The following is a 109,296-nucleotide window of genomic DNA, read 5'->3' as shown; positions in this document are numbered from 1 at the left end:
AGGCGAGTCCCGAAGAACTGGCGTCGCGGCTCGACATCCCGCTCGATGAGGTACAGCGGCTTCTGGCAATGAGTATGCAGGCACTGGAGTGAGGCAATCGGTAATCCGGGAGGAAATTCAGAAATGGGCGTTAGAAGAATCTATGTAGAGAAGAAGAAAGCGTATGCCGTGCGCGCGGTAGAACTGTTTGAGAACATCAAAACCTATCTCGGCATTTCCGATATCGCGGGTGTGCGCGTGCTGGTTCGCTATGACATCGAAAATCTGGACGACAAGACCTTTTCGGAGGCGCGCGGCACCATCTTTTCCGAGCCGCCGCTCGATGAGCTCTACGAGGAAACATTTCCGAAGGAAGCGGGCGACACCGTCTTTTCCGCGGAGTATCTGCCGGGACAGTTTGACCAGCGCGCGGATTCCGCGGTGCAGTGCGTGCAGCTGATTGACAAGGATGCGGCGCCTGTCATCCGGACGGCGACAACCTATGTGCTTTCCGGAAAACTCAGCGCGCGGGAAATCGAAGCTGTCAAACATTTCTGCATTAATCCCGTCGACTCCAGAGAGTGCGCGGAGGAAAAGCCGGAGACGCTCACGCAGAACTATCCGGCGCCGGACGATGTGAAGACCGTCGAAGGCTTCACTGCGATGCCGGAGGATGATTTCCGGGCGCTCTACGCCTCCTTCGGTCTCGCGATGACGTATGAAGACTTCCTGGAGATTCGTCATTATTTCGAGAGTGAGAAGAGAAACCCGACTGTGACCGAGATTCGTGTCCTCGACACCTACTGGTCCGACCACTGCCGCCACACGACCTTCCAGACCGAGCTCACAAGGGTGAGTTTCCTCGACGGCGACTTCCGCGAGCGCCTCACGAAGACCTACGAGCGCTATCGCCGCGACCACGAGGATTTGCTCGGCGGCAGAAGCGATAAGTTCATCTGCCTCATGGATCTCGCGCTGATGGGCATGCGCCGCTTAAAGAAGGACGGCAAGCTCACCGACCAGGAGGAGACGGATGAAATCAATGCCTGCTCCGTTGTCGTGCCGATTACGGTCGACGGCAAGGAGGAGGAGTGGCTCGTCAACTTTAAGAACGAGACGCATAACCACCCGACGGAGATTGAGCCCTTCGGCGGCGCGGCGACCTGCCTCGGCGGCGCCATCCGCGACCCGTTGTCCGGCAGAACCTATGTCTACCAGGCCATGCGCATCACCGGCGCGGCGGATCCGACCCGTCCGCTCGGCGAGACGCTGCCGGGCAAACTCCCGCAGCGAAAGATTGTCAGAGAGGCAGCGCACGGCTATTCCTCCTACGGAAACCAGGTCGGTCTCGCGACCGGCTATGTGAAAGAAATTTATCACCCCGACTATGTCGCAAAGCGCATGGAGCTCGGCGCGGTTATGGCTGCTGCACCGAAGAAGAATGTGGTGCGCATGAGTTCCGACCCGGGCGATGTGATTGTGCTGCTCGGCGGCAGAACCGGCCGCGACGGCATCGGCGGCGCAACGGGTTCCTCTAAGATTCACACGACTGCTTCGATCGAGAGCTGCGGCGCCGAAGTCCAGAAGGGCAACGCGCCGACCGAGCGGAAGATTCAGCACATGTTCCGCCGCCCGGAGGTGAGCCTCTTAATCAAGAAGTGCAATGACTTCGGCGCGGGCGGCGTCGCGGTCGCGATCGGCGAGCTCGCACCGGGCCTCACCATGGACCTCGACAAGGTGCCGCTCAAGTACGCGGGGCTTGACGGCACGGAAATTGCGATTTCCGAGTCGCAGGAGCGCATGGCCTGCGTGCTCGACCCGAAGGATGTCGATGCCTTCCTGCGGTACGCGGAGGAAGAAAATCTCGAGGCGACGCCGGTCGCCGTGGTCACGGCGGAGCCGCGTCTCGTCCTGAACTGGAGAGGCAAGGCGATTGTCGATTTGTCCCGCATCTTCCTCGACACGAACGGCGCGCACCTGACCGCAGAGGTCGAGGTGGAGCTGCCGAAGCGAAGCGAGAATCCCTTCGGCTATGCAGCCGGTGAGTCGGTCAGAGACAAGTGGCTGAATGCGCTCGGCGATTTGAATGCCTGCTCGCAGAAGGGCCTGGTCGAGATGTTTGACGCCTCGATCGGCGCGGGCACCGTCACGATGCCCTACGGCGGCAAGTACCAGCTGACCGAGACCCAGAGTATGATTGCAAAGATTCCGCTCTTAAAGGGACACACCGATGCGGCGACTGTCATGAGCTACGGTTTTGACCCCTATCTCTCGAGCTGGAGCCCCTACCACGGCGCAGTCTACGCGGTCTGCGACTCGGTCGCGAAGGTCGCTGCGGTCGGCGGCGACATCGATAAGATTCATCTGACCTTCCAGGAATTTTTCCGCCGCATGGACGACAACAAGCCGGAGAGATGGTCGCAGCCGTTTGCGGCGCTGCTCGGTGCCTACGAGGCGCAGCTGGAGCTCGGCCTCGCTTCGATCGGCGGCAAGGACTCGATGTCCGGTACCTTTAACGAAATCGACGTGCCGCCGACGCTGGTGAGTTTCGCGGTCGATGTCGCCTCGGTGAAGGATATCATCACACCGGAACTGAAGGTTGCGGGCAACCGTCTCGTGCTCCTCACGGTAAAGCGCGACGGCGACCTCCTGCCGGACTATGCGGATTTGAAGGCACAGTACCGCGCGCTCACCGAAGACATCAAGGCAAAGCGCGTGCTGAGCGCCTATGTGTTGGAGCGCCACGGCGCAGCGGAGGCTGTCACGAAGATGGGGCTCGGCAACGGCCTCGGCGTGAAGCTCGCGGACAATGTGAGCGAGGAGACCTTGTTTGCGCCGGGCTGGTGCAACCTCCTGCTCGAAGTGCCGGCAGAGGCGCTCGGAAAGCTCTCCTGCCGCACGGAACTCTTCGGCGAAGTGACGGCAACGCCTGTACTTTCCTACCGCGGCACCGAAATTTCGCTCGCGGAGGCGGAAAAGGCCTGGACCGGAACCCTCGAGGAGGTGTTCCCGACCCGCGTCACCGAGGGCGGCGAGATTCTGGATCGCCCGCTCTACCATGCGGCGTCTGTCGCGGTCTGCGGTCACAAGATTGGCACGCCGCGCGTCTTCATCCCGGTCTTCCCGGGCACGAACTGCGAGTACGACTCGGCGCGTGCGTTTGAAGAGGTCGGCGCCGTTACGAGCGCGCCCATCTTCCGCAATCAGAACGCGGAGGACATCGCGGCTTCCGTGGAAGCATACCGGAACGAAATCCGGAACGCCCAGATTGTGATGTTCCCGGGCGGCTTCTCGGCGGGCGACGAGCCGGACGGCTCCGCAAAGTTCTTTGCACAGGTCTTCCGGAACGAGGTTGTGAAGGAGGAGCTCTTAAAGCTCTTAAACGAGCGCGACGGCCTGGTACTCGGCATCTGCAACGGCTTCCAGGCGCTGATTAAGCTCGGCCTCCTGCCGGATGCGAACATCAAGGAGCAGGCGCCGGATGCGCCGACGCTCGCGATGAACCGGATCGGCAGACACTTGAGCCGTGTCGTGAACCTGAAAGTGGTGTCGGACAAGTCCCCGTGGCTTCGGAAGGCGGAACTCAGCGGCGTGTATGCAAACGTGATTTCGCACGGCGAAGGACGTTTTGTCGCGCCGCAGGAGACCATTGAGGCGCTCTTCCGGGCAGGACAGGTCGCGACGCAGTACTGCGATCTGGAGGGCAGAGTCTCGACCGACGAGCTCTGGACGCCGAACGGCTCGTATGCGGCGATTGAGGGCATCACCAGTCAGGACGGGCGCATCTACGGTAAGATGGCGCATCCGGAGAGAATCGGAGAACACATTAACAAGAATATTCCGCTTCGCCAGGACCTCGGCATTTTCGCCGCGGGCGTAGCGTATTTTCGCGGGTGAGCTCTCCATCCCAAAAGAAACAGACAAGTAAGGAGAGTAGGAGTGCATGAAAAAGGTAGTAAAATTTGGCGGTAGTTCCCTCGCCAGTGCGGAGCAGTTCAAGAAGGTCGGTGAAATTATCCGAAGCGATGCGGCGCGGCGTTATGTCGTGCCGAGCGCACCGGGCAAGCGCCACAGCGGCGACACGAAGGTGACCGACCTCCTCTATCAGCTCTATGACAGCACGGAAGATGAGGCGCTCTTTCAGGAGACGCTTGAGGAAATCAAAGGGCGATATCAGGAGATTATTGACGGGCTCTCGCTGGATCTGGATCTCAGTGCGGAATTTGCCGAGCTCGAGAAAAACTTCCGCGCGCAGTGCGGACGGGAGTATGCGGCGAGCCGCGGCGAGTATCTGAACGGCCATGTGATGGCGGCGTATCTCGGCTTCCCCTTTGTGGATCCGGCGGATATGATTTTATTCCACAACGACGGAACGCTGAATGCGGAGGAGACCGAGAGCGCGGTCGCCGAGAGACTGAAGGACTATGACTGCGCTGTCGTCCCGGGCTTTTACGGGCGCAAGGAGGACGGCAGCATCGCGACCTTCAGCCGCGGCGGCTCGGATGTCACGGGTTCGGTCATTGCGGGCGCGATTCACGCCGACCTCTATGAGAACTGGACGGATGTGTCCGGCTTCCTCTGCGCAGATCCCCACATTGTCGAGGATCCCGCGGTCATTGAGACCATCACCTACCAGGAGCTCCGCGAACTCTCCTACATGGGCGCAGGGGTCATGCACGAGGACGCGATTTTCCCGGTGCGGAAAGAGGGCATTCCGATCAACATCCGGAACACGAACCGCCCGGAGGACAGCGGCACCATGATCGTGAGCTCGACCTGCAGAAAGCCGCGCTACACCATCACCGGCATTGCGGGCAAGAAGGGCTTCTGCTCGATTACGGTCGACAAGGACATGATGAACTCGGAGATCGGGTTCTGCCGGAAGGTTCTGCAGGTCTTTGAGGACAATGATATCAGCCTCGAGCACATGCCCTCCGGCATCGACTCGATGACCATTGTCGTGCACCAGTCGGAGTTCCTGGACCACGAGCAGAAGATTGTGACCGGCATTCACCGCGCAGTGCACCCGGACCAGATTATTCTGGAAGACGATCTCGCGCTGATTGCGGTGGTCGGCAGAGGCATGAAGGACCAGCGCGGCACGGCGGCGCGCGTCTTTGCGGCCCTCACGCATGAGCGCATCAATGTGAAGATGATTGACCAGGGGTCTTCGGAGTTCAATATCATCATCGGCGTCAAGGGGCGCGATTTCGAGAATGCGATTCGCGCAATTTACACGATTTTTGTGCTGACGCAGATTTGAGTGCATCCATGAGACAAATTATCGTAGTTGGCGGCGGCGCAGCGGGCATGATGGCCGCAGCGGCCGCCGGAGCTGCGGGCGCGCGCGTCACGCTGCTCGAAAAGAATGAAAAGTTAGGAAAAAAAATCTATATCACCGGCAAGGGACGCTGCAATCTGACGAATGCGGCGCCGATGCGGGAAGTGCAGGCGCAGGTTGTGAGCAACCCGCGCTTTCTCTACAGTGCGTTTCAGGCATTCACCAACGAGGACACGATGCGCTTCTTTGAGTCGGCGGGCTGCCCGCTCAAGGTGGAGCGCGGCGACCGGGTATTTCCGGTCAGCGACCACGCCTCGGATGTGATTCGCGCGCTCGAGCGGGAGATGCAGGCGGCGGGGGTGCGCGTGAGCCTGCATGCGGAAGTGCGCGAACTTCTCTTCGCGGGAGAGGGCGAGACGCGCGCGGTCACGGGCGTTGTGCTGACAAGCGGCGAAGAACTTTCGGCGGACGCCGTGATACTCGCGACCGGCGGTATTTCTTATCCGGCGACCGGTTCGACCGGCGACGGCTACCGCTTTGCGGAGGCCGCGGGCATGGCGGTCACGGAGCGCTACCCTTCTCTCGTGCCCTTAATTTTAAAAGAGCAGGAGAGCTGCGCTGCGATGCAGGGACTCTCGCTAAAGAATGTCACAATCACGCTGAAGGACGGAAAGAAGAAAGTCTACGAGGGCTTCGGCGAGGCGCTCTTTACCCACTTCGGGATGAGCGGGCCCCTGCTGCTCTCGGCGAGCGCGCTGGTCGGGCCTCTGCTCCGAACAAAAAAGGAGCTGGAACTTCGGATAGACCTAAAGCCGGCACTCACGGAAGAACAGCTCGAGCAGAGGCTGCTCCGCGAGTTCGACGCAAACAAAAATAAGGACCTCAAGAACATACTACCCTCGCTCTTTCCGCAGAGTCTCATTTCGGAAGTGCTTCGGCAGAGCGGCATTTCCGGCGAGAAGAAAGCGAGAGATATTACGAAGGCAGAGCGGGCCGCGCTTCGACAGGCGACCAAGAGCCTCCGCTTTACGGCTACCGGTCTCCGCGGGTATAACGAGGCGGTCGTGACGAAGGGCGGTGTCTCGGTGCGTTCCCTCTCCCCGGCAACACTGGAGAGTAAGACTGTGAAGGGACTGTATCTCGCGGGCGAGCTCCTGGACTTAGACGCGATGACCGGCGGCTTCAACCTGCAGATTGCCTGGTCGACCGGCATGCTCGCAGGAAAAAGCGCGGCAGAGCCGAAATGAGCGGGAGGAAAAGATGGATAAAATAAAAGCACTCGCAATCGACGGTCCGGCCGGCGCCGGCAAATCCACGATTGCGCGGGCGGTGAGTCATAAACTCGGTTGGATTTATGTGGACACCGGGGCGCTGTTCCGGGCGGCGGCACTCTCGCTGCTCGAACAGGGAATCTCCCCCGAGGACAGCGCAGCGATTTCGGCGGCGGCGCCGAAGCTAAGACTGGATCTCAGCATTGCGGACGGGGTGCAGCATGTCTTTGTCGACGGGCGCGATGTGAGCGGCGAAATACGCCGCGAGGAAATCGGCAAGGCGGCGAGCGCGTTTGCGCGCGAAGATGCCGTTCGGCAGCGGGTTCTTGTGATCGAGCGGGAGATTGCCGCGCGGGAACCGGTCGTCATGGACGGCCGGGACATCGGCACCGTGGTGCTGCCGAATGCGCTCGCAAAAGTCTTTCTGACCGCGAGTGTCGAAGTGCGCGCCAAGCGCCGCACGGCGGAGCTCCGGGAGAAGGGCACAGAGGCGGATTTCGAGGAAGTGAAGCGGGACATCGCGGCGCGGGATGAGCAGGATAAGAACCGGGCGGTTGCACCGCTTCGACAGGCGGAGGATGCCCTCCTTCTCGACAGCTCGGCGCTCACAATCGCGGAAGTCGAGCAGCGCATCCTCGCGCTGGTCAGAGAGAAGGAAGCAGAGTGACAGAGCGAAGAAAGAGAGAAGTGATACTCGCCGAGAGCGCGGGTTTTTGTTTCGGCGTCCAAAAGGCGGTCGAGACCGTGTACCGCGAGGCCGAGGAGAGCAAGGATACGGTATACAGCTACGGCGCTATCATCCACAACGAGGAAGTGGTGCGGGATCTGACCGAAAAGGGTGTGGTCGTCTTTGAGGACGAGGATGCCGCGGCGAAGGTGCGCGCGCTGCCGGAAGAAGCGGGGACGATTATTCTCCGCTCGCACGGCGTCGGACCGGAGGTCTACCGCCTCTGCGAGGAGAAGAAGCTCCGCATTGTCGACACGGCCTGTCCGTTCGTGAACAAAATCCACCGAATCGTGCAGACAGAGAACCGGAAAGGGCGCCGCGTCCTGATTGTCGGAGATCCGAAGCACCCGGAAGTGGAGGGAATCCGTGCGTGGGGCAGAGCGGATACGGCGGTAATCCGGGACGAGGAAGAGTTCCTCGCCCTGCAAATTCCGAAGGACGTGCCGCTCTCCGTGGTCGCGCAGACTACGTTCCGTTTGCCAAAGTTTAAAATGCTGGTTGATAAAATCAGAGAGTTAGGTTATGATATAGCTTGTTTTAATACGATTTGCAATGCGACGCAGGAAAGACAGGCGGAGGCGAAGAAAATTGCTTCCGAAGTCGATGCTATGATCGTGATCGGAGGGAAAAACAGTTCCAATACGAGAAAACTTGTGGAAATCTGTTCTGCAGTTTGTCCGCATACGTTTTACGTCCGGACCGCGAGCGAATTAGATCCTGAGCTTTTGGCGCCCTTTCAGCGAATTGGTATTACAGCGGGGGCATCCACCCCCAAACATATCATTGAGGAGGTTCAAGCCATTGTCAGAGCAGAGTTTTGAACAGATGTTGAATGAGTCTTTTAAGACGATTCACACGGGAGAAGTTGTATCGGGAACAGTACTGGATGTGAAGGAGGATCAGATCATCCTGAACATCGGCTATAAGTCAGACGGCGTCATCACCAGAAACGAGTACACGAACAACAACAGCCTCGACCTCCGGACTGTCGTGCATGTTGGTGACGAACTGGAAGCCAAAGTCATGAAGGTAAATGACGGCGACGGACAGGTTTCCCTCTCGTATCGCAGACTCGCGGCGGACAGAGGCAACAAGCGCCTGGAAGAGGCGTTCAACAACCACGAGGTTCTGAAGGCAAAGGTAGTCCAGGTACTGAACGGCGGACTGAGCGTGCTGGTCGACGAGGCGCGCGTGTTCATTCCGGCAAGTCTGGTATCGGATTCCTACGAGAGAGATTTAAATAAATATGCGGATCAGGAGATTGAGTTCGTGATTACCGAGTTCAATCCGCGCAGAAGAAGAATCATCGGCGACCGCAAGCAGCTCATGCAGGCTGCAAAGGCGGAGCTGCAGAAAGAGCTCTTTGCGCGCATCAAGGTCGGCGATGTGGTCGAGGGCACGGTCAAGAACGTGACGAACTTCGGTGCATTCGTGGATCTCGGCGGCGCAGACGGTCTCCTGCACATCTCCGAGATGAGCTGGGGCAGAATCGAGAACCCGAAGAAGGTTCTGAAGTCCGGCGATCGCGTCAGAGTCTTCATCAAGGAGATTTCCGGCACGAAGATTGCGCTGAGCTTAAAGTTCCCGGATCAGAATCCGTGGATCGATGCGGCTGAGAAGTACGCACAGGGCAAGATTGTCAGAGGCCGTGTGGCGCGCATGACCGATTTCGGCGCTTTCATCGAGCTCGAGCCGGGCGTGGACGCACTGCTTCATGTCTCCCAGATTGCAAGAAAGCACATCGACAAGCCGTCGGATGTCCTTGAGATCGGCGATGAGATCGAGGCAGAGATTGTCGAGTTCAATGCGGAGGACAGAAAAATCTCCCTCAGCATGAAGGCACTCGAGAACATGCAGGGCGATGAGGTTGTCTACGAGGATGCCGCACCGCAGGATGAGCAGTAAGACAGAGAATTGAGAGAGGCAGGGGGCTGTCCCCCTGCCTCTCTTGTTATATATAAATAAAAAAAGGATACAAAATGGAAGGCTTACAGAGAAAAAAGACAGGGGAATTTGCAAGCTTTTCGTACACGGAGCGGGGCAAAGAACTCGCGGCACGTGTTTCGGCGCTGCTCACGGAAGCCGGGTATCGCTATGTCGGAGCGGAGGTCGAGGAGGCGTTTCGTCGCTGCGATTTGCTGGTTTTTGTCGGCGCGAGCGGCATTGCGGTCCGAAAAATCGCCCCCTATGTGCGGGACAAGTTTCAAGATCCCGCGGTGCTCTGCCTCGATGAGTACGGCCGCTTTGTGATTCCGCTGCTCTCGGGCCATGTGGGCGGGGCCAATGCGTTTGCGCGCTTTTTGGGGCGGAAACTCGGCGCGGCGGTCGCTGTCAGCACGGCGACGGACCTGAATCGGCGCTTTGCGGTCGATGTTTTCGCCGTACAAAACGGACTTCGGATCGGAAGTCGCGAGAAAGCGAAGCGCGTGAGCGCGGCATTGCTCCGCGGAGAGGAGGTCGCCTTTTTGACCGACTTTCCGTTGCGTGACACGGAAAAACTGCCCGAAGGGCTGGTCGCGAAACCACCTGCCGAAGGACAGCTCTGCATACGAATCAGCGCGGCGCCGGATCCGGAGGCGGAAAACTGTCTCGTGCTGACGCCCCCGATTTATTGTCTCGGCGTGGGTTGCCGGAAGGGAACGCCGGTCGAAGCGTTTCGTAGCGCGGCAGAGCTGTTTCTAAAGAAACAAAACATTACAAAAGATGCGCTTTTTTCGATTGCGAGTATTGATTTAAAGCGGGAAGAGACAGCGGTCCTCGCGCTCGCCGAGGACTTTGCCGTGCCCGCTGTATTTTTTACGGCGGAAGAACTCCGCGCAGTCCCCGGAAACTTTGAGAGCTCGGCCTTTGTCGAAAAGACCACCGGTGTCGGCGCGGTTGCCGCGCGCGCGGCCGCAAGCTGTGCGCCGATTCGGGTTGCGGGGAAGACCGTGGTAGACGGTGCGACCTTTGCGCTCTACCGGCGCGACTTTACCCCTGTCTTTGCGGAAAGCGAAGATACGGCAGGATTTCTCTTTCTCGCCGGTGCGCGCTACCAGGGTAAGCGCGCCTTTGCCGTTTCGCTACAGCGGGAGGGGCGCATTTCGGCGTATCGCGAGGTCCCGAAGCAGTGGATTGACTGCCTCACGGCGGCGGCGCTCCGGGAGGACAACGCACTGTTTACGGCAGAACTTAAGCGCGCTGTGACAGCGCTCGCAGCGGAGGCGAGAAGTCGCCGGGAAGCACTGCTGCTCGACAGTATCGGTGGAGGCCTGGTGCCGATTGACCGCCGGGAGAGAGCCCTCCGCGACGCGGTCGGACGCCTCCAGTGTGCGCTCGCGGCAGCGGCGGACGAAGTCTATCTTCTCGAACTCGGCATTGCGAGACCGCTTAAGAAGTTCGGAGAAAGTGTAGAGAAATTGTAAGAAGTTTGCAAATCATTTGCAGAGCCTCTCCGCTATAATAGCAGGAGGCAAAGGAGGTAATACAGCAAGATGAGAAACGAACAGAAATGGACGCGGCGTCTCAAGGCGCTCGCGCTTACGCTCGGCTTCAGCGCACTCTTTGCGCTGCCGGCATTTGCGGAAACCGCAGAGATTCATGCGAATGCGACCAAGGATCAGGTGACTGTGAGCGGCACCGTGAGCGGAGACAGTACCTCCGAGGACGGAAAACTCTATTTTTTTGCGCTGGATCCCTATAACGACAGCATCAAGGAGGCAAAGCCCGTTGCGAGTGCGCCGTACGGCGCGAACTTCTCGTTCACCGCGCCGCTCCTTGACGGTACGCCGGACACCAGACTCTACGACCAGTTTGCGATTGCGGTCTGGAAGAACGGTCGCTATTACGACATCGGCCGCCGCGCCTATATCACGAACCCGGAGGTGGTCGCAAAGAGCGACAAGCCCTATGAGCAGCCGCTCACGAAGAAGGGGCTCCTGGTACAGCTCGACATGTTGAGCGATGCGTTCGAGCTCGGCGTGAAGCACGTGAACGTGAATTTTAATTTTGCGCAGATTACCGCGGGCACGGGCATTGACTACACCTATGAGGGCAAGACCTATCACTTTGACAAGAACCAGATTGCCGAGTACGACAAGAACATCAGCGCTTTTTCCGGCAAGAGCATGATGGTCACGGCGATTGTCTTAAACGGCTGGAACGACAAGATGCCGGAACTCATCTACCCCGGGGTCAAGAAGACGGACGGCGCCCTCTATTACGGCTTCAATGCGGCGACCAAGGAGGGCTATGAGACCACGCGCGCGCTGATGAGCTTCCTCGCACAGCGCTACAACGGCGAAAACCCGGCTTATGGCCGCGTCTCGAACTGGATCATCGGCAACGAGATTAATAACGGCAGAAACTGGAACTACATGGGCAAGATGGACATCGATAAGTATGTGACCGAGTATGTCCGCGCCTTCCGTGTCGCCTACACGGCCATCAAGGCACAGCAGGCCAGCGCCCATGTCTTCTTCTCGGTTGATATGAACTGGAACGACCCGAATGCGGATCAGAAGACACAGTACTCCGCGAAGCATATCATTGACAAGATCAATGCCGAGATTAACCGAAACGGCAACATCGACTGGCAGCTCGCTTACCATCCGTACCCGTATCCGCTGACAGAGCCGGAGTTCTGGGACGACCACACGACCGGTCTCATCGCACAGGATGAGAGCTCGAAGATTATCAACTTTGAGAACCTGCATGTCCTCACGGATTATCTGAAGGCGTCGAACTTTAGGAACCGCGCGGGCGAAGTGCGCCACATCATCCTCTCGGAGCAGGGCTTCAGCGCGAAGAGCCCCTCGCGCGGCGATGTCGAGACGCAGCAGGCGGCGGCCTTTGCATATGCTTACTACATTGCGGACTCCAATCCCTATGTGGACGCGCTGATTCTGAGCCGTCAGGTGGATGCGCCGGTTGAGGTGAGAAGCGGCGCGGCCTTCGGTCTCTGGGCTTGCCGCATGGATGCGGGCGATGCGATTATTGCGACCAGAAGAAGAAAGATTTGGGCGGTGTTCCGCGACATCGACAAGAAGGCAAAGACCCTGGAGGCTTCCGAGTTTGCGAAATCGGTGATCGGCATTCAGAAATGGTCGGATGTGGTTCCGGACTTCCGCTGGAGAAGCCTTGAGAAGTAAGGAAGAGAACTTGACTTTTTGCGGCCCTCAGCTTATGCTGGTTCGGAATTGAATCATCAAATGCAGTGAAGACGCACAGTAGCACCGGCAGAGCGCACAGAGAGCGGGAGAGAGCTGAGATTTCCGCCGTGACACCGGAGGGCGAACCTTCGCGTCGGAGCAGCGGAGCCGAACGGGCGTGCCCCAGTAGGTTTCGACGTCTTTCCGCGTCAAGGAAACAATGAGCGGTCCGCGGCACAAGCGGATAATGCGGGTGGTACCGCGGGTTAAATAACTCGTCCCGGATACAGAGAGCTTGCTCTCTGTATCCTTTTTTATTTTCCCGCGCAGTCAAAGAAAAGGAGAGAGGCATGGACAAGAAGCAATTTGAGGATTTAAAGCAGCGCTTCGCCGAGAGAGCCGAACAGATGCAGGAAAAGAATTCCGAGACCCTGTACGCGCTCCGGAAAGAATTTCTGGACCGGAAGGACGGCCTGGTCAGCGGACTCATGAAGCAGATGAAGAGCGTACCGTCGGCGGAAAAGGCGGATTTCGGCAAGGAAGTGAATGCGCTGAAGGACTGGGTGCTTGAAAAGCTGACCGCACTCGAAAAGCAGGCGAGAGAGGCAGAGTTAAATCACCGCTACGAGACAGAGAAGATTGATGTCACGCTGCCGGGCACGGAAATTCCGCGCGGCAATCTCCACCCGGACACGCTGGTCCGAAATCAGATGATTGAGGCGTTTGCGGGCATGGGCTTTGAGATTTACGAGGGCGCGGAGATCGAGACCGACTACTACAACTTCACCGCGCTCAACACACCTAAGGATCACCCGGCGCGCGACATGCAGGACACTTTTTATCTGAGCGATAAGTTCCTGCTCCGCACCCAGACCTCGGCGGGACAGATTCACGTGATGGAAAAGCAGAAGCCGCCGATTAAGATTCTCTCCCCGGGCAAGGTGTTCCGCTCGGACGACGACGCGACGCACTCCCCGATGTTTACCCAGATGGAGGGCCTCGTGGTAGATAAGGGCATCACGCTCTGCGACCTTCAGGGTATGCTCGACAAGTTTGTCGAAAAGTTCTTCGGCGCGGGTGTGAAGACCCGCCTCCGTCCCTCCTATTTCCCGTTCACGGAGCCCTCGGTCGAGGTCGATGTGAGCTGCTTCTCCTGCGGCGGCAAAGGCTGTCGACTCTGCAAGGGAACGGGCTGGATCGAGATTCTCGGCGCGGGCGTCGTGAACAAGAAGGTGCTCGAGAACTGCGGCATCGACTCGGATGTATACTCCGGTTTCGCCTTCGGAATCGGCATCGAGCGCGTCGCAATGCTGAAGTACGGCATCGGTAACATTAAGTATCTGTTCGAGTCGGATCTCCGCGTGCTCCGGCAGATCAATGCGTAAGGAGGCAGAGAGATGATAGCGCCGTTCAGTTGGCTTAGAGAATATGTAGATATCGATTGCACCCCGCAGGAACTCGAGGAGAAGCTCTTCTCCTGCGGTTTTGAAGTGGAGAACTTGGAGGAAGTCGGCGCGCGGATTTCGCGCGTTGTTGTGGGTCTTGTGACAAGCTGCGAGCCCATCGAGGGCACGCATTTGCATCTCTGCGAAGTAGACTGCGGCAGTGAGGGCAAGTTCCAAATCTGCTGCGGCGCGGACAATGTGGAGGCGGGCAAGAAGTTCCCGACTGCCCTGGTCGGCGCAACGGTCTGTGAGACCAACAAGGAGAGAACGGAGATTGTCGGCACCGCGACCATTCAGGCGGGCAAGCTCCGCGGTTACGACTCCTTCGGCATGCTCTGCTCCGGCATGGAGCTGGGTCTTAACGAGGACCTGTATCCGGGCGCGGGCTATAACGGCCTCCTCGTGTTGCCGGACGATGCGGCTCCGGGCGCGGATGTGAAGCCCATCGTGGGTCTCGACGACTGGCTCTTCGACATTGCGATTACGGCAAACCGCCCGGACTGCCAGGGGATCTACGGCATTGCGCGAGAAGTGGCGGCCGTCCTCGGCAAGGAGATGAAGCCCCTGCCGGTTTCCTACCGCGAGGAGAAGACCGAGCCGCACACGCTTCAGGTCGAGGTGGAAGCGCCGCAGTACTGCCCGCGCTATGAGGCGCATGCGGTGAAGGATGTGAAAATTGCGTCCTCGCCCGCGTGGCTTCGCCGTCGCCTGAGCCTGGTCGGCGTGAGCGCGATTTCCAACATGGTGGACATCACAAACTATGTGATGCTGGAGCTCGGTCAGCCGATGCACGCCTTTGACCGCCGCGACTTAGCGGGCGACCGCATTGTGGTGCGCACGGCGAAGGAAGGCGAGAAGCTCGTGACCCTCGATGAGCAGGAGCTGACGCTCACCGAGAGCAATCTTTTAATTTGCGACGGCGAGAAGCCGGTCGGCCTTGCAGGCATCATGGGCGGCCTCAATTCGGAGATTAAGGATACGACGACCGCGGTCGTCTTCGAGGCGGCAAAGTTTGCGCGCGACAACATCCGCCGCAGCGCCCGCGCGCTCGGAAAGCGCACCGATGCGAGCGCACACTTTGAGAAGGGCACGGACGAGTACACGGTGGAGCTCGCGATGAAGCGCGCCCTGCATCTGACCGAAGAGCTCGGCGCCGGCACCGTCACGGATGAGTGCGCAGGCAAGAATACGGGCAACAGCATTGAGAAGCGCCCGCTTACGGTGAGCCTGGCCCGCGTGAACGGTGTGCTCGGCATCGAGGTGCCGGGAGAGGCAGTGTGCCGCATCCTCGCAAACCTCGATATGGAGCCGGAACTCGAGGGCGATGCACTGCGCCTCAAGATTCCCGCTTATCGCGAGGACATGGAGAGCTATCAGGATGTCGCCGAAGAGGTGATTCGCTTCTACGGCTACGAGCACCTCGTGCCGAGCTTCTTAAAGAGCGCGGAGGTCACGAGCGGCGGTCTTAACGAGAGACAGCGCCGTGAGCTCAAGTTAAAGGAAACTCTCGCGGGCGGCGGCATGTACGAGGCAATTCACTATTCCTTCTTCTCCCCGGCGGATTTAAAGCTGTTCCGCTATCCCGAAGGGAGCGAGGCACTTCGCGCAATTCGCATTCTGAATCCGATCAGCGAGGAACTCTCGCTCATGCGCACGGTACTCTCGCCCTCCATGGCGAATGCCGTGATGCGGAACCAGAAGGCCGGAAATCTCTCCGGACGCCTCTTTGAGCTCGCGAAGGTCTTCATCCCGAAGTCTCTGCCGCTCACGGATTACCCGGAGGAGAGAGCGCACTTAGCATTTGCGTTCTTCGGCAAGGAGGAGAGCTTCTTTACGCTGAAGGGAGCCCTGGACCTCGCAGCCGAGAGTTTGCATGTCAAGTTCCGCTACGAGGCGTCGACCGAGCCGTTCACGCACCCCTATCAGACCGCAGCGGTCTATGTTGGCGAGGTGAAGGTGGGTTACCTCGGCAAGCTCGCTTACGATATTGCCGGGGAGCTGAATCTCCGCACGGATGCCTATCTCGCAGAGCTGGATCTCGACACCATCGAGAGCCTGCCGCACGAGCCGGTCTACTTTACGCCGCTTCCGAAGTTCCCGGAGGTGCAGCGTGACCTGGCACTCGTCATGGACAAGGCAATCAGCTGCGAGCAGGTCGTGAATCTGATTCAGGGCTGCAGCCCGCTGATTCGCGAGGTGAAGCTCTTCGATATCTACGAGGGTGCGCCGATACCGCCGACGAAGAAGAGCCTCGCGTTTACCCTGACCTTCCGCCCGGAGGAAAAGGCGTTTGCGCCGGAAGAACTCGACAAGCTGACGCAGGAGATTCTGGAGAAGTTAAAGACAAGCTGTGACATTGCGCTCCGCGTCTGAGGAAAGAGCGCTTAAAAAGAAGAACCGTCATCGCCCCATGCGGAACAATAAGAACCTGTCTTTCCGCGGGCGAAGCAAAAAGCTGCGTGCAGATGCACGCAGCTTTTTGCGTAAGTTTTCTTATTCTGCCCGTATGTCATACAAGGCCCGCTACAAGAAGGCCGGATGGCATGCTTTCTGACATTTTCCTTCAACCATACTGTTTCAAGGAAGCGGTAAGCAGGGAAAAGCCTTATACCGCAAGGGCTTGAATTACCGGCTCTTTTTGTCCGCTCGGCCGAAAAATCCGAGATGAGGTGAAACGGATACGCACCTCATCCAGGAGCAAGCGGAAATATCCAAAATCTGTCATATGAGGTGCATCATTTTATCCGAACGGGGATATAACAAAGCATTTTAGCTTAGATTACAAAAGTCAACTGAATTCGGATAAAGAGCTGCGTAACCATCCGCATCACAGGGGGCAGGACATGTGCCCGCACGGAGAGCGAAAATACACGAATGCTGCCACAGGAGGCGCATCATCCGGTCTGAAAGGCGACCGAGCGAAGCGTTTCGGTTCAGTCTTTTTTCTTCGGATTTTTCGGGAACCAGCCCTTTTTGACGCGCTCCTCTTGCTCAAAGAGTTCGAGGATACTCCAGAGGCAGCTCACGCCGAAGACGGCTGTGAGAGCGCTCGGAACCGTCCCGCGGAGAAATAGGGAGACTGCGAGTGCCGCGACGCCGAGCAGGGCAAAGAGCGGCCAGATTTGTTTGCCGATATAGTATTCGCTCTTTATGACGATGGGGTGAAAGGCGCCTATCATCAAAAAGGCACCGAAACCGATCAAGAGGCCGTTCAAATTCATGGGACATCCTTTCTCTTCACAGCAATACCACGAAAGGGAAGCAGTTTCATACTGCTAATCAAGATTGACAGGATGAGAATAGCAGAGCACGGTAAGAAAAAAAAGTGCCGTGGCAACAAAAAGAAAAATTATGATACGAAGAAAAAGAGAATCAAGAGACAAGGAAGTAAGAAGCGAGAGAAGTAAGAGGCAAGAGAAGTAAGAAGCGAGAGAAGTAAGAGGCAAGAGAAATAAGAGGCGAGAGAAACAAGAGGCAAGAAAATCAAGGGGCGAGAGAGAAGTACGAGGCGAGAGAAGTGAGAGGGAGAGAAGTAAGAGACAAGAGAAGTAAGAGGCGAGAGAAGTAAGGGGCAAGAGAATCAAGGGCGAGAGAAGCAAGAGGCAAGAGAATCAAGGGGCGAGAGAATCCAGGGGTGAGAGAAGTAAGTAGTGAGAGAATCAAGGGGAAAGAGAAGTAAGGGGCAAGAGAATCAAGGGATAAGAAATTCGAAAAAAGCAAAAAAACAAGAAGACAAAGGAACAAAAAAATCCCTGTCTCGCGCGGCCTGATGTATCGCGGGCGGAGCGAGACGGGGATTTCAATGAATTGCGTCAGACTCAGAGCATCAGCTCATAGTAGCGGAGCGAAGTGGTCTCCCGGAAGCCGTTTGCCGTATAGAGGCGGACTGCCGGCGTATTGGAAGCCGTGACCTGCATGGTCGCTTTTTTGTAGCCGAGCTTCTTTAAGAGCCCCAGGAACTGCGGGAAGAGCTCGCTGCCGACACCCTGTCCCACTAATTCCTTTCGCACCGAGACGCGGTGCAGGTAGGCGTTATGATCCTTCATCGGCGTCACAAAGCAGCGGAAAGCCGGGCGCTTCTCGTTCGGGCGGAAAATCTCATAGGCGCGGAAGCCTTCCGCCGAGGGCTTGGACTCGCGGAAACGGTAGCGCGGATCCGGGGTCTCCTTGTCCTCGAGGCTGCAGGCCATCTCGGTCTCCTCCTCGGCGAGGTGGGCACCGATCGAGAGCAGCACCGGCAGAGCATCCTTGCAGGCGCTGTCCACGGCAAAGCGGACAATCGGAGCGGAGCCCTTTAAGCTCTTGCCCGGGAATGTAATTTTTGCCTTTTCCCAGAGGCGGTGGAAATAGCCCTGTCTGCGGTGGTCCGGGTCCGTGAAGGCATAGACCTCAAAAATCTGGTCGCCGAGGCCGCAGAGTGCCATTGCGGCGCAGAGCTCCTTGGCGTCTTCGTCCGCATAGGCGAGAAGGTACTTGGTGCCGGGCTCGCGGAGCGGGAAAGACATCGAAAAGGCTTCCTTTTCATGGCAACGCTTCAGGAGAGCCAGGATTCGGTCCTGCTCCCCATGGTTGAATCGATCTTGTTCTGTTAATTTCATAGGGCTCCCATCTGCATCTTCTGCATTACATATCAGGTCGTAAATTTTTTCCATTATAGCATAGATTTGTGCCCTGTGCGACGCGGAGAAAAGCTGTAAGAAAACCGTAAAGAGGCATCCCGCATTGCACGGTGGGGCAAAAAAACATATAATGGGAAAAACATATTTGTTGCCGCCGACAGGAGGAAGCGATGATTACAACTTTACTGAATAAAATCAAAGAGACCAAGGCACCGGTCTGCGTGGGGCTGGATCCCATGCTGGCGTATATTCCGGACGAGGTAAAGAAAGCTGCGTTTGCCGAGAAGGGCGAAAATTTGGAGGGAGCGGCCGAGGCCTGCTGGCGCTTTAACGAGGCCATCATCAAGGCGACGGTGGATCTGATTCCGGCCGTGAAGCCGCAGATTGCGATGTACGAGCAGTTCGGAATTCCCGGCCTCATCGCCTATGAAAAGACCGTCCGCTTTGCGAAGGAGCTCGGGCTCATCGTGATTGCCGATGTGAAGCGCGGCGACATCGGTTCGACCTCGGCGGCGTATGCGGAGGGACACCTCGGCAGCATCACCATCGGCGAGAAGCAGTTCTTCCCCTTTGACGCGGATATGGCGACCGTGAACCCCTACCTCGGCAGCGACGGCGTGAAGCCCTTCCTCGAGGTCTGCGGACGCTGTGACAAGGGTATTTTTGTGCTCGTCAAGACCTCGAATCCCTCGAGCGGCGAGTTGCAGGACCAGCTGATTGACGGCGAGCCGCTCTATGCGCGGGTCGCGGATCTCACCTCCGCCTGGGGCGAGTCCCTCATGGAGGGCGCGTGGTCCAATGTCGGCGCAGTGGTCGGCGCGACTTACCCGAAGATGCTTGCGGAGCTCAGAGCGCGCATGCCGCACACATTCTTCCTGATTCCGGGCTACGGCGCCCAGGGCGGTAAGGCAGAGGATCTCGCGGTCGCATTTAACGCGCAGGGCGAGGGCGGCATTGTGAACTCTTCGCGCGGCATCATTGCGGCGTGGAAGCAGGAGAAATATCAGAACTTCGGCGCGGAAGCCTTCGCCGACGCAGCGCGTCAGGCGACGGTCGACATGATTCTGGATTTGCAGCGTTGCATCCGCTTCTGAGACAGAGAACGGGAGAAGCACAACATGACGAAAGTGAGAGAGCGCGCGTCCGTACTGGGACAGCGCGCGTTATGTCCGGGCGTCTATGATCTCCGGCTCCTGGCGCCGCAGATTGCGGCTGCGGCACGCCCGGGACAGTTTGTAAATGTATTTCTGAATAACGGCGCGCACATCCTGCCGCGCCCCATCAGTCTCTGCGGCATTGACAGCGAGAACGGTATCCTGCGCCTCGTGTACCGCGTGACGCGGGAGGGAAGCGGCACCGAAGAGCTCTCGCGCTATACGGCGGGCACCGAGCTTCTGCTCCTCGGCCCGCTCGGGAACGGGTTTCCGACGGCGCTCGACAATGCCGCAGTGGTCGGCGGCGGCATCGGCATTCCGCCGCTCCTTGAGCTCCTCTGGGCGCTCCCGGGGAAAAAGACCGCCCTTCTCGGCTATCGCAGCAAGTCCCAGCTCTTTTTGCTCGAGGATTTTGCGGTTGCGGCCGATGAGGTGAAGATTGCGACCGAGGACGGCAGTCTCGGCATCCGGGGCAACGTTGTGGATCTGCTCCGCGCGCTGCCGGAAAAGCCGAAGGCGATTTTAAGCTGCGGCCCGCTGCCCATGCTCCGCGCGCTGAAGGCCTATGCGGCGGAGGAAGGCATTCCGCTCTGGGTCTCTATGGAAGAGCGCATGGCCTGCGGCATCGGCGCCTGCCTCGGCTGTATTACGGAGAGCGCGGAGGTCGATGCGCACTCGAATGTCAAAAATAAGCGCGTCTGCGCCGACGGACCGGTGTTTCGCGCAGAGGAGGTGGTGCTTTGAACATCTCGACGGAAGTGAGCCTCGCCGGAATCACCTTAAAAAACCCCGTGATGACGGCGAGCGGTACCTTCGGGGCCGGCGAAGAGTACAGCGAATTTGTGGACTTAAATAAGCTCGGTGCGGTCGTGACCAAGGGCGTCGCGGCCGTGCCGTGGGCGGGCAACCCGACCCCTCGCCTTGCGGAGACGCCGGGCGGCATGCTGAATGCGATCGGCCTCCAGAATCCGGGCGTGGATGTTTTCCTCGAGCGGGATTTGCCCTTCTTAAAGCGGTTTGACACCCGCGTCGTGGTCAATGTCTGCGGCCACAGCGAAGAGGAGTATGTCGAGGTCGTGGAGCGGCTCCGCGAGGCGCCGGTTGATTTTCTCGAGCTCAACATCTCCTGCCCGAATGTCAAAGAGGGCGGCATTGCCTTCGGCACGCAGGCAAAGGCGGTCGAGCACATCACCCGCCGCGTGAAGGAGAGAGCGGCGCAGCCGTTAATTGTCAAGCTCTCGCCGAATGTCACGGATATCACCGAGACTGCGCGCGCGGCGGAGGCGGGCGGCGCGGATGTGCTCTCGCTCATCAACACCTTGACCGGCATGAAAATCGACATTATGCGGCGCAGCTTTGTGCTCGCAAATCGCACCGGCGGCCTCTCGGGGCCCGCGGTGCACCCGATTGCGGTGCGCATGGTCTATGACTGCGCACATGCGGTCAAGCTGCCGTTAATCGGCATGGGCGGCATTTCGACCGCAGCAGATGCCATCGAGATGATACTTGCCGGCGCGACGGCGGTTTCGGTCGGCACCGCAAACTTTTATAATCCTTGCGTTTCGGAGGAAGTCGCGGCGGGGATTGCCGCTTATCTTGAGCAGACAGGAACCGAGGATATCAGAGAACTCATCGGCGCAGTGCGCTGAACAAGGGGGAGACGATGGAACAGTACAAGCAGGAATTTATTGAGTTTATGATTTCGTGCGAAGTCTTAAAGTTCGGGGACTTCGTGACCAAAAGCGGCAGAAAGACGCCGTTCTTTGTGAACACCGGCTTTTACCGCACCGGAACGCAGTTAAAGCAGCTCGGCGCCTACTATGCGCGCGCCATCCACGCGGCATTCGGCGAGGAGGCGACCTTGCTCTTCGGACCGGCGTACAAGGGTATTCCGCTCTGCGTCGCGGCTTCGATCGGCATGAGCGAGCTCTATGAGCAGGAAGTGGGCTATGTCGCAAACCGGAAGGAAGTCAAGGACCACGGCGACAAGGGGATTCTCCTCGGTGCGCCGATCAAGGACAGCGATAAGATCGTGATTGTCGAGGATGTCACGACGGCCGGAACCTCGATTGAGGAGACCATGCCGATTATCAAGGCACAGGGCAACGCAGAGGTACTGGGCCTCGTGGTCAGCGTGGATCGCTGCGAGAGAGGCAAGGGTAAAAAGAGCGCGCTCTCCGAGATTTCGGAGCGTTACGGCATCAAGACGACAGCGATTGTCACGATGAAGGAGGTCATTGAACACCTCTACCGGCGTGAAGTGAACGGCAAGGTAATCATCGACGATGCGCTGATGGAGAGAATCGATGCCTACTACCGTGAATACGGTGCGGAGGAGGACTGAGCCTGTCCATGGATAAAATCCGATGGAAACATCGCCTGCTCGGAACCTTGCTTTTTGTCATTTATCTTGCGGGGCTCAGCTATTTTCTCTTCTTTGCCGAAGCACTCGGCAGGCAGGGGAGGAGCAGTGCGAATCTGCGCTACAACATTGTGCTGTTCCGGGAAATCTGGCGCTTCTGGCATTACCGCCACATACTCGGCTACCGCGCTTTTATCCTGAATACCTTCGGCAATGTCTTTGCCTTTGTGCCCTTCGGCTTTTTTTTGCCGATTGTGAGCGGAAAGCGCCACAGCTTTTTCCGCAGCCTGATTGCGGGGGTGTTGTTTTCGGGGCTCATTGAGACAGCGCAGCTTCTGACCCGGCTCGGCAGTTTTGATGTCGACGATATTTTTTTGAATACGATCGGCGTTGTCGCAGGCTATTTTATTTTCCGGCTGTTTCTTAGGAGGTTAAATCGTGCGTCTGCCTAATCCCTTTCGAAAAAAAGAATATAAATTTCTGACGCCGGTCGCAAAGAGCGACGACTCGATTCTGGAGCGCCCGGAATTTTTGCCGGAAGAAGAGCGGGTGCGCCGTAGCAAGCAGCGGCGCCCGAAAAAGAAAGGCAAACAGAATCAGCAGCTCTCTTCGCTGATCAGCTACCTGAAGAAGCCGCACTCCGAGACCGGGCTCACGGCACTTTGCGGCGGCGTTGTCGCTGTGCTCTTTACGGCACTCGCCTTTTTCAGCATGCTACAGGCAGCGGGGGAACCCTCGCTCACGGTTTCGGCGGCGGTCATGAGCGCCATGCTGGTTTCAATCTACGGCATCTACCTCGCGGTGACCGCGCTCCGCGAGAAGGAAAAAAATCAGCTTTACACCTGGATCGGGCTCTCGCTCTGCGGTCTGGTGATGGTGACTTGGTTAATTGCCCAGTTCCTCGGGCTCAGCAGCTGATGGAGCGGGAAATGCTGCTTACAGAGCGGCTTAGGCTTGCAAGGGAGCGACTCGCGGAGATACCGGCGGAGCGTTTTGCGACCGAGCGCTTTCAGGGGTTTTTCGGTCGTGAGGCGCGTGCTCTTGTGACAGCCACAGAGGCGAGTGGGGAAGCGAGGGACAGGGCACTCTGCCTTATGTTGCCCGGCAATACGGAGGAGGCACTGCTCGCAGTCCTGTCTTCCGTCTGCAGCCGCGCGTTTTCGCCGCAGTGTGACAAGGCGCTTGGCGTTCGCTGCCTCGAACTCTTTCTCCAGTGCTACGGGCTGTTTGCCCGGGACAGCGCACCCGGAGAGATAAGAGAAGCGATTTACTACGATTTATTCGATTACGCGGAAGAGGATGTGCGACAGCGCTTTTCGGCGCGGGCAGAGGGACCCTTCGGTCTGACGGTCATCTTACCCGGAGAGTTACCCTGGTATGCGGACCGGTATCCGGAGGTCGCCGCAGCGCACGCCGAAGATTTATCGCTTTTTCTCGACAAAGCGCTCCGGGACAGACTGCGCCCGCTCATCCGTGAAACGGCGGACAAAACGGTGCGTGAAAAATGCCTTGCGGCGATTTTGCGGTATCAGCGTGTGTGCGGAAAGGACACGCGATATTCCGTGCGACAACAGGGCTGGCTTCGCGAGCTCTATGCGCCGGAAAGCAAATAAAAATTGGGATTGAGCTCAAAGAAGAGCGCCGATATAATACAAGTGAAACGAATCAATAAGGAGGGTGCAATGGCAAAAGTCGGAATTGTGATGGGCAGTGATTCGGATATGCCCGTGATGGCACAGGCAGCGGCATTTTTGGAGAAAATGGGGATTGAATACGAGATGCGCATTATCTCGGCGCACCGCGAGCCGGATGTCTTTTTTGAGTGGGCAAACGGTGCCAGAGAGCGCGGTCTCTCGGTCATCATCGCGGGTGCGGGCAAGGCGGCGCATCTGCCGGGCATGTGCGCGGCGCTCTTTTCGCTGCCGGTCATCGGCATCCCGATGAAGACCTCGGATCTCGGCGGTGTGGATTCGCTCTACTCGATTGTGCAGATGCCGAGCGGCATTCCCTGCGCGACCGTTGCGATCAACGGCGGCAAGAACGCGGGCATTCTCGCGGCAAAGATTCTCGCGGTCGGCGACAAGGCGCTCGAGGAGAAGCTGCAGGCATTTCAGAAGGAAATGCGCGACGAGGTTGTCGGTAAGGATGAGAAGCTGCAGCGCGAGGGTTACCAGAGTTTTCTCAAGTGAGAGGAGCCGCAATGGATTACAGAAATTCCGGAGTTGACATTGAGGCGGGCTATGCGTCCGTAGAACTGATGAAACAGTATGTAAAGCGCACGCTGCGCCCCGAGGTGATGGGGGGCATCGGCGGCTTTTCGGGAGCCTTCTCCCTTGCGGGCATCAAGAACATGGAGGATCCGGTGCTTCTGTCCGGAACCGACGGCGTCGGCACCAAATTAAAAATTGCGTTTTTGCTGGATCGCCACGATACGATCGGCATTGACTGTGTCGCGATGTGCGTGAACGATGTCGCCTGCGCGGGCGGCGAGCCGCTCTTTTTCCTCGACTACATTGCCTGCGGCAAGAATGTCCCGGAGAAGATTGCGACGATTGTCTCCGGTGTCGCGGAGGGCTGCGTTCAGGCGGGCTGCGCACTGGTCGGCGGTGAGACCGCGGAGCACCCGGGACTTATGCCCGAGGACGAATATGACCTCGCGGGCTTCTCGGTCGGCGCCTGCGACAGAAAGGATCTGATTACGGGCGAAGAACTGAAGCCGGGCGATGTCCTGATTGGCATTGCGTCGAGCGGTGTTCACTCGAACGGCTTCTCCCTGGTCCGCAACATCTTTGAGATGAGCAGGGAGAATTTGACGCGCTTCTATCCGGAACTCGGCGCAACCCTCGGCGAGGTGCTGCTCGCACCGACCCGCATCTACGTGAAGGCTTTAAAGAGCGCGAAGGAGGCTGGCGTCCGCATTCACGCCTGCAGCCATATCACGGGCGGCGGTTTCTACGAGAATGTGCCGCGCATGCTGAAAGACGGTGTCCGCGCGGAAATCCGGAAGGACTCCTATGAGGTTCCGGCCATTTTCCGTCTTATGGCAGAGAAGGGCGAAGTCAGCGAACACGTCATGTACAACACCTTTAATATGGGTGTCGGCATGGTGGTCGCGGTCGATCCGGCCGATGTCGAGAAGACCATCGAGGCCTTCCGGGCAGCGGGCGAAAAGAGCTTTGTGATCGGCGAATGCAAGGCGGGCGAAAAGGGCGTTGACTTATGCTGAGAGTCGGCGTGCTGGTGAGCGGCGGCGGGACCAATCTGCAGGCAATCCTCGATGCCGAGAAAAGCGGTGTGATTCGCCATGCGAAGGTGGTCTATGTGCTCTCGAACAATGCCGCCGCGTACGCACTGCAGCGCGCGGCGGCGGCGGGGATTGCGAACGAGTGCATTTCCCCGGCGGATTTTCCGGACCGGGAGGCCTTTCACCGTGCGCTGCTCGAGGCGGTGGAGCGCGAAAAGCTGGATCTCATCGTGCTCGCGGGCTATCTCGTGAAGATTCCGGATGAGATGATACGCCGCTACCGCGGCAGGATTTTAAACATTCACCCCTCGCTGATTCCGAGTTTTTGCGGCAAGGGCGCCTACGGCTTAAAGGTGCATGAACAGGCGCTGCGGCGCGGTGTCAAGGTGACCGGCGCGACCGTGCATCTCGTGGACGAGGGACTCGACGAGGGGCCGATACTCCTCCAGAAAGCGGTCGAGGTGAAGCCGGGCGACACGCCGGAGACCTTGCAGCGGCGCGTCATGGAAGAAGCGGAGTGGATTTTATTGCCGCGTGCCATTGAAGAGATGGCGCGCGAGGCAAGTGAGAGAGGGGACGGGGCATGAGAGTACTGGTAGTCGGCGGCGGCGGCAGAGAACATGCGATTTGCCGGAAACTGCGGGAGAGCGGACGGTTCTCAAAACTCTACTGCGCGCCGGGCAATGCCGGTATCGCAGAAGTCGCGGAATTGGTGCCGATCGGCGCGATGGAATTCGAAAAAATCCGGGACTTTGCCCTGCGGGAGAAGATTGATCTTGTTGTGATCGGCATGGACGATCCGCTGATCGGCGGACTCGCAGACTTTCTGGAAGAAGCGGGACTCAAGGTCTTCGGGCCGAAGAAAAATGCGGCGATTCTTGAGGGCTCCAAGGCTTTCGCGAAGGAACTCATGAAAAAGTATGAGATTCCGACGGCAGCTTACGAGAGCTTTACGGACTACGAGGCGGCAAAGCGCTATCTCGAGACCTGCAAGATTCCGGTGGTGCTCAAGGCGGACGGTCCGGCGCTCGGGAAGGGCGTTCTGATCTGCGAGACCCGCGAGGCGGCCGAGGAAGGCCTGAAGGAAATGATGCTCGAGCGGAAGTTCGGCGCCTCCGGCGACAAGGTGGTCATTGAGGAGTTCATGACGGGTCGCGAGGTCTCCGTGCTCTCCTTTGTGGACGGCAAGACCATACGCATCATGGCGAGCGCGCAGGACCACAAGAGAGCCAAGGACGGCGATCAGGGTCTCAATACGGGCGGCATGGGAAATTACTCGCCGAGCCCCTACTACACGGATGAAATCGCGCGGTTTTGTGAGGAGAAGATTTATCAGCGCACGGTCGATGCGATGGCGGCGGAGGGGAGACCCTTCCAAGGTGTCATCTTCTTCGGACTCATGCTGACGCCGGACGGCCCCCGCGTGCTCGAGTACAATGTGCGCTTCGGCGACCCGGAGGCACAGGTCGTGCTCCCACGCATGGAGAATGACCTCCTCGAAGTGATGCTCGCCTGCGTCGAGGGGAAACTTGACGAGGTACAGCTCAAGTTCTGCGATAAGGCCTGCGTCACGGTCGTACTTGCGAGCGAGGGCTATCCCGTGAAGTACGAGAAGGGGCTGCCGATTTCGGGACTTGAGAGCCTGAAGAGCGAGCCGGATGTCTACTGCTATCACGCGGGCACGCGCTTTGACGACGAAGGGCGCGTCGTCACGAACGGCGGTCGGGTGCTCGATGTCACGGCGCTCGGCAAGACCATACGCGAAGCGAGAGAGAGAGCCTACGCGGCGGCGGAGAAGATTTCGTTTGCCAACAAGTATATGCGGACGGACATTGCCCTTGCGGGTGTCGCGGCCGAAGAGGCACAGCAGGCGTGAATCACTGATAAGAAAAAGCCAAATCGCAACAAAACTGCGGTTTGGCTTTTTCTGCTTTTCAAAAAAGGAGGCGGCATGAATCAGGAACAGCGGAAATATTTGAGTTTGCTGGCAGAGAAATTCCCGACACGCCAGGCCGTATGCACGGAGATTATCAACCTCGCGGCGATTATGAATCTCCCGAAGGGCACCGAGCACTTCATGAGCGACATTCACGGCGAGTACGATGCCTTTTTGCATATCATGAACAACTGCTCGGGTGTGATTCGCGAAAAAATCGAGATGATTTTTGCGGATGTGCTGAACGACACCGAAAAGCGGGCGCTGCGCACGCTGATTTACTATCCGAAGGAGGCGCTGCAGCGTCTGCATAGCGAGGGCAGAATTTCGCCGAAGTGGTACCGCGAGACCCTCCGGCACATGATTGAAATTGCGCGCGTGCTCTCCTCGAAGTATACGCGCTCCAAGGTCAGAAAGGCGATGCCGAAAGAATTCGGCTATATCATCGATGAGCTGTTGCACGCCCTGCCGGACGAGGACGGCAACCAGCTTGCCTACCACGAGCGCATTCTGGACACGATCGTCGGCATTCAGAACGGCGACGAATTCATTATCGCGCTCTCGGCCCTCATTAAGCGGCTCGCGGTGGACCACCTGCACATTGTCGGCGATCTCTTTGACCGCGGTGCGGATGCCGATAAAATTATAGAGCTGCTCATGGACTACCACTCGCTCGACATCCAGTGGGGCAATCACGATGTGCTCTGGATGGGCGCTGCCGCGGGCAATGAGGCCTGCATCGCGAATGTCGTCCGGAACAATGTACGTTACAACAACATTCGCATCTTGGAGAGCGGCTACGGCATTTCTCTTCGCCGTCTGCAACTCTTTGCCGAAAAGACCTATGAGGGCACGCCGGCAAAAGCCATGGTCAAAGCCATCAATGTGATGATGTTCAAGGCAGAGGGCGAGCTGATTCTCCGGCACCCCGAGTTCGAGATGCAGGACAGACTTCTGCTCGACAAGGTGAACCCGGAAAAGGGGACAGTCACGATTGACGGCGTTGAATATGCGATGAACACGATGGAATTCCCGACCGTCGATTGGAGCGATCCCTACCGGATGACGCCGGAAGAGCGGGAAGTCATGGACGACTTAAAGCGCTCGTTCTGCCAGAGCCCGCAGCTTAGGCGCCACATCGAATTTCTCTATGCGGTCGGCAGCGTCTACCTCAAAATGAACGATAACCTCCTGTTCCACGGCTGCGTGCCGCTGACCGAGGACGGGCAGATGGAGGAGGTCAATTTCTTCGGGCAGTTCCTGCGGGGCAAGAGTTATTTCGAATTCTGCGAAAAAGCGGCGCGCCTCGCCTATAATACCGGCGAAGCGCGCTATGTGGACTTTATGTTTTATCTCTGGGGCGGCCCGAAGTCGCCGATGTGCGGCCGCGTCGTAAAGACCTTTGAACGCAGCTACCTCGACGACAAGGCGAGCTGGAAAGAGCCGCAGGACCCGTACTACCTGTTCCTCGATTCCGAGGCGACGAGCCGCATGATACTCCGGGAGTTCGGCTTAAAGTCCGACCTCTCGCACATCATCAACGGTCACACGCCGGTGCACGCCTCGGCGGGTGAAAATCCGATTAAGGCGGGCGGCAAACTGATTGTGATCGACGGCGGCTTTTCGCGCGCCTACCATAAAACCACGGGTATCGCGGGCTACACGCTGATTTATAACTCCCACGGCATGCGCATCAAGAGCCACATGCCCTTTGAGTCGGTGGAGCGCGTGATCAGCGAGAACCTGGACATTGAATCCCGCGCCAACCAGTTTGAGATTGAGCCCTACCGCGTGATGGTCGGGGACACCGACATCGGCAAGCGGCTCGCCGCGCAGATTGAAGATCTGAACGAGCTCCTCACCGCCTACCGGGACGGCTCCATACCAGAGCGCGTCGAGTGAGAGATCAGAGCTCCCCGCGCTTAAAGCGTTGAATCAGCTCGTTGCCGACACTGGCGGTCGTCGGATTGTCGGGGATTTCATCCCGCGGCACAAACGAGGCCTCGCAGAGTTCGTTCTCATCGAGGCGGATGCGGTCGGAACCGTCGAGCTCCGCGGTATAGGCGAGCATCAGCGAGTCGGAGAAGGACCAGGGCTGTACGGCATAGGGACGGATGTTCTTGACCTTGAGCCCGGTCTCTTCCATGATTTCGCGTTCCACCGCCTGTTCCGGGGTCTCACCGACCTCCACAAAGCCTGCAACCAACGCCTTCCGGCGATAGTCGGAGGCGTTTTTTGCGTAGCGGGTCAGGAGCAGGCGATCGCCGTCCCGCACCGCGACAATGATGGCAGGGCTTATTTTCGGGTACTCGATGAGGCCGCAGTGCTTGCAGCACATGGCGCGCTCCTCCTCGGAATGCGTCATCTTTTCGCCGCAGCGCCCGCAGAACTTCCGCTGGTCGTAAAAGCGATACAGCTGGGTGGAAGTGATGGCCGCAAAGGCAAGGTGCTGCGGCTTTAAGTCGCGGAGCTCCGTGGGACCGAGGAAGCGATAGCCCTCGCCGAGTTTTCCGGCGGGCAGGGCGCTCGCAGGCAGCAGAAAGAAAAAGTCATCGTCGATTGCAAAGAGATAGCGTGCCTTCTGACAGAGGGACGGAAACGGGAGACTCTCTGTCTCGAAATCGGCGAAGCGCGGCAGCGTAAAGCCGTCGTCCGTTGCCCGGAAGAGCACACCCTCCCGGGAGACCAAAACAAGGAAAGAACGCCGCGCGGGCGTTCTCTCTGTGTGATAGCTTACATCATAGTGATGCGGTGCAATATCCTGAATCATGCTTATTCCGATACTCCTGTCTGATACTGTTCCAACAAACCGGTCTTGACATTCCAGAGCTTCCGCGAGAGATCCACATAGGTCTGGTGCGGGTACTCAAAGCGCTTTGACTCCTCCCAGAGGGTCGCAAGCTCTTCCTTGCAGTGCTGCCGGATGTCCATGACCTTCGGGGACTCGTAGACACAGCTGCCCTTTTCAAAGACCGGAACCAGGAGCTCTTTCATGCGGTAGGAACCGCCGGGAAGCAGCGTCTTTTTCCAAGTCTCGATCGGGTCGAAGAGTAGCAGCGGCTCATCCGCAGAGAACTGTTCGTCCGCGAGCGCAATGAGGTCTGCGACTATCATGCCCTGCAGGTCGTAGATGCGGTACACTTTTTTGTCGCCGGGATTGGTGATTTTCTCGGCGTTTTCCGAAATTTTGATTTTCGGCAGGAAGCGCTGCTCCGCTTCGCTCCAGATGGCCGCGAGCTTGTAGACGCCGCCGAAGGCCGGGCAGTCCTTCGAGGTAATCAGGTTGGTGCCGACACCCCAGGAGTTGATGGTCGCGCCCTGCGCCTTCAGAGAGCCGATCAGGTTCTCATCGAGATCGTTGGAGGCCGAGATAATCGCATCGGTGAAGCCCTCGGCGTCGAGCGCTGCCTTGACCTTTTTCGAGAGGTAGGCTAAGTCGCCCGAATCCATGCGGATGCCGTAGCGCTTCGGGTGTATGCCCTTTTCGCGCAGTTCCTTAAAAACCTGAATCGCATGCGGCAGGCCGCTGTCCAGCGTGTCATAGGTGTCGATTAAGAGGATGCAGGCATCCGGATAGAGTTTCGCATAGGCGCGGAACGCAGAGAGCTCATCCGGGAAACTCATAATCCAAGAGTGCGCGTGTGTGCCGCTCACGGGGACATCGAAAATCTGTCCGCAAAGTACATTCGAGGTGCCGACACAGCCGGCAATCATCGCGGCGCGCGCGCCGTAGATACCGGCATCCGGGCCCTGCGCTCTGCGGCAGCCAAACTCCATCACACCGTCGCCCTGCGCCGCGCGCACAATGCGGGCTGCCTTGGTCGCAATGAGGCTCTGGTGGTTGATGATATTCAGGAGCGCAGTCTCAATGAGCTGTGCCTGCATAATCGGCGCGATGACTTTGACGAGCGGTTCGCGCGGGAAAATGACCGTGCCCTCGGGAATCGCGTAGATGTCGCCGGTGAAGCGGAAGTCCCGCAGGTAGTCGAGGAAGGCGGGTTTGAACATACCGAGCCCTTTGAGATATGCAATCTCATCCTCCGTAAAGTGCAGGTTTTTGATATAGTCAATTACCTGCTCGAGCCCGGCGCAAATCGCGTAGCCGTTGCCCTCGGGGTTCGCGCGGTAAAACATGTCGAAGATGACAGTCTGATTGACATCCTCATTTTCAAAATAGCCCTGCATCATCGTGAGCTCATACAGGTCTGTCAGTAAGGTGAGATTTCGCATTTTTTCCGTTCGCCGCGTTATGCCTGTTTCTTGCCCTGGTTCGCGACTGCCTCCATTTTTTTCTTAAGTGCTTCTTGGTCGCCGAGATAGTAGTGGCGAATCGGTTTGAAGGAATCGTCGAACTCATAGACGAGCGGCGTGCCGGTCGGAATGTTGACGCCGATGATATCCTCTTCGGAAATGTTGTCAAAGTACTTGACCAGTGCGCGGAGAGAGTTGCCGTGCGCCGCAATGATGACGCGCTTGCCGGCTTCCATCTCGGGGCGGATCACTTCGTTAAAGTAGGGGACGGCTCTCTCAATCGTGGTCTCCAAGCTCTCGCAGTCGGGGAGCAGCGCCGGATCCACATCGCGGTAAGCCGGGCTCTTCTTTGCACTTCTGTCGTCATTCGGATCCAGCACCGGCGGCTTGGTCGAGAACGAGCGGCGCCAGATCTTGACCTGCTCCTCGCCGTACTTCTCGGCAGTCTCCGCCTTGTTGAGACCCTGGAGGGCACCGTAGTGGCGCTCGTTTAACTTCCAGCTCTTCACGACTTCGAGCCAGTCGCGGTCCATCTCGTCCAGAATGTGGTTCAGCGTGTGGATTGCGCGCTTTAAGTAGGAAGTAAAGCAGATGTCAAAATCATAGCCCTCAGCCTTTAAGAGCTGACCGGCAGCCTTTGCCTCCTCGTGGCCCTTGTCCGAGAGGTCCACATCCATCCAGCCGGTGAACAGATTTTTCTTGTTCCACTCACTTTCGCCGTGTCGCACCAATACGAGTTTCATCATCGCAATCGCTCCTTTCGTAAGCCCTGACTCCGCGTCACAGTCGGCGTATTTACCAGGCTTTAGAGCATGATAACACAAAGCGGCGGGCTTTTCCATGCGCTATGGCGAATGGGGCAAAGCGCATTGAGTTTTTGTGCCGCTTTTGTTAGAATTAGACATTATGACGAAAACGGAGGTTGCTATGGGCAAAAAATTGCTGTTGATTAACACGGGAGGTACCTTTTCTTCGGTGCCGAGCGAAAAGGGACTTGCACCGGGCATCAACCTCGAGGAAATTATGAAAACCATAGGTCCGATCGGCGACGGACACACCTTTGAGCTAAAGGACTATGCTTCCCTCGACTCGGCGAACATTACGCCGGAGGACTGGGTTGCGATTGCGAATCTCGTTGCGGCGGCCAGAGAGGACTGTGACGGTGTCGTCATCATCCACGGCACGGACAGCATGTCCTACACCTCCTCGATGCTCTCGTTCATGCTCCAGAATATTGAGATGCCGGTCATTCTGACGGGAAGCCAGTTGCCGCTCCGCGCGCCCCTGACCGATGCAATCGATAACCTCCGCTGTGCGATTACGGCGGGCTTAAGCGGCATGCTCCGCGGCGTCTATACGGTCTTTCACCAGAAGCTCATTCTCGGCTGCCGCACCTCGAAGGTGAGAACCATCTCGTTTAATGCCTTTGAGTCGGTCAACTATCCGTTGATCGGCGAATTCAATGCGTTCGGCATGCAGGTCTTAAAGGAGCCGCTCCGCCGTGCGGCGTTTCAGCTTTCGCCGGAGTACTCGGAGAACATCGCGGTCTTAAAAATTTTCCCGGGTATGCACGCGGATATCTTCCGCTATCTCTACGACAAGGGCTGTGAGGGCGTGTTTGTCGAAGCCTTCGGTCTCGGCGGCGTGCCCTTCCTCCACAATAATATCCTGGAGGAGATTGACCGCGCGAGCAGCAAGGGCATGAGCATTTTGGTCGGCAGCCAATGCCGCTACGAGGGCAGCAATCTCGATGTCTACGAGACCGGTCTTCGCGTGCAGGAGAGCGGCGGCATCCCGGTCTTTGATATGACCCAGGAGGCGACGGTCACGAAGCTCATGTGGGCGCTCGGCAGAAGCAAGGAGAGAGAAGATGTGCGGAAGTCCTTCTTCACGAACTATGTGGATGAGGTCACGTTGCCGCGCCTCCGCTGAGGGGAAAGCGTGTTTCTTCCTTGACAGAGAAAATCAGGCTGATTATACTGGAAAAAACCTATAGCCAAAGGCGTTGACAAAGAGAGTAGACACGGAAAAAAGCGACAGAGAGTCGGGGACGGTGGAAGCCCGGCGCCAAGTACCCGTGTTGAAAATCACTTTCGAGCCGCTCTCCGGAGCCGCGGTGCAAGCTGCGGGGTAGGGAGAGACGTAGGCCCCACGTCACGGGGAAAAGCGAAATACAGGTGGTACAGCGAAAGCAGAGAGCGTTCGTCCTGAGAGGGGCGGGCGCTTTTTCTTTTGAGACAGGAGGATGGAGAAGTGTACAGAAAAGTCCCAACAGACATGAACTTTGTGGCGCGCGAGGGCGAAGTCGAGAAGTTCTGGGCAGAGAATCAGATTTTTGAGAAGTCCGTCGAGCAGCGCGAGGGCTGCGAGACCTATATGTTCTACGACGGGCCGCCGACCGCAAACGGCAAGCCGCACATCGGCCACGTCGAGACCCGTGTCATCAAGGACATGATTCCGCGCTACCACGCGATGAAGAGACAGTATGTCCCGCGAAAGGCGGGCTGGGACACCCATGGTCTGCCGGTCGAGCTCGAGGTCGAGAAGGAAATCGGCATCGAGGGCAAGGATGAAATCGAGGCGTACGGCGTCGAGCCCTTCATCAAAAAGTGCCGCGAGTCCGTGTGGCGTTATAAGGAAATCTGGGAGCGCTTTTCCGGCAAGGTCGGCTTCTGGGCGGACATGGAGCACCCCTATATCACCTGCGACGATAACTACATCGAGTCGGAGTGGTGGGCCTTAAAGGAAATCTGGAACAAAGACCTGCTCTACAAGGGCTTTAAGGTTGTGCCCTACTGCCCGCACTGCGGGACCCCGCTCTCCTCGCACGAGGTCGCGCAGGGCTATAAGGCAATCAAAGACAGAACCGCGATTGTCCGCTTCCGGGTAAAGGGCGAAGAGGCTTACTTCCTCGCCTGGACCACGACGCCCTGGACCTTGCCCTCGAACATCGCGCTCTGCGTGAATCCGCACGAGAGCTATGCGAAGGTCAAGGCAGCGGACGGCAACACCTACTATCTCGCGGAGGCACTTCTTGAGAAGGTGCTCGGCGAGGGCTATGAAATCTTAGAGCGCTACACCGGCAAGGAGCTCGAACACAAGCCCTATGAGCCGCTCTACAGCTGTGCGGCGGAAGCGGCGGCGCGTCAGCATAAAGAGGCTTTCTTTGTCTACGCGGACGAGTATGTCACGATGACCGACGGTACCGGCATTGTCCACATCGCCCCGGCCTTCGGTGAGGACGATGCGCGCGTGGGCCGCCGCTATGACGCGCCCTTTGTTCAGATGGTGGACGACAAGGGAAAGATGAAGGCAGAGACCGGCAAATTTGCCGGCATGCGCTGCAAGCCGACCGAGAAGGAGATCGAAGAGGGCGCTGTCTCGGCAGATCCGGAAGTGCTGAAGGACCTCGAGGAGAGAGGCCTGCTCTTTGCATCCCCGAAGGTCGAGCACGACTACCCGCACTGCTGGCGCTGCGGCACGCCGCTCATCTACTATGCGCGCGAGTCCTGGTTCATCAAGATGACCGCGGTGCGCGACGACCTCGTGCGAAACAATCAGAAAATCAACTGGGTGCCGCAGTCCATCGGCGAGGGACGTTTCGGCAACTGGATTGAGAATATTCAGGACTGGGCGGTCTCGAGAAACCGCTACTGGGGCACGCCGCTCAATATCTGGGAGTGCCCGGACTGTGGCGAGAAGCTTGCGGTCGGTTCCCGCGAAGAGCTGGCAACGCTCTCCGGCGACGAGAGCGCAAAGACCGTCGAGTTGCATCGCCCCTATGTGGACCGCTTTACGATTCCCTGCCCGAAGTGCAGCGGTAAGATGAAGCGCGTTCCGGAGGTGGTCGATGTCTGGTTTGACTCGGGCGCCTGCCCCTACGCGGAGCTTCACTATCCCTTTGAGAACAAGGAACTCCTAGAGCAGCAGCTTCCGGCTTCCTTCATCTCCGAGGCGGTCGATCAGACCCGCGGCTGGTTCTACTCCCTCCACGCGGAGTCGACGCTGCTCTTTAACAAGCCCGCTTTCACAAATGTCATCGTGATGGGCCTCGTGCTCGATGAGAACGGCAATAAGATGTCCAAGTCGAAGGGCAATGCGGTCGATCCGATGGAGGCACTCGATACCTTCGGCGCCGATGCGATTCGCTGGTACTTCTACACGGCGGCCGCGCCGTGGCTCCCGAAGAAGTTCTCGGAGGATGCGGTTCGCGAGGGACAGAGAAAGTTCCTCGGCACACTCTGGAACACCTACGCGTTCTATGTGCTCTATGCCGACATTGACCGCTTCGATCCGACGCAGTACAAGCTCGATTACGAGAAGCTCTCGGTCATGGACAAGTGGCTGCTCTCGAAGATGAATAGCATGGTGCGGGATGCGGACAAAAATCTCGCGGCATATAAGATTCCGGAGACCGCTGCGGTGCTCCAGGAGTTTGTCGACGACATGTCGAACTGGTATGTGCGCCGCTGCCGCAACCGCTTCTGGGCAAAGGGCATGGAGCAGGATAAGATCAATGCATTCATGACGCTCTACACGGCGCTGGTCACGGTCGCGAAGGCGGCAGCGCCGATGATTCCGTTTATGAGTGAGCAGATTTACCAGAATTTGGTTCGCACGGTCGATACATCCGCGACGGAGTCCGTGCATCTCTGCGACTACCCAGTTGCGGACGAGGCGCACATCAACGCGGAACTCGAGAAGAGCATGGACGAGGTGCTGAAAGTGGTCGTGCTCGGCCGCTCGGCGCGCGAGACTTCCGGCAGAAAGAACCGCCAGCCGCTCTCGATGCTCTATGTGAAGGCGCCGGAGGAACTCGGCAGCTTCTATCAGGACATCATCCGCGATGAGCTGAATGTGAAGGCGCTCGAGTTCACGGACGACGCGGAGCGCTTTGTGAATTACCTCTTCAAGCCGCAGTTAAAGACTGTGGGACCGAAGTACGGCAAGCACCTGAATGCGATTAAGGAGCATTTAAAGGCGCTCGACGGTCAGAAGGCGATGGCGGAACTCAATGCAAACGACAGCCTCGGCTTTACCCTGCCGGACGGCACGGAAGTATCGCTTTGCAGAGAAGATCTCTTAATCGAGAGCGCGCAGTCGGAGCGCTATGTCTCTGCGCAGGACAACGGCATCACCGTGGTGCTCGACATTGCGCTTACCGAGGCACTCATCGAAGAGGGCTTTGTGCGTGAGCTGATCTCGAAGGTGCAGACCATGCGAAAAGATGCCGGATTTGAGGTCACGGATCACATTGTGCTGAACATTCGCGGCAACGAAAAGATTGCCGCACTCGCCGAGAAGTACGAAGAATTGTTGAAGAATACGGTTCTTTCCGATGAGATTCATAGTGAATCGGACGAAAATCGTGAAGATTTCACGAAAGAGTGGAATTTGAACGGTGAACTCGTTACACTCTCGGTGAGATGTGTCAAAGCGCAGTGAGAAATGGAGGAGATTGAGTTGGCAGGAGTTATCAAGAAGTTGGATAAGGAGACGCTGAAGCAGGAGATTATCAACAACCTGAAGACGCTCTACCGGAAAGATGTCAGTGAGGCGACGTTGCAGATGGTCTATCAGGCAGTCGCCTATGCGGTCAAGGAAGATGTGATCGACAACTGGATTGCGACGCAGAAGGCATATGACAAAGCGGGCGCAAAGAAGGTCTATTATCTCTCAATGGAGTTCCTGGTCGGCAGAGCGCTCGGCAACACGATGCTCGCACTTAAGGAAGAAGATGTAATCCGCGAAGCAGTTGAAGAACTCGGCTTTGACTTAACGGAGATTGAGGATGAGGAGAGAGACCCGGCGCTCGGCAACGGTGGCCTCGGTCGTCTCGCAGCCTGCTTCCTCGACTCGCTCTCGACCCTCAACTACCCGGCTTACGGCTGCGGCATCCGCTATCACTACGGCATGTTCCGCCAGAAGATTGAGAACGGCTATCAGAAGGAAATTCCGGATGACTGGTTAAAGAACGGCTATCCGTTTGAGATTAAGCGCGACGAGTATGCCTGCGAGGTCAAGTTCGGCGGTTATGTTGCGACTCGTATGGAGAACGGCAACCCGCATTTCTACCAGAAGAACTACCAGTCGGTTCGCGCGGTGCCCTACGATCTCCCGATTGTCGGCTACGGCAACCATATCGTGAACACGCTCCGCATCTGGGACGCGGAGGCGATTACGAGCTTCCGCCTCGACTCCTTTGACCGTGGCGATTATCAGAGAGCCGTGGAAGAGCAGAACCTCGCGAGAACCATCTCCGAGGTCCTCTACCCGAACGACAACCACTATTCGGGCAAGGAGCTCCGCTTAAAGCAGCAGTACTTCTTCATCTCGGCGTCTCTTCAGACCGCAATCAAGAAGTTCCTGCAGAGCCACGACAACATCCGCGAGCTCCCGAACTATGTCGTGTTCCAGATGAACGACACTCACCCCACGGTCGCGGTGCCGGAGCTCATGCGCATCCTGATGGACGAGCAGGGACTCGGCTGGGAAGAGGCGTGGGCAATCACGAGCAAGGCCTGCGCATACACGAACCACACAATCATGACCGAGGCGCTCGAGAAGTGGCCCATTGAGCTCTTCTCCCGCCTGCTGCCGCGTATCTACCAGATTGTCGAGGAGATCAACCGCCGCTTCCTGCTTGAAATCGAGCACAAGTTCCCGGGCGATCAGGCGAGAAAAGACCGCATGGCAATTATCCACGACGGCCAGGTGCGCATGGCGTTCATGGCCTGCGCGGCATCCTTCTCGATCAACGGTGTCGCGAAGATTCACACCGAAATTCTCGAGAAGCAGACGCTCCGCGACTTCTACGAGCTCTCGCCCGAGAAGTTCAACAACAAGACCAACGGCATCACGCAGCGCCGTTTCCTGCTCCACGCGAACCCGCTGCTCGCCGACTGGATCACGGAGCGCATCGGCGACAAGTGGATCACGGACCTCTCCGAGGTGAAGAAGCTCGGCGTCTATGTGGACGATAAGAAGAGCCGCCAGGAGTACATGAACATCAAGTACAAGAACAAGGTGCGCCTCGCGAATTACATTCTCGAGCACAACGGCATTGTCGTGGATCCGCGCTCCATCTTCGATGTTCAGGTTAAGCGCCTGCACGAGTACAAGCGCCAGCTCATGAACATTCTCCATGTCATGTACCTCTACAACAAGATTAAGGACAACCCGGATATGCCGTTCTATCCGCACACCTTCATTTTCGGCGCAAAGGCGGCTGCGGGTTATCACCGCGCGAAGCTCACGATTAAGTTAATCAATGCCGTGGCGGATGTGATCAACAACGACGCATCGATCAACGGCAAGATCAAGGTTGTCTTCATTGAGGACTATTGTGTCTCGAGCGCAGAGATTATCTTTGCGGCGGCAGATGTCTCCGAGCAGATTTCGACCGCAAGTAAGGAGGCATCCGGCACTTCGAACATGAAGTTCATGCTGAACGGCGCGCCGACCCTCGGCACGATGGACGGTGCAAACATCGAGATTGTAAAGGAAGTCGGCGAGGAGAACGCCTTCATCTTCGGCATGTCCGCGGAGGAGGTCATTCAGCTCGAGCAGAACGGCGGCTACAACCCGATGCATATCTTCAACGCGGATCAGGAGATTCGCAGAGTGCTCATGCAGCTGATCAACGGCTTCTACTCGCCTGACGATCCGGAGCGCTTCCGCGATATCTACAATTCTCTGCTCACCGGCTCGAACGGCGATCGTCCGGATGTCTATTTTATTCTGAAGGATTTCCGCGCCTATGCGGAGGCGCATGAGCGTGTGGACAAGGCGTACGCGGACGAGGAGAATTGGGCAAAGATGTGCATGCGGAACACCGCGGCGGCAGGCCCGTTCAGCTCCGATCGCACGATTGAGGAGTATGTGAGAGATATCTGGCATCTGAAAAAGGTCGAGGTAAAGCTCTGAGCCTTTTACAGGAAAGACACACAAGAAAACAGCGTTCCGGTTTATTCCGGGACGCTGTTTTCTTGTGTGCTGTTTTTTGTCCTATCACTCTGCTTTATGCGCCGAGTAAATCGAGGAGTTGCGTGAGATCCTTTTTGCCGAACTGCGGCGGCTCGTCGTTTACGAGGAAGCAGGGCACGCTCATCACTTCGTACCGCTCGCGGAGTGCCGGGAAGCGGTTCAGGTCGAAGACCTCCGTCGTGATATGCGGGTTTAGCGTCGCAAGGCGCTGGGCGCTCGTCACGAGCTCCGGGCACATGGTGCAGGAGAGACTCACGAGAATCCGAATCCGGATGTCCCTGTCGATTGCGGCAATGCGGGACAAGGCTTCTTCGGCGACCGGCTGCCCCTTGCTCCCGGCATTGTAGAGTCCGAGCACGAACGAAGTGAATTCGTGGCCGCCCGGCACGCCGTGGAAGCAGAGCCCCGCGTAACTGCCGTTCTCGCGGAAAATGCGGACATAGGGCAGAGCAGTATCCGTATCGCGAGAGGCGAGCGGATCGGGTGCGCTCTCTTCGGAGAGCGTGAGTTTATCGCTGAGAGCGGTGAGCGCCTCCAAATAGTGCCGTAGTTCGGAGGAGACTGCACCCTCGTCCGTGTAGAGTTTCAGCGTGAGCTCCTCGGTGAGCCGTGAAAAGACTGTGTTCAGCTGCTGCATCATTGCGCTGTCAAAGGGAGTATCGCCGCTCTGTACCGCCACGGTCGCCGGTGCGCTGTCCTGAGCTGTGTGGACAGCCGCGCGGCGGGTCTGAATATCCGCTTTGACGCCTGTCTCTTTCTGGCGTTTTGCAATGTATTTTTCGAGCTCGGTCGCCGCAACCGCGCCGTCGCCGGTCGCGGTCACAACCTGGCGCAGGTTCTTTTCACAGACATCGCCCGCGGCGTAGAGGCCGTCCAGACTGGTTTTCTGATTCCGGTCGGTCGGCACATATCCCTGCGCGTCAATCTCCGCGAGTCCCTTGAGAAGCGAAGAGGAGGGCGCATAGCCCGCAAAGACAAAGACGCCGAAGCTGCCGCCGTCCGCGGGGCTGAATTCAGTCACCTCGCCGGTCTTTGTGTTTCGGTAGCGAATGCAGCGCAGCATGCCATCGCCCGAGACCTCCTCGACTTCGGTGTCGTATTTTATCGTAATTTTTTCGTGCTGTTTCGCGGGTTCCGCGACCTTCGCGGCACAGGTAAAATCGGGCTCGCGAATCAAGATGGTCACATGGGAAGCGTACTTTGTGAGGAACACCGCTTCCTCTGCCGCGGCAAAGCCGCCGCCGACCACAAAGACCTCGCGGCCGGTGAAAAACTCGCCGTCGCAGGTCGCGCAGTAGGCAATGCCGTGGCCCTTATATTCCGCCTCGCCCGGGAAACCGATCATGCGCGGATGCGCGCCGGTCGCGAGAATCACACCGTGGGCGCGGAAATCACCCTTCGGTGTCCTGACGACAAAGAAGCCGTCTTCTTGTTTCAGTCCCGTCGCTTCGGCGAGCAGAAATTCCGCGCCGAAGTTTTCCGCCTGGCGGCGCATCTCGGCAGTCAGCGCCTCGCCGCTCATCGGCGCGGCACCCGGGTAGTTCACAACCTCAGCGGTAATCGTAATCTGGCCGCCGAACTTTTCCTGTTCCAGAATGAGGACGCGGTAGCAGGCTCTCGCAAGATAGAGACCGGCGGTCAGCCCCGCAGGGCCGCCGCCGATGACTACCGCGTCATAGAAAGAAGTTCTCTCTTCTGACGTCATGAATATTCCTTTCTCTTTGAATTACAGGGCACCGACGAGATCCAGGCTCGGCTTCAGGGTCTCCGCGCCGGGGGTCCACTTTGCCGGGCAAACCTCATCGCCGTGCTCGCGGACAAACTGGCAAGCCTGCACTTTGCGGAGCAGCTCCTCCGCGTTGCGGCCCACATTGCCCGCGTTGACTTCGTAAGCGACAATCTTAAGATCCGGATCCACAATGAAGGTGCCGCGCTCCGCAAGGCCTGCCTCCGGAATCAGGACCTCAAAGTCGCGCGCGAGTGCCTGGGTCGGGTCCGCGAGCATGGGATAGGTAATCTTCGAGATCTTCTCGGAGTGGTCGTGCCAAGCCTTGTGGACAAAATGGGTGTCGCAGGAGACCGAGTAGATCTCACAGCCTGCCTTCTGGAAGGCAGCGTAGTTGTTCTCGAGGTCCTCGAGCTCGGTCGGGCACACAAAGGTGAAGTCCGCCGGGTAGAAGAAGAAGACGCTCCACTTGCCGCGGAGATCCTCGCGGTTCACGGTCTTAAAGCTGTTGTTCTGGAACGCCTGTGCGCTGAAATCGCTGATTTCCTTGCCGATAAGGGACATGTGGTTTCCTCCTTGTATGAACTGTGAACGTGAATTAGAACTAACTTATAAAGGGTAGATGACTTAAAATCATCTTAGCTATAGTCTACCATGTCTTACTCAAATGTCAATAATAATTCCTATTTTTGTCTGAATGTATACTTTCCGAGAAATCCTTGTCCCGCCGCAACATTTGTGGTATTATATCGAAAAATGTGTCCGCATTCAGACGAATTGCGGCACAGGCTGGAGGAACGGGATGATCATTTTAAACAGAATTTTATCCATTGTTTTTGTCATTGTCTGCGTGTTTCTCTCCGGTGTCGTTCTGATGCAGGAGGGAAAAGATCAGGGACTTGGTGCAATCGGTGGCATTGCGGATTCTTACTGGGGTAAGATTCGCGGGCGCTCGGTGGAGGGAACACTTGAAAAGCTCACGGCAGTTGCGGCGGTGCTGTTCCTCGCCCTTGCATTTGCACTGAACTTGATAAAGTAAAAGAGAGGAAGCTCCCGCAGAACGCGCGGGGGCTTTTTTTCACGGTCTTTTTGGCGACAGATTCAAAGAAAGAGGAGAAATCGGGAGCGTATGACGCACGAAGAGTTATTGAAGAAGAGAGAAAAGGTGCTGCTCAAGTTGATGGAAGACCCGATGTATCAGCCCATGCGCCTCCGGGAAATCGCATTGTTTCTGGATGTGCCGAAGTCCAAGCGGCGGGATCTCGAGGAGACGCTCAGTGCCCTCGTGCGGGAGGGCAGAATCCGCATCTCGAAGAGCGGCAAGTATGGGAAACCGGAAAAGGAGGAGAAGGAGGGCATCTTCGCGGCAAATGCGAAGGGCTTCGGCTTTGTCCGCATTCCCGGCGAGGAACACGATGTCTTTATCCCCCGCGACAAGACGAGGGGCGCGCTGCAGGGCGACACCGTCCGCATTCTGATTCCGCGCGGGCAGCAGCTCGAGCGCCGCGAGGGGCGCGTCGTGGAGATCGTGGCGCGCGGTGTGAGCCGTCTGGTCGGCTATTACCGGCGCGAAAACAACGGCGGCGTCGTGATTCCGGACAACGCGCGCTTTGCGGCGGATGTCGTTGTCCCGAAGAAGGAGTCACTCGGCGCGGAGACGGGCCAGAAGGTCGTGGTCGAAATCACGCGCTATCCGAAGGAGAAGGGCGAGGCGCTCGAGGGGCGCATCACCGAATTGCTGGGCCGGGCGACGGCGCCGGGGGTCGATCTGACCTCGATTGTGCGCAGCTTTGACATTCCGGACAGCTTTTCCGAGGAATGTCTGATTGAGGCAGCGCATGTCGCAAAGCGCGGCAAGACGGAGGAGACAGAGCTCAGCGGGCGCCGGGATCTCCGCGCGCTCTGTACGGTCACAATTGACGGCGAAGACTCGAAGGATCTGGACGATGCGATTTCGCTCGACCGCCTCGAGAACGGCAACCTTTTGCTCGGCGTACACATTGCGGATGTCAGCGAATATGTGAGAGAGGGCGGGGCACTGGACCGCACGGCTTTAAACCGCGGCACCAGCGTGTATCTTCCGGACCGCGTGATTCCGATGCTGCCGGTCGCACTCTCGAACGGCATCTGTTCGCTGAACGAGGGCGAGGATCGCTTCGCGCTCTCCTGTCTCATGGAGTTCACGCCGACCGGCGAACAGGTGAGGCACGATATCTGCGAGTCGGTGATACGCTCCGACCGCCGTCTCACCTATACGACGGTCAATCAGATTGTCACGAACCACGAGCCGGAGCTCTGCGAGCACTATGCGGAGCTCGTGCCGATGCTCGAGGAGATGGATGACCTCGCGCGCGCACTCCGGGAGCGCCGCAGCGAGAGAGGCTATATCGACTTTGATTTCCCGGAGAGCAAGGTGATTTTGAACCCCGCCGGCAAGCCACTCGAAATCCGCGCCTATGAGCGGAACGAGGCGACCCGCCTCATTGAGGACTTCATGCTCGCGGCCAATGAGACGGTTGCAAAGACCTACTGTTTAAAGCACATTCCGTTCGTATACCGCATTCACGAGGCCCCGACGACCGAGAAGCTGCAGGTCTTAAAGACCTTTGTCGCGAACTTCGGCCTGAACCTGCCGCTCAAAAACGGAGAGGTCACGCCGCGCGAAATTCAAAAGCTCCTGCTCCGCGTCGAGGGCACCGAGACCGAAGACCTGGTGAGCCGCATGGCGCTCCGCACCATGACGCAGGCCAGCTATTCGGTGGACTGCGTCGGGCACTTCGGTCTGGCTTCCCGTTACTATACGCACTTTACCTCGCCGATTCGCCGCTATCCGGACCTCCAGATACACCGCATCATCAAGGAGCATCTGCGAAACGGCATGAACGCAAAGCGCACGGAGCACTACCGCGCTGTTTTGCCCGGTGTCGCCGAGCAGGCGAGCAAGACCGAGCGGAGAGCGCAGGAGTGCGAGCGGGATGCCGTGAAGTTCAAGAAGTGCGAGTACATGGAGCAGCACATCAACGAAGTATTCGACGGCATCATCAGCGGCGTGACGCGCTACGGCATCTATGTGGAACTCAAAAACACCGTGGACGGCATGATACGGGTCTCGGAACTGCGGGACGACCGCTATCAGTTTAACGAGGAGAAGGCCGAGCTGGTCGGTGAGTTCACGAAGAAGCGCTATCGCCTCGGCGAGCCGCTCCGCGTCCGCGTGACCGGTGCCGACAGGCTGCTCCGCACCGTCGATTTTATCCCCGAACCGGCGCTTCCGGCGGACGAGGAGGATTAAAGGAGGAGAAGAGGAGAGGCATGGGAAAAGAGAGCAAAAAACTCATCGCAAACAATAAAAAAGCCCGCTTCGACTATTTTATTCTTGAGACTTTTGAGACCGGAATCGAGCTTTTCGGCACGGAGGTCAAGGCGCTTCGTATGGGGCACTGCTCCGTGAAGGAAAGCTGGGTTGATATCCGGAACGGAGAAATTTTTATTTACGGGATGCACATCAACCCCTATGAGAAGGGAAATATTTTCAACAAAGACCCGCTCCGCGTGCGGAAGCTGCTCATGCATAAGAGTGAAATCCGCCGCCTGATCGGCACCATCAAGGAGAAAGGACTCACGCTCGTGCCGCTCGAAGTGTACCTGAAGGGCAGACTCGTCAAAGTGGAGATCGGCCTCGCACAGGGCAAAAAGAAGTATGACAAGCGCGCGACCATCGCGAAAAATGACGCGAGACGGGATTTGGAGCGGAATTTCAAGGGAAGCGTGCGATATTAAAACGATAGTCAGTGATAACCTGATATTTTCAGACAATTGTTTTCGCCACCGGCGCGGAAAACGCTAAAAAAAAGATAAACTTCTTTAAGAATCGCAAAAAGCGCTTGTTTTTCAAAAATAAAACGCTATACTTGTTTTCATTGCAAGCGGAGTTTTCCGCGGGCATACAAAGGAGGATAAAATCATGAAGAAGAATGTAGTTCGCGCACTTGTGTTAGGAACTGTTGCAGCAGCAGCTCTTGCATTCACCGCTTGCGGCGGTAGCAAGAAGGAAGAGACCACTGCAGCAAAGCAGGAGTCTTCTGTCGAGACCAAGGCCGGCGAAACCACCAAGGCTGGGGAGTCCAAGATGGACGAGACCACCAAGGCTGGCGAGACCAAGGCTGATGCTTCCAAGAAGGATGACAAGGCAGCTGATGCCAAGGAGTCCACGATGGTCGGCACGCTTGACGAGGTGAAGGACTTTGCATTCACGCTTGTCGATGAGAAGGGCACGGCTTATCAGTTCACCTTCGAGCAGGGCAAGGCACCGGAAGGCCTTTCCGATGTCAAGGCAGGCGACAAGGTCACCGTTACCTACACGGGCACGATTTCCGAGACCAATCCCTTCGAGGGCATGGTTGTCTCCGTCAAGAAGGCTTGAGAATCATAGAAATCGCGAACAGCTCCGGGCAACCGGGGCTGTTTTTTTGTCCGGAAACTTCTTTTGGCAGAAAAGTTTGACGCGCTGTGGTACACTGTAACTGGCAGCAGAATCACCAAAGTTCAACTGTCACAAGGAGTAAAACACATGAATATTTTCAATATCATCGGGCCCGTGATGATAGGGCCTTCGAGCTCGCATACGGCCGGCGCGTGCCGCATCGGGCGCGTTGTCAATAAACTCGCCGGCGATGCCCGCATTGTCCGCGTGTGCATTCAGCTCTCGGGATCCTTCGCGCGCACCTATCAGGGACACGGCACGGACCGCGCGATTCTCGCGGGGATACTCGGCTACTACAGCTGGTCGGAGGAGCTCCGCGACTCGATGCGCATTGCCGCAGAGCGCGGTCTCTCTTATGAATTTGTGCCGGAGGATATTCCGGGCACGCATCCGAACACGGCGCGCGTCTACTACGAGTGCGACAACGGCAAGCAGGGAATGGTCGAGGGTGCAAGCATAGGCGGCGGCAACATTCAGATCACGAATATCGACGGCATGGAGGTAAATTTCACCGGCGATAACAACACCCTCTTAATTCTGCACCTCGATCGCCCGGGCGTGATTGCGGCGGTCACCCATCTCATGTACGAGAAGTACGGCGACCTGAATATCGGCAACTTCCGTCTGAGCCGGAAGGAAAAGGGCGGTGAGGCACTCATGATGCTGGAACTCGACCAGATGCCGCCGGAGAGCGTGATTGAGGATCTCAATAACATCAAAAATGTGGAGCGCGCCATTCTGATTCGCGCGCTTGGCTGACGGAGGGCAGAATGATTCAGTACAATTCCATTCGGGAAATCGTGGAGGTGGCCGAGAAGGCAGGCCTTAAAATCAGCGAGCTCTGTCTGAAAGACCAGGCGCAGCAGCTCGGCATCACGGAAGAAGAGCTGTATCGGGAGATGGAGAAGGACTTTGATGTGATGATCGAGGCGGCGGACTGGGGACAGCAGCCCGGCAGAATTTCGCGCTCGGGCTTAACCGGCGAAGAGGGCTACCGCATGAAGCAGTACGCCGAGCATAAGGGCGGCTTAACGGGCAGCCTCATGACCAAGGCCATGGCGCGCGCGCTTGCGGTGAGCAACTGTAACGCGGCCATGGGACGCATTGTCGCGACGCCGACTGCGGGCAGTTGCGGCATTTTGCCGGGCTGTCTCGTGCCGATGTACGAGGACAGGAATTTTTCGAAGCGCGATGTCGTGATGTCCATCTTCACAGCGGGGGCCTTCGGCATGGTCATTGCGACCAACGCCTGCATTGCGGGCGCGCAGGGCGGATGTCAGGCGGAGTGCGGTTCCGCGGCCGGTATGGCGGCGGCTGCGCTGGTCGAGCTTATGGGTGGCACGCCCGCGCAGTGCGCGGATGCACTCGGCATGGTCATTGTGAATGAACTGGGCCTGGTCTGCGACCCGGTCGCGGGACTGGTCGAGATACCCTGCATCAAGCGGAACGCGGCCGGTGTGATTCTCGCCTACGCCTGCGCCGATATGGCACTCGCCGACATCGGCCTAAAGATTCCGGCGGATGAGTGCATCACGGCGATGAAAGAGGTCGGTGACCGCATGTCGTCCGATCTGAAGGAGACCGCGGGAGGCGGTCTTGCGACAACGCCGACCGGAAAAAGACTGAGGGAACAGGTCTTCGGAAAAGAGTAAGCCGGAGAACGCGACCATAGAACACACGGACAACAGGAGGAAAATATGAAAAGATTTGTGACATGGACCCTTGCGCTGAGCCTTGCGCTTCCGCTCGTTGCCTGCGGCGGCGGCAAAAAAGCGGAGACCAAGAGCGAGACCGTAGCGGCAAGCGAGACGAGCGGCGAGGCAGAGAAGCCCTTTACCATCCAGCCCTTTCAGGCCGTCGACAAGCAGGATTACGGCATCCGTGTCGACGGGTATATGACGGACGAGATCGACAATGGGTTCATTTCCTTCACGCTGCAGAACAAAAGCGAGACGGTATCGTATCGCTTCCTCTTGGATTCCTTCACCGGAGACGGCATCCGCCTCTACGGCCCGATTAACAAGGTCGTGGAGCCGGGGCAGGAGGTTCCGGTGCAGCTCCCGATCCGGACAAACCCGAACTATAAACTTCAGGATTTCGGCGACCTCGAGTTCCGTTTCTTGGTTCAGGATTCGAAGCTCTCGGTCTATACGCCGGAAAAGGATGAGGTGTTCCACATCTACCCGAACGGAGAAAACAGCAAGGTTCACTATACCTGGAAGGAAAAGGAGGGCGATAAGCTCCTCGATGAGAACGCGTACTTCAAGGCGACAAACACCGGTGTCACGAAGGACAAGTACGGCAATTACGTCCTGAACCTCTATCTCGAGAACCGCTCCGATAAGCTGATTACCCTGTATATTCAGGGCGGCGCAGTCAACGGCATCCCGATTGAAATGAATAACTACCATGTTGTGGGGGCGGGACAAGTTGCGTTCATCCCGATTTTCTGGGATCATTCCTATGTCGAGGACACGAAGGTCGAGGAGATTCAAAATCTGAGCTTCAACCTCTTTGTGGACGAGGGAAATACCTTCGTGATGTCGGAGCATCCTGCGCTCGAAAAAACCTATACCGTGGAACCGTAAACCGTAAGGCAGTCCCGAGGGGCTGCCTTTTTGTATCGGGCGACAAGCAAAGGCTTTGTCACAGGCGGACGGAAGATTAGATGAAGGGGGCTGTATTGTAAAGTCAGCCCCCGCGTGCTATGCTTTTTCGGTAAAGTGACAGGCATCGCAAAACGGAGGAGACTGAGGGATGAAGAGACGCACGGCACTTGCACTGGCATGTATTTTGGCACTTTCCCTGACGGCTTGCGGCGGCAAGAAAGCGGCCAAAGAGAGCGCAGAGACAACTGAGATGACAGAAACCGCAGAGAGCGGGGCCGGAACCGAGAAGCAGGTGAAAGCCGAATTCCGCATTACTCCGTTTCAGGCCGTGGACAAGGAAGACTACGGCGTCAAAGTCGTCAACTACGGAAATGTCGGCGAGGATCAGGAATACCTGCAGCTCAGCTTGCAGAATAAGAGTGAGGACAAGAGCTATGTCTTTGTGCTTCTGAACCTGGAGGGCGACGGCATTGTGCTCACAACGAGCGGAATCAGCGAGACCGTAGAGCCCGGACAGGAAAAGCAGGTCAATCTGATCTTCCAAAAGAACAGCACATATAGCCTTAAGAGTTTCGGCGATTTGACCTTCCGCTTTGCGATTCGGGATAGCAATGCGCAGAATCAGAAGGGGGAGACCGATGTGTTCCACATTTACCCCTACGGCGAGAACAAGGAGGTGAGCTATGTCTTTGCGCCGAATGATAGCTACAAGCCGCTCGATGACAATGAGATTTTTGAAGCGGGTGTGACAGAGTGCAAGCAGGACCAATTCGGTAACGAGAATGTGTTTTTCTATCTCCGGAATAAGACAAACAAGCGGCTCTCTATCAACAGCGAAAAGGGGAGCGTGAACGGACAGACGCGTAGCACAACGCAGTACTTTGAGGTGGGACCGGGGCAGTCCCTGTTCGGAGTACTCACGTATCAGGATCTCACGATGCCGGAGGCGGAGATTAAGGAGCTGCAGTTCAATCTGCGGGCGCAGGATGTCGACAATCTTGCGGGAGGACCGCTCCTCGATAAGACCTATACCGTCACGCCGTAAACAAGAAAACAACAAAAGAGCAGCCGGAGGACGGCTGCTTTTTTGTTAGGAGAAATATCAAATTATAAATCTTAAGTATATAAATACTTGTATGAAATGTTGAGAGCGTGGTATGCTTTTTGAGAATAGTTGCGTGCACAGCCGGAATCGGTGCCGCGGCAGCGGCACACGAAAGAGCAACAGGAGGAAGGCAGATGAAAAGATACCGGAGCGCGGCAATCCTGCTCGCACTGGCACTCTCCGTGAGCGCCTGCGGACAGAAGGCAGAGAAGCGGGCGGAGACAGCGGAAACCATAGCCTTAGAGCCCTTCACCGCGGCGGATCGGGAGATGTATTCGATTGCTGTGGATGGCATACAGGCCGAAGAAGACGGGGCGTATGCGGTTCTCGTGACCCTGAAGAATAAGACAGCGGATAAGACCCTCAAGTTTTCGCTCGAGCACGCAAGCGGCGACAAGCTGGTGCTGGACAGCTATCTCGGCGCAGAGCTTGCGCCCGGCAAGACCGTCAAAGAGAACATCGAGTTTCGCAAATCGCCGTATTACGCGTTCTCGGACTTCCGCGACATCCGGCTCGATTTTGAGGTGGAGGACGAGGCGGACCCGCTTGCCCGCCGCGATCAGCAGGACGAAGTGCACATCTACCCCCACGGCGGGAACAGCGGCGCCCGCTTTGAGCGGCAGGCGAAAAAGCATGATAAAGTGATTGCGGAAGAGGAAACCTTCAAGGTGGTCTTCCTTGGCGGCGAATTCAACGACAGAAAAAACTATCTGATGCACTTTTATCTCGAAAATAACGGCGAGAAAGAGATGCGTTTTGCGATCGACTACCCGTCGCTGAACGGCAAAATGATCGCGAATGTCATGACCGTGTATCTGGAACCCGGCGAGCGGCGCTTCGACACGCTGCGCTTCAGCAAATCGAAGATCGAGGAGAATCAGATTACGGCGGTGCACGACGCAGAGTTTTCGCTCAAGGTGACGGACGGAAAGAACATTTCGAGCGCGCTGCTCTTTGACGACACGATTCGTTTGAAGCCCTGAACAAGGCAGCAGACCCGACAGGAGGTACAGCATGGGAAAAAAGCGGTTGGCAGCGGCGCTCGTTCTGGCGCTTGCGGTAACGCTCGGCGCCTGCGCGCAAAAGCAGAGCACGGCAAAAAAGAGCGGCGCGGACAGCGGAAAGCATGCGACAGCGCCGCAAATCGAGTCCTTTCTCGCAGTCGATCAGGAGTGGTATGCGATTACCGTGGAGGGCATCGAGAAGGGAAAGCGCAATCAGTACATAGTGAACCTAAGCCTTGAAAATAAGACAGACGATAAGGAACTCTTATTCCGGATGACAGCGGTGAGCGGCGACGACCTGCTCCTCGAGGCCTACTGCACCCCGAAAGTGAAGGCCGGAAAGACAGTCAAAGAGCAGGTGGTGTTCCGCGAGAACCCGAACTATGATATGTGGGACTTTCATGACTTAAAGTTCACCTTCGATGTCGAGGACGCGGCGGATATCGGCGCGCGCCGCGATACGCCGGATGTGTTTCACATCTACCCCTACGGCAAGGGGAGCGGCACGAGCTTTGTGCGTCGTGCCGGAGAAAACGAGCGGGTGCTCGAAGAAAATGAAAATTTCCGGGTGACCCTGCTGAAGACAGGATTTGAGGACGGCGCGTACTGTGCAAACCTCTACCTCGAAAACATCGGTGACAAGCCTTATTTCTTCGAGTTTGACAATGTCTCCGCCGACGACTGCATGATGCACGAGAGCTTTGACGAAAACCTGGACGTCGGGGAAAAGACCTTCCTGACCGTTAGCTGTGAGGAAGAGGAACTGAAGAAATATCAGCTTACGGAAGTGAAGAAGCTCGAATTCACACTGCGGGCCGGGGAGGGGCGGTACTTCTTTGACGAACCGACCTTCGAAAAGACATTCACCGTGACGGCAGGGGAGGAAGCATGAAGTATACCGGTCAAAACGAGGCCAGCATCAATGCCTGGAAGGAAAAGTACGATTTGCCCTGGATGAAGCCTCTCACAGAGGCAGAGTTCCGCGCGGCGGCGCGCGGAGAAGCCATGCTGACGCTCACACCGAACAGGAAGGTGCCGTTTTCCTGGTATGAGGACTGCAAGGGAAAACAGGTGCTCGGCCTTGCGGCGGGCGGCGGACAGCAGATGGCGATCTTGTCGGCCCTCGGCGCAGCCTGCACGCTGTTGGATTTTTCGGAAGAACAACTGACCGCAGATCGGCTTGTGAGCGAGCGGGAAGGGTATTCGATTCAGCTCTGCAAGGGAGATATGACCGAGCGGCTTCCGTTTGCGGATGAGAGTTTTGACTTTGTAGTGAACCCGGTTTCCAATCACTATGTCGAAGAGGTGCTGCCGATATTCGCCGAGATATACCGCGTGCTGAAACCGGGCGGCGTCTTTCTGGCAGGACTCGACACCGGAATTTACTGGGCTTTTTGGGGCGAGGAAGATACGACTCTCAAGCGGCGCCTTCCCTTTAATCCGTTAAAAGATGAGGCCCTCAGACAGGAACTGCTCGCAGAGGATATGGCGCTGGTCTTTTCGCATACGCTGGAAGAACAGATCGGCGGACAGCTAAAAGCGGGTTTTCTTTTAAAAGACATATTGGAAGATACGAACGAAGCCGGGCCGTTTTTCGAGTACAACATCCCGACCTTCATTTTGACCAGGGCGGTCAAGGCATAAGGCAGACAGGGCATCACCTCCCATCGCGGCATAGGGCAGCGCGGGCGGTGATTTTGTTTGCCGGGAAGGAAGAGGGGAGAGGTAGCACTTCGTCTTTCGCAGATACAGCAACAATATGCAGAATTCCCACTCTTTTGCAATTGACAAAACAAATTAAAATACAGCAAAATTGAGAAGTATAGTAAAATATATTGTTGAAATACTTGTGACATAATGCTATGATTTTTTCATACAGCCGGTACTTGTTTTGACAATACAAAAGGAGAGACAAACGGATGAGAAAGCGGATTGCACTGGCACTTGCACTGGGGTTGGCACTGACAGTTTCTCTTAGCGCCTGCGAGCAGAAAAAGAGCGCGAAGAAGGCGAATCGGGTCTCGACCGAGCAGGCGGACGAGGACGATGAGGATGAGAGCCGGGACATCGAAAAGAACGCGAGTCTGGATGTCGAGAGGGGAAATCGCAGCGAAAAAAGCGAGAGTAAGCGCGACAAGGCTGCGGACAGGGAGACAGAGAGTAAGAACAAGGTAAAGCCGAAGCAGGCGGGCGAGCAGACGACCGCGAAGGCAAAAAGCGAGGCGATAGAGCCCGTCCTCGCGGCGGACAATGAAATGTATTCGATTACGGTCAGCGGCATAGATTTTGAGGCGGACAATCGCTGCGCAATCCGCGTGGCTTACGAGAATAAGACGACGGATAAGACGCTGAATTTTATGATCAGGTCGGTAAAAGGTGATGATTTAGATCTGAACGGCGTTATGTTTACGGATGTCACGGCGGGCAAGAAAGCCAATGAAGTGCTGTATCTCAGAGGCACCCGCAATTATACGATGCAGGATTTCGGCGATCTGAAGCTGACCTTTGAGGTCGAGGACATAGCGAATCGCGTTGCAAGGAGAGACCAACCGGATGTGGTTCACATTTACCCCCACGGCGAAAACAGCGGGATTCGCTTTGAGAGGGCGCCCGGTGAGAATGACCGGGTGATTGTGGACAATGATACGCTGAAGGTGACGATGATCGGCGCCGGGTACAATGAGCTCGGCAACTATTCAATGGACTTTTACGTTGAAAATCCCGGTGACAGCGCGGTGCGTTTCTTGATGGAAAAGACCTCTGTCAACGGCTATATGACGGATGCCGGTTGCATCGAAGGAATCAACGCGCACGAGAGAATGTTTGCGAGTATCAGGTGGCGCAAGTCCGATCTCGAGAAGAATCAAATTTCCAAGGTCGAGACAGCGGAGTTTACGCTGAAGGTAGAACCGGCGGACTATTTCACGACCGAAGTCTTATTTGAGCAGACCTTTACGGTCGGTGTAGAGTGACAAAGTTTTGAACGCAATGCCGAGCGGAATGTCGGAAACGAAAAAAGCTCCCGTCCTATCAGGACGGGAGCTTTTTTTATCCGGAAAGCGTGTTTTCACAGCACGTCGCCGAGTTTTGCCTCTTTGATGCCGTGCTTTTCCGCGTAGCCGGTCAGAATCAGGGTCAGAGCGCCGTCGCCGGTCACATTGCAGGCGGTGCCGAAGGAATCCTGCAGTGCGAAGATGGTCAGCATGAGCGCCGTGCCGGTCTCGTCAAAGCCGAGCACGCCGGTAATCAGACCGAGGGACGCCATGACGGTGCCGCCGGGCACGCCGGGTGCGCCGATTGCGAAGACACCGAGCAGCAGACAGAAGAGCACCATCTTGCCGACGGACGGGAATTCGCCGTAGAGCATCTTCGAGACTGCCATCACGAAGAAGGTCTCTGTCATCACGGAGCCGCAGAGATGGATGTTCGCAAAGAGCGGAATGCCGAAATCCACGAGGTCATCGCGGAGCGTGGGCTCCGACTTTCTCGCGCACTGCAGTGCGACGGAGAGCGTCGCGGCCGAAGACATGGTGCCGACTGCGGTCATATAGGCGGGGCCGTAGTGCTTCAGAATGTTCAGGCCGTTCCGACCGGAGTAGACGCTCGCGATGCCGTAGAGCAGGGTCAGCCAGAGATAGTGGCCGATCATCACAATCACAATGATAATCAGGAAAATCGGAAGCTGCTTTGTGATGCTGCCCTCATAGGCGAGGGTGCAGAAGGTCGTGCCGATTAAGAGCGGGAGCACCGGGATCAGGAACTTCGTGACAATCGAGAGCACAATCTTCTGGAATTCTTCGAGCAGGTTGGTTGTGTACTCCGCATGGTTCCAGACTGCCGCGAGACCCACCGTGACCGAGAAGAAGAGAGCGGTCATAACGGTCATAACAGGCGGAATCTGCAGCTGGAAGATGACATCCGGGAGCTCGCGGAGTCCGTCCACGTTCGGGTTAATCGAGAGATGCGGCAAAATCGAAAAGCCCGCAATCGTCGAGCTGAAGGCCGCGCCGATCGAAGAGACATAGGCAATTAACAGCGCGACACCGAGCATGCGGGACGCGTTATTGCCCATGCGCGTGATCGAAGGTGCAATGAAACCGATGACAATCAGCGGGACACAGAAGCTGATGAACTGACCGGCAATGTATTTGACGGTGACAACAACATTGAGGATGCCGGTGAGCAGCGCGGAATCCTCCATTCCGTTCATGGCGAGTCCGGCGACAAGACCTATGATGAGTGCAAGAACCAGCCGGAACGGCAAACTGTGTAGAAAGCCCTTCTTTTCCATAAAAACTCCCTCCTTATGTTTGAAGCTCAGACGCAAGCATTGACATCAACTTTGTCAATCATGACATTCAGAATCTCGTGGTCGGTGGGTTTCATGCCGACTTTACCGATGTAGCCTATATTCCGTATGGTCTCTTCGACATCTTCCTCTACGATGCCCTCGCCGGGCTGGAACTGCTGGTCGCGCATACTCATCTGGTAGGCCAGAATCGCCGCGTGCACCGAAGAAGCAATCTTTGCCGCACAGCTCGGTTTTGCGCCGTCGCAGACAATGCCGCCGACATTGCCGAGGGTGTTGGTAATCGTACAGGCAATGCGTTTTTCATCACCTCCTGCCATGTAAGTAATTGCCGCGCCTGCGCCGCAGGCTGCACTGACGGCACCGCAGAAAGCGGAGAGCGGGCCGATAAAGTGTTTAATGTAAATAGACACCAGGTTGCTGACGAGCAGCGCGCGGTACAATTTCTGTTTTGAGACTTGAAATTCCTCTGCATAGACCAGAACCGGAAGGGTCACGGTGATGCCTTGGTTGCCGGAGCCGGAATTGATGACGACCGGCAGGGCGCAGCCGCTCATGCGGGCGTCGGAACCGGCGGCCGCCCACGCAATCGCCCGGGTCTTCACATCGCTGCCCCAGCTTTCCAGCATGGTTTTGCCGATGCGGGCGCCCCAGCCGTTGTCGAGTCCCTCCTGGGAAATGGCCCGGTTATAGCGAATTTGTCGCTCGAGAAGTTCGCTGACTTCCGAGAGATCCACCCGGGCGGCGTAGTCGAGCAGTCCCCGTAGGGTCATTTTGCTGCGGTCGGCGCTTGAAAGGGCGGCATTTTCCGGGTAAGCGGCGGCATTTGCCTGCTCAAAGACCGTGACGCCGTCACGCGCCATGCGGACAATGTTGGTGTGGTGCTCCGCAATCACGACTTCCGCCGTGTGCGCGCTGCCGCGGACTTTTGCGGCGATGTAGAGATTCGGGACATCTTCCGCAAAATTGACCTCACAAAAGCCGGCGTTTACGAGCTCCCGACAGCGCGCGCGTGCGCTGTCATCCGCGGCGGAAATGACTTCGAGCTTCTTGTCCGCCTGCCCGCCGGTGATGCCGAGGGTCGCGGCAACCTTGATGCCCTTTTGCCCGCCCGAGTTCGGCACGGTGACGCCCTTTACGTTTTTGATGATGTTGCCGGAGCAGTCCACCGTGATGTGGAGCGGCTCCTCCCCCAGCAGTTCCTTCGCCTTTGCCGCGGCATAGGCGATTGCAATCGGTTCGGTGCAGCCCATTGCGGGCACCAGCTCTTCCTGCAGGATTGCTGTGTAATTGCTAAACGATTCCGGATTTTCAACGAACATAACAGGCCTCCTCTCACAATGATAATACCACTGATATTATCAGAATCAAGTGATTTTGACGAAAAAGCCTGTAAAAATTATAAGAAAAATGGAGAAAACATAAAAAGGCCCTCTTTCCCGCAGGGACAGGAAAGAGGGGAGTCAACAGAACAGACAGTGCTTCGGCTCAGAGGCCCATATACCCGCCGAAGTCGCGGAGATCGTCGCGGATGTCCCGCACGAGTGCCTCCGGATCTTTCCTGGCGAGGTCGGCGATGATCAATTCGTGATGTTTCGTGTCATAGGAGAGGAGGCGGTCGGCGCGCCTGTTCCAGTAGAGCTGGGAATAGGCGCGGAGCAGGCGTGACATGCAGCGCTTTACATTCATCGTGATAAAGGTATTGCCGCAAAACTCCATCAGTTTTTCGTGGAAGTCCATGTTGAAGCGCCAGTGCTGAATGGGATCCACATCATCCCGCTGACAATTCCGGTTCAGCAGTTTCAGCAGCTCGATTTCGGCTTCGCCGAAGCGCTTGTAGTTCTCGCGCAACGCACCGCTCTCCAGAAATTCCCGGTACTGGAGCATTTCATAGATGTCGATATGTGTCAGGCGTATGACTTCATAGCCGTAGCGCGGAATGCTCTGGACAACGCCGTCCGCGCAGAGAGCAATCAGAGCATCCCGAACGGGAGATTTGCTGACTTCGTATTTCTCAATGAGTTTCTTTTCGTTCAGAATATCGCCGGGTTGATACTTGCCGGAGATAATCTCTTGAAGAACCGCATTGTAGACCATTTCTTTGAGGTTTGTGTATTTCTCCATAGTTTACGCTTACCTCCCTGATGAACTTTATTATACCGAAAACAGCGGAGAGTATGAAAGGGGAAATCTTCTACCGGTTCCATCTTTACCTTCTGTACGGGACGTGTGGCTGCTGGTAGCCTCACTGCACGGCAGGTCTCGGAACGCTGTCTGCTGTACGAAGGGTAAATGCGGGCAGTCACTTGCGCTGAGTGTCTTGGAAACGTTGCTCTCCGCACGGCGTGTGGCTGCAGGTAGTCCACCGCACGGCAGGTCTCGGAACGCGCCGTCTGCCGCACGGAGGGGATATGTAGCCGCTTGTGCCGAACGGCTCGAGAACATTGCCTTCTGTGCGGAGCCTGAATGCGGGTATCCCCGCCTGCACCGCATGTTTCTGGAACATTCCGCGCGTATACGAAGAGCGAATGCAGGTAGACGCACTGGCACGGTATGCCTCAGGGAAGCTGTCTGCTGCGCGGCGCCGGGTGTCGGATAAGGGGAGTTACGATAAACTGTTTTTGATCGGAGGCAGAGGTTTGCGGGCGTATGAGAAGTGTGCTCCCGCAGAGCGGAAAGAGAGGTCAGCTTTTGTTTGTATTTAGACTTTTTTGTCGTATAATAAAAGTTAGTGTTTCTGCAAGAAATTGAGGCGGACAGGGAAAAAGAAGGGGGAAAGAGAGATGGGTTTAAAGGATTTGTTAAAGAAGGCGCTGACGGGAGCGTCCGATGAGGACAACCGGAAGAACAAGGCAAAAATGCGGGAGATTTTCAACTCGCTGGTTGCGGACGGAGATGCCTACACGCTGATTTACTGCCACATGCAGGATTCGCACAACGCAGTCGTTGTGGAGGTCAATGTGCACAGTAATTACATTGTGGGCTACAAGCCGGGTGAAGTTGTGATTGTGCCGGTAAACGCGCAACTTACCGAGTGGGGCGAGGCCGAGGTCTTCAATAAGGAGAACGGCGGCAAAATCGCGTCCAGCTGGACCGGCTATTGCTCGGCGTCCAAGGAAGGTGTTCACTATCAGTTGGAGCCCATCACCTATGATCCGGGCATCAAGGCTTCGGCGAAGTACTCCGTCGCAGTTACCCAGTCCACGGCGGAAGTCGCAGAATTCCGCAAGTTCTTTAAGGCTGGTCTCTGAGGCAGAGTACCGGGTATCGCACAGTACGAAGCGACAGTATGCGCCGAGACAAGGCCGCGTGAAGTTCGGACGGAATAAAATCGAGGCGGGTAGAAGCCGGGTTCGGTTTTGCAAAAAAGCCCCGGGACGCAAGTCCCGGGGCTTTTTTGCGGCTTACGGTCAATCCGCCTGTGTGAGAAGCGACAACAGACAAACTATATGGGTGCAAATTTGCCGTGTGGGCGAGAGCGGAGCGGTAACCGTAACGGGCCGAGGTATTTCGTTCGAAAGAAGATGAAGAACAGATGCTGTACTGTGCTTTGTAGGCTCACGGTGTTTTTCTGCAGGGAGCGAAGAGCGTGTAGCGGTTTCCGGAGACCGAGAGCAGGCCTTCCCTCTCCATTGCGGCAAGCTCGCGGCAGAGCGAGCTCCGGTTCACATTCAGGTAGTGCGCGAGTTCCGACTTGTTGAGGGGGAGATCTACGGTCTGCGCGACGGCGGCTGTCGGCGGCAGCCCGGGTGGTGTCTGAAGTCCTTCCGGACGGAGGTGCAGGTAGGAGAGGATTTTCTCCCGGAGCGTGTCTTTTGAGAGAATGTCAAGTGTCTGCATGAGCTGCCCGTTTTTCTTTGCGAGGAGCTCATACATATTCTCGGTCATGATGCGGTGAAAGCGACAGCGATGCTCACAGCTTCGCATGATTTTTCCGAGCGGCAAAAAGAGAGCGGTCGCGTTCCGCGCGGCGAGAAAGGAAACATGGGCCGGCGTCTTTTTCTTGCGGAGCGAAAAAGATTCGCCGAAGAGGTCGCCCGGCATCATGTAATTTAAGAAAGACTGGTGGCCGTTCTCATCTTCCTTCAGCATGAAAATCATGCCGGAGAGCAGCATTCCGACATAGGGGACCGTGTCCTCATCGAGAATCAGGAAGCTATTCCGCGGATAGGAGCGGATGTAGCCGTCCAGACAGGGGAGCAGTGCTTCGAGCTCACCGGCGGTGAGTCCCTCAAAGAGCGGAAAACGGGTTAAGGCCTCTAAGCTGAATTCAGCGGATTCCATTGTGATACCTCATACAAGACCAACAAAAAACTGTTGCATAGGAAACAGTTTGCTTTTTCCTTTAGTATAAACTGAATTGTGAGAAGATGGTAGAGGGCGGAGAAGATTGTTATAGAAATAACAATCTTGCCGCCCCTCGGCTTGTGTTTCGGAGAAAGGAAGATGATGAAGAAGAAAAAAAATTGGCTGCATTTGGCACTATGTCTATTGTTCGGAATTCTGTTCTGTGTCGCCTGCGGCGGGAAACAGCAGACAGAGACGACGACAGCCGCGAAAGCGGAGAGCAGTTCTCAGGCTGCGGCGGCAGAGGAAGGGCTCTCGGCGGATTCGCGCGTGGTGGCACTGTCCCGCTCGGTCGGTGAGATGTGGCTGCTCGCAGGCGGAAATCTGGTCGGCGCGACCGACGATGCGATGGATCTCGAGGGAATCTCGAAGGCGTGCACTTCGGTCGGCAAACTTTCGGCGCCGAGCGCGGAAGCGATTCTCGCACTGCACCCGGCACTCGTGCTGACGGCGCCGGACATTCCGGCACAGCGCGAAGTGCGGAAGACACTGGAGGCGGCCGGTGTCCGCTGTCAGGCGGTCGACATCAATAACTTTGCCGATTACGCGTCGGTGATGCAGAGCTTTACCGCTGAGACCGGTCGCGCGGATCTCTACGAGAAGAATGTCACGGCGGTGCAGCAGAAGATTGACAGCGTCAAGGCTGCGCTGCCTAGCGAAATCAAGGGAAAGACCTTCCTCGTCATCCGGGCTTCCGCGGTAAAGACCAAGGTGTTAAAGTCCGATCACTTTACGGTTGCGATGCTTGAGGATCTCGGACTCACGAATGCCGCGCCCGAAAGTCTTTTGGATCAGCTCAGCATGGAGGGTATCACGGAGGCAAATCCGGACTATTTATTCGTGATTTTTCAGGGAGAGCCGAAGGAGGCAGAGGCAGTCTACCAGGAGCTGATCGGCGGACAGCCTGCCTACGACCAGCTGAAGGCTGTTAAGGACGGCCACACGGCTGTATTGCCGAAGGACTTGTTCCAGTATAAGCCGAATGCGCGCTGGGGCGAAGCCTATGCAAAGCTCGCGGAGCTTCTCGGGGGTACGGCGGCAAAGCAGTGAGAAAAGGATCCTTTGTGTCCGCGCTCCTGTTTGGGATTGCGCTGACTCTGCTTTTCACCTGGTTTTCGGTGTTCTTCGGCCTGCACGGCGCGGCGGGGGATGTGCGGAGAATTCTCTGCTATGTGCGGGTGCCGCGCACCCTCGGAGCCTTGTTCTCCGGGACAGCGCTCGGGGCGTCGGGCTATCTCATGCAGGAAGCGCTGCACAACACACTTGCTTCCCCGAGTGTCATGGGTGTCAACGCGGGCGCGGGACTGTTTGCGCTGCTCGCCGCCCTTCTGTTTCCGGCGGTGACGGCAGCCCGCTTTGTGCTGGCCTTTCTCGGGGCGCTACTCTCGATTTTGCTAGTACTGCTGATTGCGAGAAGGGCGGGCTACAGCCGGAGTGTGATTGTGCTCTCCGGCGTTGCGGTATCGGCGCTCATGGGCGCGGCGGTGAACGGTCTCGTGACGTTCTTCCCGCATGCGGTTGCGGACAGGCAGGCTTTTACGCTCGGCGGCTTTGCGGGCTTACAGTATGACGGACTTTTCTTTTCGGCGGTTTTTATTCTGCCGGGGCTTCTCGCGGGAGCCCTGCTCGGCGGCGGCATAGATCTTTTTGCGCTCGGCGACGAGGTCGCACAGGGACTGGGATTATCCGTGGCGAGACATCGCCTGCTCACGATGGTGACCGCGACCGTGCTTGCGGCTGCGGCGGTCTGTATCGGCGGATTGATCGGATTTCTCGGTCTGATTGTGCCGAATGTGCTGCGGCGCTTTTTTGCGGGGCGGATGTCGGCGCGGCAGATGTTCACGCTCTCGGGGCTTTACGGCAGCGCCCTGCTGATCGCGGCCGATTTTCTGGCGCGGCGTCTCTTTTACCCCTATGAGCTACCGGTCGGGCTGCTCTTAAGCCTTCTCGGCGCGCCGTTTTTTATCTGGATGCTGATGCACAGAAAGCGTGGCATATGATTGAAATCAGAGAGCTGACAGCGGGCTATGCCGCGCCGGGAGAGAGGGGCGAGCCGCCTGTCATTTCGATTGCGGCGGAGACCTTTTCCGCGGGCAAGATAACGACTGTGATCGGAAAAAACGGCTCCGGCAAGTCCACATTTTTAAAGACACTCGTGGGACTCTTGCCGTATCGGGGCAGCATACGCTGCGACAAGCGGGAGCTCAGAACACTTTTGCCGAAAGAGCGCGCGGCCTGTATCGGGTACCTTCCGCAGACACTCACAGCCCCGCACATGGATGTGCGGACGCTGGTGGCACACGGTTGTTTTCGCCGGAAAAAGATGTTCCGGTCGCTCGGGGAGAGCGACAGAGAGCAGATTGCGGCGGCACTCCGGATTGCGGACCTCGCGGCGTACGGCGATAAGCTTGTGCCCGCTTTATCCGGCGGCGAAAGGCAGCGCGCGTTTCTCGCGATGCTGATTGCCCAGGATCCGGCCTTTTTTCTGCTGGACGAGGTGACATCCTATATGGATATAGCCCACCAGAAGGCAACGGTCGAGCTGGTGCGCTATCTCGCGGCAGCAGGCAAGGGCGTGCTGATGACCTCCCATGACCTCGCACTCAGCTTTACAGTGAGCGACCGGATTCTCGTCATGAACGAGGGACGCATGATACTCTCCGGGACACCGGAGGAACTGCTCGAAGAGCGGGATACCCTGCGGCGCTGTTTCGGCATTTGCCTCGGGAAGACAAACTCCGGGAATGCCCTCTACGCATATGAGTTGCAGAACTAACATTTTTCCATAAGGAGGAATTTCAATGGGTTACATACTGACAGAAGAAGGATTTCAGGACGCTCTGAAAGAACTTCGGAAAGAGTACCGCATTTTTGCACCGGTCCGCAAAAAGGGAGCGGGGCGCTTCACGGACATTGACGCAGTGATTTACGACGAAGTGGAAGAGGGAAGCCCGATTGAACTCGAGGAGAAGTCCGATTACTCCGCAAAAGAGGTATTGACGCCGCTCTCGGAAACCCTGTTCTTCTTCACGGAAGAGCAGTGTAAGGAGGCGGATATCGACACGAGACCGGTGCTCCTTTTCCTTCGGAGCTGCGATTTACAGGCGATGAAGCGCCTCGACGACATGTACTTGCACAACGGGCGCGAGCAGGACTGGTTCTATCAGAGACGCCGCGAGAAGCTTCACTATGTGCTGATCGGTTGCGGCCACAGCTATGAGAACTGCTTCTGTGTGGACATGGGAGCAAATATCACAAAGGACGGCTACGCTTTCTCGGTCGATAAGATTGACGAGAACTACCGCATCAACGTGCTCGAAGAGGCGGTGCGTAGCGCATTTGCAGCGAGCAGCGAGCGACAGGAGGAAGTGGTGCCGCGCCATGTGACCGAGAACGAAGTCCACGTCACCGTACCGGAGACTATCCCGATTGAAATCGTGAAGCATCCGCTCTGGGATGAGTACAACACCCGCTGCATCGGCTGCGGACGGTGCAATTACGCCTGTCCTACCTGTTCCTGCTATACGATGCAGGACGTCTACTACACGGACAACGGCAAGGTCGGTGAGCGCCGCCGGGTCGGCAGCTCCTGCATGGTGGACGGTTATACGAATGTGGCGGGCGGCGGTCAGTACCGGAAGACACAGGGCGAGCGCATGCGCTTCAAGACCCTTCACAAGATTCGCGACTTCCGGAAGCGCTTCGGCTATGACATGTGCGTGGGCTGCGGTCGCTGCGACGATATCTGCGGCGAGTACATCAGCTTCTCCAACATCATAAACAAGGTGGCAGCTGCGGTCGAAGAGATGGAAAAGGAGGGCAGCAAGAATGCGTAATCCGTATATTCCCTATCCTTCCAAGATTTTGGAAGTTATCCGGCACACGGAGAAAGAGTTCACATTCCGGATGGAATACAAGGGCGAGGAAGAAGTAAAGCCCGGACAGTTTTTTGAGGTTTCGATGCCAAAGTACGGCGAGGCGCCGATCTCGGTCTCGGGTATCGGCGAGGGCTTCGTGGATCTTACCATCCGCAAAGTGGGTCGCGTGACGAACGAAGTCTTTGAGAACTATGAGGGCGATACCCTCCTGCTCCGCGGCCCCTACGGAAACGGCTTTGACACCGAGCTCTATAAAGACGGCGAGACTGTGGTCGTGGCGGGCGGCACGGGTGTGTCCCCGGTGCGCGGTGTGATTGAGGCGCTGAGCGGCTTTGAGAATGCCAAGCAGAAATATGTGATCGCAGGCTTCCGTAGCCCCGCGGACATGCTGTTTCGCGATGATCTCGCGGATTGGAAGGACAAGCTGAATCTGATTCTGACCGTGGACGGCGCACCGGAAGGGTACGAGGGCAACATCGGCCTCGTCACAAAGTATATCGCAGACCTGCCGCTCGCGGATCCGGCAAAGGCAAAGGCCGTTGTGGTCGGCCCGCCGCCGATGATGAAATTTACGATCATTGAACTCCTGAAGAAGGGCTTCAAAGAGGAGAATATCACGGTCTCTTACGAGAGAAAGATGTGCTGCGGTCTCGGCAAGTGCGGACACTGCCGTGTCAGCGACACCTACATTTGCCTAGACGGACCGGTGTTCAACTATGTGGAAGCCAAAGAGATGATTGACTGAGTCAGAACGGAGAGAAGAAATGGGAGCTTTAGATATCAATTTAGGAAAACTGAAGAAAAATGCATTCCGTTACTCAAAGGTGCGCGGGGAGACGGCTTCCAGAATCCGTATTCCGGGCGGCGTCATCGACGCGAAGTCCCTGGGACGTGTCGTTGAGATTGCGGAGAAGTACGGAAACGGTCAGATCGACATCACGAATCGCCAGGGTATCGAGATTCCGGGCATTCGCCTCGAGGATATGGACAAGGTCAATCAGGAAGTGCAGCTGATCATTGACTCGCTCCGCATCAACCAGCCGGAAAAGGGCAAGGGCTATCCGGCATCGGGCACGCGCAACGTGATTGCCTGCCCCGGCGCGAGACTCTGTCCCTTTGGCTGCTACGACACAACGGCGTTTGCGCAGAAGATGGAAAACGAGATTTTCCCGAACGATCGTCATGTGAAGGTGGCCTTCACCGGCTGCTCGAACGACTGCGCAAAGGTGCGTCTGGCGGACTTCGGCATCATCGGTATGACCGAGCCGCAGTACGACCCGAACCGCTGCGTGGCCTGCGAGCAGTGCATCAAGTACTGCAAAAAGCGCTCGGTCAACGCGCTCTCGCTCGTGAACGGCAAGATTGTCCGCGACACGAAGAAGTGCATCGGCTGCGGTGTCTGCATCACCTACTGCCCGACCAGAGCCTGGACGAGAAGCAAAGAGCATTACTTCCGTCTGGTGCTGCTCGGCCGCACCGGCAAGCGGAACCCGCGTCTCGCCGAGGACTTCATCAAGTGGTGTGACGAGGAGAGCATTCTCCGCATCGCGGCAAATACCTACGCTTACATCGAGGAGTACATCGATCCGGATGCGGTTGAGCACAAGGAGCACATCGGCTACATTGTGGACCGCACCGGCTTCGAGAAGTTCAAGGAGTACATCTTCAAGGATGTGACACTCAGCGAGAAGGCGGAAGTCGCCCAGCAGGTTTACTGGGGCGGCAAGCACTACGACCGCTACGGCGGCTGAGTCGATTATAGAAAGAGGACAGCCCTGCGTGAAAACGCGGGGCTGTTTTTATGTCGCGTTTTTGCTACAATCAAAACAAGCAAAATAGTGAGAAAAGGAGCAGCAGGATGGATCGAGATCAATTTTCGTTTGTCGTATATATGATTCATGTGCGTGCGGATCGCTGGAAGGTAGTGCCCGCCGAGGTGTATCAAGCGCTGAAAAAGAGCGCTTGTCCGGAACGCTATTTGCTTCCGAATTATGACATCCTGCATACACAGAGTTCCGCTTACATTGTTCGGGACATTGAGGAATATCTGAAGGCGCGTGAGGTAAAGGTATGATTGTCTATATATCTATGAACTGAAAGAAGAGCGAGACGGGCTGGTATTCAAAGACTTCGGTGATGATTTAAATACTTGGATTGATTTTGATGTAATCAAAGGAAAAGTAGCAAATGATAAGGTGTTTCGAGTTGTTGACATGTACCACAACGATATCTGCCACAGCGATATCTGGGATAAGGAGAGAGCCTTGCGAGAAATACATGTGTATCCGGGTTATGATCAGATTGTGTTTATTACCCGGCCGGCTGTGGAGCGTCTTCTGAAATTTCGCGCTTTTGAGGAGGTGGAGGTATGAGCGGTGATGCACTGGAAAAATACTACCGGGAAGAACTCGAAGAGCGTTTGATTTCACATCTTGCCGCAGTCAAGGGAATTACCCTGGAAGATGCGATGGACGGTTATTATCGCAGCCGTCTGGCGGAAAAGATTTATGAAGGACTTGATGCTGTGCAATATCTGGATTACAGGGTATTGGTTCGCATTCTTCTGAATACGGAACCGGAACTGTTTGCGGCATAACGAGGTACCGCGCGGTAAGGGCTGGGATAGTCTTAGAAAGAGAGGTTTTACATGGCAGTATATGAGGGGCTCAGAAAGAGAAGAAGTTATTATCAATTGAACAAGGAACTTCCGGTTTCGGAGGACGCAGTGCGGGCGCTCATCGAAGAGACGACAGAGCTCGTTCCGGATGCCTTCAACATGAAGAGTGCGCGCGTCGCAGTGGCGCTCGGAGAGAAGCAGGATGAACTCTGGGATCGGATTTACGAGGCTTTTGAGGGTAAGGTTCCGCGGGAAAAGATTGACGGCTTCAAGGCCGCGGCCGGGACAGTGCTCTATTTCTACGATGAGAACATTGTAAAGAGCCTGCAGGAGAAGTTCCCGCTCTATGCGGATAATTTCCCGGTCTGGGCAAATCAGGCGAACGGTATGCTGCAGATCAACATTTGGAGTGGGCTCCGCGAACTCGGTATCGGCGCAAATTTGCAGCACTATAACCCCGTGATTGATGAGACCGTGCGGGAGCTCTTTGACCTCCCGAAGAGCTGGAAGCTGCTCGCTGAGATGCCCTTCGGCGGCATTGTCGAAGAGCGGGAGCCCAAGGCGAAAGAGAAGATTGAAGAGAGAGTGAAGTTCTATCGTTGAAGGCGGAAGTTTGAAGCAGCGTAAACCGGTAAGAAGCCCTGAGACCTAGTCTCAGGGCTTCTTTTGCGGATATTGTGCGGCGAGGCGCTGCACCTCGGATGTCATCCGGTCAACGACAGCCTGCGGGGCGACTATCTTCACATCGCCGCCGAGTCCTATAATCCAGCCGAGGAAAAGGAGACTCACCGCGACGGTGACATGGCAGCGAAAGTGTCCCTCATCAATCGGCATAATCGGGATGTCCTTTCCGAAGCGGTCTATCAGGATTCCGACCTTTTCATTGCTCGCCTCGAGTGTCACAACGGTCTCTTCGCCGCCGTTCATGCCAAAGAGACTCTTGGAATAGCGCGCCGTGTTAAACTGCCGGAAACGCTCGAGACCCTGCCGCCTGTCTTCAACCACAGAGATTCGTTTCATCTTGTCGACGCGGTAGTGCTTGATTTTATCGCTCTCGGCCTCATAGGCGACGAGATAGTAGTACTCGCTGTCCCAGACGAGTGCCCAGGGACTGATCTGATACCAGGCACCGTTTCTGCGGAGTTCCATCTCCTTTTTGAGGTTCCACTGAAAGTACTTGAAGCGAATCTGACAACTGGCGTTGATTGCCTCGTGAATCGCGTCCACATTGTAGTAGACACTCGTGTTCATGGTTTTGATGCGGTCCGAGATGATGACCTGGCGCTGCAACTGCATTGCCTCATACCGGCTCACAAGGGACTCGAGTTTCGCAATCAACTCCTTGGATTTTTTGTCGGTGATAAATTTGGCCGACTGTACCGAGTCCACGAGGAGCTTAAGCTCCGGAAGCTCAAAGCGCCGCGATGAAAGGCGGTATAGCGTGTTTCGTCCCGCCTTCACGGCTTCGATGTCCATGCCGAAATCCTGTAATTCCACGAAGTCCAGATACAGGGTCTTTCGATCGGCATTGACGCCGCAGTCTGCGAGCCTTTCAATGATTTCCGCCATGCTGAGCGCGTGCTGCGCATCGGTCTCCTCCGTAAAAAGTTTTGCGAGATACAGGAGCTTTTGCTTCTGATGTTCCCCGCGTCGCGCATTTTCTGCCATAATCAAACCTCCCGCTGAAAGCCGCATATCAGAGCGGCTTTTTCTGTTTTCAATATAGCAGAAGCAAGGGGACAAGGGAAGAATCCGGTCCGTTTTTCCGGACAGAAAAAGAGCGGAGAAAAAAGAAATTGCGGCTCCGATTGACACGGAAAAAGCATGGTTATATACTCCTAACGAATGGTTAAATAGCATAAACCATAGCGAGCCGCCGACTTAAGTTCCCGAAAAAACGACCAAAACAGCTTAGACTCGGCTGGCTTGCAAAAAAAGAGGAGGGTACAAATGAGTCAGAGTAAGACGAGACTGGAAGTCAGGGATTTGGTGACCATAGGCGTGTTCGGTGTGATTTATTTTGTCTGTATGTTTGCGGTCGGCATGATGGGCGTGGTACCGATCCTCTATCTCTTTTATCCGACGGTGTTCGGCGTGGTAGGAGGCCCCATTGTTCTGCTCTTTATGGCAAAAGTACAAAAGCCCTGGGCACTCGTGATTTTCGGTATGATCACCCCGATTATTATGTTTCTATTCGGACATACGCTTCTGGTGCCCGGCGTAGCGCTTGTTACTATGCTGGTTGCGGAGGGCATACGGCGTATTGGAAAGTACCGCTCTCTGCGCTATAACATGCTTGCATATGTGGTCATGGCGACCATTCTCTGCAGTTCTCTTCTGCAAATGCTTGTGATGAAGGAGCGTTATTTAGAGCTCACCGAGGCGGAAATGGGAAGAGAGTACACAGAAGCCCTTAAACAACTAATCAGTGTCCGGAACATGGGGTTCGTATACCTAGGCGCTGTGCTCGGCGGCACAGTCGGCGCGTTTCTCGGGCGCAAGCTCTTAAGAAAGCACTTCGAAAAGGCGGGCATTGTCTGATGGAGCGGCAGTTAAAACCCTGGGAAAGTCTGCAAAGTCCCTTCAATCCGAATCCCATAACGAAATTACTCGTTATGGGGTTTTTCGGCTTAACCATTGTGCACCCCCTCCACCTTTATGCGGAGTGGAGTATTGTTCTCTTACTCTCGCTCTTTTATCTCTTAAACGGCGACCAGAAAAGCGCGGTGCAAAACGCAGTCCTCTTTGCGCTGCTCTGCGCCTTTCCGAGTTTTCCGAAGCTGTATGCGCTCCCGATTCTTTTAAAGATGTTTTTGACCGTGCCCTACATGATACGCCTACTCTACTTTCCCGTCGCAAGCGGTCGTTTCCTCATGAAGACTTCGGATGTGGGGAGCATACTGGCATCCATGGATTATCTGCACATTCCTGAGAGTATTTCCATCCCGGTCGCGGTCATGTTCCGCTTTTTCCCGTCCTTTGCCGCGGAGCGGCGTAACATTGCGATGGCCATGAAGATACGCGGCATACGAACGCGGAATCCGCTGCGCTATCTTGAGTATGTGACCGTTCCGCTGCTCATCATCTCTTCCAACATTGCGGAGGATATCGCAAAGGCGGCGGAGTGTAAGTGCATTGAGAATCCGGTGCCGAAGACAAGATACACGACAGCGCGCTTACAGCCGGTGGATGTCGTGTACGCGCTTTCCATGGGCGGGCTCATGTTGCTCGGCTGGATTGTATTGCGTTAGGAGGAAGCCATGCTTGAGATAGAGAATTTTTCACTTTCCTACGGGGAGGGAGAGCCGGTCTTAAAAGACATCAGCCTCTCCTTAAAAGCTGGGGAGTGCCTGGTGGTCACAGGGGAGAGCGGCAGCGGTAAGTCCTCTCTGATTCATGCAATCAACGGCCTCGCCTTTCACTATCATCAAGGCGTGGGAAAGGGACATATACGCTTCGATGGGGGGAATATCGAAACCCTGCCGATTTATCGGATTGCGCTGCAAATCGCGAGTGTGTTTCAGAATCCGAAGACACACTTTTTCAATGTGAATACAACGCTGGAACTGCTCTTTTACATGGAGAACATGGGGCTAGATCGCGCGGAGATGGATAGGCGCATGGAGGACTTACTGAAAATATTCCCCATAGAACACCTCCTCGGGCGAAATATCTTTGCGCTCTCCGGCGGCGAAAAACAGATATTATCGGTCGCCTCCTGTTACCTCGCGGGCTGCAAGCTCATTGTCATGGATGAACCTTCTTCCAATCTGGATGAGGCTTCGATTGCGGTTCTTCGGAAAATGCTGCCGATGTTAAAGGAAAAGGGCATAGCCCTCCTCATCGCGGAGCACAGGCTCCACTACCTGACGGAACTCATGGATCGCCTGATTTTCCTGGAGGCGGGGAAGATAGACAGGGCGTTCTCGCGGGAAGAATTTCTTTCCCTTTCCGAGGACGAGCTTGCGGATATGGGACTTCGGAGCAGGGAAAAGCCCGTGCTTCGGCTTCCAGCGTGGAAAAACGAGGGGCAGCTGACCGTGGAAACACTCTGCTGCCCCTTCCGGCGGGGCGAAGAACTGAAGCTCAGTCAGGTCTCCTTTTCCTTTGGAAAAATCTACGGCATCGTCGGTGAAAACGGCTGCGGAAAATCCACGCTGCTCCGCGCAATGACGGGACTGGAGGCGCCGAAGAAGAGTCGCATTACGCTTCGGGGAAAGCCGTTGTCCGGGCGTGAGCGCATATCACGCTCTGCTCTGGTCATGCAGGATGTCAACAGCCAACTGTTCACGGATTCGGTCGAGGAAGAATTGCTGCTTGCATGGAAGGGGAGATGCCGGAGAGAGAAAACAGCGGGGGAGATGCGAGAAAAGGCAGCGGAAGAGGCAGCGCAGCGCGAAATCGAAACTCTACTGCAGGCGCTCGGTCTCGCGGAATGCAAAGAGCGCCATCCCATGAGTCTTTCCGGCGGACAAAAGCAGAGACTGGCGCTTGCGACCTGCCTCCTTAAGGACGCGAACTTTTTCTATTTTGACGAGCCGACCAGCGGCATGGATCGTAAAAACATGCTGCGCATCGCGGCGCTCTTAAAACAGCAACAGCGGGAGGACAGAATTCTCTTTGTAGTTTCCCACGACACCGCCTTTTTACAGGAAGTCGCGACGGAATGCCTGGATTTGGAGACATTTCGGAAGCGCACAGCGGAAACACATGACAGAGGAAACGGCTCGGAAAGCAAAGATTGAATCACGGCGAAGTTGAGAGCAAAAGGCGGACCGGCGGACTGTTGAAAGGCAGTCCGCTTTTTGCTTTGATTGTGTCCGCTTTTCGGGACATGCGGGGTGGTAGACTGGAAACATAAGAAAAGCAGAGGAGGCAGCAAAATGAATCCGATCTATTTCACCGTTACGGGGACCAATTACTACTACGGAAACGAGTATTTTAAGCCGGAGATAAAGCTTCGACTCATCAAGGAGCCGGATAACAAGGCGGACAAGGAGGCAATCCGCGTGGAGCTCGAGGGGCTCGGGAAAGTGGGCTATGTCGCGAACAGTCCGCACTCCGTAATCGGAGACAGCTACAGCGCAGGGCGACTCTACGATAAAATCGGAGACGCTGCGGAGGGGAAAGTGCTCTATGTCCTGCCGCAGGGAGTGCTTTGCACGCTTGTGCAGGGAGAAGAAGGAGAGAAACCATCTTTACCGCGAAACGCGATGCGCCCGAAAAAGTAACACTTCGGGCGCATTTTTGTGCGTCTCTTGTGCTAAACTGAAAGGAATGAATAAGTCGAGAGGCCGAGTAAAAGCGGAAGAGAGGAGATTCTACAGCATGGAAAAGTTGACGATTGCGGAGGCAAAACGAATCAATGACACAATGGTCTCCGAGGCGCATTTAAAGCTGCATGCGGCGAATGTGGCGGCTTGCATGGGCGCGATGGCTGTGCACTTCGGTGAGGACAGGGAGCACTGGGAGGCGGTCGGCTACCTCCACGATTACGACTATGAGAAGTTTCCGGAAGAACATCTTCTGCACACTGAGCGGGAACTGCTCGCAGAGGGCGTGCCTGCGGAAGATGTGCGTGCCATATTAAGCCACGGCTACGGGCACCGGAACGAGGTCGAGCCGAAGAGCAAGATGGAGAAGAGTCTCTACACGGTCGATGAACTGAGCGGCATTATTCAGGCGGCGGCGCGCATGCGCCCGAACGGCATCGCTGACATGGACATCAAGAGTTTTATGAAAAAGTTTAAGAGCAAGGGCTTTGCCGCAAAGTGTAATCGCGAGATTATCCTGAAGGGTTGCGAGATGCTCGGTATGGACATCAAAGAGGTCGCGGAAATCGCGATTGCAGGCATGAAGGAACACGCAGAGGAATTGCAGCTCACCGGAAATCAGGCCTGAATCAGAGCCCTTTTTTAGGACAAAACAGACAGGGAGGACAGCATGGGACAGAAGAGACCTAAGATTAAACTGACGGTCATTGACCGGCGCGGCAAGATGGGCTGCCATCGCGGTCACCGGATCGGACAGACCTTTGACTATGACACGGAGCGGGGGGAGCTCTGTCCGATGGCGATGCACTGTGCCTTTCCCTATATTGACATTCTTCGCTACGGCGGCAAATTGCCGGGACAGCCGGAAGGAGTTGCGGAGTTTTGCTGCTCCGATGCGGACACGATTATGGTATTCCGGGCGGAAGTCGTGAAAGAGGAAGAAAACCGACCGTGACAGAAAACAGTGAGACACGGAAGGGAGCAAACGCGGAAAAGTGTCAGCGATACGTCGGCGCTTTTCTTTTATGCGGCGGAAAGAGCAGACAAGGTCGGCGAAATTCTGCTAAAATGCAAGAAAATCCGTAGCAATCGGATGCAGAACTTGTTGTCGGAAAGAAGAGAACTTGCCGCTTGAGAGCGGAGAGGAGTCAGAGATGCGGAACGTATATTTTGTGCGGCATGGAGAGACGGTCTGGAATGTGGAAAATAAAATCTGTGGGGCCACGGAAAGTGCCCTGACGGAACGGGGGCGGGAGCAGGCGCGCGTCATCGGCAGAGAGATCAAAGCGCGCATGGACGCGGGCGAATTGCAAATTGACCGTATGCTCTGTTCGCCGCTTAGCCGCGCGCGGGATACCGCGCAGGAAATCGCAGACATACTCAAACTGCCGCTCGCGATCGAGCCGCGCCTCCGGGAGCAGAACTTCGGCATCTGGGAGGGGACAGCCCGGGACGGCGAGGGCTTTCAGCGCGCCAAGGAAAACTTTATTGATAGCTTCGGGACAGGTGAGTCCATGCTACGGCTCGCGCAGCGCATCTACAATCTGTTGGACGATGTGCGGGCGGATGCCGACCATACCTATCTGCTGGTCGCACATAACGGCATCTCCCGCATGGTGGAGTCGTATTTCCGCGACATGGATAACGGGGAATTCGCCTCCTTCGGAATTCGGAATGCAGCTCTCCGTACCTACTGCTATCCGGAAGAGGCATGAGAGTCCTGATCTACGGCGCGGGTGTCATCGGCTCACTCTACGCCGCGCTCTTTGCCGAGGCGGGCATACCGACCGCTGTTTATGCGCGGGGTGAGCGGCTTGCGGAGTTAAAGCGGGAGGGGCTACGCTACCGAAAGAACGGGCACTGCCGCAGAGCCGAAATTACCCTGCTTTCAAGGCTGCGTGAGGACGATGTCTACGACTTTATTTTCCTTGCGGTGCGGGAGATGCAGGCGAGAGCGGCGCTGCTCGAATTAAGAGTGAATCAGAGTCCCACCATTGTGACCATGGTTAACACGCTTCAGGACTATGCGGACTGGGAAGAACTCTGTGGCACGGGCAGAATACTCCCGGCCTTTCCCGGCGCGGGCGGCGGCTTTGAAAACGGTATCTTAGAAGCGGCGCTTACGCCAAGGCTGGTTCAGCCGACGACCTTTGCTGTGCTACGTCCGGAGCAGAGGGAAGAAGCACGGCATTTAAAGCGGCTGTTTCGAAGGGCGGGCATCCCATGTCAACAGGTCGCGGACATGCGGTGCTGGCAGCTCTGCCACCTCGCACTGGTTGTCCCGCTCGCAGATGCCTATTATGAGGCAAAGAGCCCCGCATACGCCGGTGAAGAAAGTGCGCTCATGGATAGGACAGCGAGGCGGCTCCGGCGAAACATGAGGGCGCTGAAACGGCGGGGCATCAGCCTCTCTCCGGCCAAGCTGCAGCTCTTTTGCTTCTGTCCCCTGCCTTTGCTTGCCATGGCGCTGAGGCTGGTGTACCGAAGCCGTTTCGGTGCGCTTTTCATGTACCGCCATTCGATGAAGGCACCGGATGAGATGCGGCAGCTGCACCGACAGCTTTATGCATTTCTCCGGAAAACAGGGAGAGGTACACAGCTGCTTGACAAGCGGAACAATGTAATGAAAGCTTGATAGCAAGCACGGAGGGGTAGGCCACGACTCGGAGCTACGCGAGAAGCCGCGCAGTGCGCAATAAGCACTGTGGGCAGTCTATCGGAATTTCAGTAAAACCGGGTATCGGTAAGAGAGAAAAGACCGCAAAAGCGGTCTTTTCTTGTGATGGGCGGGAGTCTACATCGGGACAAGGTCAAACCTCGTTGGCTTCAATCCAATGTTTCGATTTTGCCTTGTGGAAAGCCTGTACTTGTGTTTGGTGCTAGAATGGACTGAGATAATTTCACAGGGAGGGAAGGTATGACCCGGCAAGAATTATTTGTCCTCGCGCAGCAAAAATACGGCACAGCGCCGGAGTATCCTTGGCAGGATGATAACGCCGTGCTCCGGCGAAAGGACAACGAGAAGTGGTACGCTGTGGTTTTGAAGGTTGCCGCGTCGAAACTCGGACTGACGGAAACAGGGGAGATAGAACTTCTGAATGTGAAGTGCGACCCGGTGTTGCTTGCCTCACTCCGCACGCAGGCGGGCTATTTCCCCGCCTACCACATGAACAAGGAGAAGTGGCTCAGTGTATGCCTCGGTGCCCCGGCGCTCGATGCGGCTATCGCCGATTTGCTTGCGCTGAGCTACGAATTGACGGGACCGAAAAAGCGTGGCTGATTGAGAAACAGATATAGGCTTGTTACTTACTTTTGCAGATTACCAAGCCGAAATTTCTGAGAATAAGGATGAAAGTATAAGGGTTAGCAACGAGAAAAAAGAAATTTGACTTTGCATGGGAGTATGATAGTCTTTTAAAAGGCGCGTTAAGAATAGAAGAATGGGAGATGAAAATGTCTGATAGTACTATGAAAGTCGGGGCTATAGAAAAAAAATGTTGATCGAAAAGAATTAAAAGTAAAAAAACGAGATGAAAAATTTGACTTTTATCGTGGCCTCGTGATGTTGGAAGTGGTTCTTGCGCATACCTGTTATTTTTCCGGTCAGAGCTATGTGCCGGAAATTATGCGCACCATCTGTTTGTTGTACGAGATGCCTCTCTTGGTTTTTCTTGCGGGGCGCAGTGCACAGCATCGAAGCGGCCTCTCGTCCGTTTTTGCCGGTCTCTTGAATATCTGGCTGAAATGGGTGTTGATAAGCACTCTGGTTGTATTCGGATATCGCATTATCTGTGGAAGAAGTGCGGTGACTCCCACACAATATTTACAGGGATTAATGTTCTATTCTCTGGAAGTAAATGATTTAGCTGTCTTTTTCCAGTCGATGTGGTATATGCGGATGTATGTCGTGGTTGTTCTGGTTGCGGGGATACTGCAAGAGCTGGATAAAAGAGTACAATTTTCAGGCCGCTCCAAATGGTCCTTTGTGTTGTTTCTTGTGCTTGGACTGGCATATGCTTCCTTTAGCGAGGTGGACAGCTTTTTTGGACTTAGCAGAATGCAGCTTTGCTATCTCTCTTTTTTCATGATAGGTTATCTCACAAAACCGACAGCTCATCTCACTCTGAAAGCATATCTTTTAGGAATGGCGTTTTTCGCAACACTCTGGATTGGCATAAGTCGTATGATGGGACTGAATTTCTTGAATATCCAAGGAGTCAAGTTTCCTCCGCATTTCATTTATTGGACTGAAGCCATGCTGTCCATCTGGACTTGTTTCTTCCTTTGGCAGTATGGAAGTAAGTGGATTCATCGCTGCGGTTTTATCCGGTTTCTCGGAAGGCATTCCCTCTGCTTTTTCTTTAGCCAGGGACTTGGGGCGGGTTTCATCTACCGCTTTGTGTCGCTGAATGAACAGTATGGATGGGTGAAGGTTTTTCTACTCTCCCTTGGGGTAAACTATCTGATTATGTTCTTTGGAGGTTTAGCGATTTTCGGAATATTCCGGATATTTGATCGGGTTGCAAACAAGATTCAGCTTTCAGAACGGCTCGGAAGAGTGTTGCAGTTTGAAGAAGGCTTGCCCGGAGGAGAATCATGAATGAAGATAACATGAATGAAGATAAATTTGAGAAACTACGGGCGAAACAGAGCGGAAATGAGGGACTCTATCTGGAATTTGAGGACAAGGAGTGGCCTTTTACTTACACGGATCACGACAGGCAGATTGCGAGAGCCATCGTGGTGGATGACGAAGAGAATTACTACTTTGTGCGCATGGAGCGAGCGGATGAATTCGGAACGGTGACGCTGATCGAGACCTCCGGCGGCGGTGTGGAAGAAGGGGAGTCGTCGGAAGCGGCGATACGGCGGGAACTCAAAGAAGAACTCGGCGCGGAGGTCGAGATACTCTGTAAGCTCGGACTGGTCAGCGATTACTATAATCTTGTGCATCGCCATAACTTAAACCATTATTTTCTCGGCTGGGTAAAGTCCTTCGGTGAGACCAAACTCACCCGGGATGAAGAAGAGGAGTTTCATCTGAAGAAGATTAACAGGAACTCGCCCTAGCTCTCCATAACTCTCCGTAAGTGATACCCGTATTACCTTCTGAGGATTTCTGCTTTCCCTAACTCGGTCTATCACACCATATCACACCGTAAGTTTAGTATTACGATAGTATAAAATAAGAGAAGCCTTGACTTATAAAACGGTCAAGGCTTTCTTTGTTAGTCTGATGTAATTAACTCAGTATATTTTTTTGAAACTTGCGTAAGATCCACTTCATACAATCCAGACAGCATTGCATATTCGATTTTGTATGCCCCGTCTTTAAGGGAAATTGTCAAGTTTACCTTTGTTGCTCCTTCTTCGCCTGCGTTAGATGGTAGATATAGGATTTTGATTGTACCGTTTTCGTTCTCGTCTAACTCAAATTCTTCTACATTGTATGCGAACATGGAATATTCTTCCCCAATAGCACCCTCAACAAAATTCTTTGTCAATGCTCTACAACCACCGTCAATCAATGTTGGCAAAGTGTCGCTTTTGGTTTCCGTCTCTTGCTTTTCCTCAGTCTGTTGTTCCGCTGAATTGATTGTGTCCTTTGCTCTGTCCTCGATACCGTCTTTTTCTCCACTGGTTCCGAAGATAGCGGACAGAATAACAACAATGATTACCCAAAACCACCACCTCTTATAAATCGGTCTTTTGACTTTGTTTTTGGTTGCTTTATCTTTCATAATGCCATACCTCCCAGTTTTGGTTGATATTAGCATTATAGCAGAATGTAACACAAAAATACAGTAGAATTTCAACTCACTATTGTGTCATAGTTTTATAGGCTTTATCAATACTATAATGCAATTAAAATCAATGGAGGAGTTGCATTATGGAGAAATTTATCGTCACACCCAAAGAAGACAAATCTGTCACAATGACGATACGCATAGATAGAGCTTTACAAGAGGAATATAACGATTTGGCAGCTAAAACTAATCGTTCTCGTAATGAGCTTATCAGCATGGCTTTACAATATGCCCTTGACCACATGGAATTGAAAGATGAATGATGACTAAATGAGAGCCTTTGGTTTTGTCCTCTGGCTCTCAATTATTTATGCGTTCAATCGCAAGAACTCATTTATCTTTGTTGCTACTTCCTCTTGCTGTTCCTCAAAGCTGTGAGCATAGATGTTCATTGTTGTTGAGCAGGTTGAATGTCCTAATGTCTTTGATATTTCAATGATGTTGATTTCCAGATAATTGAGTAGGGTAGCACATGAATGTCTCAACCCATGAAGCGGAATAATCGGTAATTCCTTTAATCCCTCGGCTTTTGCTTTATCTGGATTATTCTTCACCCATTCGTTATAACGGTGTAAATGCTTTGTGAAATACTGATAAGGTGTTGTATGCCCCATAAGTTTTCCGTCTGCTTGAATGAACAGATTACCGCCATTGCTGAAATCGCCTTGCCACGCAGTACCTTGACTAAATCGTGTCTGTGTGTACTCAAAGTGATACTGCTTCAAAAGTGGAATTACATCATCTGGAATAGATACCTTTCTGACAGATTTCTTTGTTTTCGGTTCTTTATAATCAAATCCATTTTCCGTCATACCCACCGATTTAGAAATAGAGATTTTCTTCTCCTTAAAATCAATGTCATTCCAATGCAAAGCAAGCGTTTCTCCTCTTCTGAATCCACAGAATAATGAGAGAGTGAAGAACACCTTATATTGTGTCGGCACAGTATAGGATTCTGTGTACTCATTCACACAGTATGGTTTACCTGTATCGTCAATACGCTGATGGCCTTTATAGGTTACCTCGTATGACATACCCAGAGATTTTATAAACATCAATGCTTGCTTTGGAGTAAAGAACTTTAATCCCGCATCCTCGTCTTTTCTCTTTGGCTTTTGTGCGTCTTGGCAAGGATTGTTTTCAATCATGCTGTAACGCTTGGCTGTCTTAAAAATCAGATTCAACACATTAGCAAATCTCTTTATGGTGCCTGTTGAATAGTCATCAACCAGAGTTCTGTAAAATGCTTCAATGTGTGATGTTTTGATATGAGCAATCTTGCTCCCCTTAAAGTAAGGAATGATTCTGCTCTCTAATACCTGCTTGTATCCTGCGTAGGTACCATAAGCAATGTTATCTTTAACACTCTCAAGCCATTTGTATGAAAAATCTTCAAATGACATTTTTTCTGAGTTGAAGTCATAGCCATATTTTAATTTATCTTCCATATCCATGGCATACTTTTTCGCTTCTCGTTCTTGTTGTTTGGGTGTTGCTGACTGATTAACGGAATATGTAAGATTCTTAACCAGTTTGTTTCCTTTTTTATCATAACCCATACAGATTACAATGCGATAAACAACTCTACCACTTTTATGTTGAACTCTCTTTAGTGATGCCATTCTTAACACCCTTTCTCGATTTGATTTTTGTAACGATAGTAGGTAGGCTTCGTCATTCCTAATTCTTTCATCAGTTCAAATGGTTTCTTTTCTCCTTGCTGTACTAAGCGATAGTGGGTAGCAAATTCTTCAAGTTCCATAACTCTTGGTCTGCCATAATCGTCCCATTCTCCACGAGCTTTTTCTGTTCAATGCCTTCTCGCTGTCTTTTCTCTTTTTTCTCAATCTCGGCCTGTGCCATGCTTGCATACAACTCAATCATCATATTATTGATAGTCTCTAACATCATACGAGCCATTGAGTTTTCCATAGTTGACAGGTCAATCAATGTTGTGGGTAATTCTAACACCATAACGCGAATACCATTATCCTTGAAGAATTGCAACTCTTTTAGTGTAGCTTCTTTGTTTCTTCCTAAACGGTCAAGTTCAGTAACGATCAGAACATCACCGCTTTCAAGAATCTCATCTTTCAGCATAATGTATCGTGGTCTGTTGAAGTTCTTTCCTGTTTGCTGGTCTGTGTAGATTTTATCCTTGTATAAAGAGATTCCATTTTCATCACAGTACTTCTTGATTTCTGTAATGCCTCGGTCTAAATGCTGCTCTTTTGTACTTGTTCTGTGATATGCAACATACTTCATAGCTTTTCCTCCTCGTAATACTCACATATAGCTTCATTGAATAGAACATCATGTGGTTTCCCATTGCTATGAGGGGGTTTTCTGTACTTGTCACAGAATGCTTTTGTTACACCGACAGGAATAACTTTCCCATGCATTGTAATTGTTGATTTATCTCTAAAAGTGCAGTCTTTACAGATTATTTTATATCTGTTAGGGAATTGTGCTTTCAAATGGCTTCTTGCCTTAAACTTATCGTTCAACTGAACACCTCTTTCCTTTATCGAACGTCAGTTCGTTTCTAACTTAATCATATCAGGCAGGTATCAAAAAGTACACCTCTTTTTTGAGAATAATCAAAAGTTTTATTGTGTACTTTTTGAATCCTATTTTTAAGCCTTTAGAGATAGTATCATATTTTATAAATTCTGATACCACATCAACAAGTAGCCATTGCTCGCTGTTTTTCTCTGTATATTTTCATGGATTTACTGATTCGTGCGTTACGAGTACCATAACTACAATTTTCCCTGTTTGTCATAAGTTCCAGGTTGTCAATGCAGTTATTTACTTTGTTCTCGTCCTTATGATTGATTTGCATACCCTCTGGAATTGCACCTATATGTGCCATGTAAACTAACCTGTGAACTCTCATGTGTTTTTTGATTCCCTCATCATTGCACACATCAACCTGTTTATACCCTCTATTTGTAATACCTTGTGGTAAAAGCCTGTCACTCTTAAGGCTATAAACCTGCCCGTCAGTAGAAATAAGGTACTTTGAAAATCCCTGGGCTTGCTCCCACTCAATAGAATCATTATGCTGTGTCTTTAAGCTTTCTACCTCTCGTTTCAATTTTATCATCGTTCTCAACCTCCAATTCGCCGGCATTAAGATATTCAACGAATTTGTCTACATTCACAAGAAACTTATTACCGGACTTAATATGCACGATTTTGTTCTGTTTGCACATCTGCCAAAGTGCTTTATACGAAATACCAGATTCATCTGCAAGAGTCTGTAAAGGCACCATACGAGGAATGCGTACATCTGATACAATAAAGTTAAACTCCTTCTCTGGTAAAATGTTCGTATTATTTGTATAGTATTTCTTTGTCATTTTGTATTCTCCCGTTCGATTGGGGGACGCGAATACAAATTCAACTGAACTATTGTATTGTTGTCCATGTTTTGTGTTTGCTCCATCTGGGCAACTGGACTATTCTTTAGTAACCGATTTATTTTATTCTCAGTTTTATGTTTACCCCCAGAGATTCTCAGATGGCTTCTGAGTGACTTTTGATTTTAGCCATATAAATCCATTACCTAATGACTTATGATTCAATCTGGATTATCCTGTGTTATTCTGGGCTTATCCTTTATGTTGTCTGTTCGTCCGGATTCCATGCGGAAGGCTTCTTAAACGCATTGACCTGTTTTTCAATGTTTCTAAGGTGAAAGCCTTGCAGATACACAGAAGCAAGTCCCTGTTCAGCCTCTTTTAGTTCAGATTCTTTTAATCTGTCAAAAGCCTGTTCAGCAGAAGATTTGCTACCCTCAAAAGCACGCTCCCTAATCTTTGCAGATACCATATCAGCATAAGCAGGATATTTAAGCAGTTCCAGAACAGCCTTGCTACCGATAACACCAGAATTGATAGAATCTGTCAAAACCTTAGTAATACGGTTTGCATGATTGCTGTTCATTACCTTAGGCATTTGAGACATAAGCTGAAGTGCTTTGTTCTGCACAGCTTGTGTATCGTTCTTTTCATTTACATAGTCATAACCACGATTACGGATTTCCTCAACCCTGCTATTCATGCGGTCATACACAAAAGCATTTTCAGCAACCATATCTTGTAATTTGCTCTGGAGTTTGTCATAGATTTCATTTACCATGTTCTTATCTACACGCTTATACACAGAAATAAAATCCTTAGCACTTGCAACCAGAATACGCACATCATCAATGGTCTTTGCTTTTCTGAACTGATCGAGCAGTTTATTGTAGTTCTCAACGATAGTTAGTCCGTTGTTTGCAATTGTATTGATTTTAGTCATTTTCTTCTTCCTCCCATTCAATATTTTCGTGTTCGTCTGACACAATCACAAAGCTTTGTTTCTTGTAGAATGTATCATACGCGCCTTTGGTTACCTCCGTGGTAACTGTTCCGTTTGTAATCTTAACCATAATTATTCGTCCTCATTTTCATCTGGGGCATTGTTCCATTCCTGTTCCCAAGCCCAAGCTTCATCGTCCTCGTTTTCTTTACCGTATGGAACAATCTTAATTACAGTAGGAGCAGTATCTTCTGTACCGTCTAAAAGAAAAGCAGTATTCGCACCATAAGCTTTGTCAATGATATACTTACAAGCATTGAATCGGTCCTTGTTGTATCTGTCACTGGCAATCTGGATTATGCTTTGCAGAGCTTCAACGGTAGAAGATTTAAGCAACCTTTGAAATTGCTCCTTTTGTGATTTCTGCTCTTCGGTTTGCTTTGGTCTACCTTTCAGATTACCGCTTTGTCCTTTAGCATAAGGCATAGAAAATCACTCCTTTCTACATATCATAGATGTTCACGCTCCTTGTTGTAGGATTCCAGTTCTCTATGAATTTCTGTTTCACATTATCTTGTGTGAGATTAGATAAAATCTTCTGTTTTTCCTGTATCTCTGCTTTGAGAGATTCAATCAGCATATTATAGGCTTGCTTTCCTGTCTTTGGTTTGCGTTTCAATGTAATGTCTGCTGATATGCGTTCTACTTGCATTAGTAAACACCCCCTTATTGTAAATGTACTGTTAACAGTTGTAGTCTCCGTCTCATATAATTATGGACAAGATTTGATTTTTGCAATTTGCTCAAATTCTTTATGAAATACCTTTTACACCCCAATGAACAATGACTTTTGCTCAGTTTATGAGATTTGCAGTTTTTCAAGTTTGGGGTCACAGGGTAACAAATTATATGACCTTTTGGCCCTGTTTTATCCCAGTGAATTGTGCATAAGTTTTAATGTTTTGAGCACATCAGAGGGAATATCGAACTTTCCACCATTGCGGTAGTATGATACCATTCGTTTGGAATTATCTGGTGCTTTCCTAAACTCATACCATTTTTTCAAAGCATTGCGTAATATCTCAATATCTACAATCAATTCCTTGCACTTAATCAAGGTATCACTGATTTCATTTCCAGAATCAGATTGTGTCAAAGTTTCAAATACATCTTGTACGCAGGCATTCAGCATAGGGGTAACATTCTTTTTGCATATTTCATCAAAAGTTACTTGGTACTGGTCAATCAATGCTTTGATTGCTTTCCTTGTGAGAATGTCCTCTAATGATTTTTTGTTTGAATACATACGATCAAGCATTCTGTCTAAGAACACCAATTCCACACGAATCATATTTGATTCAACTTTAAGATTGCCTGCTTGCCTTTGCTGAAAAGTCTTGTCATAAACCTTTAACACCCATTCGTGGGGCTTGGTTGTTGTGATTCCTCGTTCTGGTTTCCTGTGTGTTTTTCCGTTAGGGTCTGTTTCCTTATAAACAGTAACCTTTGCAAAAGACTTCTCAAATAATCTAATCACATCCCTTGGCTTACAATCCCCAACACATTTTATCGTTAGATTGCATTCCATTTTTGTGACACTCATCATAGAGAGAAATTCATCAGAATACTTGTCCTTTAAGTGCTTTTGCAGATAGGCTCTCATGTGCTCAATAACTTGGTTTCTTACCAATTCGATTTTGATACAATCAGATAATTGAAATGGCTGCACATTGTTTGGCCTGATTGCGTTAGGTAAATTTATATAAGCAGATAATTTGCCACCCCAACAAGATATTTTCATAATGTCATTACCAGATGTATTTATAAGATTTTCCTCTGGAAGATTTATGCTTTCTAAACCTTTGATTGTAAGTTGCAGTTGAAAATTCATTCCGTCTGCACCTTGTAGCTTTTTATTTCCCATTTTCACACCTCACACATTGCTTTCTTTATGTCCTCAATAATTGAAGCGGTTTCCTTGATAATTGCTTCAATCAAAGTAATGTAGCCTTCAGCGTAGTAGTTTCTTTCTTCAATCTTTGCTCCGTTCATAATTTATACCTCATATTCTTTGCTCAAATATATTCATCAATGCAATTCACATCAATGCTGTTCAAGATTTCCCTTAACTTGATAAACTCTTCCTTAGAGAAAGTGATACCACGCAAAGGATATTGCAATCCGTCTCTGTCAGATACTCGCCATGCTCTAATATCAAACACAGGATTCTTGTCGTTCCACTTTACAATCGACACTTCCTTTGAGAATCCACGAAAGCCCACCATGACAGTGTCAATATGTTTCTTTACTTCGTACTCGGTAACCTTACCAGCATTGCATGCAAATTCATGCTTTGTTGCTGTATTGTTCATCATCCTTGTTCCTTTCGCTTAATTTCAGATAACAAAAAAAAAGAGAAGCCGGTTAACCCTCAACTGAGGTAACTTTGCTTCTCTGAGCACTAATTAATTTAATTTGACCAGTCTTTTTAATCTGTATATATCATATCATAGGTCTTGAAATTTGTACACTACTTTTTTGAAACTTTTTTCCTCGTTTTCCATTGTAGGATTTTCGCTATATATTATGTATTATCACCAGAGATTCCAGAGTGACCCCAGACTTACTTGAATTATTCAGCCTATAATTTTATGTCTTATAATCTAGAATCAAATCTAGGGGCATCTTGGGACCTCTGGTGATATACCTAAAATAATCAGTGATATAATAGTATAAAGTTGTTGTGATTATCTGTAAAATACAAAGAAATTTAAGGGCAAATAAACTGGAACTCATTTGTTCAGTTTAGTATTGCACGGTATGAGAGATAAATGCTATAAAAGCCTTTACTGCAATACTTTGTTGAACTTCTCTGACTCACAAAAAGTAAAACTCAATGCTATGTTTTTGCTATGTTGCTTGTGATGTCAGTATTATACTTGCTGAACAAACAAGCACAATTTGAAGAAAATAAAACTTCGCTACGAAGAGGCCGTGGCAGCGTATGAGGCAGGGCGGGACAGCCGTCTCGGTCGCTTGCTCGCGCAGCGGGAACTGCCTGTTTTGCGGCGGGCAAAAGAGCTTCTCGGATGAAGTGTTAGAATCATGGGCATAAAAATAAGGCGGGTTGGGATACATGAATCGTGTATTCCCAACCCGCCTTTCATTTACTTACTTCAGAATTCCGCTTCCGTAAAGAACGCAGTAGACGAGGAAGAGTAGCAGGAAAAACTTCCAGGAATTTCTGATAAGATAGATGGTGATTTGTTCCAGACGATAGGTGCGCGGATACAAATCTTTCCACTGTTCACTGGCATGATAATTCTTGGTGAACTTGCCGGTGAACCACTTGTCTTTGTCAAACAAAAAAGTGATTAGTCCGGAAATAAGCATCGGAACAAAGAGCCAGCGTTCCACAAATTGAACGGGGCGAGTCAAGGTCTGCAGTGGGATGAGAGAAATACACCAGCACAAGTACATGCAGCATACACTCAACAGGCTCACAAAATAAACACGAGATAAAATATGGTTTCTTGACATGCTTTGCTCCTTTCTGAAACTTCTGGCTTTCCGGTACCAAAAGAGTGCAACGAACCCTGCTCATCTGTATTTATTGTAGCATCTATTGCAAAAAAAAAGGAGAAAACAGAGCGTGTTTCTTACAAAACCGTAAGTTCCGGTAAGAAGTTTGAGGAAGCGCCCGCGAAGGCTTACGATACTCTGTAAAGATTGTGTTTACAGCTTAGCTGCGTTAAAATAAGAAAATATGATTTCAGACGCAAAGGAGTAGCCATGCAAATATCCAGTCGTTTCAGCATTGCCCTTCACATCTTCGCCTGCGTGGATGCATTTCAGGCGACCCACAAAATGACCAGCGACTTTCTGGCGAGCAGCATACAGACAAATCCGGTCATCATCCGGAACATTCTGTCGCAGCTTCGGCGCGCGGGACTTGTCCGCATTGCGCGCGGCACGGGCGGCATCACCCTCGAGAGGGCGCTGAAGGGTATCTCCTTCTACGATGTCTATGTGGCCATAGAGCCGGTGGAGCACGGGGCGCTGTTTCGCTTCCACGAGAATTCGAACCCGAACTGTCCGGTCGGCAAGAACATCCACGCGATTCTGGACGACAAGTTCTCGGACATCCAGCGCGCCATGGAGGCAGAGATGCGAAAGTACACACTCGAGGACATTCACCGGGATTTGCTGCGTCTCAATGCCTTGCAAGAGGTAAGTCCGTCTGTCTGAGCGTGAAACCGGAAGGAGGTGTATGGAGAGGCAGTTATAACGAGTTCGACAAAGACTGCAAAGGTTTACGGGGCGAGTATGGTTGCGGTTTACGGGAGTTTCAAGAGTAACCCGATTAGTATTTTCATGCAGGGCGGACTTCCGATTATCGGGCTTGTTACACTGCTCTTGTTACACTGAGAGTATTTCATCCAAGTAACACTACCGGGGCGTATCCCGGAGAGAAGGGGAGGGAAAAACATGTTAAAGTATTTGATCATCGGTGCAGGCGGGGTCGGCGGCACGCTCGGCGCATACTTGCAGCGTGCAGGACTTCCGGTGAGTTTTCTGGCACACGGCAAGACCTTGGAGGCTCTTAAAAAGAAGGGACTCACGCTGGTAAAGGACAGCGGCGAGGAGACATTTTCGCCGGTCGCCGCGTTTGATGAGGCGAGTTACAACGAGACGCCGGATGTCATCTTCCTCGCCTTAAAGTCTTATTCGATTGAGAGTGTCCTGCCGTTTCTGGAGCGCATTGCCACGGAGCACACAGTCATCATCCCGCTCTGCAATGTCTTCGGGACGGGAGAGAAGTTACAGAAAAAATTGGAGAAGCCGCTGGTCACGGACGGCTGTATCTATGTGATGGGCAATGTCGAGGAAGCGGGCAGAATCCGGCAGCTCGGCAACTTGATGCGCGTGGTCTACGGCGTCCGGAAACCGGAGGAGGCGCGCCCGATCCTCGAGGAAGTGAAAGCGGAGCTCACGCGGGCGGGTGTCGAGGTGGTGCTGAGTGACAACATCCGCCGCGACTGCATGAAAAAATTTGCCTACCTCTCGCCGCACGGTGCGGTCGGGACTTATTTCTATATCACGGCGGCACATTTGCAGCGCGAGGGCGAATACCGGAACTTTTACCGCGGTCTGGTGCGCGAAGTGCTCGCGATTGCGGAGAAGATGGGCATCGCCATGGACGGCTACAGCGAGGCGGACAGCCTTAAGGTGGTGGACGGACTTGCGCCCGAGATGACCACCTCGTTTCAGAAGGATGTCGCGGACATGAGAAAGTCCGAGGTCGACGGGCTCGTCTATGAGGTGCAGCGCCTCGGCGCGGCATACGGCGTCCCGACCCCGTATTACGATGAGGTGATTGAGGCGCTCCGCTCGCGCGGCGTGGAGTGAGGTATGGGAAGCTGGGAAAAGAAAAATACAATCTGGCAGTATCGCGAGAACGGGGAACTTGTCACGGGCTGGAAAGAGATCGACGGAAAGTGGTATCTCTTCGGCAGCGGCGGCAATATGTTGCTCGGCTGGCAGAAGAGTAAAGATCGCTGGTACTATTTAAAGCAGGAGAGCGACCGGAAGGCGGGCGAGGCGAAAAATGCCTACGGCTTCATGCTGACCGGCTGGCAGCAGCTGAATGGCAAGTGGTACTTTTTCCACGAGGACGGCAGCATGGCGGTCTATGAGTGGGTCAAGGACAAGGGCAAGTGGTATTTTCTTCGAAGCAACGGTGAGATGGCGCGAAACCAGATGCGTTCCTACAAGGGGAAGAGCTATTACTTTAAGGCGGACGGGAGCATGGCGGTCTCCGAAGCCGTGTCCTGGAACGGCGAGCGCTACCGGGCGGATCAGGATGGCGTGTGTCTTGAGGAGAGACCTGCGCCGGGCGGCCACAATGTGAGCCGCTTGCATCCGCGCTTAAAGCGTCTCCAGAAAAAGCTGATTGCGCAGTGTGCCGCGCGCGGACTGCCGATTCGCATTACGCAGGAAGTCCGCACTGCGGAAGAACAGGATGCGCTCTACGCGCTCGGGAGGACGGCGGGCGGCAGCATTGTGACGAATGCGCGCGGCTCTTCGTATTCGTCTCACCATCAGTGGGGCACGGCGTTTGACTTCTGTCGGGACGACGGCAAGCCGCCCTACGAGGACGGCGACCGCTTTTTTGAAAAAGTCGGTGCAATGGGCAAGGCGCTCGGCCTCGAGTGGGGCGGCGACTGGAAGTCGATTGTGGACAAACCGCATTTTCAGCTGCCCGACTGGGGCAGCGGGACGGCAAAACTAAAGGAGCTCTACCATTCACCGGAGCGCTTTGAGAAGACATGGGAGGCTTGAGGATATAGGTATGAATCAGAAATTGAGAGAAGCGTTTGCGCGCTGCCCGGAGGCGGCGGAAGCGCTGGAAAAATTAAAGGCGGGCAATGCGCGCTTTGTGGCGGGAAAAACTCAGGAGTTGCCGCGTGACAGCGCACGCCGGGAGAGCCTTGCGCGCGAGGGGCAGTACCCCTACGCATTTTTGCTGACCTGTTCGGATTCGCGCGTCGTGCCGGAATTTATTTTCTCGGCGGGACTCGGCGAGCTCTTTGTGACGCGCGCCGCCGGCAATGTGCTCGGCACTTCGATACTCGCCTCGGCGCAGTACGCGGCGCAGGATCTCGGCGCGAAGCTCTTTGTGGTGCTCGGGCACAGTCAGTGCGGCGGCGTGAAGGCGACACTCTCCGGCGAAGAACTCTCGGGCGCACTCGCGCACATGGGACAGCGGATTCGCGCCGGTATCGGGCGGGAGACCGACTACCTGCGTGCCGTCGAGCTGAATGCGAGAGCCGAGGCTGCCGATCTTGCGGCGCGGCTTCTCAAATACTGTCCCGAGCAGACGCTGGTCGTAGTCCCGGCAGTCTATGACATCGAGACCGGCAGCGTGCGCTTTCTGGAAGATTGAGCGGTATAGGCCAATAAAAGTTGCATCCCCGCAGCGCAAAGTAAAGCCGGCGCTGCGGGGTTTTTCTGTTTTCTCGTGCCAATGACGCAACAAAAAAGAATCGACGACAAAGGGGGAGGTCGTCGACTCTTTTTTGATGGCGATATACTCGCCATCGTGATTCATTGACTCAGATGTTCCGCTTCTTTTCGAGCAGCAGGGACGAAATCACAAAGTAAGCGGCGGAGAGCAGAAGGCTCACAAGAACCTGGCCGAGGGCGCGCATGCTGAGATAGGAACCCGCAAAGGGGAACAGCATGTAGGAAGAAAGCGGCAGGTGCATGAGAATTGTCGTGCTGAGATACATGAGCAGGAGATAGAGAACGAGGATCACAAAGCCCGAGCCGCGCTTCCAGTGGAGGAAGGTGGCCTGCAGGACAATCGCAATCACCGCGATGCTCTCGAACTGCAGGAGACCGGCGAAGAAAAGGAAGCAGAGCTGCAGGACAATCTGGAGCGTCTTCGGCGTGAGCGCAACCTGTACGAGTTCGTTGACTCTGGACATGACATCAGGGGTGAAACCGACCGTCACATGAATAAGGAGCAGGGTGTCTATCGTTGCGAAAGCAACGGCGAGCGCAGTCCAGATAACGGTTTCCACCAGACTGAGAATCCACTTCGCGCCGAGAATGGTGAAACTGTTGTGCGGCGTCAGGTAGAGCATGTAGGCTTCCTTACAGTTCAGCTCGCGATGCAAGAGAGAGAGGTTTTGCAGAATGCTGATAATGGGGGAGAGCATCAGTCCGAGGGACAGAATGAGAATGCTCACGTTCATAGCGAGCGAATCAAAGTCTCTGGTGAAGGCGCAGAATAAAAAGATGGCCTCGCCGATCAGCACGACGGCAAGCAGAAACAGTTTCAGAAAGAGTGTTTTTTTCCACTCGTATTTGATGAGATGCATCATAGTAGATCGGTTCCTTTCCTGCCTACAAGGCAAAGCATTACGGGCTCAGGCGAGCAGCTGGCGGTACTTCTCGGCGAGCGAGAGTCCCTCTTTGACGCGGAGTTCTTCGACATCGAGATCCGCAATCATGTTGCCGTCTTTTACGAAAATGGCCTTGGAGATAAAGCGTTCCATCTCTTCGACGAGGTGACTCGAGAGCAGCAGTGCCGACTCGTGTCCCGCACGGGAGATGATGAGGTCCATGACCTGGTCGCGCGCAATCAAGTCAATGCCGTTTAACGGCTCGTCGAGCAGGATGACATCCGCCTTCCGGGACATGGTGACGGCGACCTTCACCTTTGCCATCATGCCCGAGGAGAGGCTCTTGGTGCGGAGATTCGGGTTCAGCTGAAAGGCATCCAGAATCTCGCGGTAGGTCTCCTGCGAAAAATCCGCGAAAAAGTCGCGGTAGTATTCGCCGACATCTTTAATCTTCATATAGGGATAGAAATAGGGCTCGGTCGACATATAGGCGATGTGTGCCCGGCTTGCGGCGGAGACCGGCGTTCCGTTCAGGAGTATCTCGCCGCTGTCCGGCAGAATCAGATTGGCAATCAGCTTCATCAGCGTGGTCTTACCGCTGCCGTTTGCGCCGAGCAGACCGTAAATTTCACCCGGCTCCAGCACACAGCTGAAATCCTGCAGTGCTTTCTTGCCGCCGTAGCTCTTGTTGACATGGTTTACTTCCAGCATGGAATAACCTCCTTGGTTCAAATGAGCGTCCGCATTTCTTCCTCGGTAAAGCCGATTTCGGACATATCCTTTTTAAAGCGGGCAATGAAGTCCGCCGCGAGTTCCTTCCGCAGGCTCACATTGACCGCGGCATCTTCTGTCACGAAAGTGCCGAGGCCGCGCTTCGTGAAAGCGACTCCTTCGGCCTCGAGAGTCTGGTAGATGCGCGCCGCCGTGTTGGGGTTGATGTGGTACTCGAGCGCGAGTTCCCGTCCCGACTTCAGTTTCTCGCCGTTTTTCTTCTGACCGGTGACAATCTCTTTTTTAATCTGCAGAACGACCTGCAAATAAATCGGTTGCGATTCGTCGAATTGCATCGAAGCTCCTTTCTGCAAGACTGCACTTGCGGACTACATAGATAGTACACTAGAAATTTCTGAGTGTCAAGAAAATCGGAAAAATATTTGTGTGATACTTGACAGGGTCGGTGGGCAATGCTATCATACGAAAAACCTTCCAAATGAGTAGGAAATAGGGTTTAATAAAAAAGAGAGGAGAGCGCAGATGGATCTTTCGTTTATGGAGCGGTTTTTGCCGATGTATGTGACGGCGGCACAGCTAACCCTCACAATCGCTGTGATCGGCATTGCAATTTCCGTTGTAATCGGCATTGCTGCGAGCCTTGCGCTCTATTACCGGATTCTGGGGCTTAGGCAGCTGGTCGCGGTCTATGTGGAGCTGTCGCGCAACACGCCGCTCCTTGTGCAGTTGTTTTTCCTTTACTTCGGACTTCCGAAGATCGGCATACGCCTGAGCCCGGAGCTCTGCGGCATCATAGGGTTGAGCTTTCTCGGCGGCGCCTATATGACGGAGACCTTTCGCGCGGGGCTTGAGACGGTCGAGCGGATTCAGTCCGAGTCGGCGCTCTCGCTCGGCATGAGTCAGGCGGCGACCATGCGCTATGTCGTCTTGCCGCAGGCAATGGCGGTCTCGGTGCCGTCTCTCGTCGCGAATATGATCTTCTTAATCAAAGAGACTTCGGTTTTCAGCGGCATAGCCCTCGCGGATCTCATGTATGTCACCAAAGACCTGATCGGCATTTACTACCAGACCACGGAGGCGCTTTTCATGCTGGTCATCGCCTATCTCGTGTTACTCTTGCCGATTTCGCTCTTTGGCAGCTGGGCAGAAAGGAGGCTTCGCTATGCAGGCTTTGGCAATTAATGCAGCGAGCGCATCGCCGCTCTCCATTCTGCTCGCCGGCAACAATATGCAGCGTCTGCTCGGCGGCCTCGGCGTCACCATCAAAATCAGTCTCATTGCCGTGGCACTCTCGGTGCCGCTCGGCATTCTCTTCGGACTTTTCATGACAAGAAAAAATCCGGTCACGAAACTCTTAAGCCGCGTTTACCTCGATTTTATCCGCATCATGCCGCAGCTCGTGTTGCTCTTCCTCGTCTTTTTCGGAAGTGCGCGTGTTTTCGGACTAAGCTTAAGCGGAGAGTTCAGTTCGATTTTTGTCTTTGTGCTCTGGGGCACGGCGGAGATGGGAGATCTGGTGCGGGGCGCGCTCGAGAGCATCCCGAGACATCAGTACGAGAGCGCTGCGGCACTCGGCTTAACGCCGGGACAGTGCAGCCGCTATGTCATTATCCCGCAGACCTTACGGCGGCTCTTGCCGCTCGCGATTAATCTTGTGACGCGCATGATTAAGACCACCTCGCTGGTTGTTCTGATCGGCGTCGTAGAAGTTCTGAAAACGGGACAGCAAATCATTGACGCGAACCGCTTTCAGTATCCGACGGCGGCACTGCCGATTTACGGTGTCATATTTCTCCTCTATTTCCTGGTGTGCTGGCCCGTCTCGATGCTGGCGCGCTACCTGGAAAAACGCTGGGCAGTCTGAGTGTTTCGAGTGAGAAGGGAAGGTAGACAGATGAAGGAATTCAAGCAGGAAGTACAGCTCAGCATACGCGGGCTGAAGAAAAGTTACGGCGACGCGGAGATCTTGAAGGGTGTGAATCTGGATGTGCGACAGGGAGAGGTGGTTGTGATTCTCGGGCCGTCCGGCAGCGGCAAATCGACCTTTCTCCGCTGCATCAACGGTCTCGAAGAGATTCAGGGCGGCGAAGTTAAGCTGGACGGTGCGACCATCAGCGGACTCAAAAACAGTGCGCTGCCGGCGGTGCGGCAAAAGCTCGGCATGGTGTTTCAGAGCTATGACCTGTTCCCGCATATGAATATCCTCGATAACATTACGCTCGCGCCCACAAAGGTGCAGAAGAGAAGCCGGAAAGAGGCAGAGGCCGAAGCGAGAGAGCTCCTCTCGCGCGTGAATCTCGCGGACAAGGAAAAAGCCTATCCGCGCATGCTCTCGGGCGGACAGAAGCAGCGCGTCGCGATTGTGCGCGCTCTCGCGATGCATCCGGAACTCATGCTCTTTGACGAGGTCACGGCAGCGCTCGACCCCGAGATGGTCCGCGAAGTGCTGGATGTCATCATGGAACTCTCGGAGCAGGGACTCACGATGCTCATTGTGACACACGAGATGAGTTTTGCCCGCGCCGTGGCCGATCGCATTGTCTTCATGGACGGCGGTCACATTGTCGAGACCGGCACACCGGAGGAGTTCTTCACGGCGCCGAAGACCGAGCGTGCGCGCACCTTCCTCGACAATTTTCAGTTTATCGCAAAGAGCCGGAAGGAAGAAAAGAGCGCATGAGAGCATATACAATGAGAACAGAGCGGCTTGGAAACCGCCTCGGGCGCACGGATCGATGTCACCGCCGGGTGAGGCAATAAATTCGAGAGACGGAAAGTAGATTAACTTTTTGGGAAGAGACGAAAAACACAGGCAGGAACAGACGGAGGAAATAAAAATGAAGAAGACTTTTGTATTGGCGGCAGTGACGGCACTTGCACTCGGTGTGCTCGCCGCTTGCGGCGGTAGCAAGAAGGCAGACGGCAGCGCGGCGGAGACGAAGGCCGCGAGTAGCGGAAAGACGACCTTCCGCACCGTGGATGAGATTAAGAAGTCCGGTGTGATTCGCATCGGCGTGTTCACGGATAAGGCGCCGTTCGGCTATGTGGACGCAAACGGCGTGAACCAGGGCTACGATGTGGTCTATGCGCAGCGCATTGCGCAGGATCTCGGCGTCAAGGTGGAGTTCACCTCGCTGGATCCGGCGGCGCGCGCGGAATATGTCAACACCGGCAAGGTGGACATTACCCTCGCAAACTTCACGGTCACGAAGGAGAGAGCGGAGCAGGTTGACTTTGCAAAGCCGTACATGAAGGTCGCGCTCGGCGTCGTTTCGCCGGAGAAGGCGGTCATTCATTCGGTCGATGAGTTAAAGGGCAAGACCTTGATCATTGCGAAGGGCACCACGGCAGAGACCTATTTTGAGAAGAATTACCCGGAGGTGAAGCTCCAGAAGTATGATGCCTATGCGGACGCTTACAATGCGCTGCTTGACGGCAGAGGCGATGCGTTCTCGACCGACAACACCGAGGTCATCGCGTGGGCCAAGGCGAACCCGGGCTTTGAGGTCGGCATTGACAGCCTTGGTGATTACGACACGATTGCGGCGGCGGTCGCCAAGGGCAATGAGACGCTCCTCAACTTCCTGAACGAGGAGATTGTGACGCTCGGCAAGGAGAACTTCTTCCACAAGGACTATGACGAGACGCTGAAGCCGGTCTTCGGTGACGCGGCAAACCCGGACGCGATTGTCGTGGAGGGCGGAGAGCTCGGCGATACCAAGCAGTAAGGCAGTATAACCAAAAGAGGAAGTGCGGTCGCGACCCTGCGGCTGCGCTTCTTTTTTCTTCGTTTTACGCGTGCGCGCGATTTGAAAACTGCTTGCGGATATGCTATATTTTTTTTGTTACTCGGTAACCTGACACAGCAATCAGAGGAGGCTTTTATGGCATTGCGGTACGAGAATGAGGTGAATGAAATTGTCGGCTATGATGAAAATGGCGTGAAGCTCGCCTGTGTACAATTTCCGGCGGTGAACAGCGACACGGTGGATGTGGAGCACACGGAAGTGGATCCGTCTCTGCAGGGACAGGGCGTGGGCGGTGAGCTCATGGAGCAGCTCGCAAAGCGCCTTCGGGACGAGAAGAAGAAGGCGGTATTGACCTGCCCCTATGCGCAGCACTGGTTCGACGGTCATCCGGAGAACAAGGATCTGGTCGCAGAGTAAATCAAGAGATAAGGAAATCGAAACAGCAATGGAGTTGACAGAGATTCGAAACAAAATTGATGCACTCGATGAGGAGATCAAGGCGCTCTTATTGCAGCGCCTTGCCTGCTCCAAAGAGGTCGCGGAGGCAAAGGCTTCCGAGGGAGAGACGAAAATCTACCGCGCCGACCGGGAGGAAGCCATTCTGGAGCGCCTCGGAAACGATGTGCCCGAGGCAGTGCGCCGCGAGTATCTCGCGATTGTGCGGAAAATCATGGAGACCAGCCGCATGTATCAGTACGGTCTGCTCTATGACTGGAATCCCGCGCAGTACGACGGGCTTTTTGCGAATGTCCCCTACGAGTTCCCGAGCCGCAAGGTCAAAATCCTGCTGACGCGCCCGAACCGCCCGAATGCGATGTCTTCGATTCTCAGCATGGTCGGCGATTACGGCTACAATATGGAGAAGATGGAGCTCCTGTCCTATACGGAGGACAGGCAGGCAGTGCGCTTTTTGCTGACTGTGCGCGGGGATTTGTCCGAGCGCCACATGCAAAAACTCATGGTGCAGCTCGCCGGCGAGAGTCGGGATTTCTGTATCATGGAAGTGCTGCGCTGAGCGGCGCAAAGACGAAAATAAAAAACAAAAAAGTTGTTGACAAAGCACGAGGATAGCTTTATACTCTGTACTTGCAATAAGCAATGAGTGTGTGTAGCTCAGCTGGATAGAGCACTTGGCTACGGACCAAGGTGTCGGGGGTTCGAATCCTCTCACGCACGTATAACCCTCAAGCCCGTGTGGACTTGAGGGTTTTTGCGTTGTAAGACAGAATGTTCAAAGGCAAAGGCGGAAAACCATGAAAAAGCTTTTTTGGGGGGCAATGTATGTCCTGGCGGCCGTGATGGTTGCCCTGACGATTTATCTCTATGTGGTGCCGGAGGGCGAGATTATTCTCGGGGATGACAAGCTTGAGCAGAGCGCCGAGCAGCGTCCGGTGCCGGTGGTCAAAGTGGGCGGTGTCGAAGTGGAAGTCGGTGAGACTAAGCTCTCCGCGCTCCTTGACGCAGGCTTTCGGTTAATGTATGAGGACAGCGACGGCAACTTTGTGCCGCTTCAGTCGGATGTGGCGGCGGATGCGGCCATGCAGTACAGTCTGGTGCTGGTCAAGGACAACAGCTATGTCGCGAGCATTAAGTACAGCAATGCAAACGCCTACAGCATTCCCCTCCCGTCCTGCACCGTTGACGCGCTGACCTTTAACACCGAGGCTGAGGGGTACGGCAAGACCGAAGTGGAGCTCTCGGGCGTTGATATGACCAACGGTCTCGAGATGGGCGAAGTGCCGGACAAGTTTAAGGACTACACGAAGGCGAGCGGCGACACGGAAGAGTACAGTAAGACTGTGCTGACCGATCAGCAGTTTGTGGTTGCCTATATCCGCGCCTCCGATCTGCAGAGTGGCAAGGTCGGCGAATTCGGCGTTGTGAATTATCAGCCGGGCGATGAAGGCACCGGCGGCGGCAAGAGCGCAGATGCCGCAACGGAAAAGACAGCAGAGAGCATGGATGCGGCTGCGGAGACGACAGGCAGTGAGACCACGGCGGAGGAGAGCAATGGCAATCATTGAGACGAAAGAGCTCGAGTTTGACTATGTCACCCGCGACGAGGAGGCAAAGGTCACGGAAGTGGACCGCGCAATCGACGGCGTGAGCCTTCAAATCGAGGCGGGGAGTTTCGTCGCGATTCTCGGACACAACGGCTCCGGCAAATCCACCCTGGCGAAGACACTGAACGGCATCCTCCTGCCGAGCGGCGGCACGGTGCTGATTTCGGGTATGAATACCGCGGACGATGCAAAACTTCTCGACATTCGCCGCGAAGTCGGCATGGTCTTCCAGAATCCGGACAACCAGATTATCGCGAATCTCGTCGAGGACGATGTGGGCTTCGGCCCCGAAAATCTCGGTGTGCCGACCGAAGAAATCTGGCAGAGGGTGGATGCCGCACTGAAGGCTGTCGGCATGACTGCCTTCCGGCTGAAGTCACCGAATCATCTCTCGGGCGGACAGAAACAGCGTGTCGCGATTGCGGGCGTCATGGCGATGCACCCGAAATGCATAGTCCTCGATGAGCCGACCGCGATGCTGGATCCGAATGGCAGGAAAGAAGTGATACGGACAGTCACGGAGCTCAACCGCAGCGAGGGCGTCACGGTCGTGCTGATTACCCACTATATGGAGGAAGTAATCGGGGCGGATCGCCTGGTTGTGATGGACGACGGAAAAGTTATCATGGACGGAACGCCGCGGGAAGTCTTTGCCCGGGTGGAAGAATTGAAGCGCCTGCGCCTCGATGTACCGCAGGCAACCGAACTCGCATATGAGTTGAAACAGCGCGGCGTAAGTTTACCGGACAGTGTCCTCACGATGGAGGAACTCGCGGAAGCTATACTGCCGCTTTGGAAGGAGAACTAAGCTTTGGGAATCCGCGCAGAACACCTGAGCTATACCTACGGAGGAGGGACTGCCTTTGCGCAGCCGGCACTCCGCGATGTGAGCTTTGATATTCCGGATGGTCAGTTTGTGGGGCTCATCGGACACACCGGCTCCGGGAAATCCACACTGATCCAGCATCTGAACGGTCTGATTCGCGCGACGGAGGGCAAGCTCTTTGTCGACGGCGAGAATATTTACGAGAAGGGGTACAACATGCGCGCGCTCCGCACCAAGGTGGGGCTCGTGTTTCAGTACCCGGAGCATCAGCTCTTTGAGATCGATGTGTTTCAGGATGTATGCTTCGGTCCGAAGAACATGGGACTCTCGAAGGACGAAATCGAGCAGCGCGCAAGAGAGGCGCTCGGGATGGTCGGGCTTCCGGAGAGCTTTTACAAGAAGTCTCCGTTTGAACTCTCGGGTGGCCAGAAGCGCCGCGTCGCGATTGCGGGCGTACTCGCGATGAGACCGAAGGTGCTTGTGCTGGATGAGCCGACCGCGGGCCTCGATCCGCGCGGCCGCGATGAGATTCTGGACCGCGTGAAGGAACTGAATCACAGCTGGGGTCTCACGGTCATTCTCGTGTCTCACAGCATGGAGGATGTCGCCAAGTATGCGGACCGCCTGCTCGTGATGAGCGACGGGGAAAAGCGCTTTGACGGGACACCGAAGGAAGTCTTTAAGCACTACGCGGAACTGGAGGCACTCGGTCTCTCGGCGCCGCAGGTCACCTATCTCGTGCAAAAACTCCGCAAGGCGGGAATGCCGCTCAGCGATGAGATTACGACAGTCGCCGAAGCGCGGGATGCGCTCCTTCCGCTTCTGAAAGGAGGTGCGCCGTGCTGAAAGATGTGACGCTCGGCCAGTACTATCCGGTCGACTCCGTACTGCACCGCCTGGATCCGAGAACCAAACTCGCGGGAACCCTGATTTACATTGTGGCCCTGTTTTGTTGCGACAACTGGCAGAGCTATGCGCTCGCAACGGCCTTTCTCGCGGTCAGCATAGGCCTGTCCCGCGTGCCGCTCTCCTATATGTTGCGGGGCTTAAAGGGCATTCTCTTTATTCTGTTAATCAGTGTCAGCTTTAACCTTTTTTTAACGGACGGCAAGGTGCTCTGGCAGTGGAAGTTCATTAAAATCACGGAAGAGGGGCTGGTGCTCGCCGGGTTCATGGCATTACGGCTTGTCTACCTCGTCGTCGGTTCCACGATCATGACTCTGACCACGACGCCGAATGCGCTGACCCAGGGCATGGAAAAGGGACTTGGCTTTCTGAAGGTGTTCCGCGTCCCGGTACATGAGATCGCAATGATGATGAGCATAGCGCTCCGCTTCATTCCGATTCTCATGGAAGAGACCGATAAAATCATGAAAGCGCAGATGGCGCGGGGCGCGGATTTTGAGAGCGGCAACATCATTCAGAAGGCGCGTGCCATGGTGCCGCTCCTCGTGCCGCTCTTTGTCTCGGCTTTTCGCCGCGCGACCGATCTCGCGATGGCCATGGAGGCGCGCTGCTACCACGGCGGCGAGGGCAGAACCCAGATGAAGCCGTTGCACTATCGCGGCGCGGACCGGATTGCCTATGCGATTCAGTTTCTCTTTCTGGCCGCGGTGATTGCCTGCCGCCTTCTGTTCTGAGGAGCTCCATGAGAAGAATTCGTTTGATCGTGAGTTACGACGGAACAGCCTACTTCGGCTCCCAGATGCAGCCGGAGGCTGTCACCGTCGAACAAAAACTCACCGAAGCCGTGCAGGGACTCACAAGAGCCCCTGCACAACTTATCTTGGCGAGTCGCACGGATACGGGCGTTCACGCGCTCGGCAATGTCGCTGTGTTCGACACTGAGTTCCCGATGTCGGCCGAGCGCTTTGCGACCGCGCTGAATGCCTACCTGCCGCCGGACATCCGGATTCAGGCGGCCGATGAAGTTGCTTTAAACTGGCATCCGCGGAAACAGCACTGCGAAAAGACCTACGAGTACCGCATCTGGAACGGGCGCATCATGAACCCGCTGCTTCGAAACAGCGCGGCACACTGCTATGTGCCACTGAACCTGGCTGCCATGCGCGCGGCGCTGCCTTCTCTCCTCGGCGAGCATGACTTTGTGGCTTTTTGCGCGAGCGGTTCGGCGGCGTCGCACACCGTGCGGCGCATATTCCGCGCGGAACTCACGGCAGAGTGCGAGGAGAGCGGCAGCTTTGCGGGACTCATTACGTTCCGCATCACGGGAAGCGGTTTTCTCTACCACATGGTGCGGATTCTGGCCGGAACACTCCTCGAAATCGGGAGCGGCAAAAAGGATGCGGCGGCATTCCGGAAAGCGCTGCGAAGCCGCGCGCGCCGCGATACCGGCCCCGTGGCTCCGGCGGCGGGGCTCATCCTGCGGGAAATCCGCTATCTGCCTGTTCCGGACCGCTATGTCGCGGACAATGAAGACTGGCGCTACGAACTCTCGCAGGAGAATCTCGCTTCGACCGAGGTAAGCCGCCTCACGGTAGAACACTGTCGCCCGGACGACTATGCGGGACTCATGACCCGGCTGCTCCACGAGAGTCACCGGGACGGGGCGCGCTGCATTCTGCTCCGTGATTCGGAGGACAGCACTCGCCTTGTGATAGGGCAGCGCTACGGTTTTTACGAGATACGGGAAAATACGAATCCGGAGAACAGGAACAGTTTCCCCTACCTTGCAACAGAGGCGGAGAGCGGTGCGACATAAGCGCAAAGAAAGCCGAATTGCACCCGCAACGGAACAATAAAAAATGCCTCGCAGCGTTGACAAAACAAGGACAGGTACCTATAATATAAAGCTGTGACGCCTAGGCTAAGCTTTTACCAAGCCCCGGAGAAGTAGGCTGTGGCACTTCACGTATAATCAGGTCAGGAGACACGGATCTTTGCTCCCGTGTCCTACTAGGAGGATAATCATGAAGAGTTTTATGGCGAATCCGGATACCGTTGAGAGAAAATGGTATGTGGTCGATGCGGATGGAGCCACCCTCGGACGTCTTGCTTCGGAGGTTGCTGCTGTGCTGAGAGGCAAGAACAAGCCGATCTTTACCCCGCATGTTGACTGCGGCGACTATGTCATTGTCATTAACGCAGATAAGATTGCGGTCACTGGCAAGAAGCTGGATCAGAAGGTTTACTATTCCCACTCCCTCTATGTCGGCGGCATGAAGGAGACCACGCTTCGCGAGCTCAAGGCGAAGAAGCCGGAAAAGGTGATTGAGAACGCAGTGAAGGGCATGCTCCCGAAGGGACCGCTCGGCGCGCAGATGTACAAGAAGCTGCATGTCTATGCAGGAGAGAATCACAACCACCAGGCACAGAAGCCGGAAGTTCTGACCATCAAAGGCTGAGAGGAGCGTGTAGAAAATGGCAAGTGAGAGATATTACGGAACCGGAAGAAGAAAAACTTCTGTTGCCAGAGTCTATCTGGTGCCGGGAACTGGTAAGATTACGATCAACAAGAGAGACATTGAGGACTATCTTGGCCTTGAGGTTTTGAGAATGACGGTTCGTCAGCCGCTTGTTGCGACTGAGACCAGCGAGAAGTTTGATGTCTGCGTCAATGTCATCGGCGGCGGTATGGCCGGACAGGCAGGCGCTATCCGTCACGGCATCTCGAGAGCACTGCTTGAGGCAGATCAGGACTATCGTCCGGTGCTGAAGAAGGCAGGCTTCCTCACGAGAGACCCGAGAATGAAGGAGAGAAAGAAGTACGGCTTGAAGGCAGCTCGCCGTGCACCGCAGTTCAGCAAGCGATAATCTACAGCTTAATAATGCTAAAAAAGCCCGGAAATACGCCATTTTCCGGGCTTTTTCTATGCCTAAAATCACCTGATTCCGATGGTAAAATTTGAGGAAATTTGACTTCAAATTAGCCCATTTTGATGGGTTTACCATGGGTTTACGGCCTATTTTTGAGCCTAATGGGTGGGAAAATGGGTTTACAGAAGGCCATTTTGGAGGGGAAATTAGCCCCATATCCTTGACAGATTTTTGGTAAAAATCTGGCTGAAATGAAATGAAAAACAGAGTCAGGATCGTTTGGCGAGTTCTGACGAATTCTGCAAAAAAATAATATCAGGTATCCTGTTACATAGAGCCTTGGCTCATTCTTTGAAAACGAGAATGGGTCGAGGCTCTATTTTTTTTCGCCCGAAATCCGGCGAGACAAATTTGAGTAGGAGGTAACAGGTATGACGGATTTCAATCAGATGACCCATGACATCGATGTGGGCAGTCATGGCGGACAGTCGAGGCAGATGACGGAGGTGTTCGAGAACCAGGAGTTTGGTTCGATCCGCGTGTTGCAGGAGGCGGGCAAGACATTCTTCTGTGCAAGTGACGTGGCGAAAGCGTTGGGGTATGTAAATCCCTACGCCGCAGTGAAACGCCATTGCAGAGGCCCCCTAACGAAACGCGAGGGGGTCGTTCAGAAGGTGAATCAGTATGGGGATGCTGGAGAGCAGGTCGTTGAAATCGCCTTTATCACAGAAGGCGATGTTTACCGGCTGATCGTTCACAGCAAGCTGCCATCGGCAGAACGATTTGAACACTGGGTGTTTGATGAAGTTCTCCCGTCCATCCGAAAGCATGGTGTGTATATGAGCGATTCCATTTTGGATCAGGTGATTCAGCATCCGGAGGTCATCTACACCCTGGCACAGGAGCTTGTAGCCGAGAGGGAGCAGTTTGAGGGTATCCGCAAACAGCTGGATGCGGCACAGCCCAAGGCAGACTACTTCGATACCTTTGTGAACTCGGAGGATTGTACCTGCATCCGGAATTTCTGTAAGGAAATCGGAATCCCGGAGAAGACGGCAGTGGCTCTCTTACTGGATCATCGCTATCTGTACCGCAGTCCGAGTGGCTGGCTGATGCCTTTTGCAGACAAATCTGCAAGGGGCTATTTTATTGTCCGGGATTGCTACGGCAGAAGCGGAAAACTGGTGCAGCAGACGAGAGTGACCTGCAAGGGAAAGAATCATCTCTTCAAGTTGTTTAAGAAATGGGGTGTGATCGAATGACGCTTTTTACAGAGGGACGCCTTCAGGCGTTTGAACGCATGATGCAGGATACCGGCAAATACCATCGCCGGGAGGACAGCGAAGATCGTCCGCGCAAATGTCCGAAGAAAAAAGCGGAGCCTGCGAAAAAGGATGGTGAGCACCATGCCGGTATTCAGGGTTGAGAAGAACAGCAATTACACAACGATGTGCAATTACCACCTGCGGGATCATGGTCTCAGCCTGAAAGGGAAAGGACTTCTTTCCATGCTGCTCAGTTTGCCTGACACATGGAACTATTCGGTACGGGGATTATCTTCGATTACGCCGGACGGCGTAGATGGAGTGCTTACGGCTTTGAAGGAGCTGGAGCGTCTTGGGTATCTGGAAAGGAACCAGCAGCGTGAGAGTAACGGTCGGATGGGCAGAGCGGAGTATGTGATTTATGAGATGCCAAGGAAAAAGCCGTGGGAATCACCGTGTACGGAAAAGCCGTATACGGTAAATCCGGATACGGACACACCGGTTACGGAAAATCCTGCGCAATTAAGTACTAATAGAACAAGTACTGAAACAATCAATAAAAGAGAGAAGAAGGAAATCCAGCATCGCTATGGCTCATACGGAAATGTTCTTCTCTCTGACACAGAATACGGCAAGCTCCGGCAGGAGTTCCCAGGAGATTATCAGATGCGGGTGGAACGGCTCTCTGAGTATATGGCCTCCACCGGCAGGAGCCACAAAAACCACCTTGCAACAATCCGGAGCTGGGCAAAGAGAGAAAAGCCGAAGTATAACCCGGCAGACTACACATTTGAGGAAGGAGACAGCCTATGAGCGACATGGTGCCTGAAGTTTTGAATGCGGCGTTGGATTCGCTCTTTACGCCGAAAGAACCCGGAGAGCAGGAATACCAGGGCGAGGACGGACTGCTGTATTGCCGGAAATGCCACACGCCGGTGCAGTGCAGGGTAAAGCTCTGGGGCAGAGACAAGATTGTTCCCTGCCTTTGCAGATGCCAGCAGGAAGCGATGGCGGAAAAGAAACGCCAGGATGAGCTGCTGGAGCGGCAGCGTAAAATCAGGAAGCTGAAAGCAACGGGGATTCAGGAAAAGCATCTTCTGGAATGGAATTTTGCCGTTGCAGAAGACAACAAGGATATCCAAATGGCAAAACGCTATGTGGAGCAGTGGAAAAAGGTCAAGACTGAAAACCTTGGCCTTTTGTTATGGGGAGATGTCGGAACTGGAAAGTCCTTTGTGGCGGCATGTATAGCAAATGCGCTGCTGGATCAGGGCATTCCGGTTTTGATGACGAACTTCTCCAAAATCCTGAACCAGATGGGTGCCATGTATTCGGAAGAACGATACCGGTATATCGCTTCGTTTTCCAATTATTCTTTGCTAATTCTGGATGATCTGGGGATTGAGCGCAGCACCGAATATGCGTTGGAGCAGGTCTACGCCGTTATTGATGAGCGGTACAAGTCCGGGCTTCCGGTCATTATCACAACCAATCTGAAGATTGCGGAAATCCGCAATCCGCAGGATGTGGCATACGCCCGGATTTACAGCAGGATTCTGGAAATGTGTACGCCGGTGCGAATCAGCGGAGAGGACCGCAGAAAGAGCATTGGAAAAGAAAAACAGCAGGTCGTTAAGGAGGTACTTGATCTATGAAGTGCAAGGCAAAAAAGGCGTTTTTCGCAGGTAGAAATGACATCTATCACCACTGGAAGGAGGTTAAGAAGCTGAATGGCAAAAGCAAAAACCAGTATTATAACAGAAAACCGCAGTGGCTCAGCTGCCGACGCTGCGGCTAAGGAGCAGCGGACGGAGATGCCGCTTTCTGACCTGCATCCCTTTGAAGGACATCCCTTTAAGGTGCTGGACGATGAGCTGATGGAACAGACTGTGGAGAGCATCAAGCAGATCGGTGTGGTATCACCACTGATTGTTCGACCTGACCCGGAAGGCGGATTTGAAATTCTTTCAGGACACCGCAGACTTCATGCGGCGCAGCTGGCAGGTTTGGAGACTGTGCCGGTCATCGTCAAGGAAATGGACGATGATGCAGCAATCATCTTTATGGTGGACAGCAACTTGCAGCGGGAGAATATTCTTCCCAGCGAGAGAGCGTTTTCCTACAAGATGAAGTTGGAGGCGATGAAACATCAGGGTCAGAGAAAAGATTTGACTTCGGAGCAATTTGCACCGAAGTTGTCTACGGAGATTATTGGTGAAGCTGTTGGAATGAGTAAGGATACGGTTAAACGCTATATCCGCCTTACCAACCTGATTCCTGAAATTTTGGATATGGTGGATGAGAAGAAAATCGCCTTTAATCCGGCGGTGGAGTTGTCTTACCTGAAACCGTCTGAACAGAAGAAATTTCTGGAGGCAATGGACTATGCACAGGCATCTCCATCCCTGTCGCAGGCACAGCGGCTGAAGAAGCTCTCACAGGAGGGTGGCTGCACGTTGGATGCCATGTGTGAAGTGATGAATGAAATCAAAAAGGATGAGCTTGACCATGTGACGATTAAAAACGAGGTTCTTCGGAAGTATTTCCCGAAATCCTATACGCCGAAGCAGATGCAGGACACGATTATCCGGCTGCTGGAAAAATGGCAGCGAAGTAAACAACGAGATATGGAACGATGAGAAGGAGATTTTTATGATGATGAACTTTAAGAAGAATCAGAACAACGCAGTGTGCAGCATGGATTGCAAGAACTGCCCGCACGGTGCATCGCAGCCCAATCCGATGGATGATCCCATGTTTGAGAAGTCCATTGCGATGCTTCATAACTGGCTGATGCTGGAGGCAATCCGTGAAGATCACCCGAAGGAGCGCATTGTGATGGTGATCCTGCCGGGGGCTGGCGGTGAACTCCTGACCGAGGATGGCAGTCGAGACATCTTTGAGGATGTTTACGATGAGATGGAGGCTGATCTGGTGGCAGATGGGGAGCTGCTTCTCCATTATGATAAGAGCGATGTGATCGAGACAGACAGAACCCGCTATCTGCTGGGAGCTGCGGAAGTTTCGGAAATCGACCAGAACGGCAACGAATGCAGCATCAATCTGTTTACGCTGGAACGCACCATCGACTATGTGAACGAAAACCTGACGGTGGTTTCCATTGGCGGCGAGTCGGTTCCGGCACTGCGCCTGATCTAAGGAGGAGCCTATGAAGAAATTTGCACAAATGCATTGACGCTTATCGATGTATTTGCTATACTACTCACATAGATAAATATCAATGTGAGGTGTTTTCATGAACGCTATAGATGTGGCTTTGATCTGCAAGGCTTTGGGGGATGCGAACCGGCTGGAAATTGTGAAGATGCTGTCGGATGGAGAAAAGTGCGGCTGCAAGCTGTTGGAACGGTTTGAAATTACGCAGCCGACGCTTTCGCACCACATGAAGATTTTGGTGGAATGTGGACTGGTGAACGCCCGCAAGGAAGGAAAGTGGCAGCACTACTCTCTGAACTGCGAAACCCTGACCCAGTTCAAAGAATTTATCGAAGGACTGACCTGCTATGGCTGCGGCTCTAATAAGGAAGGTGGGTGCTGCTCCTGATGGGCAAGTTTATCACCAATCAGATCCTCGGCATGAAGTGGCTGAATACGCTGATTGGAAATCTACTCGGCACATTGGGACTGGACGCGACAAGCCGAATCGGTGGGAGCATCCAGTTCTTCCTCTATGATGTGATTAAGATCACCGTGCTGCTCTGTGTGCTGATTTATCTGATCTCCTACATTCAGAGTTATTTTCCGCCGGAACGCAGTAAGAAAATTATGGGGCGGTTTCACGGTATATGGGCAAACTGCATCGCAGCTCTGCTCGGCACGGTAACACCGTTCTGCTCCTGCTCGTCCATTCCACTGTTTATCGGATTTACCAGTGCCGGACTGCCGCTGGGTGTGACCTTCTCGTTCCTGATTTCATCGCCTATGGTGGACTTGGGGAGTCTTGTTCTTCTGATGAGTATTTTCGGGGCAAAGGTTGCGATTCTCTATGTGGTGCTGGGGCTTGTGATTGCTGTGGCTGGCGGTACGTTGATTGAAAAGCTGCACATGGAAAATCAGGTGGAGGAATTTATCCGCAGGGCATCTGCCGTGGACATTGCCTCCCCAACACTGACGCAGAAGGAACGGCTGGTTTATGCCAAGGATCAGGTGGCGGAAACCTTCAAGAAGGTCTTTCCGTATATTCTCATCGGCGTAGGCATCGGGGCTGTCATTCACAACTGGATTCCCGAAAGCTGGGTTGTGGCGGTTCTCGGCAGCCATAACCCCTTCGGCGTAATATTAGCAACCATCATCGGCATTCCCATGTATGCCGATATTTTCGGCACGATTCCCATTGCTGAGGCTTTGCTTGGAAAAGGCGCACAGCTTGGTACGGTGCTTGCCTTTATGATGGGGGTTACCACGCTGTCTTTGCCGTCAATGATTATGTTGCGCAAGGCAGTCAAGCCAAAGCTGCTGGGTGTTTTTATCGCCATCTGCGCTGCGGGCATTATCGTTGTAGGCTATTTATTCAACCTGTTTCAGGGCATTATCTTATAATTTGGAGGGACTATCATGTCAATTTTCGGATTTGGAAAGAAAAAAGAAGAGCAAAAGCAGTCTTACTGCTGCGGAGGCAACTGTACGTCGGAAACCATCCAGGCGGCAGAAGCTGAAAAGAAGGAATCCGGCATTAAAATTCTCGGTGGAGGTTGTGCCAAGTGCAACGCACTGGAAGTGGAAACCGAAGAAGCACTGCGGGAACTCGGCATGGATGCTACCATCGACCATGTGCGGGACTTTGAAAAAATCGCCGCCTATAGAGTGATGACAACACCTGCGCTGGTGGTAGATGGTCAGGTGGTGTCCTATGGCAAGGTGCTGAAAAAGGATGAAGTCATTTCTATTTTGAAGAAGGTAAGAGCATGAACGAACATAACACATCTCCCATTGGATTTTTTCAGAAATATCTGACTGTATGGGTCATTCTCTGTATGGCGGTTGGAATCTGCATCGGCAAGTTCCTGCCGCAGATTCCGGAGTTTCTGAATCGGTTCGAGTATGCACGGGTGTTGATTCCCATGGCGATCCTCATCTGGGTGATGATCTATCCCATGATGATGAAGGTAGACTTCCGAAGCATCAAAAATGTGGGCAAGAACCCCAAGGGCTGTTCGTCACTTGGATCGTCAACTGGCTCATCAAGCCTTTTACCATGTACGGCATGGCAAGTCTGTTTTTCTTCGTGGTGTTCAAGGCGTTCATCACACCGGAGCTTGCTACCGAATATCTTGCCGGTGCAGTACTGTTGGGTGCTGTGCCCTGCACGGCAATGGTCTTTGAGTGGAGCGCACTGACCAAGGGAGATCCGGCATACACGGTGGTGCAGGTGGCGACCAATGACCTCATTATCCCTGTGGCATTCGTCCCCATTGTGAAGTTCCTACTGGGCGTTTCGAATGTGTTTGTGCCGTGGGATACACTGATATTGTCCGTGGTGCTGTTCGTCGTTATTCCCCTTGCGGGTGGTATGCTGACGCGATATTTTGTGACCCAGAAAAAGGGCGCAGAGTATTTCGAAAACGCCTTTGTCAAAAAGTTTGACGGCATTACAACCATTGGACTTCTGCTGACGCTTGTACTGATTTTCGCTTTCCAAGGGCAGGTTATTTTGGAAAATCCCCTACACATCGTGTTGATTGCCATACCGTTGGTTTTGCAGACTTTTTTGATTTTCAGCATTGCCTATGGTGTCTGCTGGCTGCTTAAGCTGCCACACCGCATTGCCGCACCTGCCGGAATGATTGGTGCATCCAACTTCTTTGAATTGGCGGTTGCGGTATCTGTCGCTCTATTCGGAACGACTTCTCCTGCCGCACTTGCCACAACGGTTGGTGTATTGACCGAAGTGCCTGTGATGCTTTTCCTCGTAAAAATCGCAAACAAAACGAAAGGCAGGTTTCCCGCATGACCAAACCAAAAGTTGCATTTATCTGTGTCCATAACTCCTGCCGCAGCCAGATTGCGGAGGCATTGGGCAAAGCGCTGGCGTCCGACGTGTTTGAAAGCTATTCTGCCGGAACGGAAACCAAGCCGCAAATCAATCAGGATGCCGTGCGGTTGATGAAGAAGCTTTATGGCATCGACATGGAGCAGACGCAGTATTCTAAGATGATTTCTGCGATTCCTGAACCGGATTTTGCAATCTCGATGGGATGCAATGTAGAATGCCCTTTTATTGGTAGACCATTTGATGATAACTGGGGATTGGAAGACCCGACTGGAAAAGATGATGCTGCGTTTAAGGATGTGATTATGCAGATCCATCAAAATATCATAGCATTGAAAAATCGCCTTCAAACTATATAAATTTGCTTGTCAAGAGGGCTGGCACCGTCCAGCCCTCTCTCTTTTTGCAAAAGTTTCCCTCAATTTTTCTTGCAAGCTGCCGAAAATGACACGCTTTCAAAACTTTTTGCTGACACAGCTCGATTTTTGTGGTAATCTATCCCAACAATTGAATATAACATATTTTTACATATTTGTTCCGGCCCTGCGGGGCTGAACATCTTGGCTTTCAGCCGTTACATAACCGACTAGCATGACCTTCCAGAAAAAGCGAAGGCAGGGGTGGTCTGTTTTGTGACGGCTTTTTTGTTGCCGTTTTGCCCGTTGCACCTTGAAAACCGCATGACCGTCTGCATGGGATACCAGGCGATGACCCTGAGAAGGAGAGCCGGAAAACGCCGCCGGAAGGGGGCAGGAAAGCCATGCAGGGAGAATGGCAGGACGTTGATTTCCCAGTTGCGGAGAAAAACGATGTGCTCAAAATGAGCACATCGTTTTCCGTAACGCCGATGAAAGGATGGAATGCCTAACTGCTGACGGCGTAGAATCTTGGTGGCTAACTTGGTGGATATCTTGATGGGTGTCATCCTCTAAGTTATCATGGGTTGCATCATAGGACTTATCATTGGCTGTGCCTGTCTTATGTTGCTGATGGAACATCCGCGTCGGTTATCCACAGATATTGATATTATTGCCGAGCCAGGGACAGATTTGGATAAGTATTTGGATCGTGCATCGGAGATTTTTCCTTTTAAGGATGTTGAGGAACAGAAGCGGATTGGAAAGAACAATATCGAAAAAAGGCATTTTAAGTTCACCTATGATTCACCGATCAATAACAGGCCATTCTACATTCTTTTGGATGTTTTGTTTGAACACAATCATTATTCGGAGTTGGTTCAAAAAGAAATTCAGAATGATCTTCTCTTGACAGAACCGGAATACCTTACTGTTTCCCTACCGTCAGCAAACTGTATGAAGCTGTAAGGATTCAGCTTGGATATTACATTCCGGAACAAGCAGAGATAATGTGGAACGTCATGCAGATGGAAGTGTGACAAGAAAGCCAAAACGGTATACTGGGAAAAAAGATTAAGAAAAGAATAAAGAGCTGGTTTTAATTGTAAAATTTATGGGGAACTAACATCAGCTTATTGACATGAATTTAAAAATAAGTATAATAATAGTTGAGCAATTGTTCAACTATTATTATTTGGAGGTGAATATATGCCAAAAACGTCTTATATTTGTAATTGCGATGTAATTCATGAGGATATTGTGAATGATGTGAAATCCAAGATGCAGCCAAAAGATGATTATATCCAGTTGGCTTCTTTGTTTAAGCTATTTGGAGATGGAACTAGAGTACAAATCTTACACGCTCTAGAACAGAGTGAGATGTGTGTATGTGATCTTGCAGTGCTACTGGGGGTAACAAAATCTGCAATTTCGCATCAGTTAAAGGCATTACGCCTTGCGAATCTGGTAAAATTCCGTAAAGAAGCACAGATAGTTTACTACTCGCTGGCAGATGATCATGTGAAAGAGATTATTGACAAGGGATTTGAGCATCTTTGGCAGAAATAATATTTTTTAACATTATAGTTGAGTAATTGAACAATTAAACAAATTATAAGGAGATTATCATGAAACGCATATTTCTATTAAAAGGGTTGGACTGTCCAAATTGTTCCGCAAAAATTGAAAAAGAAGTCGGAGAGTTGGATGGAGTGCAATCCTCAGTGGTAAATCTGATGAAGCAGACGCTTACAATCA

General features: G+C 54.1%; 121 protein-coding genes, 1 tRNA gene and 1 other annotated feature (1 of these 123 only partly in view). Of the genes, 94 read left to right on the top strand and 28 right to left on the bottom strand.

Annotation, left to right across the window (positions count from 1 at the left end; all coding sequences use genetic code 11):
* The 11 genes from HMPREF9623_RS02800 to pheT all read left to right on the top strand — a co-directional run.
* Positions 1 to 92: the 3' end of a sigma-70 domain-containing protein gene (locus tag HMPREF9623_RS02800; protein ID WP_009532383.1), read on the top strand. The gene continues 487 nt to the left of window position 1, outside the view; 92 of the gene's 579 nt are visible here — the last part of the coding sequence; the start codon falls outside the window, past its left edge; the stop codon is at positions 90 to 92.
* A gap of 31 nt (positions 93 to 123) precedes the next feature.
* Positions 124 to 3,876 (top strand): phosphoribosylformylglycinamidine synthase, encoded by a 3,753-nt coding sequence (locus HMPREF9623_RS02795; RefSeq protein WP_009532382.1) that lies wholly within the window; start codon positions 124 to 126, stop codon positions 3,874 to 3,876.
* A 46-nt stretch (positions 3,877 to 3,922) separates the two neighbouring features.
* A complete protein-coding gene (locus tag HMPREF9623_RS02790; RefSeq protein ID WP_009532381.1) occupies positions 3,923 to 5,242 on the top strand; it encodes an aspartate kinase in 1,320 nt (439 codons plus the stop codon).
* Between the two features lie 8 nt (positions 5,243 to 5,250).
* The gene (locus HMPREF9623_RS02785; protein ID WP_009532380.1) at positions 5,251 to 6,507 is read left to right on the top strand and encodes a BaiN/RdsA family NAD(P)/FAD-dependent oxidoreductase; all 1,257 of its coding nucleotides are present in this window, start codon (positions 5,251 to 5,253) and stop codon (positions 6,505 to 6,507) included.
* A 13-nt stretch (positions 6,508 to 6,520) separates the two neighbouring features.
* On the top strand, positions 6,521 to 7,198 hold the full coding sequence (gene cmk / locus HMPREF9623_RS02780; RefSeq protein WP_009532379.1) for a (d)CMP kinase: 678 nt from the start codon (positions 6,521 to 6,523) through the stop codon (positions 7,196 to 7,198).
* Positions 7,195 to 8,079 carry a 4-hydroxy-3-methylbut-2-enyl diphosphate reductase gene (gene ispH / locus HMPREF9623_RS02775; protein ID WP_009532378.1) on the top strand — a complete coding sequence of 295 codons (885 nt, stop codon included), beginning with the start codon at positions 7,195 to 7,197 and terminating at the stop codon, positions 8,077 to 8,079. The genes cmk and ispH overlap by 4 nt, the downstream gene beginning before the upstream one ends.
* Entirely contained in the window at positions 8,060 to 9,163 is a 1,104-nt protein-coding gene (gene rpsA, locus HMPREF9623_RS02770) for a 30S ribosomal protein S1 (protein WP_009532377.1), read from the top strand. The genes ispH and rpsA overlap by 20 nt, the downstream gene beginning before the upstream one ends.
* A gap of 74 nt (positions 9,164 to 9,237) precedes the next feature.
* A complete protein-coding gene (locus tag HMPREF9623_RS10790) occupies positions 9,238 to 10,662 on the top strand; it encodes a cobalamin biosynthesis protein (protein ID WP_009532376.1) in 1,425 nt (474 codons plus the stop codon).
* A 69-nt stretch (positions 10,663 to 10,731) separates the two neighbouring features.
* On the top strand, positions 10,732 to 12,387 hold the full coding sequence (locus tag HMPREF9623_RS02760) for a DUF5722 domain-containing protein (protein ID WP_009532375.1): 1,656 nt from the start codon (positions 10,732 to 10,734) through the stop codon (positions 12,385 to 12,387).
* 56 nt (positions 12,388 to 12,443) lie between these two features.
* Positions 12,444 to 12,673 (top strand) — a binding site (T-box leader).
* Positions 12,674 to 12,737: 64 nt separating this feature from the next.
* Entirely contained in the window at positions 12,738 to 13,772 is a 1,035-nt protein-coding gene (pheS, locus tag HMPREF9623_RS02755; RefSeq protein WP_009532374.1) for a phenylalanine--tRNA ligase subunit alpha, read from the top strand.
* Between the two features lie 12 nt (positions 13,773 to 13,784).
* Positions 13,785 to 16,205 (top strand): phenylalanine--tRNA ligase subunit beta, encoded by a 2,421-nt coding sequence (pheT, locus tag HMPREF9623_RS02750; RefSeq protein ID WP_009532373.1) that lies wholly within the window; start codon positions 13,785 to 13,787, stop codon positions 16,203 to 16,205.
* A 560-nt stretch (positions 16,206 to 16,765) separates the two neighbouring features.
* On the opposite strand, the gene HMPREF9623_RS02745 is transcribed toward pheT, so the two are convergent.
* Both HMPREF9623_RS02745 and HMPREF9623_RS10785 read right to left on the bottom strand, forming a co-directional pair.
* Positions 16,766 to 17,053 (bottom strand): DUF4491 family protein, encoded by a 288-nt coding sequence (locus tag HMPREF9623_RS02745; RefSeq protein WP_009532372.1) that lies wholly within the window; start codon positions 17,051 to 17,053, stop codon positions 16,766 to 16,768.
* 597 nt (positions 17,054 to 17,650) lie between these two features.
* Positions 17,651 to 18,430 carry a GNAT family N-acetyltransferase gene (locus HMPREF9623_RS10785; protein ID WP_195891204.1) on the bottom strand — a complete coding sequence of 260 codons (780 nt, stop codon included), beginning with the start codon at positions 18,428 to 18,430 and terminating at the stop codon, positions 17,651 to 17,653.
* A 191-nt stretch (positions 18,431 to 18,621) separates the two neighbouring features.
* Between HMPREF9623_RS10785 and pyrF the strand changes: the two genes are divergently transcribed.
* From pyrF to HMPREF9623_RS02675, 12 genes are all read left to right on the top strand, one after another.
* Positions 18,622 to 19,545 (top strand): orotidine-5'-phosphate decarboxylase, encoded by a 924-nt coding sequence (pyrF, locus tag HMPREF9623_RS02730; protein WP_009532370.1) that lies wholly within the window; start codon positions 18,622 to 18,624, stop codon positions 19,543 to 19,545.
* Between the two features lie 24 nt (positions 19,546 to 19,569).
* A complete protein-coding gene (locus HMPREF9623_RS02725; protein WP_009532369.1) occupies positions 19,570 to 20,349 on the top strand; it encodes a dihydroorotate dehydrogenase electron transfer subunit in 780 nt (259 codons plus the stop codon).
* 2 nt (positions 20,350 to 20,351) lie between these two features.
* Positions 20,352 to 21,254, top strand: coding sequence for a dihydroorotate dehydrogenase (locus HMPREF9623_RS02720; RefSeq protein WP_040799427.1), 903 nt, complete (start codon positions 20,352 to 20,354; stop codon positions 21,252 to 21,254).
* A 14-nt stretch (positions 21,255 to 21,268) separates the two neighbouring features.
* Positions 21,269 to 21,949: an orotate phosphoribosyltransferase gene (gene pyrE / locus HMPREF9623_RS02715; RefSeq protein WP_009532367.1), complete on the top strand. Its 681-nt coding sequence runs from the start codon at positions 21,269 to 21,271 to the stop codon at positions 21,947 to 21,949.
* 8 nt (positions 21,950 to 21,957) lie between these two features.
* Entirely contained in the window at positions 21,958 to 22,419 is a 462-nt protein-coding gene (locus HMPREF9623_RS02710; RefSeq protein ID WP_009532366.1) for a VanZ family protein, read from the top strand.
* Positions 22,406 to 22,885 carry a hypothetical protein gene (locus HMPREF9623_RS02705; protein ID WP_009532365.1) on the top strand — a complete coding sequence of 160 codons (480 nt, stop codon included), beginning with the start codon at positions 22,406 to 22,408 and terminating at the stop codon, positions 22,883 to 22,885. Before HMPREF9623_RS02710 ends, HMPREF9623_RS02705 begins: the two co-directional genes overlap by 14 nt.
* A gap of 11 nt (positions 22,886 to 22,896) precedes the next feature.
* Positions 22,897 to 23,580, top strand: coding sequence for a hypothetical protein (locus HMPREF9623_RS02700; protein ID WP_009532364.1), 684 nt, complete (start codon positions 22,897 to 22,899; stop codon positions 23,578 to 23,580).
* 69 nt (positions 23,581 to 23,649) lie between these two features.
* Positions 23,650 to 24,156, top strand: a complete 507-nt coding sequence (gene purE, locus HMPREF9623_RS02695; protein ID WP_009532363.1) for a 5-(carboxyamino)imidazole ribonucleotide mutase — start codon at positions 23,650 to 23,652, stop codon at positions 24,154 to 24,156.
* 11 nt (positions 24,157 to 24,167) lie between these two features.
* Positions 24,168 to 25,193, top strand: coding sequence for a phosphoribosylformylglycinamidine cyclo-ligase (purM, locus tag HMPREF9623_RS02690; protein ID WP_009532362.1), 1,026 nt, complete (start codon positions 24,168 to 24,170; stop codon positions 25,191 to 25,193).
* A complete protein-coding gene (gene purN / locus HMPREF9623_RS02685) occupies positions 25,187 to 25,798 on the top strand; it encodes a phosphoribosylglycinamide formyltransferase (RefSeq protein ID WP_009532361.1) in 612 nt (203 codons plus the stop codon). Before purM ends, purN begins: the two co-directional genes overlap by 7 nt.
* Complete coding sequence (purD, locus tag HMPREF9623_RS02680) at positions 25,795 to 27,087, top strand: phosphoribosylamine--glycine ligase (RefSeq protein ID WP_009532360.1); 1,293 nt, start codon at positions 25,795 to 25,797, stop codon at positions 27,085 to 27,087. The genes purN and purD overlap by 4 nt, the downstream gene beginning before the upstream one ends.
* A 75-nt stretch (positions 27,088 to 27,162) precedes the next feature.
* A complete protein-coding gene (locus HMPREF9623_RS02675) occupies positions 27,163 to 29,049 on the top strand; it encodes a fructose-bisphosphatase class III (protein WP_009532359.1) in 1,887 nt (628 codons plus the stop codon).
* A 4-nt stretch (positions 29,050 to 29,053) separates the two neighbouring features.
* On the opposite strand, the gene nudC is transcribed toward HMPREF9623_RS02675, so the two are convergent.
* From nudC to gpmA, 3 genes are read right to left on the bottom strand one after another with little or no spacing between them, the layout of a single operon-like run.
* Positions 29,054 to 29,917, bottom strand: coding sequence for an NAD(+) diphosphatase (gene nudC / locus HMPREF9623_RS02670; protein ID WP_009532358.1), 864 nt, complete (start codon positions 29,915 to 29,917; stop codon positions 29,054 to 29,056).
* A gap of 2 nt (positions 29,918 to 29,919) precedes the next feature.
* The gene (locus HMPREF9623_RS02665) at positions 29,920 to 31,377 is read right to left on the bottom strand and encodes a nicotinate phosphoribosyltransferase (RefSeq protein ID WP_009532357.1); all 1,458 of its coding nucleotides are present in this window, start codon (positions 31,375 to 31,377) and stop codon (positions 29,920 to 29,922) included.
* A gap of 17 nt (positions 31,378 to 31,394) precedes the next feature.
* Positions 31,395 to 32,144: a 2,3-diphosphoglycerate-dependent phosphoglycerate mutase gene (gene gpmA / locus HMPREF9623_RS02660; protein ID WP_009532356.1), complete on the bottom strand. Its 750-nt coding sequence runs from the start codon at positions 32,142 to 32,144 to the stop codon at positions 31,395 to 31,397.
* Positions 32,145 to 32,325: 181 nt separating this feature from the next.
* On the opposite strand from gpmA, the gene HMPREF9623_RS02655 reads away from it, so the two are divergent.
* The 3 genes from HMPREF9623_RS02655 (at position 32,326) to HMPREF9623_RS02645 (ending at position 39,324) form a co-directional block, all read left to right on the top strand.
* Complete coding sequence (locus tag HMPREF9623_RS02655) at positions 32,326 to 33,330, top strand: asparaginase (RefSeq protein ID WP_009532355.1); 1,005 nt, start codon at positions 32,326 to 32,328, stop codon at positions 33,328 to 33,330.
* Positions 33,331 to 33,651: 321 nt separating this feature from the next.
* The gene (gene ileS / locus HMPREF9623_RS02650; RefSeq protein WP_009532354.1) at positions 33,652 to 36,843 is read left to right on the top strand and encodes an isoleucine--tRNA ligase; all 3,192 of its coding nucleotides are present in this window, start codon (positions 33,652 to 33,654) and stop codon (positions 36,841 to 36,843) included.
* Between the two features lie 18 nt (positions 36,844 to 36,861).
* The gene (locus HMPREF9623_RS02645) at positions 36,862 to 39,324 is read left to right on the top strand and encodes a glycogen/starch/alpha-glucan phosphorylase (RefSeq protein WP_009532353.1); all 2,463 of its coding nucleotides are present in this window, start codon (positions 36,862 to 36,864) and stop codon (positions 39,322 to 39,324) included.
* A 94-nt stretch (positions 39,325 to 39,418) separates the two neighbouring features.
* On the opposite strand, the gene HMPREF9623_RS02640 is transcribed toward HMPREF9623_RS02645, so the two are convergent.
* Positions 39,419 to 41,089: an FAD-dependent oxidoreductase gene (locus HMPREF9623_RS02640; RefSeq protein ID WP_009532352.1), complete on the bottom strand. Its 1,671-nt coding sequence runs from the start codon at positions 41,087 to 41,089 to the stop codon at positions 39,419 to 39,421.
* Between the two features lie 21 nt (positions 41,090 to 41,110).
* Positions 41,111 to 41,674 carry an alkyl hydroperoxide reductase subunit C gene (ahpC, locus tag HMPREF9623_RS02635; protein WP_009532351.1) on the bottom strand — a complete coding sequence of 188 codons (564 nt, stop codon included), beginning with the start codon at positions 41,672 to 41,674 and terminating at the stop codon, positions 41,111 to 41,113.
* A gap of 238 nt (positions 41,675 to 41,912) precedes the next feature.
* Between ahpC and secG the strand changes: the two genes are divergently transcribed.
* The 12 genes from secG to HMPREF9623_RS02575 all read left to right on the top strand — a co-directional run bounded on the left by secG (position 41,913) and on the right by HMPREF9623_RS02575 (position 53,283).
* Positions 41,913 to 42,149 (top strand): preprotein translocase subunit SecG, encoded by a 237-nt coding sequence (gene secG / locus HMPREF9623_RS02630; RefSeq protein WP_009532350.1) that lies wholly within the window; start codon positions 41,913 to 41,915, stop codon positions 42,147 to 42,149.
* 90 nt (positions 42,150 to 42,239) lie between these two features.
* Entirely contained in the window at positions 42,240 to 44,402 is a 2,163-nt protein-coding gene (rnr, locus tag HMPREF9623_RS02625; protein ID WP_009532349.1) for a ribonuclease R, read from the top strand.
* Between the two features lie 20 nt (positions 44,403 to 44,422).
* Entirely contained in the window at positions 44,423 to 44,890 is a 468-nt protein-coding gene (gene smpB, locus HMPREF9623_RS02620) for an SsrA-binding protein SmpB (protein ID WP_009532348.1), read from the top strand.
* A gap of 184 nt (positions 44,891 to 45,074) precedes the next feature.
* On the top strand, positions 45,075 to 45,533 hold the full coding sequence (locus HMPREF9623_RS02615) for a hypothetical protein (RefSeq protein WP_009532347.1): 459 nt from the start codon (positions 45,075 to 45,077) through the stop codon (positions 45,531 to 45,533).
* A gap of 147 nt (positions 45,534 to 45,680) precedes the next feature.
* On the top strand, positions 45,681 to 46,352 hold the full coding sequence (sdaAB, locus tag HMPREF9623_RS02610; protein ID WP_009532346.1) for an L-serine ammonia-lyase, iron-sulfur-dependent subunit beta: 672 nt from the start codon (positions 45,681 to 45,683) through the stop codon (positions 46,350 to 46,352).
* Positions 46,353 to 46,363: 11 nt separating this feature from the next.
* The gene (gene sdaAA / locus HMPREF9623_RS02605) at positions 46,364 to 47,245 is read left to right on the top strand and encodes an L-serine ammonia-lyase, iron-sulfur-dependent, subunit alpha (protein WP_009532345.1); all 882 of its coding nucleotides are present in this window, start codon (positions 46,364 to 46,366) and stop codon (positions 47,243 to 47,245) included.
* A 45-nt stretch (positions 47,246 to 47,290) separates the two neighbouring features.
* Positions 47,291 to 48,181, top strand: coding sequence for a hypothetical protein (locus tag HMPREF9623_RS02600; RefSeq protein WP_009532344.1), 891 nt, complete (start codon positions 47,291 to 47,293; stop codon positions 48,179 to 48,181).
* Between the two features lie 169 nt (positions 48,182 to 48,350).
* Entirely contained in the window at positions 48,351 to 49,247 is an 897-nt protein-coding gene (locus tag HMPREF9623_RS02595; RefSeq protein ID WP_009532343.1) for a hypothetical protein, read from the top strand.
* A gap of 194 nt (positions 49,248 to 49,441) precedes the next feature.
* On the top strand, positions 49,442 to 50,290 hold the full coding sequence (locus HMPREF9623_RS02590) for a hypothetical protein (protein WP_009532342.1): 849 nt from the start codon (positions 49,442 to 49,444) through the stop codon (positions 50,288 to 50,290).
* Positions 50,291 to 50,321: 31 nt separating this feature from the next.
* Positions 50,322 to 51,203: a hypothetical protein gene (locus tag HMPREF9623_RS02585; RefSeq protein WP_009532341.1), complete on the top strand. Its 882-nt coding sequence runs from the start codon at positions 50,322 to 50,324 to the stop codon at positions 51,201 to 51,203.
* Entirely contained in the window at positions 51,200 to 51,955 is a 756-nt protein-coding gene (locus HMPREF9623_RS02580; protein ID WP_009532340.1) for a class I SAM-dependent methyltransferase, read from the top strand. Before HMPREF9623_RS02585 ends, HMPREF9623_RS02580 begins: the two co-directional genes overlap by 4 nt.
* A gap of 275 nt (positions 51,956 to 52,230) precedes the next feature.
* Positions 52,231 to 53,283: a hypothetical protein gene (locus tag HMPREF9623_RS02575; RefSeq protein WP_009532339.1), complete on the top strand. Its 1,053-nt coding sequence runs from the start codon at positions 52,231 to 52,233 to the stop codon at positions 53,281 to 53,283.
* A 95-nt stretch (positions 53,284 to 53,378) separates the two neighbouring features.
* Here the strand turns inward: HMPREF9623_RS02575 and HMPREF9623_RS02570 are convergent, their stop codons facing one another.
* The 3 genes from HMPREF9623_RS02570 to HMPREF9623_RS02560 form a co-directional block, all read right to left on the bottom strand.
* On the bottom strand, positions 53,379 to 54,602 hold the full coding sequence (locus tag HMPREF9623_RS02570) for a dicarboxylate/amino acid:cation symporter (protein WP_009532338.1): 1,224 nt from the start codon (positions 54,600 to 54,602) through the stop codon (positions 53,379 to 53,381).
* 26 nt (positions 54,603 to 54,628) lie between these two features.
* A complete protein-coding gene (locus HMPREF9623_RS02565; RefSeq protein WP_009532337.1) occupies positions 54,629 to 55,942 on the bottom strand; it encodes an L-cysteine desulfidase family protein in 1,314 nt (437 codons plus the stop codon).
* 166 nt (positions 55,943 to 56,108) lie between these two features.
* Positions 56,109 to 56,744, bottom strand: coding sequence for a GntR family transcriptional regulator (locus tag HMPREF9623_RS02560; RefSeq protein ID WP_009532336.1), 636 nt, complete (start codon positions 56,742 to 56,744; stop codon positions 56,109 to 56,111).
* A 659-nt stretch (positions 56,745 to 57,403) separates the two neighbouring features.
* Between HMPREF9623_RS02560 and HMPREF9623_RS02555 the strand changes: the two genes are divergently transcribed.
* On the top strand, positions 57,404 to 57,871 hold the full coding sequence (locus HMPREF9623_RS02555; protein WP_009532335.1) for a hypothetical protein: 468 nt from the start codon (positions 57,404 to 57,406) through the stop codon (positions 57,869 to 57,871).
* Between the two features lie 307 nt (positions 57,872 to 58,178).
* On the opposite strand, the gene HMPREF9623_RS02550 is transcribed toward HMPREF9623_RS02555, so the two are convergent.
* Complete coding sequence (locus HMPREF9623_RS02550) at positions 58,179 to 58,904, bottom strand: Crp/Fnr family transcriptional regulator (protein WP_009532334.1); 726 nt, start codon at positions 58,902 to 58,904, stop codon at positions 58,179 to 58,181.
* A 162-nt stretch (positions 58,905 to 59,066) separates the two neighbouring features.
* Here HMPREF9623_RS02550 and HMPREF9623_RS02545 point away from each other — a divergent pair, with 162 nt between their 5' ends.
* The 10 genes from HMPREF9623_RS02545 (at position 59,067) to HMPREF9623_RS02500 (ending at position 66,065) form a co-directional block, all read left to right on the top strand.
* On the top strand, positions 59,067 to 60,017 hold the full coding sequence (locus HMPREF9623_RS02545; RefSeq protein WP_009532333.1) for an ABC transporter substrate-binding protein: 951 nt from the start codon (positions 59,067 to 59,069) through the stop codon (positions 60,015 to 60,017).
* Positions 60,014 to 60,967: a FecCD family ABC transporter permease gene (locus HMPREF9623_RS02540; protein ID WP_050806319.1), complete on the top strand. Its 954-nt coding sequence runs from the start codon at positions 60,014 to 60,016 to the stop codon at positions 60,965 to 60,967. The genes HMPREF9623_RS02545 and HMPREF9623_RS02540 overlap by 4 nt, the downstream gene beginning before the upstream one ends.
* A complete protein-coding gene (locus tag HMPREF9623_RS02535; RefSeq protein ID WP_009532331.1) occupies positions 60,964 to 61,743 on the top strand; it encodes an ABC transporter ATP-binding protein in 780 nt (259 codons plus the stop codon). The genes HMPREF9623_RS02540 and HMPREF9623_RS02535 overlap by 4 nt, the downstream gene beginning before the upstream one ends.
* A gap of 25 nt (positions 61,744 to 61,768) precedes the next feature.
* On the top strand, positions 61,769 to 62,803 hold the full coding sequence (gene asrA / locus HMPREF9623_RS02530) for an anaerobic sulfite reductase subunit AsrA (protein ID WP_009532330.1): 1,035 nt from the start codon (positions 61,769 to 61,771) through the stop codon (positions 62,801 to 62,803).
* Positions 62,796 to 63,590: an anaerobic sulfite reductase subunit AsrB gene (gene asrB, locus HMPREF9623_RS02525; protein WP_009532329.1), complete on the top strand. Its 795-nt coding sequence runs from the start codon at positions 62,796 to 62,798 to the stop codon at positions 63,588 to 63,590. Before asrA ends, asrB begins: the two co-directional genes overlap by 8 nt.
* A gap of 19 nt (positions 63,591 to 63,609) precedes the next feature.
* Positions 63,610 to 64,596 carry a sulfite reductase subunit C gene (gene asrC / locus HMPREF9623_RS02520; protein WP_009532328.1) on the top strand — a complete coding sequence of 329 codons (987 nt, stop codon included), beginning with the start codon at positions 63,610 to 63,612 and terminating at the stop codon, positions 64,594 to 64,596.
* 107 nt (positions 64,597 to 64,703) lie between these two features.
* Positions 64,704 to 64,919 carry a DUF3791 domain-containing protein gene (locus HMPREF9623_RS02515; RefSeq protein ID WP_009532327.1) on the top strand — a complete coding sequence of 72 codons (216 nt, stop codon included), beginning with the start codon at positions 64,704 to 64,706 and terminating at the stop codon, positions 64,917 to 64,919.
* A gap of 10 nt (positions 64,920 to 64,929) precedes the next feature.
* Complete coding sequence (locus tag HMPREF9623_RS12140; protein ID WP_083826744.1) at positions 64,930 to 65,217, top strand: DUF3990 domain-containing protein; 288 nt, start codon at positions 64,930 to 64,932, stop codon at positions 65,215 to 65,217.
* Entirely contained in the window at positions 65,214 to 65,441 is a 228-nt protein-coding gene (locus tag HMPREF9623_RS02505; RefSeq protein WP_009532325.1) for a hypothetical protein, read from the top strand. The genes HMPREF9623_RS12140 and HMPREF9623_RS02505 overlap by 4 nt, the downstream gene beginning before the upstream one ends.
* A gap of 51 nt (positions 65,442 to 65,492) precedes the next feature.
* Positions 65,493 to 66,065, top strand: a complete 573-nt coding sequence (locus HMPREF9623_RS02500) for a nitroreductase family protein (RefSeq protein WP_009532324.1) — start codon at positions 65,493 to 65,495, stop codon at positions 66,063 to 66,065.
* Positions 66,066 to 66,116: 51 nt separating this feature from the next.
* Here the strand turns inward: HMPREF9623_RS02500 and HMPREF9623_RS02495 are convergent, their stop codons facing one another.
* Positions 66,117 to 67,130 carry a helix-turn-helix transcriptional regulator gene (locus HMPREF9623_RS02495; protein WP_009532323.1) on the bottom strand — a complete coding sequence of 338 codons (1,014 nt, stop codon included), beginning with the start codon at positions 67,128 to 67,130 and terminating at the stop codon, positions 66,117 to 66,119.
* A gap of 282 nt (positions 67,131 to 67,412) precedes the next feature.
* On the opposite strand from HMPREF9623_RS02495, the gene HMPREF9623_RS02490 reads away from it, so the two are divergent.
* The 11 genes from HMPREF9623_RS02490 to HMPREF9623_RS02435 all read left to right on the top strand — a co-directional run bounded on the left by HMPREF9623_RS02490 (position 67,413) and on the right by HMPREF9623_RS02435 (position 75,805).
* Positions 67,413 to 68,003 (top strand): MptD family putative ECF transporter S component, encoded by a 591-nt coding sequence (locus HMPREF9623_RS02490; RefSeq protein WP_009532322.1) that lies wholly within the window; start codon positions 67,413 to 67,415, stop codon positions 68,001 to 68,003.
* On the top strand, positions 68,003 to 68,713 hold the full coding sequence (locus HMPREF9623_RS02485) for an energy-coupling factor transporter transmembrane component T family protein (protein ID WP_009532321.1): 711 nt from the start codon (positions 68,003 to 68,005) through the stop codon (positions 68,711 to 68,713). Before HMPREF9623_RS02490 ends, HMPREF9623_RS02485 begins: the two co-directional genes overlap by 1 nt.
* A 9-nt stretch (positions 68,714 to 68,722) precedes the next feature.
* Positions 68,723 to 70,207, top strand: coding sequence for an ABC transporter ATP-binding protein (locus HMPREF9623_RS02480; protein ID WP_009532320.1), 1,485 nt, complete (start codon positions 68,723 to 68,725; stop codon positions 70,205 to 70,207).
* 138 nt (positions 70,208 to 70,345) lie between these two features.
* On the top strand, positions 70,346 to 70,693 hold the full coding sequence (locus HMPREF9623_RS02475; RefSeq protein WP_009532319.1) for an HIRAN domain-containing protein: 348 nt from the start codon (positions 70,346 to 70,348) through the stop codon (positions 70,691 to 70,693).
* Positions 70,694 to 70,790: 97 nt separating this feature from the next.
* The gene (locus tag HMPREF9623_RS02470) at positions 70,791 to 71,363 is read left to right on the top strand and encodes a hypothetical protein (RefSeq protein WP_009532318.1); all 573 of its coding nucleotides are present in this window, start codon (positions 70,791 to 70,793) and stop codon (positions 71,361 to 71,363) included.
* A 42-nt stretch (positions 71,364 to 71,405) separates the two neighbouring features.
* Complete coding sequence (locus tag HMPREF9623_RS02465) at positions 71,406 to 71,690, top strand: TIGR04076 family protein (RefSeq protein ID WP_009532317.1); 285 nt, start codon at positions 71,406 to 71,408, stop codon at positions 71,688 to 71,690.
* Between the two features lie 199 nt (positions 71,691 to 71,889).
* Positions 71,890 to 72,450 (top strand): histidine phosphatase family protein, encoded by a 561-nt coding sequence (locus tag HMPREF9623_RS02460; RefSeq protein WP_009532316.1) that lies wholly within the window; start codon positions 71,890 to 71,892, stop codon positions 72,448 to 72,450.
* On the top strand, positions 72,447 to 73,370 hold the full coding sequence (locus HMPREF9623_RS02455) for a ketopantoate reductase family protein (protein ID WP_009532315.1): 924 nt from the start codon (positions 72,447 to 72,449) through the stop codon (positions 73,368 to 73,370). The genes HMPREF9623_RS02460 and HMPREF9623_RS02455 overlap by 4 nt, the downstream gene beginning before the upstream one ends.
* Before the next feature lie 282 nt (positions 73,371 to 73,652).
* On the top strand, positions 73,653 to 74,015 hold the full coding sequence (locus tag HMPREF9623_RS02450; protein ID WP_009532314.1) for an MmcQ/YjbR family DNA-binding protein: 363 nt from the start codon (positions 73,653 to 73,655) through the stop codon (positions 74,013 to 74,015).
* A gap of 282 nt (positions 74,016 to 74,297) precedes the next feature.
* On the top strand, positions 74,298 to 75,335 hold the full coding sequence (locus tag HMPREF9623_RS02440) for a hypothetical protein (RefSeq protein WP_009532313.1): 1,038 nt from the start codon (positions 74,298 to 74,300) through the stop codon (positions 75,333 to 75,335).
* Positions 75,332 to 75,805, top strand: coding sequence for an NUDIX domain-containing protein (locus HMPREF9623_RS02435; RefSeq protein WP_009532312.1), 474 nt, complete (start codon positions 75,332 to 75,334; stop codon positions 75,803 to 75,805). The genes HMPREF9623_RS02440 and HMPREF9623_RS02435 overlap by 4 nt, the downstream gene beginning before the upstream one ends.
* Before the next feature lie 158 nt (positions 75,806 to 75,963).
* Here HMPREF9623_RS02435 and HMPREF9623_RS02430 read toward each other — a convergent pair whose 3' ends face one another.
* Complete coding sequence (locus HMPREF9623_RS02430; protein ID WP_009532311.1) at positions 75,964 to 76,476, bottom strand: hypothetical protein; 513 nt, start codon at positions 76,474 to 76,476, stop codon at positions 75,964 to 75,966.
* Between the two features lie 149 nt (positions 76,477 to 76,625).
* Here HMPREF9623_RS02430 and HMPREF9623_RS02425 point away from each other — a divergent pair, with 149 nt between their 5' ends.
* Positions 76,626 to 76,805, top strand: a complete 180-nt coding sequence (locus HMPREF9623_RS02425; protein WP_009532310.1) for a hypothetical protein — start codon at positions 76,626 to 76,628, stop codon at positions 76,803 to 76,805.
* Positions 76,806 to 76,850: 45 nt separating this feature from the next.
* Here the strand turns inward: HMPREF9623_RS02425 and HMPREF9623_RS02420 are convergent, their stop codons facing one another.
* The 11 genes from HMPREF9623_RS02420 to HMPREF9623_RS02375 all read right to left on the bottom strand — a co-directional run bounded on the left by HMPREF9623_RS02420 (position 76,851) and on the right by HMPREF9623_RS02375 (position 83,225).
* Positions 76,851 to 78,164: a site-specific integrase gene (locus tag HMPREF9623_RS02420; RefSeq protein WP_009532309.1), complete on the bottom strand. Its 1,314-nt coding sequence runs from the start codon at positions 78,162 to 78,164 to the stop codon at positions 76,851 to 76,853.
* A 103-nt stretch (positions 78,165 to 78,267) separates the two neighbouring features.
* Positions 78,268 to 78,807 (bottom strand): recombinase family protein, encoded by a 540-nt coding sequence (locus HMPREF9623_RS02415; protein WP_009532308.1) that lies wholly within the window; start codon positions 78,805 to 78,807, stop codon positions 78,268 to 78,270.
* A complete protein-coding gene (locus HMPREF9623_RS02410; protein ID WP_040799210.1) occupies positions 78,804 to 79,049 on the bottom strand; it encodes a hypothetical protein in 246 nt (81 codons plus the stop codon). The genes HMPREF9623_RS02415 and HMPREF9623_RS02410 overlap by 4 nt, the downstream gene beginning before the upstream one ends.
* A 176-nt stretch (positions 79,050 to 79,225) precedes the next feature.
* Positions 79,226 to 79,651 (bottom strand): HNH endonuclease signature motif containing protein, encoded by a 426-nt coding sequence (locus tag HMPREF9623_RS11110; protein ID WP_009532307.1) that lies wholly within the window; start codon positions 79,649 to 79,651, stop codon positions 79,226 to 79,228.
* Positions 79,605 to 79,907: a hypothetical protein gene (locus HMPREF9623_RS02400; protein ID WP_009532306.1), complete on the bottom strand. Its 303-nt coding sequence runs from the start codon at positions 79,905 to 79,907 to the stop codon at positions 79,605 to 79,607. The genes HMPREF9623_RS11110 and HMPREF9623_RS02400 overlap by 47 nt, the downstream gene beginning before the upstream one ends.
* A gap of 259 nt (positions 79,908 to 80,166) precedes the next feature.
* Positions 80,167 to 80,850 (bottom strand): hypothetical protein, encoded by a 684-nt coding sequence (locus HMPREF9623_RS02395; protein ID WP_009532305.1) that lies wholly within the window; start codon positions 80,848 to 80,850, stop codon positions 80,167 to 80,169.
* On the bottom strand, positions 80,843 to 80,980 hold the full coding sequence (locus HMPREF9623_RS11430) for a hypothetical protein (protein ID WP_009532304.1): 138 nt from the start codon (positions 80,978 to 80,980) through the stop codon (positions 80,843 to 80,845). Before HMPREF9623_RS11430 ends, HMPREF9623_RS02395 begins: the two co-directional genes overlap by 8 nt.
* A 2-nt stretch (positions 80,981 to 80,982) precedes the next feature.
* Complete coding sequence (locus tag HMPREF9623_RS02390; protein ID WP_009532303.1) at positions 80,983 to 81,336, bottom strand: hypothetical protein; 354 nt, start codon at positions 81,334 to 81,336, stop codon at positions 80,983 to 80,985.
* Between the two features lie 442 nt (positions 81,337 to 81,778).
* Positions 81,779 to 82,774 carry a hypothetical protein gene (locus HMPREF9623_RS02380; protein WP_009532301.1) on the bottom strand — a complete coding sequence of 332 codons (996 nt, stop codon included), beginning with the start codon at positions 82,772 to 82,774 and terminating at the stop codon, positions 81,779 to 81,781.
* A 2-nt stretch (positions 82,775 to 82,776) separates the two neighbouring features.
* On the bottom strand, positions 82,777 to 82,902 hold the full coding sequence (locus HMPREF9623_RS11975; RefSeq protein ID WP_009532300.1) for a hypothetical protein: 126 nt from the start codon (positions 82,900 to 82,902) through the stop codon (positions 82,777 to 82,779).
* 23 nt (positions 82,903 to 82,925) lie between these two features.
* On the bottom strand, positions 82,926 to 83,225 hold the full coding sequence (locus tag HMPREF9623_RS02375; protein WP_009532299.1) for a PC4/YdbC family ssDNA-binding protein: 300 nt from the start codon (positions 83,223 to 83,225) through the stop codon (positions 82,926 to 82,928).
* 586 nt (positions 83,226 to 83,811) lie between these two features.
* Between HMPREF9623_RS02375 and HMPREF9623_RS11970 the strand changes: the two genes are divergently transcribed.
* The gene (locus tag HMPREF9623_RS11970; protein WP_306696683.1) at positions 83,812 to 83,943 is read left to right on the top strand and encodes an NUDIX hydrolase; all 132 of its coding nucleotides are present in this window, start codon (positions 83,812 to 83,814) and stop codon (positions 83,941 to 83,943) included.
* Between the two features lie 78 nt (positions 83,944 to 84,021).
* Here HMPREF9623_RS11970 and HMPREF9623_RS11620 read toward each other — a convergent pair whose 3' ends face one another.
* On the bottom strand, positions 84,022 to 84,390 hold the full coding sequence (locus HMPREF9623_RS11620) for a hypothetical protein (protein WP_009532298.1): 369 nt from the start codon (positions 84,388 to 84,390) through the stop codon (positions 84,022 to 84,024).
* 252 nt (positions 84,391 to 84,642) lie between these two features.
* Between HMPREF9623_RS11620 and HMPREF9623_RS02365 the strand changes: the two genes are divergently transcribed.
* From HMPREF9623_RS02365 to HMPREF9623_RS02350, 4 genes are all read left to right on the top strand, one after another.
* Positions 84,643 to 85,098: an Rrf2 family transcriptional regulator gene (locus tag HMPREF9623_RS02365; protein WP_009532297.1), complete on the top strand. Its 456-nt coding sequence runs from the start codon at positions 84,643 to 84,645 to the stop codon at positions 85,096 to 85,098.
* Between the two features lie 240 nt (positions 85,099 to 85,338).
* Positions 85,339 to 86,259, top strand: coding sequence for a ketopantoate reductase family protein (locus HMPREF9623_RS02360; protein ID WP_009532296.1), 921 nt, complete (start codon positions 85,339 to 85,341; stop codon positions 86,257 to 86,259).
* Positions 86,260 to 86,262: 3 nt separating this feature from the next.
* Positions 86,263 to 87,192 (top strand): M15 family metallopeptidase, encoded by a 930-nt coding sequence (locus tag HMPREF9623_RS10780; RefSeq protein ID WP_009532295.1) that lies wholly within the window; start codon positions 86,263 to 86,265, stop codon positions 87,190 to 87,192.
* A 10-nt stretch (positions 87,193 to 87,202) separates the two neighbouring features.
* Positions 87,203 to 87,796, top strand: a complete 594-nt coding sequence (locus HMPREF9623_RS02350) for a carbonic anhydrase (RefSeq protein WP_009532294.1) — start codon at positions 87,203 to 87,205, stop codon at positions 87,794 to 87,796.
* Between the two features lie 169 nt (positions 87,797 to 87,965).
* Here HMPREF9623_RS02350 and HMPREF9623_RS02345 read toward each other — a convergent pair whose 3' ends face one another.
* The 3 genes from HMPREF9623_RS02345 to HMPREF9623_RS02335 are packed head-to-tail and all read right to left on the bottom strand — an operon-like array spanning position 87,966 to position 89,827.
* Positions 87,966 to 88,739, bottom strand: coding sequence for a hypothetical protein (locus HMPREF9623_RS02345; RefSeq protein WP_009532293.1), 774 nt, complete (start codon positions 88,737 to 88,739; stop codon positions 87,966 to 87,968).
* Positions 88,740 to 88,784: 45 nt separating this feature from the next.
* Positions 88,785 to 89,471: an ABC transporter ATP-binding protein gene (locus HMPREF9623_RS02340; RefSeq protein ID WP_009532292.1), complete on the bottom strand. Its 687-nt coding sequence runs from the start codon at positions 89,469 to 89,471 to the stop codon at positions 88,785 to 88,787.
* 17 nt (positions 89,472 to 89,488) lie between these two features.
* Positions 89,489 to 89,827: a GntR family transcriptional regulator gene (locus HMPREF9623_RS02335; RefSeq protein WP_009532291.1), complete on the bottom strand. Its 339-nt coding sequence runs from the start codon at positions 89,825 to 89,827 to the stop codon at positions 89,489 to 89,491.
* Positions 89,828 to 90,014: 187 nt separating this feature from the next.
* Between HMPREF9623_RS02335 and HMPREF9623_RS02330 the strand changes: the two genes are divergently transcribed.
* The 28 genes from HMPREF9623_RS02330 to HMPREF9623_RS12230 all read left to right on the top strand — a co-directional run.
* Positions 90,015 to 90,674 (top strand): amino acid ABC transporter permease, encoded by a 660-nt coding sequence (locus HMPREF9623_RS02330; protein ID WP_009532290.1) that lies wholly within the window; start codon positions 90,015 to 90,017, stop codon positions 90,672 to 90,674.
* The gene (locus HMPREF9623_RS02325) at positions 90,655 to 91,356 is read left to right on the top strand and encodes an amino acid ABC transporter permease (RefSeq protein WP_009532289.1); all 702 of its coding nucleotides are present in this window, start codon (positions 90,655 to 90,657) and stop codon (positions 91,354 to 91,356) included. The genes HMPREF9623_RS02330 and HMPREF9623_RS02325 overlap by 20 nt, the downstream gene beginning before the upstream one ends.
* 30 nt (positions 91,357 to 91,386) lie before the next feature.
* Positions 91,387 to 92,172, top strand: coding sequence for an amino acid ABC transporter ATP-binding protein (locus HMPREF9623_RS02320; RefSeq protein ID WP_009532288.1), 786 nt, complete (start codon positions 91,387 to 91,389; stop codon positions 92,170 to 92,172).
* Positions 92,173 to 92,329: 157 nt separating this feature from the next.
* Positions 92,330 to 93,220, top strand: a complete 891-nt coding sequence (locus HMPREF9623_RS02315) for a cysteine ABC transporter substrate-binding protein (RefSeq protein ID WP_009532287.1) — start codon at positions 92,330 to 92,332, stop codon at positions 93,218 to 93,220.
* Between the two features lie 156 nt (positions 93,221 to 93,376).
* Positions 93,377 to 93,658, top strand: a complete 282-nt coding sequence (locus tag HMPREF9623_RS02310) for a GNAT family N-acetyltransferase (RefSeq protein ID WP_009532286.1) — start codon at positions 93,377 to 93,379, stop codon at positions 93,656 to 93,658.
* Positions 93,659 to 93,686: 28 nt separating this feature from the next.
* Positions 93,687 to 94,256 (top strand): chorismate mutase, encoded by a 570-nt coding sequence (locus HMPREF9623_RS02305; RefSeq protein ID WP_009532285.1) that lies wholly within the window; start codon positions 93,687 to 93,689, stop codon positions 94,254 to 94,256.
* Between the two features lie 87 nt (positions 94,257 to 94,343).
* Positions 94,344 to 94,417, top strand: a tRNA-Arg gene (locus tag HMPREF9623_RS02300).
* 77 nt (positions 94,418 to 94,494) lie between these two features.
* Positions 94,495 to 95,265, top strand: coding sequence for a hypothetical protein (locus HMPREF9623_RS02295; protein WP_009532284.1), 771 nt, complete (start codon positions 94,495 to 94,497; stop codon positions 95,263 to 95,265).
* Positions 95,252 to 96,112, top strand: a complete 861-nt coding sequence (locus HMPREF9623_RS02290; RefSeq protein ID WP_009532283.1) for an energy-coupling factor transporter ATPase — start codon at positions 95,252 to 95,254, stop codon at positions 96,110 to 96,112. The genes HMPREF9623_RS02295 and HMPREF9623_RS02290 overlap by 14 nt, the downstream gene beginning before the upstream one ends.
* 3 nt (positions 96,113 to 96,115) lie before the next feature.
* Positions 96,116 to 96,976 carry an energy-coupling factor transporter ATPase gene (locus HMPREF9623_RS02285; protein ID WP_009532282.1) on the top strand — a complete coding sequence of 287 codons (861 nt, stop codon included), beginning with the start codon at positions 96,116 to 96,118 and terminating at the stop codon, positions 96,974 to 96,976.
* Entirely contained in the window at positions 96,970 to 97,770 is an 801-nt protein-coding gene (locus HMPREF9623_RS02280) for an energy-coupling factor transporter transmembrane component T family protein (RefSeq protein ID WP_009532281.1), read from the top strand. Before HMPREF9623_RS02285 ends, HMPREF9623_RS02280 begins: the two co-directional genes overlap by 7 nt.
* A gap of 8 nt (positions 97,771 to 97,778) precedes the next feature.
* A complete protein-coding gene (gene truA / locus HMPREF9623_RS02275) occupies positions 97,779 to 98,852 on the top strand; it encodes a tRNA pseudouridine(38-40) synthase TruA (protein WP_009532280.1) in 1,074 nt (357 codons plus the stop codon).
* A 208-nt stretch (positions 98,853 to 99,060) separates the two neighbouring features.
* On the top strand, positions 99,061 to 99,495 hold the full coding sequence (gene rplM, locus HMPREF9623_RS02270) for a 50S ribosomal protein L13 (RefSeq protein WP_009532279.1): 435 nt from the start codon (positions 99,061 to 99,063) through the stop codon (positions 99,493 to 99,495).
* A 16-nt stretch (positions 99,496 to 99,511) separates the two neighbouring features.
* Positions 99,512 to 99,904, top strand: a complete 393-nt coding sequence (gene rpsI, locus HMPREF9623_RS02265; protein WP_009532278.1) for a 30S ribosomal protein S9 — start codon at positions 99,512 to 99,514, stop codon at positions 99,902 to 99,904.
* Positions 99,905 to 100,338: 434 nt separating this feature from the next.
* Entirely contained in the window at positions 100,339 to 101,169 is an 831-nt protein-coding gene (locus tag HMPREF9623_RS02260) for a phage antirepressor Ant (RefSeq protein ID WP_009532277.1), read from the top strand.
* Positions 101,166 to 101,333 (top strand): hypothetical protein, encoded by a 168-nt coding sequence (locus HMPREF9623_RS11615; protein ID WP_009532276.1) that lies wholly within the window; start codon positions 101,166 to 101,168, stop codon positions 101,331 to 101,333. The genes HMPREF9623_RS02260 and HMPREF9623_RS11615 overlap by 4 nt, the downstream gene beginning before the upstream one ends.
* On the top strand, positions 101,314 to 101,985 hold the full coding sequence (locus tag HMPREF9623_RS02255; RefSeq protein WP_009532275.1) for a helix-turn-helix domain-containing protein: 672 nt from the start codon (positions 101,314 to 101,316) through the stop codon (positions 101,983 to 101,985). The genes HMPREF9623_RS11615 and HMPREF9623_RS02255 overlap by 20 nt, the downstream gene beginning before the upstream one ends.
* Positions 101,982 to 102,827, top strand: a complete 846-nt coding sequence (locus HMPREF9623_RS02250; RefSeq protein WP_009532274.1) for an ATP-binding protein — start codon at positions 101,982 to 101,984, stop codon at positions 102,825 to 102,827. The genes HMPREF9623_RS02255 and HMPREF9623_RS02250 overlap by 4 nt, the downstream gene beginning before the upstream one ends.
* 75 nt (positions 102,828 to 102,902) lie before the next feature.
* Positions 102,903 to 103,811: a ParB/RepB/Spo0J family partition protein gene (locus tag HMPREF9623_RS02245; protein ID WP_040799204.1), complete on the top strand. Its 909-nt coding sequence runs from the start codon at positions 102,903 to 102,905 to the stop codon at positions 103,809 to 103,811.
* Positions 103,812 to 103,824: 13 nt separating this feature from the next.
* Positions 103,825 to 104,331, top strand: a complete 507-nt coding sequence (locus HMPREF9623_RS02240) for a hypothetical protein (RefSeq protein WP_009532271.1) — start codon at positions 103,825 to 103,827, stop codon at positions 104,329 to 104,331.
* A gap of 97 nt (positions 104,332 to 104,428) precedes the next feature.
* Positions 104,429 to 104,737 carry an ArsR/SmtB family transcription factor gene (locus tag HMPREF9623_RS02235; protein WP_009532270.1) on the top strand — a complete coding sequence of 103 codons (309 nt, stop codon included), beginning with the start codon at positions 104,429 to 104,431 and terminating at the stop codon, positions 104,735 to 104,737.
* The gene (locus HMPREF9623_RS02230) at positions 104,737 to 105,732 is read left to right on the top strand and encodes a permease (RefSeq protein WP_009532269.1); all 996 of its coding nucleotides are present in this window, start codon (positions 104,737 to 104,739) and stop codon (positions 105,730 to 105,732) included. Before HMPREF9623_RS02235 ends, HMPREF9623_RS02230 begins: the two co-directional genes overlap by 1 nt.
* Before the next feature lie 15 nt (positions 105,733 to 105,747).
* Positions 105,748 to 106,101 (top strand): thioredoxin family protein, encoded by a 354-nt coding sequence (locus tag HMPREF9623_RS02225; RefSeq protein ID WP_009532268.1) that lies wholly within the window; start codon positions 105,748 to 105,750, stop codon positions 106,099 to 106,101.
* Between the two features lie 49 nt (positions 106,102 to 106,150).
* Positions 106,151 to 107,143, top strand: coding sequence for an ACR3 family arsenite efflux transporter (gene arsB, locus HMPREF9623_RS02220; RefSeq protein ID WP_330362059.1), 993 nt, complete (start codon positions 106,151 to 106,153; stop codon positions 107,141 to 107,143).
* Positions 107,140 to 107,541 carry an arsenate reductase/protein-tyrosine-phosphatase family protein gene (locus tag HMPREF9623_RS02215; protein WP_009532266.1) on the top strand — a complete coding sequence of 134 codons (402 nt, stop codon included), beginning with the start codon at positions 107,140 to 107,142 and terminating at the stop codon, positions 107,539 to 107,541. Before arsB ends, HMPREF9623_RS02215 begins: the two co-directional genes overlap by 4 nt.
* Before the next feature lie 579 nt (positions 107,542 to 108,120).
* Positions 108,121 to 108,507, top strand: a complete 387-nt coding sequence (locus tag HMPREF9623_RS02210; RefSeq protein WP_040799201.1) for a nucleotidyl transferase AbiEii/AbiGii toxin family protein — start codon at positions 108,121 to 108,123, stop codon at positions 108,505 to 108,507.
* A 240-nt stretch (positions 108,508 to 108,747) separates the two neighbouring features.
* Positions 108,748 to 109,107 carry an ArsR/SmtB family transcription factor gene (locus HMPREF9623_RS02205; RefSeq protein WP_005330964.1) on the top strand — a complete coding sequence of 120 codons (360 nt, stop codon included), beginning with the start codon at positions 108,748 to 108,750 and terminating at the stop codon, positions 109,105 to 109,107.
* 59 nt (positions 109,108 to 109,166) lie between these two features.
* Positions 109,167 to 109,296, top strand: a 130-nt coding sequence (locus tag HMPREF9623_RS12230) for a heavy-metal-associated domain-containing protein (RefSeq protein ID WP_009532264.1), incomplete at its 3' end; no start/stop codon positions are given.

The organism is Stomatobaculum longum, assembly GCA_000242235.1.
Classification (GTDB): domain Bacteria; phylum Bacillota; class Clostridia; order Lachnospirales; family Lachnospiraceae; genus Moryella; species Moryella longum.
This window is presented reverse-complemented; position numbering and strand designations above follow the sequence as displayed.

What these genes read in the sequence shown, in the direction of transcription:
- HMPREF9623_RS02235 (WP_009532270.1), top strand. Translation starts at nt 104,429, where the DNA reads ATGAACGCTATAGATGTGGCTTTGATCTGCAAGGCTTTGGGGGATGCG.
- rpsI (WP_009532278.1), top strand. Translation starts at nt 99,512, where the DNA reads ATGGCAAGTGAGAGATATTACGGAACCGGAAGAAGAAAAACTTCTGTT.
- HMPREF9623_RS02500 (WP_009532324.1), top strand. Translation starts at nt 65,493, where the DNA reads ATGGCAGTATATGAGGGGCTCAGAAAGAGAAGAAGTTATTATCAATTG.
- HMPREF9623_RS02615 (WP_009532347.1), top strand. Translation starts at nt 45,075, where the DNA reads ATGAAGAAGAATGTAGTTCGCGCACTTGTGTTAGGAACTGTTGCAGCA.
- HMPREF9623_RS02425 (WP_009532310.1), top strand. Translation starts at nt 76,626, where the DNA reads ATGGAGAAATTTATCGTCACACCCAAAGAAGACAAATCTGTCACAATG.
- HMPREF9623_RS02215 (WP_009532266.1), top strand. Translation starts at nt 107,140, where the DNA reads ATGACCAAACCAAAAGTTGCATTTATCTGTGTCCATAACTCCTGCCGC.
- HMPREF9623_RS10790 (WP_009532376.1), top strand. Translation starts at nt 9,238, where the DNA reads ATGGAAGGCTTACAGAGAAAAAAGACAGGGGAATTTGCAAGCTTTTCG.
- HMPREF9623_RS02535 (WP_009532331.1), top strand. Translation starts at nt 60,964, where the DNA reads ATGATTGAAATCAGAGAGCTGACAGCGGGCTATGCCGCGCCGGGAGAG.
- HMPREF9623_RS11615 (WP_009532276.1), top strand. Translation starts at nt 101,166, where the DNA reads ATGACGCTTTTTACAGAGGGACGCCTTCAGGCGTTTGAACGCATGATG.
- HMPREF9623_RS02745 (WP_009532372.1), bottom strand. Translation starts at nt 17,053, where the DNA reads ATGAATTTGAACGGCCTCTTGATCGGTTTCGGTGCCTTTTTGATGATA.
- HMPREF9623_RS02710 (WP_009532366.1), top strand. Translation starts at nt 21,958, where the DNA reads ATGGATAAAATCCGATGGAAACATCGCCTGCTCGGAACCTTGCTTTTT.
- HMPREF9623_RS02350 (WP_009532294.1), top strand. Translation starts at nt 87,203, where the DNA reads ATGAATCAGAAATTGAGAGAAGCGTTTGCGCGCTGCCCGGAGGCGGCG.
- HMPREF9623_RS02490 (WP_009532322.1), top strand. Translation starts at nt 67,413, where the DNA reads ATGAGTCAGAGTAAGACGAGACTGGAAGTCAGGGATTTGGTGACCATA.
- secG (WP_009532350.1), top strand. Translation starts at nt 41,913, where the DNA reads ATGATCATTTTAAACAGAATTTTATCCATTGTTTTTGTCATTGTCTGC.
- HMPREF9623_RS02550 (WP_009532334.1), bottom strand. Translation starts at nt 58,904, where the DNA reads ATGGAATCCGCTGAATTCAGCTTAGAGGCCTTAACCCGTTTTCCGCTC.
- HMPREF9623_RS11975 (WP_009532300.1), bottom strand. Translation starts at nt 82,902, where the DNA reads ATGAACGGAGCAAAGATTGAAGAAAGAAACTACTACGCTGAAGGCTAC.
- HMPREF9623_RS02290 (WP_009532283.1), top strand. Translation starts at nt 95,252, where the DNA reads ATGGCAATCATTGAGACGAAAGAGCTCGAGTTTGACTATGTCACCCGC.
- HMPREF9623_RS02335 (WP_009532291.1), bottom strand. Translation starts at nt 89,827, where the DNA reads ATGCAATTCGACGAATCGCAACCGATTTATTTGCAGGTCGTTCTGCAG.
- nudC (WP_009532358.1), bottom strand. Translation starts at nt 29,917, where the DNA reads ATGATTCAGGATATTGCACCGCATCACTATGATGTAAGCTATCACACA.
- purM (WP_009532362.1), top strand. Translation starts at nt 24,168, where the DNA reads ATGGATTACAGAAATTCCGGAGTTGACATTGAGGCGGGCTATGCGTCC.
- HMPREF9623_RS02240 (WP_009532271.1), top strand. Translation starts at nt 103,825, where the DNA reads ATGATGATGAACTTTAAGAAGAATCAGAACAACGCAGTGTGCAGCATG.
- HMPREF9623_RS02305 (WP_009532285.1), top strand. Translation starts at nt 93,687, where the DNA reads ATGGAGTTGACAGAGATTCGAAACAAAATTGATGCACTCGATGAGGAG.
- HMPREF9623_RS02590 (WP_009532342.1), top strand. Translation starts at nt 49,442, where the DNA reads ATGAAAAGATACCGGAGCGCGGCAATCCTGCTCGCACTGGCACTCTCC.
- rplM (WP_009532279.1), top strand. Translation starts at nt 99,061, where the DNA reads ATGAAGAGTTTTATGGCGAATCCGGATACCGTTGAGAGAAAATGGTAT.
- HMPREF9623_RS02580 (WP_009532340.1), top strand. Translation starts at nt 51,200, where the DNA reads ATGAAGTATACCGGTCAAAACGAGGCCAGCATCAATGCCTGGAAGGAA.
- HMPREF9623_RS02495 (WP_009532323.1), bottom strand. Translation starts at nt 67,130, where the DNA reads ATGGCAGAAAATGCGCGACGCGGGGAACATCAGAAGCAAAAGCTCCTG.
- HMPREF9623_RS02340 (WP_009532292.1), bottom strand. Translation starts at nt 89,471, where the DNA reads ATGCTGGAAGTAAACCATGTCAACAAGAGCTACGGCGGCAAGAAAGCA.
- HMPREF9623_RS02665 (WP_009532357.1), bottom strand. Translation starts at nt 31,377, where the DNA reads ATGCGAAATCTCACCTTACTGACAGACCTGTATGAGCTCACGATGATG.
- HMPREF9623_RS02330 (WP_009532290.1), top strand. Translation starts at nt 90,015, where the DNA reads ATGGATCTTTCGTTTATGGAGCGGTTTTTGCCGATGTATGTGACGGCG.
- HMPREF9623_RS02675 (WP_009532359.1), top strand. Translation starts at nt 27,163, where the DNA reads ATGAATCAGGAACAGCGGAAATATTTGAGTTTGCTGGCAGAGAAATTC.
- HMPREF9623_RS02325 (WP_009532289.1), top strand. Translation starts at nt 90,655, where the DNA reads ATGCAGGCTTTGGCAATTAATGCAGCGAGCGCATCGCCGCTCTCCATT.
- HMPREF9623_RS02465 (WP_009532317.1), top strand. Translation starts at nt 71,406, where the DNA reads ATGGGACAGAAGAGACCTAAGATTAAACTGACGGTCATTGACCGGCGC.
- HMPREF9623_RS02470 (WP_009532318.1), top strand. Translation starts at nt 70,791, where the DNA reads ATGGAAAAGTTGACGATTGCGGAGGCAAAACGAATCAATGACACAATG.
- HMPREF9623_RS02230 (WP_009532269.1), top strand. Translation starts at nt 104,737, where the DNA reads ATGGGCAAGTTTATCACCAATCAGATCCTCGGCATGAAGTGGCTGAAT.
- HMPREF9623_RS02760 (WP_009532375.1), top strand. Translation starts at nt 10,732, where the DNA reads ATGAGAAACGAACAGAAATGGACGCGGCGTCTCAAGGCGCTCGCGCTT.
- HMPREF9623_RS02565 (WP_009532337.1), bottom strand. Translation starts at nt 55,942, where the DNA reads ATGTTCGTTGAAAATCCGGAATCGTTTAGCAATTACACAGCAATCCTG.
- HMPREF9623_RS02545 (WP_009532333.1), top strand. Translation starts at nt 59,067, where the DNA reads ATGATGAAGAAGAAAAAAAATTGGCTGCATTTGGCACTATGTCTATTG.
- HMPREF9623_RS02420 (WP_009532309.1), bottom strand. Translation starts at nt 78,164, where the DNA reads ATGGCATCACTAAAGAGAGTTCAACATAAAAGTGGTAGAGTTGTTTAT.
- HMPREF9623_RS11110 (WP_009532307.1), bottom strand. Translation starts at nt 79,651, where the DNA reads ATGATAAAATTGAAACGAGAGGTAGAAAGCTTAAAGACACAGCATAAT.
- HMPREF9623_RS02555 (WP_009532335.1), top strand. Translation starts at nt 57,404, where the DNA reads ATGGGTTTAAAGGATTTGTTAAAGAAGGCGCTGACGGGAGCGTCCGAT.
- HMPREF9623_RS02225 (WP_009532268.1), top strand. Translation starts at nt 105,748, where the DNA reads ATGTCAATTTTCGGATTTGGAAAGAAAAAAGAAGAGCAAAAGCAGTCT.
- HMPREF9623_RS02365 (WP_009532297.1), top strand. Translation starts at nt 84,643, where the DNA reads ATGCAAATATCCAGTCGTTTCAGCATTGCCCTTCACATCTTCGCCTGC.
- HMPREF9623_RS10785 (WP_195891204.1), bottom strand. Translation starts at nt 18,430, where the DNA reads ATGAAATTAACAGAACAAGATCGATTCAACCATGGGGAGCAGGACCGA.
- rnr (WP_009532349.1), top strand. Translation starts at nt 42,240, where the DNA reads ATGACGCACGAAGAGTTATTGAAGAAGAGAGAAAAGGTGCTGCTCAAG.
- HMPREF9623_RS02210 (WP_040799201.1), top strand. Translation starts at nt 108,121, where the DNA reads ATGGGTTGCATCATAGGACTTATCATTGGCTGTGCCTGTCTTATGTTG.
- HMPREF9623_RS02600 (WP_009532344.1), top strand. Translation starts at nt 47,291, where the DNA reads ATGAAAAGATTTGTGACATGGACCCTTGCGCTGAGCCTTGCGCTTCCG.
- purE (WP_009532363.1), top strand. Translation starts at nt 23,650, where the DNA reads ATGGCAAAAGTCGGAATTGTGATGGGCAGTGATTCGGATATGCCCGTG.
- HMPREF9623_RS02725 (WP_009532369.1), top strand. Translation starts at nt 19,570, where the DNA reads ATGACGAAAGTGAGAGAGCGCGCGTCCGTACTGGGACAGCGCGCGTTA.
- HMPREF9623_RS02575 (WP_009532339.1), top strand. Translation starts at nt 52,231, where the DNA reads ATGAGAAAGCGGATTGCACTGGCACTTGCACTGGGGTTGGCACTGACA.
- HMPREF9623_RS02450 (WP_009532314.1), top strand. Translation starts at nt 73,653, where the DNA reads ATGACCCGGCAAGAATTATTTGTCCTCGCGCAGCAAAAATACGGCACA.
- HMPREF9623_RS02315 (WP_009532287.1), top strand. Translation starts at nt 92,330, where the DNA reads ATGAAGAAGACTTTTGTATTGGCGGCAGTGACGGCACTTGCACTCGGT.
- gpmA (WP_009532356.1), bottom strand. Translation starts at nt 32,144, where the DNA reads ATGATGAAACTCGTATTGGTGCGACACGGCGAAAGTGAGTGGAACAAG.
- HMPREF9623_RS02390 (WP_009532303.1), bottom strand. Translation starts at nt 81,336, where the DNA reads ATGCCTTATGCTAAAGGACAAAGCGGTAATCTGAAAGGTAGACCAAAG.
- sdaAA (WP_009532345.1), top strand. Translation starts at nt 46,364, where the DNA reads ATGATTCAGTACAATTCCATTCGGGAAATCGTGGAGGTGGCCGAGAAG.
- HMPREF9623_RS02585 (WP_009532341.1), top strand. Translation starts at nt 50,322, where the DNA reads ATGGGAAAAAAGCGGTTGGCAGCGGCGCTCGTTCTGGCGCTTGCGGTA.
- HMPREF9623_RS02380 (WP_009532301.1), bottom strand. Translation starts at nt 82,774, where the DNA reads ATGGGAAATAAAAAGCTACAAGGTGCAGACGGAATGAATTTTCAACTG.
- HMPREF9623_RS02415 (WP_009532308.1), bottom strand. Translation starts at nt 78,807, where the DNA reads ATGAAGTATGTTGCATATCACAGAACAAGTACAAAAGAGCAGCATTTA.
- HMPREF9623_RS02260 (WP_009532277.1), top strand. Translation starts at nt 100,339, where the DNA reads ATGACGGATTTCAATCAGATGACCCATGACATCGATGTGGGCAGTCAT.
- HMPREF9623_RS10780 (WP_009532295.1), top strand. Translation starts at nt 86,263, where the DNA reads ATGGGAAGCTGGGAAAAGAAAAATACAATCTGGCAGTATCGCGAGAAC.
- HMPREF9623_RS02395 (WP_009532305.1), bottom strand. Translation starts at nt 80,850, where the DNA reads ATGACTAAAATCAATACAATTGCAAACAACGGACTAACTATCGTTGAG.
- HMPREF9623_RS02435 (WP_009532312.1), top strand. Translation starts at nt 75,332, where the DNA reads ATGAATGAAGATAACATGAATGAAGATAAATTTGAGAAACTACGGGCG.
- HMPREF9623_RS02560 (WP_009532336.1), bottom strand. Translation starts at nt 56,744, where the DNA reads ATGGAGAAATACACAAACCTCAAAGAAATGGTCTACAATGCGGTTCTT.
- HMPREF9623_RS02460 (WP_009532316.1), top strand. Translation starts at nt 71,890, where the DNA reads ATGCGGAACGTATATTTTGTGCGGCATGGAGAGACGGTCTGGAATGTG.
- ahpC (WP_009532351.1), bottom strand. Translation starts at nt 41,674, where the DNA reads ATGTCCCTTATCGGCAAGGAAATCAGCGATTTCAGCGCACAGGCGTTC.
- smpB (WP_009532348.1), top strand. Translation starts at nt 44,423, where the DNA reads ATGGGAAAAGAGAGCAAAAAACTCATCGCAAACAATAAAAAAGCCCGC.
- HMPREF9623_RS02790 (WP_009532381.1), top strand. Translation starts at nt 3,923, where the DNA reads ATGAAAAAGGTAGTAAAATTTGGCGGTAGTTCCCTCGCCAGTGCGGAG.
- pyrF (WP_009532370.1), top strand. Translation starts at nt 18,622, where the DNA reads ATGATTACAACTTTACTGAATAAAATCAAAGAGACCAAGGCACCGGTC.
- HMPREF9623_RS02245 (WP_040799204.1), top strand. Translation starts at nt 102,903, where the DNA reads ATGGCAAAAGCAAAAACCAGTATTATAACAGAAAACCGCAGTGGCTCA.
- arsB (WP_330362059.1), top strand. Translation starts at nt 106,151, where the DNA reads ATGGGTCATTCTCTGTATGGCGGTTGGAATCTGCATCGGCAAGTTCCT.
- sdaAB (WP_009532346.1), top strand. Translation starts at nt 45,681, where the DNA reads ATGAATATTTTCAATATCATCGGGCCCGTGATGATAGGGCCTTCGAGC.
- HMPREF9623_RS02205 (WP_005330964.1), top strand. Translation starts at nt 108,748, where the DNA reads ATGCCAAAAACGTCTTATATTTGTAATTGCGATGTAATTCATGAGGAT.
- HMPREF9623_RS02320 (WP_009532288.1), top strand. Translation starts at nt 91,387, where the DNA reads ATGAAGGAATTCAAGCAGGAAGTACAGCTCAGCATACGCGGGCTGAAG.
- HMPREF9623_RS02785 (WP_009532380.1), top strand. Translation starts at nt 5,251, where the DNA reads ATGAGACAAATTATCGTAGTTGGCGGCGGCGCAGCGGGCATGATGGCC.
- HMPREF9623_RS02595 (WP_009532343.1), top strand. Translation starts at nt 48,351, where the DNA reads ATGAAGAGACGCACGGCACTTGCACTGGCATGTATTTTGGCACTTTCC.
- HMPREF9623_RS02345 (WP_009532293.1), bottom strand. Translation starts at nt 88,739, where the DNA reads ATGATGCATCTCATCAAATACGAGTGGAAAAAAACACTCTTTCTGAAA.
- HMPREF9623_RS02655 (WP_009532355.1), top strand. Translation starts at nt 32,326, where the DNA reads ATGGGCAAAAAATTGCTGTTGATTAACACGGGAGGTACCTTTTCTTCG.
- HMPREF9623_RS02570 (WP_009532338.1), bottom strand. Translation starts at nt 54,602, where the DNA reads ATGGAAAAGAAGGGCTTTCTACACAGTTTGCCGTTCCGGCTGGTTCTT.
- HMPREF9623_RS02295 (WP_009532284.1), top strand. Translation starts at nt 94,495, where the DNA reads ATGAAAAAGCTTTTTTGGGGGGCAATGTATGTCCTGGCGGCCGTGATG.
- HMPREF9623_RS02455 (WP_009532315.1), top strand. Translation starts at nt 72,447, where the DNA reads ATGAGAGTCCTGATCTACGGCGCGGGTGTCATCGGCTCACTCTACGCC.
- HMPREF9623_RS02310 (WP_009532286.1), top strand. Translation starts at nt 93,377, where the DNA reads ATGGCATTGCGGTACGAGAATGAGGTGAATGAAATTGTCGGCTATGAT.
- purN (WP_009532361.1), top strand. Translation starts at nt 25,187, where the DNA reads ATGCTGAGAGTCGGCGTGCTGGTGAGCGGCGGCGGGACCAATCTGCAG.
- HMPREF9623_RS02475 (WP_009532319.1), top strand. Translation starts at nt 70,346, where the DNA reads ATGAATCCGATCTATTTCACCGTTACGGGGACCAATTACTACTACGGA.
- HMPREF9623_RS02480 (WP_009532320.1), top strand. Translation starts at nt 68,723, where the DNA reads ATGCTTGAGATAGAGAATTTTTCACTTTCCTACGGGGAGGGAGAGCCG.
- HMPREF9623_RS02700 (WP_009532364.1), top strand. Translation starts at nt 22,897, where the DNA reads ATGCTGCTTACAGAGCGGCTTAGGCTTGCAAGGGAGCGACTCGCGGAG.
- truA (WP_009532280.1), top strand. Translation starts at nt 97,779, where the DNA reads ATGAGAAGAATTCGTTTGATCGTGAGTTACGACGGAACAGCCTACTTC.
- HMPREF9623_RS02430 (WP_009532311.1), bottom strand. Translation starts at nt 76,476, where the DNA reads ATGAAAGATAAAGCAACCAAAAACAAAGTCAAAAGACCGATTTATAAG.
- pheT (WP_009532373.1), top strand. Translation starts at nt 13,785, where the DNA reads ATGATAGCGCCGTTCAGTTGGCTTAGAGAATATGTAGATATCGATTGC.
- asrB (WP_009532329.1), top strand. Translation starts at nt 62,796, where the DNA reads ATGCGTAATCCGTATATTCCCTATCCTTCCAAGATTTTGGAAGTTATC.
- asrC (WP_009532328.1), top strand. Translation starts at nt 63,610, where the DNA reads ATGGGAGCTTTAGATATCAATTTAGGAAAACTGAAGAAAAATGCATTC.
- purD (WP_009532360.1), top strand. Translation starts at nt 25,795, where the DNA reads ATGAGAGTACTGGTAGTCGGCGGCGGCGGCAGAGAACATGCGATTTGC.
- HMPREF9623_RS02375 (WP_009532299.1), bottom strand. Translation starts at nt 83,225, where the DNA reads ATGATGAACAATACAGCAACAAAGCATGAATTTGCATGCAATGCTGGT.
- HMPREF9623_RS02515 (WP_009532327.1), top strand. Translation starts at nt 64,704, where the DNA reads ATGGATCGAGATCAATTTTCGTTTGTCGTATATATGATTCATGTGCGT.
- HMPREF9623_RS02400 (WP_009532306.1), bottom strand. Translation starts at nt 79,907, where the DNA reads ATGACAAAGAAATACTATACAAATAATACGAACATTTTACCAGAGAAG.
- HMPREF9623_RS02360 (WP_009532296.1), top strand. Translation starts at nt 85,339, where the DNA reads ATGTTAAAGTATTTGATCATCGGTGCAGGCGGGGTCGGCGGCACGCTC.
- HMPREF9623_RS02795 (WP_009532382.1), top strand. Translation starts at nt 124, where the DNA reads ATGGGCGTTAGAAGAATCTATGTAGAGAAGAAGAAAGCGTATGCCGTG.
- HMPREF9623_RS02250 (WP_009532274.1), top strand. Translation starts at nt 101,982, where the DNA reads ATGAGCGACATGGTGCCTGAAGTTTTGAATGCGGCGTTGGATTCGCTC.
- HMPREF9623_RS11620 (WP_009532298.1), bottom strand. Translation starts at nt 84,390, where the DNA reads ATGTCAAGAAACCATATTTTATCTCGTGTTTATTTTGTGAGCCTGTTG.
- HMPREF9623_RS02640 (WP_009532352.1), bottom strand. Translation starts at nt 41,089, where the DNA reads ATGACGTCAGAAGAGAGAACTTCTTTCTATGACGCGGTAGTCATCGGC.
- HMPREF9623_RS02440 (WP_009532313.1), top strand. Translation starts at nt 74,298, where the DNA reads ATGTTGGAAGTGGTTCTTGCGCATACCTGTTATTTTTCCGGTCAGAGC.
- HMPREF9623_RS02505 (WP_009532325.1), top strand. Translation starts at nt 65,214, where the DNA reads ATGAGCGGTGATGCACTGGAAAAATACTACCGGGAAGAACTCGAAGAG.
- cmk (WP_009532379.1), top strand. Translation starts at nt 6,521, where the DNA reads ATGGATAAAATAAAAGCACTCGCAATCGACGGTCCGGCCGGCGCCGGC.
- HMPREF9623_RS02485 (WP_009532321.1), top strand. Translation starts at nt 68,003, where the DNA reads ATGGAGCGGCAGTTAAAACCCTGGGAAAGTCTGCAAAGTCCCTTCAAT.
- HMPREF9623_RS02255 (WP_009532275.1), top strand. Translation starts at nt 101,314, where the DNA reads ATGCCGGTATTCAGGGTTGAGAAGAACAGCAATTACACAACGATGTGC.
- asrA (WP_009532330.1), top strand. Translation starts at nt 61,769, where the DNA reads ATGGGTTACATACTGACAGAAGAAGGATTTCAGGACGCTCTGAAAGAA.
- pheS (WP_009532374.1), top strand. Translation starts at nt 12,738, where the DNA reads ATGGACAAGAAGCAATTTGAGGATTTAAAGCAGCGCTTCGCCGAGAGA.
- HMPREF9623_RS11430 (WP_009532304.1), bottom strand. Translation starts at nt 80,980, where the DNA reads ATGGTTAAGATTACAAACGGAACAGTTACCACGGAGGTAACCAAAGGC.
- pyrE (WP_009532367.1), top strand. Translation starts at nt 21,269, where the DNA reads ATGGAACAGTACAAGCAGGAATTTATTGAGTTTATGATTTCGTGCGAA.